77 protein-coding genes and 4 pseudogenes (1 of these 81 cut by a window edge) are annotated in these 98079 nt (G+C 69.5%); 49 read left to right on the plus strand and 32 right to left on the minus strand.

Annotation, left to right across the window (positions count from 1 at the left end; all coding sequences use genetic code 11):
• Together Q5425_RS36840 and Q5425_RS36845 are read left to right on the plus strand one after the other, a co-directional pair.
• A protein-coding gene (locus tag Q5425_RS36840) for an arabinan endo-1,5-alpha-L-arabinosidase (protein WP_308677005.1) crosses the window boundary here: on the plus strand, window positions 1-391 show its 3' end. 575 nt of this gene lie to the left of the window's left edge; the window shows 391 of its 966 coding nt (coding positions 576-966); its start codon lies beyond the left edge, outside the window; its stop codon occupies window positions 389-391.
• A 32-nt stretch (window positions 392-423) separates the two neighbouring features.
• Window positions 424-1662, plus strand: coding sequence for a GDSL-type esterase/lipase family protein (locus Q5425_RS36845; RefSeq protein WP_308677006.1), 1239 nt, complete (start codon window positions 424-426; stop codon window positions 1660-1662).
• 465 nt (window positions 1663-2127) lie between these two features.
• On the opposite strand, the gene Q5425_RS36850 is transcribed toward Q5425_RS36845, so the two are convergent.
• The gene (locus Q5425_RS36850) at window positions 2128-3144 is read right to left on the minus strand and encodes a LacI family DNA-binding transcriptional regulator (RefSeq protein ID WP_308677007.1); all 1017 of its coding nucleotides are present in this window, start codon (window positions 3142-3144) and stop codon (window positions 2128-2130) included.
• Window positions 3145-3310: 166 nt separating this feature from the next.
• Between Q5425_RS36850 and Q5425_RS36855 the strand changes: the two genes are divergently transcribed.
• From Q5425_RS36855 to Q5425_RS36935, 17 genes are all read left to right on the plus strand, one after another.
• Window positions 3311-4534 carry an extracellular solute-binding protein gene (locus Q5425_RS36855; protein WP_308677008.1) on the plus strand — a complete coding sequence of 408 codons (1224 nt, stop codon included), beginning with the start codon at window positions 3311-3313 and terminating at the stop codon, window positions 4532-4534.
• Between the two features lie 8 nt (window positions 4535-4542).
• On the plus strand, window positions 4543-5487 hold the full coding sequence (locus Q5425_RS36860; RefSeq protein WP_308677009.1) for a sugar ABC transporter permease: 945 nt from the start codon (window positions 4543-4545) through the stop codon (window positions 5485-5487).
• Window positions 5484-6293: a carbohydrate ABC transporter permease gene (locus Q5425_RS36865; protein WP_308677010.1), complete on the plus strand. Its 810-nt coding sequence runs from the start codon at window positions 5484-5486 to the stop codon at window positions 6291-6293. The genes Q5425_RS36860 and Q5425_RS36865 overlap by 4 nt, the downstream gene beginning before the upstream one ends.
• 25 nt (window positions 6294-6318) lie before the next feature.
• A complete protein-coding gene (locus tag Q5425_RS36870; RefSeq protein WP_308677011.1) occupies window positions 6319-8049 on the plus strand; it encodes an MGH1-like glycoside hydrolase domain-containing protein in 1731 nt (576 codons plus the stop codon).
• 246 nt (window positions 8050-8295) lie between these two features.
• On the plus strand, window positions 8296-8988 hold the full coding sequence (locus tag Q5425_RS36875) for a GH12 family glycosyl hydrolase domain-containing protein (RefSeq protein ID WP_308677012.1): 693 nt from the start codon (window positions 8296-8298) through the stop codon (window positions 8986-8988).
• 157 nt (window positions 8989-9145) lie between these two features.
• Window positions 9146-10348 (plus strand): ROK family protein, encoded by a 1203-nt coding sequence (locus tag Q5425_RS36880; RefSeq protein WP_396135338.1) that lies wholly within the window; start codon window positions 9146-9148, stop codon window positions 10346-10348.
• A 223-nt stretch (window positions 10349-10571) separates the two neighbouring features.
• Window positions 10572-11759 (plus strand): ROK family protein, encoded by a 1188-nt coding sequence (locus tag Q5425_RS36885; protein WP_308677013.1) that lies wholly within the window; start codon window positions 10572-10574, stop codon window positions 11757-11759.
• Between the two features lie 73 nt (window positions 11760-11832).
• Window positions 11833-13332 carry a sugar ABC transporter ATP-binding protein gene (locus tag Q5425_RS36890; RefSeq protein ID WP_308677014.1) on the plus strand — a complete coding sequence of 500 codons (1500 nt, stop codon included), beginning with the start codon at window positions 11833-11835 and terminating at the stop codon, window positions 13330-13332.
• Window positions 13329-14330: an ABC transporter permease gene (locus Q5425_RS36895; RefSeq protein ID WP_308677015.1), complete on the plus strand. Its 1002-nt coding sequence runs from the start codon at window positions 13329-13331 to the stop codon at window positions 14328-14330. The genes Q5425_RS36890 and Q5425_RS36895 overlap by 4 nt, the downstream gene beginning before the upstream one ends.
• 21 nt (window positions 14331-14351) lie before the next feature.
• Window positions 14352-15407 carry a substrate-binding domain-containing protein gene (locus Q5425_RS36900; protein ID WP_308677016.1) on the plus strand — a complete coding sequence of 352 codons (1056 nt, stop codon included), beginning with the start codon at window positions 14352-14354 and terminating at the stop codon, window positions 15405-15407.
• Between the two features lie 31 nt (window positions 15408-15438).
• A complete protein-coding gene (locus Q5425_RS36905) occupies window positions 15439-16587 on the plus strand; it encodes a Gfo/Idh/MocA family oxidoreductase (protein ID WP_308677017.1) in 1149 nt (382 codons plus the stop codon).
• Window positions 16584-17588: a sugar phosphate isomerase/epimerase family protein gene (locus Q5425_RS36910; RefSeq protein WP_308677018.1), complete on the plus strand. Its 1005-nt coding sequence runs from the start codon at window positions 16584-16586 to the stop codon at window positions 17586-17588. Before Q5425_RS36905 ends, Q5425_RS36910 begins: the two co-directional genes overlap by 4 nt.
• A gap of 9 nt (window positions 17589-17597) precedes the next feature.
• Window positions 17598-18452 (plus strand): sugar phosphate isomerase/epimerase family protein, encoded by an 855-nt coding sequence (locus tag Q5425_RS36915; RefSeq protein ID WP_396135339.1) that lies wholly within the window; start codon window positions 17598-17600, stop codon window positions 18450-18452.
• A gap of 19 nt (window positions 18453-18471) precedes the next feature.
• Window positions 18472-19461 (plus strand): multicopper oxidase domain-containing protein, encoded by a 990-nt coding sequence (locus Q5425_RS36920; RefSeq protein WP_308677020.1) that lies wholly within the window; start codon window positions 18472-18474, stop codon window positions 19459-19461.
• 74 nt (window positions 19462-19535) lie between these two features.
• Window positions 19536-23405 (plus strand): ThuA domain-containing protein, encoded by a 3870-nt coding sequence (locus Q5425_RS36925; protein ID WP_396135342.1) that lies wholly within the window; start codon window positions 19536-19538, stop codon window positions 23403-23405.
• Window positions 23406-23499: 94 nt separating this feature from the next.
• On the plus strand, window positions 23500-25329 hold the full coding sequence (locus Q5425_RS36930; protein ID WP_308677022.1) for an OmpL47-type beta-barrel domain-containing protein: 1830 nt from the start codon (window positions 23500-23502) through the stop codon (window positions 25327-25329).
• 104 nt (window positions 25330-25433) lie between these two features.
• The gene (locus tag Q5425_RS36935; RefSeq protein ID WP_308677023.1) at window positions 25434-25733 is read left to right on the plus strand and encodes an EthD family reductase; all 300 of its coding nucleotides are present in this window, start codon (window positions 25434-25436) and stop codon (window positions 25731-25733) included.
• Window positions 25734-25768: 35 nt separating this feature from the next.
• Here Q5425_RS36935 and Q5425_RS36940 read toward each other — a convergent pair whose 3' ends face one another.
• The 7 genes from Q5425_RS36940 to Q5425_RS36970 form a co-directional block, all read right to left on the minus strand.
• Window positions 25769-26356: an SMI1/KNR4 family protein gene (locus Q5425_RS36940; RefSeq protein WP_308677024.1), complete on the minus strand. Its 588-nt coding sequence runs from the start codon at window positions 26354-26356 to the stop codon at window positions 25769-25771.
• Window positions 26357-26429: 73 nt separating this feature from the next.
• Complete coding sequence (locus Q5425_RS36945; protein WP_308677025.1) at window positions 26430-28013, minus strand: ABC transporter substrate-binding protein; 1584 nt, start codon at window positions 28011-28013, stop codon at window positions 26430-26432.
• Window positions 28014-28038: 25 nt separating this feature from the next.
• Window positions 28039-29940: a hypothetical protein gene (locus Q5425_RS36950; RefSeq protein WP_308677026.1), complete on the minus strand. Its 1902-nt coding sequence runs from the start codon at window positions 29938-29940 to the stop codon at window positions 28039-28041.
• Window positions 29941-30154: 214 nt separating this feature from the next.
• The gene (locus Q5425_RS36955; RefSeq protein ID WP_308677027.1) at window positions 30155-31219 is read right to left on the minus strand and encodes a hypothetical protein; all 1065 of its coding nucleotides are present in this window, start codon (window positions 31217-31219) and stop codon (window positions 30155-30157) included.
• Window positions 31220-31310: 91 nt separating this feature from the next.
• Window positions 31311-31949: a TetR/AcrR family transcriptional regulator C-terminal domain-containing protein gene (locus tag Q5425_RS36960; RefSeq protein WP_308677028.1), complete on the minus strand. Its 639-nt coding sequence runs from the start codon at window positions 31947-31949 to the stop codon at window positions 31311-31313.
• A gap of 78 nt (window positions 31950-32027) precedes the next feature.
• On the minus strand, window positions 32028-33443 hold the full coding sequence (locus tag Q5425_RS36965; protein ID WP_308677029.1) for a carboxylesterase family protein: 1416 nt from the start codon (window positions 33441-33443) through the stop codon (window positions 32028-32030).
• Window positions 33444-33468: 25 nt separating this feature from the next.
• Window positions 33469-34377, minus strand: a complete 909-nt coding sequence (locus Q5425_RS36970) for an MBL fold metallo-hydrolase (RefSeq protein ID WP_308677030.1) — start codon at window positions 34375-34377, stop codon at window positions 33469-33471.
• Window positions 34378-34477: 100 nt separating this feature from the next.
• On the opposite strand from Q5425_RS36970, the gene Q5425_RS36975 reads away from it, so the two are divergent.
• The 4 genes and pseudogenes from Q5425_RS36975 (at window position 34478) to Q5425_RS36990 (ending at window position 38099) form a co-directional block, all read left to right on the plus strand.
• Complete coding sequence (locus Q5425_RS36975) at window positions 34478-35332, plus strand: helix-turn-helix transcriptional regulator (protein WP_308677031.1); 855 nt, start codon at window positions 34478-34480, stop codon at window positions 35330-35332.
• A 173-nt stretch (window positions 35333-35505) separates the two neighbouring features.
• Window positions 35506-35682 (plus strand): annotated as a pseudogene (locus Q5425_RS36980) (XRE family transcriptional regulator); the annotation flags it as partial.
• A 172-nt stretch (window positions 35683-35854) separates the two neighbouring features.
• Window positions 35855-37033 (plus strand): serine hydrolase domain-containing protein, encoded by a 1179-nt coding sequence (locus tag Q5425_RS36985; protein ID WP_308677032.1) that lies wholly within the window; start codon window positions 35855-35857, stop codon window positions 37031-37033.
• A 142-nt stretch (window positions 37034-37175) separates the two neighbouring features.
• Entirely contained in the window at window positions 37176-38099 is a 924-nt protein-coding gene (locus tag Q5425_RS36990) for an NADP-dependent oxidoreductase (RefSeq protein ID WP_308677033.1), read from the plus strand.
• A gap of 38 nt (window positions 38100-38137) precedes the next feature.
• Here Q5425_RS36990 and Q5425_RS36995 read toward each other — a convergent pair whose 3' ends face one another.
• Both Q5425_RS36995 and Q5425_RS37000 read right to left on the minus strand, forming a co-directional pair.
• On the minus strand, window positions 38138-38719 hold the full coding sequence (locus tag Q5425_RS36995; protein WP_308677034.1) for a hypothetical protein: 582 nt from the start codon (window positions 38717-38719) through the stop codon (window positions 38138-38140).
• Between the two features lie 279 nt (window positions 38720-38998).
• On the minus strand, window positions 38999-40936 hold the full coding sequence (locus tag Q5425_RS37000) for an AfsR/SARP family transcriptional regulator (RefSeq protein ID WP_308677035.1): 1938 nt from the start codon (window positions 40934-40936) through the stop codon (window positions 38999-39001).
• A gap of 111 nt (window positions 40937-41047) precedes the next feature.
• Here Q5425_RS37000 and Q5425_RS37005 point away from each other — a divergent pair, with 111 nt between their 5' ends.
• Window positions 41048-41926 carry an alpha/beta hydrolase gene (locus Q5425_RS37005; protein WP_308677036.1) on the plus strand — a complete coding sequence of 293 codons (879 nt, stop codon included), beginning with the start codon at window positions 41048-41050 and terminating at the stop codon, window positions 41924-41926.
• Between the two features lie 30 nt (window positions 41927-41956).
• Here Q5425_RS37005 and Q5425_RS37010 read toward each other — a convergent pair whose 3' ends face one another.
• The gene (locus tag Q5425_RS37010) at window positions 41957-42160 is read right to left on the minus strand and encodes a hypothetical protein (RefSeq protein ID WP_308677037.1); all 204 of its coding nucleotides are present in this window, start codon (window positions 42158-42160) and stop codon (window positions 41957-41959) included.
• A gap of 264 nt (window positions 42161-42424) precedes the next feature.
• Here Q5425_RS37010 and Q5425_RS37015 point away from each other — a divergent pair, with 264 nt between their 5' ends.
• The 4 genes from Q5425_RS37015 to Q5425_RS37030 are packed head-to-tail and all read left to right on the plus strand — an operon-like array spanning window position 42425 to window position 46573.
• Window positions 42425-42772: a hypothetical protein gene (locus Q5425_RS37015; RefSeq protein WP_308677038.1), complete on the plus strand. Its 348-nt coding sequence runs from the start codon at window positions 42425-42427 to the stop codon at window positions 42770-42772.
• Between the two features lie 20 nt (window positions 42773-42792).
• The gene (locus Q5425_RS37020) at window positions 42793-44679 is read left to right on the plus strand and encodes a RiPP maturation radical SAM C-methyltransferase (RefSeq protein ID WP_308677039.1); all 1887 of its coding nucleotides are present in this window, start codon (window positions 42793-42795) and stop codon (window positions 44677-44679) included.
• An 11-nt stretch (window positions 44680-44690) separates the two neighbouring features.
• Window positions 44691-45323: a DUF5825 family protein gene (locus tag Q5425_RS37025; protein WP_308677040.1), complete on the plus strand. Its 633-nt coding sequence runs from the start codon at window positions 44691-44693 to the stop codon at window positions 45321-45323.
• Window positions 45320-46573, plus strand: coding sequence for an MFS transporter (locus tag Q5425_RS37030; protein WP_308677041.1), 1254 nt, complete (start codon window positions 45320-45322; stop codon window positions 46571-46573). Before Q5425_RS37025 ends, Q5425_RS37030 begins: the two co-directional genes overlap by 4 nt.
• Before the next feature lie 20 nt (window positions 46574-46593).
• Here Q5425_RS37030 and Q5425_RS37035 read toward each other — a convergent pair whose 3' ends face one another.
• Entirely contained in the window at window positions 46594-47628 is a 1035-nt protein-coding gene (locus Q5425_RS37035; RefSeq protein WP_308677042.1) for a hypothetical protein, read from the minus strand.
• Window positions 47629-48343: 715 nt separating this feature from the next.
• Between Q5425_RS37035 and Q5425_RS37040 the strand changes: the two genes are divergently transcribed.
• From Q5425_RS37040 to Q5425_RS37055, 4 genes are all read left to right on the plus strand, one after another.
• The gene (locus Q5425_RS37040) at window positions 48344-48715 is read left to right on the plus strand and encodes a hypothetical protein (RefSeq protein ID WP_308677043.1); all 372 of its coding nucleotides are present in this window, start codon (window positions 48344-48346) and stop codon (window positions 48713-48715) included.
• Window positions 48712-49353, plus strand: a complete 642-nt coding sequence (locus Q5425_RS37045) for a DUF3558 domain-containing protein (protein ID WP_308677044.1) — start codon at window positions 48712-48714, stop codon at window positions 49351-49353. Before Q5425_RS37040 ends, Q5425_RS37045 begins: the two co-directional genes overlap by 4 nt.
• Window positions 49353-50636, plus strand: coding sequence for a hypothetical protein (locus Q5425_RS37050; RefSeq protein WP_308677046.1), 1284 nt, complete (start codon window positions 49353-49355; stop codon window positions 50634-50636). Before Q5425_RS37045 ends, Q5425_RS37050 begins: the two co-directional genes overlap by 1 nt.
• A gap of 65 nt (window positions 50637-50701) precedes the next feature.
• Complete coding sequence (locus tag Q5425_RS37055) at window positions 50702-51400, plus strand: ESX secretion-associated protein EspG (RefSeq protein WP_308677047.1); 699 nt, start codon at window positions 50702-50704, stop codon at window positions 51398-51400.
• Window positions 51401-51482: 82 nt separating this feature from the next.
• Here Q5425_RS37055 and Q5425_RS37060 read toward each other — a convergent pair whose 3' ends face one another.
• The 4 genes from Q5425_RS37060 to Q5425_RS37075 all read right to left on the minus strand — a co-directional run bounded on the left by Q5425_RS37060 (window position 51483) and on the right by Q5425_RS37075 (window position 56782).
• The gene (locus Q5425_RS37060; RefSeq protein WP_308677048.1) at window positions 51483-52922 is read right to left on the minus strand and encodes a serine/threonine-protein kinase; all 1440 of its coding nucleotides are present in this window, start codon (window positions 52920-52922) and stop codon (window positions 51483-51485) included.
• Window positions 52923-53104: 182 nt separating this feature from the next.
• Window positions 53105-53362 carry a hypothetical protein gene (locus Q5425_RS37065; protein WP_308677049.1) on the minus strand — a complete coding sequence of 86 codons (258 nt, stop codon included), beginning with the start codon at window positions 53360-53362 and terminating at the stop codon, window positions 53105-53107.
• A gap of 156 nt (window positions 53363-53518) precedes the next feature.
• Window positions 53519-56122: an alpha/beta hydrolase domain-containing protein gene (locus Q5425_RS37070; RefSeq protein ID WP_308677050.1), complete on the minus strand. Its 2604-nt coding sequence runs from the start codon at window positions 56120-56122 to the stop codon at window positions 53519-53521.
• 84 nt (window positions 56123-56206) lie between these two features.
• Complete coding sequence (locus Q5425_RS37075) at window positions 56207-56782, minus strand: QsdR family transcriptional regulator (protein ID WP_308677051.1); 576 nt, start codon at window positions 56780-56782, stop codon at window positions 56207-56209.
• A 536-nt stretch (window positions 56783-57318) separates the two neighbouring features.
• On the opposite strand from Q5425_RS37075, the gene Q5425_RS37080 reads away from it, so the two are divergent.
• From Q5425_RS37080 to Q5425_RS45925, 5 genes and pseudogenes are all read left to right on the plus strand, one after another.
• On the plus strand, window positions 57319-60066 hold the full coding sequence (locus Q5425_RS37080; protein ID WP_308677052.1) for a hypothetical protein: 2748 nt from the start codon (window positions 57319-57321) through the stop codon (window positions 60064-60066).
• A 16-nt stretch (window positions 60067-60082) separates the two neighbouring features.
• Entirely contained in the window at window positions 60083-60379 is a 297-nt protein-coding gene (locus Q5425_RS37085) for a hypothetical protein (RefSeq protein WP_308677053.1), read from the plus strand.
• A 187-nt stretch (window positions 60380-60566) separates the two neighbouring features.
• Window positions 60567-62057 (plus strand): NAD(P)/FAD-dependent oxidoreductase, encoded by a 1491-nt coding sequence (locus Q5425_RS37090; protein WP_308677054.1) that lies wholly within the window; start codon window positions 60567-60569, stop codon window positions 62055-62057.
• A gap of 30 nt (window positions 62058-62087) precedes the next feature.
• Window positions 62088-62297, plus strand: a complete 210-nt coding sequence (locus Q5425_RS37095; RefSeq protein WP_308677055.1) for a hypothetical protein — start codon at window positions 62088-62090, stop codon at window positions 62295-62297.
• 248 nt (window positions 62298-62545) lie between these two features.
• A pseudogene (locus tag Q5425_RS45925) lies at window positions 62546-62779 on the plus strand (integrase); the annotation flags it as partial.
• Window positions 62780-62844: 65 nt separating this feature from the next.
• Here the strand turns inward: Q5425_RS45925 and Q5425_RS37105 are convergent.
• Window positions 62845-63930: a hypothetical protein gene (locus Q5425_RS37105; RefSeq protein WP_308677057.1), complete on the minus strand. Its 1086-nt coding sequence runs from the start codon at window positions 63928-63930 to the stop codon at window positions 62845-62847.
• A 745-nt stretch (window positions 63931-64675) separates the two neighbouring features.
• Between Q5425_RS37105 and Q5425_RS37110 the strand changes: the two genes are divergently transcribed.
• Window positions 64676-65431: a DUF2637 domain-containing protein gene (locus Q5425_RS37110; protein ID WP_308677091.1), complete on the plus strand. Its 756-nt coding sequence runs from the start codon at window positions 64676-64678 to the stop codon at window positions 65429-65431.
• Window positions 65432-65801: 370 nt separating this feature from the next.
• On the opposite strand, the gene Q5425_RS37115 is transcribed toward Q5425_RS37110, so the two are convergent.
• Window positions 65802-68819: a hypothetical protein gene (locus Q5425_RS37115; protein WP_308677058.1), complete on the minus strand. Its 3018-nt coding sequence runs from the start codon at window positions 68817-68819 to the stop codon at window positions 65802-65804.
• Between the two features lie 354 nt (window positions 68820-69173).
• On the opposite strand from Q5425_RS37115, the gene Q5425_RS37120 reads away from it, so the two are divergent.
• Window positions 69174-69455 carry a P-loop NTPase fold protein gene (locus Q5425_RS37120; protein WP_308677092.1) on the plus strand — a complete coding sequence of 94 codons (282 nt, stop codon included), beginning with the start codon at window positions 69174-69176 and terminating at the stop codon, window positions 69453-69455.
• Window positions 69448-69606, plus strand: a complete 159-nt coding sequence (locus tag Q5425_RS37125) for a hypothetical protein (RefSeq protein WP_308677059.1) — start codon at window positions 69448-69450, stop codon at window positions 69604-69606. Before Q5425_RS37120 ends, Q5425_RS37125 begins: the two co-directional genes overlap by 8 nt.
• A gap of 475 nt (window positions 69607-70081) precedes the next feature.
• Here the strand turns inward: Q5425_RS37125 and Q5425_RS37130 are convergent, their stop codons facing one another.
• The 5 genes from Q5425_RS37130 to Q5425_RS37150 all read right to left on the minus strand — a co-directional run bounded on the left by Q5425_RS37130 (window position 70082) and on the right by Q5425_RS37150 (window position 72382).
• Window positions 70082-70621 (minus strand): ATP/GTP-binding protein, encoded by a 540-nt coding sequence (locus Q5425_RS37130; RefSeq protein ID WP_308677093.1) that lies wholly within the window; start codon window positions 70619-70621, stop codon window positions 70082-70084.
• A gap of 272 nt (window positions 70622-70893) precedes the next feature.
• Entirely contained in the window at window positions 70894-71079 is a 186-nt protein-coding gene (locus tag Q5425_RS37135; RefSeq protein WP_308677060.1) for a sigma factor-like helix-turn-helix DNA-binding protein, read from the minus strand.
• 3 nt (window positions 71080-71082) lie between these two features.
• The gene (locus tag Q5425_RS37140) at window positions 71083-71517 is read right to left on the minus strand and encodes a hypothetical protein (protein ID WP_308677061.1); all 435 of its coding nucleotides are present in this window, start codon (window positions 71515-71517) and stop codon (window positions 71083-71085) included.
• On the minus strand, window positions 71504-71872 hold the full coding sequence (locus Q5425_RS37145) for a hypothetical protein (protein WP_308677062.1): 369 nt from the start codon (window positions 71870-71872) through the stop codon (window positions 71504-71506). Before Q5425_RS37145 ends, Q5425_RS37140 begins: the two co-directional genes overlap by 14 nt.
• Before the next feature lie 204 nt (window positions 71873-72076).
• Window positions 72077-72382, minus strand: a complete 306-nt coding sequence (locus Q5425_RS37150; RefSeq protein ID WP_308677063.1) for a hypothetical protein — start codon at window positions 72380-72382, stop codon at window positions 72077-72079.
• 202 nt (window positions 72383-72584) lie between these two features.
• On the opposite strand from Q5425_RS37150, the gene Q5425_RS37155 reads away from it, so the two are divergent.
• Entirely contained in the window at window positions 72585-73736 is a 1152-nt protein-coding gene (locus Q5425_RS37155; RefSeq protein ID WP_308677064.1) for an IS110 family transposase, read from the plus strand.
• Window positions 73737-73971: 235 nt separating this feature from the next.
• On the opposite strand, the pseudogene Q5425_RS37160 reads toward Q5425_RS37155, so the two are convergent.
• The 4 genes and pseudogenes from Q5425_RS37160 to Q5425_RS37175 form a co-directional block, all read right to left on the minus strand.
• A pseudogene (locus Q5425_RS37160) lies at window positions 73972-74963 on the minus strand (IS481 family transposase).
• Window positions 74964-75063: 100 nt separating this feature from the next.
• Window positions 75064-75252 (minus strand): annotated as a pseudogene (locus Q5425_RS37165) (helix-turn-helix domain-containing protein); the annotation flags it as partial.
• A 114-nt stretch (window positions 75253-75366) separates the two neighbouring features.
• A complete protein-coding gene (locus tag Q5425_RS37170) occupies window positions 75367-77631 on the minus strand; it encodes a restriction endonuclease (RefSeq protein ID WP_308677065.1) in 2265 nt (754 codons plus the stop codon).
• Window positions 77632-77753: 122 nt separating this feature from the next.
• Window positions 77754-78809: a hypothetical protein gene (locus tag Q5425_RS37175; protein ID WP_308677066.1), complete on the minus strand. Its 1056-nt coding sequence runs from the start codon at window positions 78807-78809 to the stop codon at window positions 77754-77756.
• A gap of 300 nt (window positions 78810-79109) precedes the next feature.
• On the opposite strand from Q5425_RS37175, the gene Q5425_RS37180 reads away from it, so the two are divergent.
• Complete coding sequence (locus Q5425_RS37180; protein ID WP_308677067.1) at window positions 79110-81170, plus strand: NACHT domain-containing protein; 2061 nt, start codon at window positions 79110-79112, stop codon at window positions 81168-81170.
• Between the two features lie 113 nt (window positions 81171-81283).
• Here Q5425_RS37180 and Q5425_RS37185 read toward each other — a convergent pair whose 3' ends face one another.
• The 4 genes from Q5425_RS37185 to Q5425_RS37200 are packed head-to-tail and all read right to left on the minus strand — an operon-like array spanning window position 81284 to window position 85479.
• Complete coding sequence (locus Q5425_RS37185; RefSeq protein WP_308677068.1) at window positions 81284-82669, minus strand: hypothetical protein; 1386 nt, start codon at window positions 82667-82669, stop codon at window positions 81284-81286.
• A 25-nt stretch (window positions 82670-82694) separates the two neighbouring features.
• Window positions 82695-83807: an XRE family transcriptional regulator gene (locus tag Q5425_RS37190; protein WP_308677069.1), complete on the minus strand. Its 1113-nt coding sequence runs from the start codon at window positions 83805-83807 to the stop codon at window positions 82695-82697.
• Window positions 83804-84610, minus strand: a complete 807-nt coding sequence (locus Q5425_RS37195; RefSeq protein WP_308677070.1) for a hypothetical protein — start codon at window positions 84608-84610, stop codon at window positions 83804-83806. Before Q5425_RS37195 ends, Q5425_RS37190 begins: the two co-directional genes overlap by 4 nt.
• A gap of 59 nt (window positions 84611-84669) precedes the next feature.
• The gene (locus Q5425_RS37200) at window positions 84670-85479 is read right to left on the minus strand and encodes a PIN domain-containing protein (protein ID WP_308677071.1); all 810 of its coding nucleotides are present in this window, start codon (window positions 85477-85479) and stop codon (window positions 84670-84672) included.
• Between the two features lie 256 nt (window positions 85480-85735).
• Between Q5425_RS37200 and Q5425_RS37205 the strand changes: the two genes are divergently transcribed.
• A complete protein-coding gene (locus tag Q5425_RS37205) occupies window positions 85736-90100 on the plus strand; it encodes an AAA domain-containing protein (protein WP_308677072.1) in 4365 nt (1454 codons plus the stop codon).
• A gap of 2 nt (window positions 90101-90102) precedes the next feature.
• The gene (locus Q5425_RS37210) at window positions 90103-91032 is read left to right on the plus strand and encodes a hypothetical protein (protein WP_308677073.1); all 930 of its coding nucleotides are present in this window, start codon (window positions 90103-90105) and stop codon (window positions 91030-91032) included.
• A gap of 278 nt (window positions 91033-91310) precedes the next feature.
• Here Q5425_RS37210 and Q5425_RS37215 read toward each other — a convergent pair whose 3' ends face one another.
• Complete coding sequence (locus Q5425_RS37215; RefSeq protein WP_308677074.1) at window positions 91311-92291, minus strand: hypothetical protein; 981 nt, start codon at window positions 92289-92291, stop codon at window positions 91311-91313.
• A gap of 541 nt (window positions 92292-92832) precedes the next feature.
• Between Q5425_RS37215 and Q5425_RS37220 the strand changes: the two genes are divergently transcribed.
• The 5 genes from Q5425_RS37220 (at window position 92833) to Q5425_RS37240 (ending at window position 97996) form a co-directional block, all read left to right on the plus strand.
• Window positions 92833-93693 (plus strand): hypothetical protein, encoded by an 861-nt coding sequence (locus tag Q5425_RS37220; protein ID WP_308677075.1) that lies wholly within the window; start codon window positions 92833-92835, stop codon window positions 93691-93693.
• 70 nt (window positions 93694-93763) lie between these two features.
• The gene (locus Q5425_RS37225) at window positions 93764-94699 is read left to right on the plus strand and encodes a conjugal transfer protein (RefSeq protein ID WP_308677076.1); all 936 of its coding nucleotides are present in this window, start codon (window positions 93764-93766) and stop codon (window positions 94697-94699) included.
• A 17-nt stretch (window positions 94700-94716) separates the two neighbouring features.
• Window positions 94717-94956, plus strand: coding sequence for a hypothetical protein (locus Q5425_RS37230; protein WP_308677077.1), 240 nt, complete (start codon window positions 94717-94719; stop codon window positions 94954-94956).
• On the plus strand, window positions 94953-95417 hold the full coding sequence (locus tag Q5425_RS37235) for a hypothetical protein (RefSeq protein ID WP_308677078.1): 465 nt from the start codon (window positions 94953-94955) through the stop codon (window positions 95415-95417). The genes Q5425_RS37230 and Q5425_RS37235 overlap by 4 nt, the downstream gene beginning before the upstream one ends.
• A gap of 11 nt (window positions 95418-95428) precedes the next feature.
• Window positions 95429-97996: an ATP-binding protein gene (locus tag Q5425_RS37240; protein ID WP_308677079.1), complete on the plus strand. Its 2568-nt coding sequence runs from the start codon at window positions 95429-95431 to the stop codon at window positions 97994-97996.
• The last annotated feature ends 83 nt before the right edge of the window (window positions 97997-98079 follow it).

Genomic DNA, 98079 nt, shown 5'->3' on the forward strand with positions numbered 1-98079 from the left:
GCGCCAGGGCACCGCCATGACCGCGATCTCCGGGCGGGGCGGCGGCGCGATCGAGGCGCCCTTCATCGTCAAACGCGGCCAGTACTACTACCAGTACGTGTCGTTCGACCTGTGCTGCCGCGGCGCGGCGAGCACCTACCGGGTCATGGTCGGCCGCGCCACCGGCGTCGCCGGGCCCTACACCGACCGGGGCGGCGTGGCGATGACCGCCGGCGGCGGCACCGAAGTCCTCGCCGGACACGGCAGCATCCACGGGCCGGGCCACCAGGCCGTGCTCGCCGACAACGACGGCGACCTGCTCGTCTACCACTACTACGCCGACAACGGCGCCGCGCGCTTGGGCATCAACCGCCTGACCTACGACGCGGCCGGCTGGCCGGTCGTCGTCTGATCCCCACCGGCACCCGACGAAAGGACGGCCGGATGCACCTCCGCCGAACCGCTGTGGTCCTGGCCGTTTCCGCGTCCCTGCTCAGCCCGGCGGTGGCGGAGGCCACTTCTTCCGGCGGTGCTGGGCCGGGAACGGTCACCTTGACCGAATCCTCGCTGCAGGGGGTGCACGGAACCGCGCCCGACGTCACGATCCGCAACGTGCTGACCGTGACCGCGCCCGGGGCGGCGCTGCGGGTCCGGCTGAGCAACCCGTTCGGCAGCACCGCGATGACCGTCCGGTCGGTGTGGGTCGGCCGGCAGCCGTCGACCGGTTCGCCGTCGCTGGTGCCGGGCTCGAACCGCCGGGCCACGTTCGGTTTCCGGCACGCGGTGACGATCCCGCCGGGCAAGAGCGCGTGGACCGACCCCCTGCCGCTGTCGGTCCGGCGCGGCGACCACGTCGCCGTCAGCGTGTACGCGCCCGGTTCGCCGATCAACGACCACACGTTCCCGCCGCCGGAGACGGCCACGCCGGGCTCGTTCACCTCGGCCGGGCCGGGCGACGCCGGAGCGGACGAGTCGGGCGGTGCGTACGGGCCCTTCGCGCCCGGCGTCCTGTGGTGGGCGGATGCGATCAGCGCCGTTTCCCCGGCCCGCGGCACGATCGTCGCCCTCGGCGACTCGATCACCGACGGCTACAACGCCTTCGGCGGCGGTCCGCGGTGGACCGACGTGCTCGCCCAGCGCATCGGGACGCTCCCGCCGTCGCGGCAGTTGTCGGTGGCGAACGCGGGGATCAGCGGCAACACCGTCAGCGTCCAGCCGAACCCGTACGACCCCACCGGCCAGTGCTGCGGCCCGCCGGCGCCGTCCCGGCTCGACCGCGACGTGCTTTCCCTGCCCGGCGTGCGGTACGTCCTGCTCCTGGAAGGCACGAACGACCTCGGTGGCGGCGACTACGCACCGCCCGCCCCGGCCGCGCAGGTCATCGACGCGATGCGCACCATCGCGGGCCGGGTGCACGCTTCGGGCCGCCGGATGGTCGGCGCGACGATCCTGCCGATGTGCAACACGGCCGGCAGCCCGAAGGAACAGGCCCGGCTCGCGGTCAACGCGTGGATCCGCACGTCCGGGACGTTCGACGCGGTGCTCGACTTCGACGCGGTGCTGCGCGACCCGGCGGACCCGACGGTGCTGCGCGCGGACTGGCGCAGCGACTGCTACCACCCGAACGCGGCGGGTGACCGAGTGCTGGGCGAGTCGATCGACCTGCGGGTGTTCGCCCGCTGAAAACCGGCCGGGACGGTGCCCACCGGGTTTCGGGTTTCCGCGCCGCGGGCACCTGGAGCCTCGGAGGGGGCCCGTCCGACTCGTGGGGAGGCCGCGATGTCGCCCATCGACCACTTGATCGTCACCGTCATCGGCGCCCGCCGGGCCCGGGCCGACAAGGCGCCCACCCCGCCACCGGCCACCGAGGGGTGGGGCGCTGAGCCTCCCTCTGGCCGGCGGGCCGTGGCGGAGCCGGTCACTCCGGTTGTCGAACCGGTTCGACCCCGACCGGATGCTTGACTGCGGGGATGACGGAACGCCGGCGCTGCTTCGGCGGGGGACCGCCGGTAGCTGCTGGTTGAGGTCCGCGGTGCGCGAGCCGCGTGGGTCGGCCGTGGTGGTGCGGGCCTCGCAGGGTGGGAGCGCCGGCGAGCCGGCCGCGTCGGTCGGCGGTGTAGGGCGAGGCGCCTACCCGGCCGCGCCGAGTCAGTGGTCGCGGCGCCGGGCTCCCGTGCTCGACCGCAGTGAGATCGGCGGCTCCAGCAACGCGTGCCGCGGTTCCGCGCCGGCGTCCGCGATCCGGGCCAGCAGCAGATCCACCGCCAGCCGTCCCAGCTCGACCGCCGGGACGTCCGCCGCCGTGAGCGGGGGGTGGAAGTCCTCCGCCAGGCGCTCGGCGATGACCCCGGTCAGGGAAAAGTCCCGGGGAACCTCCAGGCCGGCCCGGTGCAGCGCGCGCTGGACACCCGGCAGGGCCGCCTCGTTGATCGTCACCGCCGCGGTCACCGAAGGCCACTTCGTCCGGATCTCCTCGAAGCACGCCAAGCCCGCCGCGGCTTCGTCCGCGCAGCACACCGTGCGCGCCGTCAGGCCGCGGGCCGCCGTCGCCTCCAGGAATCCCGTCGCCGACCGCAGGCCGGGCCCGTAGCCGGCCGCGACCAGCTCGGCCGAACGGTTGATCAGCACGACTTCCTCGTGACCGAGGTCGGCGAGGTGGTGCACCAACCGCGTGATCAGCCCGCCGTAGTCGACGTCGACCCACCAGGACGCCCCCGGGTGCTCGACGTGGCCGATGGTCACGAACGGCAGGCTCGCCTGGCTCAGCCGCTCCACCCGGGGGTCTTCGAGCAGGATCTCCATCAGGATCACGCCGTCGACCCGCCGCCCGGTCACGATGCGTTCGAACGAGCGGTCGTGGTCGCCGCCGCTGGGGGAGAGCAGCACGTCGAGGTCGTGCGCGGCGGCCGCGTCGACGACGCTGCCGACGAAGCCCAGCTGGACGTCGGTCAGCCGGCGGCCGGCCGGGGGCACCACCAGGCCCAGGGTGCGCGTGCGGCCTTCGGCGAGGGCGCGGGCGCTGGCGTTGGGCCGGTAGCCGAGCTCGGCGATGACGTCGTTGATGCGCTGCACGGTGGCCGCCGACACCGGGCGTTTGCCGCTCAGCGCGTAGGACACGGTGCTGCGCGAAACCCCGGCGCGCCGCGCGATCTCCCCGATGTTCATGCCACTCCTGACGCCGGTGCAGAACCGGTTCGATGGTAGTACACGCAGTATTGCGCAGGAGTGCTCTCGGGGTTTACGGTGGCGCCGCGATCCATCGTCGAACCGGTTCGACGAAGGATCGGCCGCCTCCGGGTCGTCGCCGGTGCCGACAGGAAGGACCCCCCTCATGCAGCGTCATCCGATCATCCGGCTGCTGTCCGCGGCCGTCGCCGCGACGACACTGGCCGCCTGCTCCTCCGGGCCGGCTCCCGCCGCGGGCGCCTTCACGGTCTGGGACCCGTACCCGCAGTTCGACGCGAGCTCGGCGTGGGCGAAGGTCGTCGGCAAGTGCGGCGCCGACGCCGGGGTCGAGATCGCGCGGCAGGCGTTCGACACGACCGACCTCACGAACAAGGTGCTGCTCGCCGCCCAGCAGAACACCGCGCCGAACGTCCTGGTGGTGGACAACCCCGTGGTCTCCACCCTGGCCGAGGGCGGGGTGCTCAAGTCCATTGCGGACACCGGGCTCGACGCCGCGCAGGTCGCGCCGAACCTGCTCGCCGCCGCCGACGTCAAGGGTCAGGTGTACGGCGTGCCGATCGGCGCGAACACGCTGGCCCTCTACTACAACAAGGCGGTGCTGACCGGGGCCGGCGTCGACCCGGCGTCCGTGCGCGACTGGGCCTCGCTCGACGCGGCGCTGGCCAAGGTGCACGCCAAGGGCAAGAAGGGCATCACGTTCTCCGCCATCGGCACCGAGGAAGGCAGCTTCCAGTTCCTGCCGTGGTTCTGGGGCTCGGGTGCGAACCTGACCGACCTGGCTTCGGCGGACGCCGTCTCGGCGCTCGCGCAGTGGAAGTCCTGGCTGGACCGGGGGTACGCGCCGAACTCGGTGATCGGCAACACACAGACGACCAGCTGGCAGGAGTTCGCGACGGGCGAGTACGCCTTCGCCGAGAACGGGACCTGGCAGCTGCAGAACGCGAAGAAGGCCGGCTTCGACTACGGCGTCCTCCCGATCCCGGCCCGCACCGGGGGCGCGGCCCCGGCGCCGACCGGCGGCGAGTTCGTCACCGTGCCGGCCCAGAGCAGCCCGGACGCGGAAAAGACCGCGGGCCGGATCGCGTCCTGCCTGACCAGCCCGGCCAACGTCCTCGACTCCGACACGGCGCTGACCTACGTCTCCGCGGTGCCGTCGGTGCAGGAAAAGCAGGTCGCTGCCCAGCCGGACCTGAAGGTGTGGGTCGACGCGGTCAAGGTCGCGAAGGGCCGCACCGGCGACAACCTCGGCACCCGGTACCCGCGGATTTCCGAACCGCTCTGGGGTGCCGTGCAGGCCGCGCTCACCGGCGCGAAGACCCCCGATGCCGCGCTCGCGGCCGCGCAGGCGACCGCCGCTGCGGCGAAGTAGGCCGGCTCGTGCCGGACACCCGTGAACCGGTGACCGCCCGTCCGGCCGCGCGAGCGCCCGGCCGGGCGGGACGACGGCGGCCGCACCTGCTCGCGTGGGCGTTCCTCCTGCCGCTCGTCGCCTACCTCGTGCTGTGCTACGGCTATCCGCTGGCGACGAACCTCGATCTCAGCCTCCGCAGCTACACCGTCCGCACCTTCGTCCACGGCGGGGCGCCGCTGGTGTGGTTCGACAACTACGCAGGAGTGTTCGCCGATCCGACGTTCCGCACGGCGCTGCTCAACACCTTCGTCTTCACCGCCGCGTCGCTGCTCTTCCAGTACGGCATCGGCCTGGCGATGGCGGTGTTCTTCGCCCGGAACTTCCGCTTGGGCCCGACGTTGCGCGCGCTGTTCCTGGTGCCGTGGCTGCTGCCCCTGATCGTGTCCGGCTCGACCTGGGCGTGGCTGCTCAACAGCGAGTCCGGCGTGGTCAACTCCGTGCTGGGCTGGTTCGGGGCCGGCCGGATCGACTGGCTGACGTCGCCGTCGTGGTCCCTGGTCTCGGTGATCGTCGCCAACATCTGGATCGGCGTGCCGTTCAACCTCGTGGTGCTGCACAGCGGCCTGCAGAACATCCCGGCCGAGGTGGACGAGGCGGCGTCGCTCGACGGCGCCGGGGCGTGGCAGCGGTTCCGGCACGTCACCTTCCCGCTCCTGCGGCCGGTCTCGGCGATCACCCTGCTGCTGGGGCTGGTCTACACGCTGAAGGTGTTCGACGTCATCTGGATCATGACCAGGGGCGGCCCCGGCGGCTCGTCGACCACCCTGGCGACCTGGTCCTACCAGCTCGGGTTCGGCAGCACGCTCCCGCGGTTCGGGCCCAGCGCGGCCGTGGGCAACGTGCTCATCCTGCTGGCGCTGGCCGCCGGGCTGCTCTACATCCGCGCGCAGCGCAGGCAGGGGGAAGGGTGATCCGCCGCTGGCGCACCGCGGTGGGGCTGGTCCTCACCGCCGTGATGCTGTTCCCCGTCTACTGGATGGTCAACGTGTCGCTGACCCCGGCCGGGCGGATGCGCAAGTCGCCGCCCGACTGGTTCCCCGCCGCGCCGACGTTCGAAGGCTACGAGCGGGTCCTGCACGAGCAGCTCCCGTACTTCGCCACCAGCCTGTTCGTCGCGCTCGGGACGGTGGCGCTGACGCTGGCCCTGGCCGCGCCGTCGGCGTACGCGCTGGCGAAGCTCCGCCCGCGGGGCCACCGGGCGCTGGGCTTCGTGCTGCTCGTCGCCCAGATGATCCCGGGCATCATCATGGCGCTGGGTTTCTACGGCAGCTACGTCACGTTGGGCATCACGAACACGGCCTGGGGGCTGGTCCTCGCCGATTCGACGATCGCCGTGCCGTTCGCCGTGCTCATCCTCACCTCCTTCATGGCTTCGGTGCCGGACGAACTCGTCCAGGCGGCCACGATCGACGGCGCGGGCGCGGTCCGGGCGTTCTGGTCGGTGGTGCTGCCCGCGAGCCGCAACGGCGTCGTGACGGCTGGGCTGTTTTCGTTCCTGTGGGCCTGGTCGGACTTCGTCTTCGCGGCGACGCTCGACGGCGGTGGCTCGATGCGGCCGCTGACCCTGGGCATCTACCGCTACATCGGCAACAACAACCAGGAGTGGAACTCCATCATGGCGACGGCGGTGGTCGCCTCCGTGCCGGCCGCCGTGCTCCTCGTGCTGGCGCAGCGGTTCGTCGCCGCCGGCGTCACCGCGGGCGCCGTCAAGGATTGAGCGCTTCCCGGAAAGGACGGCCCCTGTGCCCACGGGCGAATTTTCGCTGCGGGAGATTCCCTTCAGCTACCCGGGATCGTGGTTCGACGTCTCCCCGGTGGTCGCCGAAGCCACCTACGCGGACGACCTGCACCTCGTGTCCCACCGCCACGGCATGCACGCCGTCCTGGCGCTGGTCCCCGAAAGCGGCGGGGAGCCCGCGGCGGTCCCGGCCGGTGCCACGCCGTCCGAACTCACCTGGGGCACCGGCGACCGGCGGATCCGGGCGGCGTTCGCGGCGCCGGAAGCGCTCCGGATCACCGGGCGCGGCCTGGCCTTGCGGATCCGCGCGGCGGAACCCACCCTGACCCCGTTCACCGGCACGTACTTCTTCGCCGACCCGGTCGACGGCTCGGCCGTCTTCACCTCCTACGAGACCGGCCACCGCTACCGGGTCACCGTCCTTTCCGGACACGCGCGGCACGTCGGCGCCGAAGCGCTCGGCACGGCCGAGCGGGCCGTCGTCGTGAGCGGCGACGCCTGGGAGGTGGTGCTCGAGGAACTTCCCGGTGCCCGCGAGCCGTACGTGCCGGCGTCGGCGTTCGACGACGTGGCCGCCGCCGCCCGGACCGACTTCGCAGCTTTCGCTGATTCAGTTGCGCCGTGGCGCAGCGAGCGGACCCCGGCGGCCGAGCTCGCGTGTTACGTGCTCTGGTCGGCCGTCGTGGCGCCCGCCGGGTTCGTCGGGCGTCCCGCCGTGCTGATGTCGAAGCACTGGATGGACAAGGTGTGGAGCTGGGACCACTGCTTCACCGCCCTCGCCTTGGCCGGTGGGCGGCCCGAGCTGGCCTGGCACCAGTTCCAGGTCGTCTTCGACCACCAGGACGACCGGGGCGCGCTGCCCGACTCGGTCACCCACGCCGAGGTGCTGCGCAACTTCGTCAAGCCGCCCGTCCACGGCTGGGCACTGAGCCGCCTGCGCGACCGCCTCCCGGGCGGCCTGCCCGAAGCCGAGCGCGGCTCGGTCTACCGGCAGCTGGCGGCGTGGACGACGTTCTGGCTCGAGCACCGCCGCGTTCCGGGCGGGCCGTTCGCGCACTACGAACACGGGAACGACAGCGGCTGGGACAATGCGACGCCGTTCGCCGGGCAGCGGCTCGTGCAGACGCCCGACCTCGCCGCGTTCCTGGTGCTGCAGCTGAAGGAACTGGCCGTCCTGGCCACCGAGCAGGGTGATCCCGCCGCCGCGGCGCGGTGGCACGCCGAGGCGGAGAAGATGCTCGCGTCGCTGCTGGGCGAGCTCTGGGACGGCACGAGGTTCGTCAGCCGCTCGGCCACGACCGGTGCGGTCCACGCCGGGGCGAGCCTGCTCGAGCTGATGCCGGTCGTGCTCGGCGAACACCTGCCGCCGCACGTCCGGGACGAGGTCGTGGCGGGGCTCGAGGAGCACCTCACCGACATCGGGCTGGCCACCGAGCTGCCGACGTCGGCGTGCTACGAGGCGGACGGCTACTGGCGCGGGCCGGTGTGGGCGCCCGTCACGGTGCTGGTCGAAGACGGTCTCCGCCGGGCCGGCGCGGCCGGGCTCGCCGACCGGGTCGGCGCCCGGTTCCGCGCGGTGTGCGAGAAGTCCGGCTTCGCCGAGAACTTCGACGCGTTGACCGGCGAAGGCCTGCGCGACCGCGCGTACACCTGGACGGCCGCCGCCTACCTCCTGCTCGCCGGCGACGCCGAACGCCGTGCGTCGAATCGCATCGACGATGGTGAATTCCGCTGACCCGCCGGTCGGACGCGGAATCCGGCTTCTCTTCGAAGGAATCGACAACCGGGTTCGTATCGAAATCATCGACGCAATATTTCCGCCGTGGTCGTCGATGCTGGTCGAATGCGGGTAACTCACCCACCGTATCTTGACCGGCACACAATTCGCCTGCGATAGTCGTCCCACTCCCGTTCACCCGCCTGGCGGGAAATGCGTCGTCGAAACGATTCGACACCGGATCCATCGGGAAAGGACAAAATCATGCACAACGTCGTGCGTTCCTTGCTCGTCTCACTGACCGCGGCCGCCGTGGTGGCGACCACCGCCGGGGTGGCCGAAGCGGCCACCTGGTCGTCGTCGGACAAGTGGGCGACGTGGTCCAACGGCGGGTACACCGTCCGCAACGACGTCTGGGGCAGCGGCGCCGGCCCGCAGACCATCTGGGCGAACTCCTACGGCAACTGGGGAGTGTGGGCGAACCACCCGAACACCGGCGGGGTCAAATCGTACCCGCACTCGGCGAAGAACGTCGGCCGCACGCTCAGCTCGCTGCGGCAGGTTTCCAGCAGTTTCAACGTGAGCCGCCCGGGCAGCGGCGCCTACGAGACGGCGTACGACATCTGGGCGAACAACAACGCCTACGAGATCATGCTGTGGGTCAACAAGCAGGGCGCGGTCGGCCCGCTGGGCAGCAAGCAGACAACGGTGAGCGTGGGCGGGCACACCTGGGACGTCTACAAGGGATCGAACGGCTCGAACGCGGTGTTTTCGTTCCTGCGCACGTCGAACACCAACGCGGGCACGGTCGACGTCCTCGCGGTGCTGAACTGGATCAAGGCCCGCGGCTGGTTCGGCGACGTGACACTGGGCGAGGTGCAATTCGGCTTCGAGATCACGTCGTCTTCGGGTGGGCTGAACTTCACGTCCAACAGCTATTCCGTCTCCGCTTCCTGACCGGTCACCGGCCCGGTTCCGCGGCGGCGTTGTTCAAGCGCTGGATCGTGTTCGGGTTGCTGTCCTCGCGCGGCAGGCTCCACGGCAGCCGTTCGCGCCGACCCGGCTGCGCCGTCGGGCGGGGAGACGTCGTCTGCGACGCAGTAGGCTGAGGCGAATGAGCGTGGTACCCACCCCGGAGCCCTCGATGGTCGAAACCCGGCACCAGACGCGGTTGCTCACCCTGCTCCGGGACGAGGGCCCGATGTCGCGGGTCGAACTCGGAGAGCGGCTGGAGCTGCCGCGCGCCCGGGTCGGGGCCGAGGTGGCCCGGCTCGCCGAGGTGGGCCTCGTCGAGGCCGCGGGGCCCTCGGCCAGCCGGGGCGGGCGGCGGTCGACGCTGGTCCGGCTCGCGGGTGAGCTGCGGGTGGTCGCGGTGGACGTCGGTGCGACGTCGGTCGGCGTTGCGGTCACCGATGCTTCGTGCGAGGTGCTCGCGCACGCCGTCGAGGACTGCGATGTGCGGCAGGGGCCGCACCCGGTGCTGCGGCGGGTCGCCGAGCTGGCGGCGAAGGTCCGGGACCAGGCGCCCGGCCGGCTCGTCGCGGCGGGCATCGGGCTGCCCGGGCCGGTCAGCTTCGCCGAGGGGATGGCCGTCGCGCCGCCGATCATGCCCGGCTGGGACCGGTTCAGCGTGCGCGACCACCTCGGCGGGCTGTGGGGCTGCCCGGTCGCGGTGGACAACGACGTCAACGCGATGGCGCTCGGCGAACGGCACGCCGGGGTCGCGCGGTCCACCGACGACCTGATGTTCGTCAAGATCGGCACCGGGATCGGCTGCGGGATCGTGCTCGGCGGCAAGGTCTACCGCGGGGTCGCGGGCACGGCGGGCGACATCGGGCACATCCGGCTCGACGACTTCGGCCCGACCTGCGCCTGCGGCGAGGTCGGCTGCCTGGAGGCCTACTTCGGCGGGGCCGCGCTGGCCCGTGACGGGCTCGCCCTGGCCCGCAGCGGCCGATCGGTGCACCTGGCCGAGGCCGCCGCCGAACGCGGGGCGGTCACGGCCCGCGACGTCGGCCAGGCCGCCGCGGCCGGCGACTTCGGCGCGGTCAACCTCATCCGCGACGGCGGACGGCGGCTCGGCCAGGTCATCGCCTCGCTGGTCTGCTTCATCAACCCCGGGATGGTGGTGATCGGTGGCGGCGTGGCGCAGCTCGGGCACCAGCTGCTCGCCGAGGTGCGCAGCGCGGTGTACCGGCGCTCGCTGCCGCTGGCCACGGGGAACCTCCCGATCGTGCTGTCCGAACTGGGCGAGACGGCCGGCGTGATCGGCGCCGCCTGGTCGGCGACGGACCGGGCCTTCACGCTCAGCAGCTGAAGCCCTGTCTCACGTTGAGTTGCCGAACAACTTCTCTTCGTAACGTTTGAACCGCACAGACTTTTGCACGCTTGAATCGAAAGTCTGTCCGGTTTGGCACGTCTATCCGGGTGAAAACCCGCCTAAACGCGCCGACATCACCTTGACGAGTGATGCCAGTCACCCTACTTTCGCTGCCTGAGCGACAAAGTGCGTTCAGTGCACAGCGGAAGATGGGGGCACCGTGGCCGTCACCGGAACGAGGCGAGCCGACTCGGCGAGCCCGCGTACGGCGAACCTGGCCGCGGTCCTGCGGGCGCTGCGCACCGGCCCGCTCTCGCGCACGCAGCTGGCGGCCCGCTGCGGGCTCGCGAAGTCGGCGGTGCCCGGCCTGCTCACCGATCTCGCCGTGCGCGGCCTGGTCCGGCCCGCCGGGGTGCTCCCCGGCAACGGACGGCCGAGCCGGCTGGTCGAGCTGCACGGCGAAGACGCGTACGCGCTGGCTCTGGGCATCGAGACCGATCGGCTGACGGCGCTGGTCACCGACCTCTCCGGCCGGGTGCTGGCCGAGGAGTCCGAACCCGCCGACGTCGCCGCGCTCGGTCTGCAGAGAGGCATGGACGAGCTCGCGCACCTGGCCCGCCGCGTGCTGCCCGGTCCACCGGTCGGGGTGGCGATCGCCGTGCCCGGGCTGGTCGATTCGGCCGCCGCCGTGCTCCGGCTGGCCCCCGCGCTGCGCTGGCGCGACGCCGAGGTAGCCGGCCTGCTCGCGGCCCGGCTGGACCTGCCGGCCGACGCCATCGCCGTGGACAACGACGCCAACCTCGGCGCGCTCGCCGAGTCGGTCGCGGGCACCGGCACCGAGCTGTTCTACCTCGGCGGCGGGACGGCCGTCGGCGGCGGGTACGTCTCCGGCGGCACGATCCGGCGTGGGGCCCGCGGCTTCGCGGGCGAGGTCGGGCACATCGCCGTCGACCCGTCCGGCGCCCGCTGCGCGTGCGGCCGGACGGGCTGCCTCGAGACGAAGGCGACCCTGACCGCGGTCCTGCGCGCGGCCGCCGCCCCGGGCGACCCGCTGCACGACCCCGCGCCCGGCGTCGAAGGCCGCGTCGCGTTGCTCAAGGACCGCGTGCGCCACGGCGACCGGCGCGCGGCCACGGCGGTCCACGAACTCGGCGTCGCCCTGGGTGTCGCACTGTCCACTGTGGTCGACGTGCTCGACCCGGACGTCGTCGTGCTCGGCGGCTACTTCGCGGAACTGGCGGAGTGGCTGGTCGAACCGGTCCGCGTCGAGCTCGCCGCCCGGCCGCTCGGCCAGGCCCGGGTCGTGCCGTCCGAGCTCGGTCTGAAAGCCCCGCTGCGGGGCGCCGCGCACCTGGCGGCCGAGCGGCTGTTCGCGAACCCGACGCTCGTCGAGGAGGCCACGGTATGAGTGAGCTTGCGAGTGAATCATTCAACACTGCGCTTCCGGCTCAGGCCGCACTGAGCGCCGGCGAGGTGTGCGCATGAGTCTGCTCTCCGTCCGCGGGATCGTGAAGAGCTTCCCGGGGGTGCGGGCCCTCGACGGCGTCGACCTCGACGTCGAACCCGGCGAGGTGCACTGCCTGCTCGGCCAGAACGGCGCCGGGAAGTCGACGCTCATCAAGGTCCTCTCCGGCGCGCACCGCCCGGACGCGGGGGAGCTCACGTGGGCCGGTGAGCGCGTCGACCTCGGGTCTCCGGTCGACGCCCTGCGCCTGGGCATCGCCACCATGTACCAGGAGCTCGACCTCGTGCCCGGGCTTTCGGTGGCGGACAACATCTTCCTCGGCCACGAACGCGCCCGCTTCGGGTTCACGCGGATCTCCCAGGCCCGTGCCGAGGCCGCCCGCCTGATGGCGCGGCTGGGGCACCCCGGCATCCGGCCGTCCACCGAGGTCGGGAAGCTCTCCGCCGCCGGGCAGCAGCTGGTCTCGATGGCCCGCGCGCTCGCCCACGACGCCCGGCTGCTCGTGATGGACGAACCCACCGCCGCGCTGGCCGGTGAGGAGGTCGACAACCTCTTCCGGATCGTCGGCGAGCTGACCGCCGACGGCGTCGCGGTCGTCTACATCTCCCACCGGCTCGAGGAACTGCGCCGGATCGGGCACCGGGTGACCGTGCTCAAGGACGGCCGGACCGTCGGCACCGGCCTGGACGCCCGCACCACGCCGACCGCCGACCTGGTCGCGCTGATGGCCGGGCGCAAGGTGGAGACCGTCTTCGGGCCGCGCCACGACGGCCACGCCCGGCCGGAAACCGTGCTCGAAGTCGCGAACCTCGCCCGCGCCGGCGAGTTCGAGGACGTGAGCTTCAGCGTGCACGCCGGGGAGGTCGTCGGCATCGCCGGTTTGGTCGGCTCGGGACGCAGCGAACTGCTGGAGACGATCTTCGGGGCCCGCAAGGCCGACCGCGGCAGCGTCGCGGTGGACGGGAAAACCGTGCGGCCCGGCGATGTGCGCAACGCCGTCAAGGCGGGCATCGGCCTCGCGCCCGAAGAACGCAAGAGCCAGGGTCTGCTGCTGGACCTGCCGGTGGTGCACAACGTGACCCTGGCCAGCCTCGGCCGCTACGCGAAGCTCGGCTTCACCGAGCGCGCCAGGGAACTGGACGACGCCGGCGCGAGCCTGCGGCAGCTCGACCTGCGGCCCGCCGATCCGCGGCGGATCGTCCGCACGCTCTCCGGCGGCAACCAGCAGAAGGCCGTGCTCGCGCGGTGGCTGGTCCGCGGGTGCCGGGTGCTGCTGCTCGACGAGCCGACCCGCGGGGTCGACGTCGGTGCCCGGGCCGAGCTGTACCGGCTGATCGACGAGCTGGCCGCGACCGGCGTGGCGATCGTGCTGGTGTCCAGCGAAATTCCCGAGGTGCTCGGGCTGGCCGACCGGGTGCTGGTGCTGCGCGAGGGCCGCGTCCTCGCCGACCGGCGCTCCGCCGGGCTGACCGAGGCCGAGGTGCTCGACGTGATTCTCGAGGGGAGCGCGGCATGACCGAAACCCAAGCACCGCCACAGGAAGCGCTTCCCGCCGAACGGAAGCGCCGGTTCTCCGTCCAGGCCGACCCGCGGCTGCTCGGCTTGGCGGGCGTGCTCGTCGTGCTGTGCCTGGTCGGCCAGTTCACCCGGCCCGAGCTGTTCTTCACCGAAAGCAACATCTCGACGATCCTGCGGCTGGCCGCCGCGATCGGCGTGGTGAGCGTCGGGATGACCTTCGTGATCATCAGCGGTGGCATCGACCTGTCCGTCGGGTCCATGGTCGGCCTGGCCGGCGTCTGGCTCACGACGCTGGCGACGCAGTCGTACGGGCCGTGGGTGATGGTCCTCTGCGGACTGGCCGTCGGCCTCGGCTGCGGGCTGGTCAACGGCGTGCTGGTCGCCTACGGCAAGGTCGTGCCGTTCATCGCGACCCTGGCGATGTACGTCTCGGCCCGCGGGCTCGCCGAGCGGATCAGCGGCCGCCGCACCCAGGTCGTCGCCGACCAGGACTTCCTCGCCTTCTTCCGCGGCGGCTTCCTCGGCATCCCGACGCTGATCTGGCTGTTCGCGCTCGTGTTCGCGGTCGGCTGGGTCGTGCTCAACCGCACCACCTTCGGCCGCCGGACGTACGCGGTCGGCGGCAACGCCGAGGCGTCCCGGCTGGCCGGGATCAACGTCAAGCGCCACCTCGCGCTCGTCTACGGCGTGGCCGGGCTGTGCTGCGGGATCGCCGCGCTCATGGTCGTCGCGCGGACGACGGCGGGCGCGTCGACCAACGGCATGTTCTACGAACTCGACGCGATCGCGGCGGTGGTCATCGGCGGCACGCTGCTGACCGGCGGCCGCGGCTCGCTCATCGGCACCCTGATCGGCGTGCTGATCTTCACGGTGCTGTCGAACATCTTCACGCTGAACAACCTGGACACCGACATCCAGAACATCGCCAAGGGCGTGATCATCGTGCTCGCCGTGCTCTTGCAATTCCGGGCCAGGAAAGCCAGGACCGGTAGTTAGTCATCACCGATGGAGGCCGCCATGACCGAACACCCCTTCCTCGGCCGCCGGGGATTCCTGCTGGGCGGGGCCGCCGTCGGCGCCGGCGCGCTGCTGGCCGGCTGCACGGGCAACACCCCGGCGAACTCGGAGTCGAACGCGCCGGTCGCCAACGCGGGCAACAACGCCCAGCCGGGCAAGCCAATCACCATCGGCTTCTCCGCGCCGGCCGCCGACCACGGCTGGATCGCGGCGATCACCAAGAACGCCAAGGCGCAGGCGCAGAAGTTCAGCGAGGTGAAGTTCAACGCCACCGAGGGCACCAACGACGTCAACCAGCAGATCTCCCAGGTCGAGACCCTGATCAACGCGAAGGTCGACGTGCTGGTGATCCTGCCGTTCGACGGCAAGGCGCTGACCGCGGTCGGCCAGCAGGCGATGGACGCGGGCATCCCGGTGATCAACCTCGACCGCGTCTTCGACACGCCGCTGGCGTACCGGACGTGGATCGGCGGCGACAACTACCGGATGGGCGTCAACGCCGGCAACTACCTCGTCGCGGAGCTCAAGAAGAAGAACATCGCGAACCCGATCATCGGCGAGGTCGCCGGGATCGATTCGCTGCCGCTGACCCAGGAACGCAGCAAGGGCTTCAAGGACGCGCTGGGCCGCGCCGGGTTCAAGGTGGGCCCGCGGGTCTCGGCCCAGTTCACCTCGGAATCGGGGGAGCAGCAGACGGCGAACCTGCTGCAAAGTGCGCCCAAGCTGGACGCCCTCTGGAACCACGACGACGACCAGGGCATCGGCGTCAACGCCGCGATCGACACCGCGGGCCGCAAGGAGTTCATCATGGTCGGCGGCGCCGGCTCGAAGAACATGATGAACCTGATCAAGGCCGACTCCTCGCCGATCAAGGCGACCGTGCTCTACAGCCCGTCGATGGCCTCGACGGCGGTCGCGCTCGCCCGCCTGCTCGGGCAGAGCAAGGGGATCGGCGACCTGGCCGAGCACGACATCCCGGCCGAGATCACGACGTACTCGGCGGTCGTCACCAAGGAGAACGTCGACCAGTACCTCGACGTCGGCTTCGACTCCTGACCGATTCTTCCAGCTACACCAAAGGAGGGGTATGAGCCCGGGACGGGAAACGATCGGGATCGGCATGGTGGGCCACGCCTTCATGGGCGCGGTGCATTCGCACGCCTGGCGCAGCGTGCACCGGTTCTTCGACCCACCGCTGGTGCCGAAACTCGCCGTCCTCGGCGGCCGCGACGAGAGCCGGGCCAGGGCAGCCGCGGAAAAGTACGGCTGGGAGGACGTCGAGACCGACTGGCGGAAGCTGGTCGCCCGCGACGACGTCGGCCTGGTCGACGTCTGCACACCGGGCGACAGCCACGCGGAGATCGCGATCGCCGCCTTGGAGGCCGGTAAGCACGTGCTGTGCGAGAAACCCCTGGCCAACTCGGTCGCGGAGGCCGAGGCGATGGCCGAGGCGGCGCGGCGGGCCCGTGACCGCGGGGTACGGGCCATGGTCGCCTTCAACTACCGCCGGGTGCCCGCGCTCGCGCACGCCAGGAAACTGGTGGCGAGCGGGGCGCTCGGCGAGATCCGGCACGTGCGATCGGTGTACCTGCAGGACTGGCTGTCCGACCCGCAGGCGCCGATGACCTGGCGGCTGCGTCGCGAATCCGCGGGGTCGGGCGCGCTGGGCGACCTGGGCGCGCACATCGTCGACGCCGCCCAGTTCGTCACCGGGGACGTGATCACCGGCGTCTCGGCGCTGACGAACACCTTCGTGAAGCAGCGGCCGGGCGAGAACGGCGGCACGGACGAGGTGACCGTCGACGACACCGCGTTGTTCCTGGCGCGGCTGTCCGGGGGAGCGGTGGCGACCTTCGAGGCGACCCGGTTCGCGCTGGGCCGCAAGAACGCGATGCGGCTGGAGATCAACGGGTCGGAGGCGAGCCTGGCGTTCGACTTCGAGGCCATGAACGAACTCCAGTGGTACGAGGGCACCGGCACCGAAGCCGGCTTCCGCCGCATCCTCGTCACCGAGCCGCAGCACCCGTACGTCGGCGCGTGGTGGCCGCCGGGGCACCTCCTCGGCTACGAGCACACGTTCACCCACGAGGTCGCGGACCTGCTCGACGCCATCGGCGCGGGCACCGACCCCGCACCGAGCTTCGACGACGGGCTGCGCGTCCAGCGCGTGCTGGCCGCCGTCGAAAAGAGCGCGGCCGCGGAAGCGAACTGGACGCCGGTGGAGGAACCGAAATGAGCCGTCCCGTCACGTTGTTCACCGGCCAGTGGGCCGATCTGCCGTTCACCGAGGTCTGCAAGCTCGCCGCGGAGTGGGGCTACGACGGCCTGGAAATCGCCTGCTCGGGCGACCACTTCGAGGTCGACCGCGCACTGTCCGAAGAGGACTACGTCCCGGCGAGGCTGGCGTTGCTGGCCGAGCACGGCCTCAAGGTGTGGGCGATCTCGAACCACCTCGTCGGCCAGGCCGTCTGCGACGACCCGATCGACCACCGGCACCAGGCCATCCTGCCGGCCCGCATCTGGGGTGACGGCGAACCCGAGGGCGTCCGGCAGCGGGCGGCGGCCGAGATGGCCGACACCGCGCGGGCGGCGGCGAAGCTCGGCGTGGACACCGTCATCGGTTTCACGGGGTCGAAGATCTGGAAGTACGTCGCGATGTTTCCGCCGGTCACGCGCGATGACATCGATGACGGTTACGCGGACTTCGCCCGCCGGTGGAACCCGATCCTGGACGTCTTCGACGAGGTCGGCGTCCGGTTCGCGCACGAGGTCCACCCCTCGGAGATCGCCTACGACTACTGGACGACCAAGCGCGCGCTGGAAGCCGTGGACCACCGGCCCGCCTTCGGGCTGAACTGGGACCCGTCGCACTTCGTCTGGCAGGACCTCGACCCGGTCGGGTTCATCCTCGACTTCGCCGACCGGATCTACCACGTCGACTGCAAGGACACCCGCAAGCGCTTCGACGGCCGCAACGGCAGGCTCGGCTCGCACCTGGCCTGGGCGGATCCGCGGCGGGGCTGGGACTTCGTGTCCGTCGGCCACGGCGACGTCCCGTGGGAGGACTGCTTCCGGGCGCTGAACTCGATCGGCTACTCCGGCCCGATCTCGGTGGAGTGGGAAGACGCCGGGATGGACCGGCTCCGTGGCGCGGCGGAGGCGGTGAAGTACCTGCGCGAGCACCTGTTCGACCAGCCGTCGGCGGCTTTCGACGCGGCTTTCAGCAACCAGAAATGAGGGAGTTCCATGTGCGGTGACCGGCCAGAGCAGCACTCCCGACGAACATTCCTGAACGTGGCGGCGGCTGCCCTCACCGTGGGGGCCGCGGCGGTGGCCCTGCCCGGCACCGCGAGCGCGTCGGCGGCCCGGCGGCGGATCCCGCTCGACAAGATCAGCATCCAGCTCTACTCCCTGCGGTCGCTCCTGCAGAACGATCCCGAAGGCACGCTGTCCGCGCTGGCCGACATCGGCTACCGGAAGGTCGAGCTGGCCGGCACCTACGGCCGCAGTGCCGCCGAGTTCCGCGCCATCCTCGACCGCAACCACATCAAGGCCTCCTCGACGCACGTCGGCATCGACGGCGACCTGAACCAGACGATCGCCGACGCCAAGGTCCTCGGCAACCGCTCGGTCGTCGTGCCGTACGCGAATTTCGGCACCATCGCCGAGTGGGAGGCCTTCGCGGGCCGGATGAACACCGCCGCGGTCGCCTTCAGGAAGGCCGGGCTGAAGCTCGGCTACCACAACCACGACCACGAGTTCGCCCCGATCGGCGGCGTCGTGCCCTACGACGTGCTCACCGCGAAGACGGACAAGCGGCTCGTGCACCTGGAAATCGATCTGTTCTGGGCGGTGAACGGCGGCGCGGACCCGGTCGAGCTGTTCCGGCGCAACTACCCGCGCGTCACGCAGTACCACGTGAAGGACCGGACCGCGGACGGGCAGATGGTCGACCCCGGCGCGGGTGTCATCAACTTCCCGCGCATCTTCGCCGCGTCCTGCCACAACATCGGCGAATACATCGTCGAACACGACCAGCCCGCCGACCCGCTGAACACCGCGAAGGTCGGGTTCGAATACCTCCGTACCGTGCGTTTCTGAGAGCCCCGGGGGACTCGACATGCGAGTGACACGTCGGTCGATGCTGGCCGGAACCGCCGCGGGCGTCCTCGCGCCCGCGGTCGGGATGGCCGGCACCGCGTCCGCGGCGGGCCTGACCCGTCAGATCACCATCTACGCCGAAGCCCTGCCCGGCGGCCTCTACGGTTACGGCCTCGAGCCGGGCAAGGCCACCGTCCCCGGGCCGCTGCTGGAGATCTACGAGGGCGACACCCTCGAGATCGAACTGGTCAACCGGACCGACCAGCGGCTGTCCATCCACCCGCACGGCGTCAACTACGACACGGCGTCGGACGGCGCCCCGCTCAACGCGTCGTTCAACAAGCCGGGCGAGACGCGGACCTACACCTGGCGCACCCGGGCCCGCTACGACGCCGGCGGCGGGTTCTGGATGCCGGGCAACGCCGGCTACTGGCACTACCACGACCACGCGATGGGCACCGACCACGGCACCGCCGGTCTCGCGCGCGGGCTCTACGGCGGGCTGATCGTGCGCAAGCGCGGCGACCTGCTGCCGAGCAAGCAGTACACCGTCGTGTTCAACGAAATGCTGATCAACCACCAGATGGCACCCGACACGCCGATGTTCGAGGCGCGCCTCGGCGAGCGCGTCGAGTGGGTCTGCATCGGCTACGGCAGCCTCCCGCACACGTTCCACCTGCACGGGCACCGCTGGGCCGACACCCGCACCGGGATGCTCCGCGGGGCCGATGACAACGCTGCCATCGTCGACAACAAGAACCTCGACCCCGGCAGCTCGTTCGGCTTCCAGGTCGTCGCGGGCGAGGGGGTCGGGCCGGGTGCGTGGATGTACCACTGCCACGTCCAGACCCACTCCGACGGCGGGATGGTGGGCCTGTTCCTGGTCCGCAACCCCGACGGCAGCCTGCCCGACGGGGCCCAGGACGCGATCGACCGGTTCAAGCAGCACGGCCACACCGGGCACGACACGAACCCCGATTCCCGTACGCACGCAGGAGGGGAGCTATGAAACGACGATGGTTCGGCAGGCACGGCACGGTCGTGCTCGCCATCGGCTCGGTCCTGGCAGCCGGAGCTCCGCTGATGGCGATGCCCGTGGCCCAGGCCGCACCCGCCGCGGTGAACGTGCCGGTGAACGTGCTGGTCTTCCACGGCGCGGCGGCCGGCCAGAAGGATCCGGTCCTCCGCGCGTCGGACGCGATCGCCCGGCTGGGCGCGGACAACGGCATCACGGTCACCGCTTCGCAGGATCCCGCGGTGTTCAGCCCGGCCAACCTCGCGCGCTACCGCGGGGTGGTGTTCCTCTCCGCGCAGGGCGTGACGCTCAGCCGTGAGCAGGAAGGCGCGCTGCAGGCCTACATGAAGGCGGGCGGCGGGTTCCTCGGCATCTCCGACGCGGCCCGCGCGCAGGACTCGTCGCAGTGGTTCACCGGCCTGATCGGGGCTCGCCCGGTCGGCGCCCGGCCCACCCCGGAAGCGGTGGCGGCGGTGACGGCGAGCGGGGAGAACCCGCCGAACGAAACCAAGGAAAAGCTGGCCGACAACAACGAAAACACGAAGTGGCTGACGTTCGCGACGACCGGCTGGGCGGCCTACAAGATGGCCACCCCGGTGGCCGTCAGCAGCTATTCGCTCGTGTCGGCGAACGACTTCCCGGGCCGCAACCCGAAGAGCTGGACCCTGCAGGGTTCGGCGGACGGGAGCACCTGGACCGACCTGGACACGCGCACGAACGAGACGTTCACCGACCCGTTCCAGACCCGGACGTTCACCTTCGCCAACACCACGGTCTACCCGAACTACCGGCTGAACATCACCGCGAACGCCGGTGAGCCGATCATCCAGCTCGCGGACTTCAAGCTGTTCAAGGACACCTCGACGACCCCGCCGCCGCCCGAGCCGGCCCCGCAGCAGGCCGTCGTCGACGTCCTCGACGCCCACCACCCGGCCACCGCCGGGTTGCCGCAGAACTGGACGCGCACCGACCGGTGGCTCAACTGGGAGAGCAACCCGGTCGGCACCGTCCACACCGTCGCCCAGGTCGAGGAGAAGGGCTACCAGCCCGGCGTGGGCGCGAACGGCGCGTTCCACCCGATCTCGTGGTGCCGCGACTACGACGGCGGCCGGTCCTTCTACACCGGCATGGGCCGCACCGAGGCGTCCTACGGCGAAGGGCAGTTCCGCGACCACCTGCTCGGCGCCCTGCGCTGGACGACCGGCATGGTCCGCGGCGACTGCCAGGCCGGGATCGCCGCCAACTACAAGATCGAGCGGCTGACCGGCAAGAACGCCGCCGGGCAGCTCGACCAGATCGGCGAGCCGCACGGGCTGACCATCGCCCCGGACGGCAAGATCTTCTACATCGGCAAGGCGGCCTGCCCGACCGGGCCGGTGGTCAGCTGGGACGACCCGAACGTCGGCCTCGGCTGCGGCACGATCCACCAGTGGGACCCCGCCACCAAGAAGGTCAAGCTGCTCACCACCCTGCGGGTGATGGGCAACCGCGGCAGCGGCGACGAGCTCGTCAAGAACGAAGAAGGCCTGCTCGGGCTGGTGCTGGACCCGAAGTTCACCGAAAACGGCTGGTTCTACGCCTACTGGATGCCGCACGAGTCGATCGACCGCGACAAGCGGATCGGCAAGCGCACGATCTCGCGGTTCACCTACAACGCGACCGCGCAGACGATCGACCAGGCCACCCGCAAGGACCTGCTGTCCTGGGACGTCCAGATCCACAGCTGCTGCCACGCCGGCGGCGGCATGGCGTTCGACAAGGACGGCAACCTCTACGTCGGGTCCGGGGACAACAACTCCTCGGGCGGCTCGAACGGCTACTCGGGCAACAACTGGACGCTCGACTACAAGGGCCTCTCGTTCCAGGACGCGCGCCGCACCGCGGGCAACACCAACGACCTCGGCGGCAAGATCCTGCGCATCCACCCGGAGGCGAACGGCACCTACACGATCCCGCAGGGCAACCTGTTCCCGAACGGGCCCGCCGACAAGACGCGCCCGGAGATCTACGTGATGGGCGTCCGCAACATCTCGCGCCTGCAGATCGACCCGGTGCACAACTGGATGACCGCGGGCTGGGTCGGTCCCGACGCGACGTCGCCGAGTCCCGAGCTCGGGCCGGCGAAGTACGAGACGGCGACGATCATCACCGAGGCGGGCAACCACGGCTGGCCGTACTGCATGGGCAACCGGCAGCCCTACCGCGACCGCAGCAGCACCAACGCCGCGGAGCTCACCGGCTGGTACGACTGCGACCACCCGGTGAACACCTCGCCGCGCAACACCGGCCTGGTGACGCTGCCGCCGATCAAGGACAACATGATCTGGTACTCGCCGGACGGCGGCGGGCCGGTGTTCCCGAAGCGGCCGGGCAGCTCGATCCCGACCTACAACGCGGCGGACGCCACCTACACCCAGCCGTACCTGCGGGGCGGCGGCCAGGCGGTCATGTCCGGGCCGACGTACCACCGCTCGCTGGTCAACACGAACAGCGGCGTCGCGTGGCCGGAGTACTGGGACGACAAGTGGTTCATCGGCGACGAAGCCAACGGGCAGAACCGGGTCGCGGTGACCGTCGACCCGGCGGGGGTGCCGACGCACCAGCCGCCGGTGTTCGCCGAGACGTTCCGGCAGATCATCCCCGCCGGCGCGGGCGACAACCGGGTGCAGAGCTGGATGGACGCCAAGTTCGGGCCGGACGGCGCGCTGTACGTCCTGGACTACGGCAACGGCTTCTTCTCGCTGGACGCGAACCAGAAGCTGCTCAAGATCAGCTACACCGGCGGCGCGCCGACGCCCGCGCCCGCGGCGTCGTCGACGATGGTGCAGAGCAAGGCGCTGACGGCGGCGTTCACCGGGTCGAAGTCCGGCGGCGTGTCCTACCGGTGGGAGTTCGGCGACGGCTCGGTGTCCACGCAGGCCGACCCGCGCCACACCTACCCGCGCACGGGGATCTTCACCGCCAAGCTGACCGTGACCTACGCGAACGGCGAGACGGTGACGACCCGGACCTCGGTGAACGTCGGCTGCGCGGTGGCCGATCCGAGCCCGGTGGTGACGCTGGGCGACACCCTCACGAAGGTTGTCAACCGCAACGCCGGCGGTGGCTGCACGGTGGACGACTTCCTCGACGACGAAAGCACGTGGAGCACGCACGCCGCGTTCGTCAACCACGTCGAGCAGGCCACCGAAACGCTTGCGGACCTCGGGGTGCTGAACGACGCCGAGGTGGCGGAGCTGAACGCGGCCGCCGCGGCGTCGCCGATCGGGAAGCCGGGCACCACCGGCTACGACGCGCTCTTCGACGGCACGGCGGAGTCGTTGCGCGCCTGGGAACAGGCACCGTCGGGGCAGTTCACGCTGCAGCCCGACGGGTCCATCCGGGCGTCCGGCGGGCTGGGCATGCTGTGGTACCCCCAGCGGCAGTTCGGCGACTTCTCCGTGAAGGTCCAGTTCAAGGACATCGCCCCGGACTCCTACCGGGCCAACAGCGGCGTGTTCGTCCGGTTCCCGGATCCGCGGACACCCGTCGACCAGCGGCCGCCGGGCAGCTGCGGGACGGTCGGCTCGGCGCGGACCTCGCAGGCGTGGGTCGCGATCTACTGCGGTCACGAGATCCAGATCTACGACGGCGACACCGGCGAGCCGCAGAAGACCGGGTCGGTCTACAACTTCGACCCGCGCCCGATCGACCAGGCGGGCGCGCGGCCGAAGGGGACGTGGAACGAGTACGAGATCAAGGTCGTCGGGCAGCACTACACGATGATCCGCAACGGCGTGGTGATCAACGAGTTCGACAACACACCGGGGCAGCAGTCGTCGCGCGCGGGTGACCCGCCGACCGACCTGCGGCAGTTCGTCAGCGGGTTCATCGGGCTGCAGAACCACAGCGACAACGACCTGATCGAGTTCCGCAACATCCGGGTGCGGCAGCTGTAACGCGACCGCGGCCGGTCGTGAGTGGTAAGGCGGGTTCTAACCCGCCTTACCACTCACGACCTCGCGTGCCCCTCTTCAGGAAGGTCTTCCGGCGATGTCCCCACGACTGATCGCAGTGCTGCTGGCCGTCGGCCTGGCGGTGTTCGGCCTGGCGACGCCCGCGGTGGCGGCGCCGGTCCAGACGCTCACCTGGACCGGGAACAACAGCACCACCGAATACGCGTCCGCGCCGACCGGTGCCCGGCCCGGCGAGACCACCATCGTCTTCGAAAACAGCGAAGCCACCGGCAACACGACCGGGATGTCGCACACCCTGACGTTCGACACCTCGACGCCGGGCTACAACCACGACGTCTCGCTGAACATCCTGGCCAACCCGTTCGACCCCGCGAACGGGCGGCACGAGGCGGTCGTGACGCTGACGCCCGGCAAGTACCGGTACTACTGCACCATCCCCGGCCACACGGCGATGGCGGGGGAGTTCGTCGTGTCCGACGGCACCGGCGACACGACCGCACCGGAGGTGACCGCGGCGGTCGCGGGCGACCGCGATCCGTCCGGCAGCTACCTCGGGTCCGCCACGGTGACGCTCTCGGCCACCGACGCGGGATCCGGTGTGGCTTCGGTGGAGTACCAGCTCGACGGCGGCACGTGGACCGCGTACACCGCACCCGTGGTGGTGTCCACCGTGGGCGCGCACATGCTGCACCACCGGGCCACCGACGTCGCCGGGAACACGTCCGCGGAAGGGATGGCGCACTTCACGGTCGTCGACCGGCCGGGGGACACGACCGCGCCCGCGGTGAGTGCTTCGATCACCGGTTCCCAGGACGCGGCGGGCAACTACCTCGACGTCGCCACGGCCCGGATCACGGCTTCGGACGCGGGTTCCGGTGTGGCTTCGGTGGAGTACCAGCTGGACGGCGGCGCCTGGACGTCCTACACCGCCCCGGTCGCGGTGACCGCGGCGGGGATGCACATGCTCCACTACCGGGCCACCGACGTCGCGGGGAACGTCTCGCCGGAGGGCATGGCCCACTTCACGGTGGTGAAGAGCGACACGACGGCGCCGGTCGTGTCCGCTTCCTTGAGCGGGACGCAGGACGCCGAAGGCCACTACGTCGGCAAGGCGGTCGTCACGGTCACGGCTTCGGACGCGGGTTCCGGGGTCGCCTCGGTGGAGTACCGGGTGGACGGGGGCGCGTGGACCGCTTACGCCACCCCGGTTCCGGTGACCGCGGCGGGAGCGCACACGGTGGAGTTCCGCGCGTCCGACGTCGCCGGGAACACGTCACCGGCCGGGAGCGTGGCCTTCACGGTGGTCGCCGGCGGCGACACCTCGGCGCCGTCCGTGTCGATGCAGGTGAGTGGCAAGCAGGACGGCGGCTGGAACTTCGTGGGCCAGACGACCGTGACGCTGACCGCGGTGGACGAGCAGTCCGGTGTGGACTTCGTGGAGTACAAAGTGGACAGCGCCGCGTGGGCCCGGTACTCGGCGCCGGTCACGGTGTCCGCGTTGGGGGCGCACACGGTGCGGGCCAGGGCCACGGACGTCGCCGGGAACGTCTCGGCCGAGCTGACGGGGGCGTTCACGGTGGTCGCGGCCGCGCCGCCGCCGGACGCCTGCCCGGACTCGGACACCCGCGAGACGGTGGTGATCGGCGGGGTCGACAGCCAGGTCGCGAACATCGACACGGGCCGCGGCTGCACGATCAACGACGTCATCGACGAGAACGCCGAGTACGCGTCCCACGACCGGTTCGTGAAGCACGTGAAGGCGGTGACCCTCGAACTGGTGGGCAACGGCGTGCTGTCCACGGGCGACCGCAACCGCATCGTGACGGCGGCGATCGAGTCCGGGATCGGCGGCACGCCCGCCGCCGGCCCGGACGGCAAGAAGGCCGGGGTGCTCGTGGTGTCCTGACCACTCTTGGACCGGATCATCCGGTGGCACGGCCGGCCGGGCCGCGGCGGGCCGGCTGTGCCAGGCTGGGGGAGACCGCCGCCGACCGGCCGAAAGAGGACCCGATGCACCGGCTCACCGTGCTGTACCCGCCCCCCGCGGACAAGGACCACTTCCGCGACTACTACGTCGGCACCCACCTGCCGCTGGCGGCGAAGCTCCCCGGCCTCGTGCAGTGGCAGTACTCCCTCGACGTCGCCGGGCTCGGCGGCGAGAGCCGGTACTTCGCCGTGTTCCACGCGGACTTCGAATCCGCCGAGGCGATGGCCGCCGCGCTCGCTTCGGAGGCGGGCAAGGCGGTGGCGGCGGACGTGCCGAACTACGCCACCGGCGGCGCGGAGAGGATCCACTACCCGCTCACCTGACCGCCGCGACCTGCCCCGCGTCTCCCGGCGCGGGGTCAGGCGAGGTCCCTGTTCCAGTCGAGCATCCCTTCGTCGTCGACGCTGCGGCGGTATCCGCCGAGGCGTCCGGCGACGTCGGTGAGCAGGTGGGTCACGCTGGACCATTCCGCTGCGTAGGCGCCTTCGTCGGCGTACCAGTTCATGAGGCAGCCGAACCGGCCGCCGGGCCGGGTGTCGACGCACAGCATGCCGCCGTCGATGGAGCGGCAGACGGGGACCAGCGCCGCGCAGTACGGGAAGACCTGTTCGCCGGCGGCCTTGTGGTGCCGGTGGTCGGCGGTGCAGCAGTCGGAGTCGAGAAATGGTTGCTGCCGAAGGTATTCTTCGCGGACCCGGTGCACCGCCAGTGGCACGAAGTGGTGCGGGACGAGCGCCCCGGCCCGGTAATCGCGTTCGTCGTCGACACCGTCCATGGCGGACCACCACTCGAGGAGGTCGGCGGGCAGTTCGGCGGGAAGCACACTCAGCAGCCGGTGCACCTCCGTGGCCGACGCCGGCGGCCTGATCACCCGGGCGGTGGCGGGCGCGAGGTCCTCGAGCAGAGCGACGATCCGCTGCCACGTCTCCGACAACACAGGGGGCACCCCCGCAGTCTATCGAGGACGTGGCGACTCCGGCAGCGAGGAGCCCGGCCCGGAGAACAAGCGCCCGGCCGCCTCAGCAGGTGGGCGGGGTGCCCGGCCGGAGGATCACGTTCGGGGTCCGCGCCGGCTGGTCGCCGGTGGCCGGGACCGGGGGGCACACCCGGACCACCGGGGGGCCGCCGTCGGCGCGGTTGCCGCTGTTGTCGAACGTGATGGACCCGCCGGCGCCCGGCACCGCCTGGTTGCTGGACGAGAAGCCGCTGATCGCGGTGTTGACCTGGCTGCGCTGGACCGGCTTCGCCGACGGGAGTGTCCGCAACGCCGCCGAAATCGTCGTCACGGCGTCGTAGCCGTTGACCGCCCAGCCGTCGTCGATGTGGGTCACGTCGAACCCGGCTCCGGTGAACGCCGTTTCCAGGTCCCGGAACCCGGGGTTGTCGCCGCGGAAGCGGTCGGCGCCCGACACGAGGGTCGCGATGAGCCGGATCCGGCCGTCGGCGAAGCTCTGCGAGCGCAGGGCGCGCAGGCGGAGGTCCTCCAGCATGGCGTTGTCCTCCGGCGAGCGGACCCGGAGGCCGTCGGAGGTGCTGACCACGGTGACCGAGGTGGCCGCGCAACGTCCGCCGAGGAAGGCCTCGTCGAGGCTGAAGAGGAACCGGGCGAGGTCGGTGCCGCGGGCGATGTAGAGCACCTCGACGTCCTTCGCGGTTCCGCAAACCCGTTGGGCGGTCAGCGGGACCGTGCTCGCCTCGTCGGCGTCGAACTTGACCTCGGTGATCTTGCCGCCGAAGCGGCGCTGCATGATCGGCAGCGCCGTGCACGGATACGGGTCGGAGCCGCCGGTGGGCACCATGATGAAGTCCGGCCGGCCCGGCAGCACGCCGGCGAGCCGCTCGATCTGCACGGCGTTCCGGTAGGCCACGCGGTAGAAGTAGTCCTTCCCGATCCCGCGGGGGTAGGTGATGTCCGGGTCGCACGCGCGGAAGTCCGGCTCGTCGTCGCGCGACCCGGTCTGGTCGAAGCCCTCGGCGGTGATCAGGTCGGAGACCATCGGGATCTTGGCCGCGGCCAGCAGGTCCGCCACCTCGGCCGAGCGCTGCTGGCTCAGCCCCAGCCCCGCGACCGCGACGACGGCGGGGTCGTCAGCCAGCTCGCGGGCCACCTCGACGGCTTCGTTGTCCGGGCCGTACGCGCCGACGTTCGCGACCACCAGCCGCATCGGGTGCAGGCACCCGGTGTCGTTGGCGTGCCGCTGCCCGGCGGCCATCCCTTCGAGTTCGTGCAGCGCGCGCCCGCCGGCGTTGCGGTCGGTCAACGTCAGCAGCACGCCGACGGTCACCGGGGTGCCCTGGGGATCGCACTTGTCCGCGGCCGCGGCGTTCTGCTGCTCGACCACCTGCAACGCGGCGGTGAAGCGGTCGAGCCCGAAGTCGTACGTGCCGTCGCTCAACCCCACGCACTCGCCGCCGGCCGACCAGGCGGAACCGTCGAACCAGCCGCAGGAGGACGCCCGCTGCAGCGGCTGCCGGAAGGTGAAACCGCCGGCCACCAGGAGGACGACGAGGAGCGCGGCCGTGAGCCGCCACCAGTCCGTCAAGCGGTGCGGGAAGTCCCGGTTCGGATCGGGGAAGATCACCCAGCGGTAGCGCGAGGACACGGTCGGGGGTCCTTTCGGAACGGAGTCAGTACCAGCGGCTGTCGGCCGAGTAGCGGGCGGCCCGCTCGAGGAACGGCTGTTTGTCCGCCACTCCCTCGGCTTCGGCGAGCCGGAGGAAGCCGTGCCAGGCGAGCTGCCGCAGGGCCGCGACGTCCTCCGGCCGCGTCACGCACGGATCCCGCTCCAGCGCGGGCACGATGCCGAGCAGCGCGTCGGTGTGACCGGCCGGAGTCGGCGGCCGGCCGAGGCCCTTGATCTCCGCCAGGTCGGTGACCCGCGGGTCTGGCGTGCGGACGACGGCGTCGAACAGCGCCAGCCAGTGCGCGGACGGCACATCGGGCAGCAGGGTGGCCAGTTCGTCGGCGACTTTCGCGCGGCCGCCCAGCATCCGCTCGTGGTGCCATTGCCCGGCCCGGTCGTCCGGGTGGGTTTTCCCGCGCAGGAGCCGGAAAAGGCCTTCCCAGCCGGTTTGCGGTTCCGGGCGCGCGGCCAGTGCCCGCAGGCCGAGGTACCGGGCCAGCGGGTGGAGCCGCCGCTCGTCCCCGTCGTGGGCGGCCCACAAGGTCGGCGACGTGTAGAGCGGCGAGCCGAGGTCGAAGGGCGGGGGAAGCAGCGGAACGAGCGTTGCGGCCTCCTGCCAGGTCCGGGCGGCCGCCAGCGTGATCAGCGCATCCACCGCGGTGTCGTCCGGTCTCCGCTGGGGGTCGAGGCCGCGGACGAAGATTCTCAGCAGGTACCGGTCGACGGGCACGTCCTCGTCGGGATCGTGGTCGTCCAGCAGTGCGCCCAGGTCGTCCAGCAGCCGCGGGTCCTCGCCCAGCCGCCGCAGCACGTACTCCGTCGCGGCCGCGTGGCCGTGGGTGAGCCGTCCGGCCACGCTGCCGGTGCGTTCCGAGGCCGCCCAGTCGTGGCTGCGGGCCAGCTGCAGCACTTCCGCGGGCTCCAGGTCGGCCACCTCGACCCGGACCCGCGGCCCGGTCACCGGGCCGGTTCCCGGCCAGGGCACGGCACCCGTGGCGGCCGGCCCGGCGCTGGTCGTGACCACGGTCAGCGGATCGGGCAGCCGGTTCTCCTGGGTCGGCCGGGTGCCGGCGATCGACTGGCGCACCCGCAGCAGCGAGCGCACGAACGTCACCGCCGCGGGCACGTCACCGTCGTCGAGCAGCAGCAGCATCTGCGGCGGCCGTCCACGGACGCGGGCGTGGCTGTGGCGCAGGTCCGCGAGGAACGCACCGACCAGGACGTCGTCGACCCCGCGCCGGACCACGGGGTTTTCGCTCTTCGCCCGGGCGCTGAGCTGGATCAGCGTCTCCTCGGCGTCGTTCGCGAAGCCCTGGTCCTGGTGCTTGAACCAGTCCACGGCGTCGCCCCAGGAGAACCGCAGCAGGCCGCGCCCGCGGTACAGGCGGTTCAGCGCGCTTTCGGCGGCTTCCGCCGCCAGCCGCGGGACCAATTCCGGCAGACCGGGTACCTGGACGTGCACGAGCGCGAACGAATCGTGCGCCAGCGCTTTGAGGAAACGGTCGAGCGCGGGTTTGCGCTGGTAGTCGTTGAGCCGTTCCCGCAACCGGATCCGCTGGTCACCGGCGGGCAATCCGGCGAAATCCGCACTGATGGCGAGTTGCGCGATCAGGGAACGGCGAAAGGAAACCGGGTAGCCCCGGACGCCGACGCCCAATCCGAGCATGACCGAGGTCAGCAACGGGCGCAGCGACACCCGGTCGCCGTCCAGCACCAGCGGCTGGACCAGCACGGAAGCCGTCCGTTCGCGCCAGGTCCGCAAGGCCTCCTCGAGAATCGCGGTCCGCCCGGAACCCCCGCAGCCGGTCAGGACCACAATCGGCGGCGGCCCGGCGGAAACGTCCCCGGCCCGCGGTGCGGTCAGCTCGCCGATCAGGTCCAGAATCGACGTCCGTCCCACGAACATGTGCCCCCCTGACGCCATGCGCTCGCCACCCCCGTGAAGACCGGCACCTTATCGTTTCCGAGCGGGCGGGAGATATCAAAACGGCCGGAAGCGGCCGAAGGTCAGCCGAACGCCGCGGTGATGACCTGAATGCCGCATTGGTCGGCACGCGGTGTAACCGATTCCGCCGGACGGAGGTACCGGGCTGAGTTCCGAGGCGACCTTTCCGAGAACCTCAGCCGACGTCGGGCTCGGAATTGCCGCTCCGGCTCACCGGTGCCGGTTCCGCTTCGCTCAGCCGACGGCGGAGGCCGTAGGCGGCCGCGGCCATCGCCAAGGCGAAGGCCCACAACGGCCACAGCAGCATCGGCAGCGTCACCAACGGCCAGTCGGTCACGGCGGTGAGGGCCGAGTCGCTCGTGGCGAACGTCAGCAGGAGGTCCTTGGCGGTGGTCGCCACCATCACCGCGACCACCAGGCCGGGCACCACCGCCAGCCGGATGGGCACCCGCCGGCCGCGTAGCACGGGGATCCAGCGGGGGAAGACCTCGCCCCAGGGCCGGATCAGCCCGCTGGTGAGCCAGGCGCCCGCGGCGGCCGACACGGCCAGCCCGAGTCCCGCCCACAGGATCGGTTCGCCGAAGCCGAACATGTCGAACCCCGGCACGCAGAAGAACATCAGCACGCGGGTGAGCGCGTAGAGCGCCGGTGCTTCGATCGCGATCTTCGTCCAGAACCGGGTCCGCGCCTTCGCCCGGGCGAGCCGCCGCGCCCGTTCGGCCTCCGTCACCGCCGGTCCGGTGTCGCCGAGCCCGAGGCGCAGCCGCCCGGCGATGATCACGCCGAACGCGGCCACGGTGCACAAGAGGGTCAGCTGGAGGGCCAGGCCGGGTGACAGCAGGACCGACGGGTTCACCTCGTCAAATCCGAGGACCGAACCGACCAGGATGGCCGGGAGGTAGCCGGCGAGGATCAGGTTGGAGCCGTCCATCAGCATCAGCAACGCGACGATCGACGCGCCGGCCACCCAGGGCACCACGGCCCGCGCCCGGCGGCTCGCCAGCAGCCACAGTGCCCCGGCCAGCGCGATGACCGCGCAGGTGAGGAAGATCCCGTTGGCCCAGCCGTCCGGGTAGGCCGCCAGGGCCGAGCTGAACTTCCGGTCGGGACGGTCCAGCGGATTCGGGACGTCCCGCGCCAGCCAGTACGCACCCAGCGCGCTCAGTGCGAAGCTCGCTCCGGCGGCTGCCGCCACCGGAAGCCGCGTCCCCGGCAAGAGGCCGGGATCAGTGGTATCCATACCGGCCACCCTGACGTCCCCGGGTGCGGCGGCACTTCCCCCGCCGGACCGGGTTTCCTCCCTCTCCGGGGGGAGCTGCGGAGCCGGCGCCTCAACCGTCCCGGCGGGCCGCGAGCCCGTCCAGGACGATGCCGAGGTGCCGTTCGAACCGCTGGTCGCCCTCGTCGCAGCGGCGCCCGGCTTCCTTGACCAGCGGCGCGTTTTCACCCAGCCAGGCGTCGCGCTCGGCGAGGGAGAACCGCGCCGGATCGGTCCCGGCGGCTTGGCGTCGTTCCTGTTCTTCGATGACGAAGCCGACGACGAACGCGGTGACCACGTCGATGGCGTCGTCGGCGTCGGCGGGCTTCCAGCCGGCCGCGGCCCAGCGTTCGAACCACGGCTCCTTCATGCGGACCACGTCGGGGTCGGTGATCCGCGTGCCGCTGAAGATGCGGGCCCCGTCGCGGTGGAGCAGGTATTCCGAGCGCAGGACGTGGGCGTAGGAGCCGAGGTCTTCGCGCCAGCCGTCGCCCGGGGGGATCGCCGCGAGGGCGCCGGTGACCCGGCGCATGACCTCGGTGGCCATCTCGTCGAGCAGCTCCTGCTTGTTGCGCACGTGCCAGTAGAGGGCCGGGGCGCGGACATCGAGCCGGGTGGCCAGCGCGCGGACGGTGAGGGCGTCCATGCCCTTTTCGTCGAGGAGTTCGAGCGCGGCCGTCACGATCCGCTCCCGGGTGATGCCCTTCGTCATGGGCGCGACCTTAACAATGTTCAGACACGGTGGCCAGGTGGTCGAACGGGTCCAGCTGCTCGTAGTGCGGAGCCGCTTTCAGGCGCCGAACCGGTGCACCACCGGACTTGATGCCGTGCGTGCCGGCCAGCCCGGGTCGCCGGTTCTCGCGAACCGGACCCAGGCGCCGTGCACGCGGTGCGCGAGATCCCCGGGGGCCGGTGCCGGGCCGAGCAGGCCGGTTTCGCCGTGCAGCCACGGCCGGTCGGCCAGGTCGAAGACGAACGGCAGCTCGACGGTGTGCGTGGCGCCGAGCCGGCCGTCGAGGGCGGTGGAGCGGTGGGCGAACGAGTAGACGTGCGTGCGGCCGGCGGTGAGCCGCGCGTGAGCGGCGGCCATCCGTTCCGACCCGCGCCCGAACAGCGCGTCGCCGAGCAGCTTCGACCGCCGTTCACCGGGTGGTGCCGTCGCCGGAAGCCCCGCGGGTTGTGCCGTGGCGGCGGCGAGGGCGAGCACGTCGGCCTCGGTGGAGGTTTCGAACTTTCCCTGTGGCACCAGGTAAAGATGGCCTTCTTCGGTGTTGGTGCCGATCAGCAGGTCCACCTGGCCGCCCGGCCCCGAGCCGAGTGCGTCGGCGGGCTGCGTGGGCAGCACCAGGCTGAACGGGCTGAGGCCGACGAGCGGGTCCGTGGCGGTTTCCGTGCGCAGGTCCACACCGGACAGTGCGGGAAGGACCTCGAGGAAACGCTCGTCGGGGACGCCGGCGAAGGCCTCGGCCGTGGGTGCGGTGCCGAGCGCCGCGGCCGCGGCGGCGGTGACCCGCCGGGCCTGCTCGGGGGTGAACGCCCCGGTGCCGCTGCCGCTCTGCATGATCGCGCGGTGGAAAAGGCCCTTCGCCGCGGGTGTGGCGAGGAGGCCGCCGACGAGCGTGGCTCCGGCGGACTGGCCGAACACGGTGACGTTGCCGGGGTCGCCGCCGAACAGCGCGATCGTGTCGCGGATCCAGCGCAGGGCCAGCAGCACGTCGAGCAGGCCCCGGTTGTCCGGGGCGTTCCCGAGGCTCAGGAACCCGGGGACACCGAGCCGGTATTGGACGGTCACGAGGACGACGCCGTCGCGGCTGAAGGCGCGGCCGTCGTAGAGCGCGGCGCGGGCGGAGCCGGTGACGAACCCGCCACCGTGCACGAACACCATGACCGGGCGGTTCCCGCCGTCGGCGGCGGGGGTGCGGACGTCGACGGTGCGGTAGCCGGCGCCGCGGACCCAGCCCGGCCCGAAGTACGGGCTCAGGTCGAGGCGGCCGAAGTCCCGGGCCGGTTGGGGCGCGGTCGGGCCGGGCCGGGTGGCGTCGCGGACGCCGGACCACCCCGGGTGCGGTGCCGGCTCGCGGAAGCGGCCCGCGCCGGTGGGGGCGGCTGCGTACGGGATGGCCCGGTAGAACTCGCCGGCGGCGTCACGGAGCCCGCGGACGGCGCCTGCCGGTGTCCGGACGGTCGGATGCTGTGGGTGGAGCACGTGAAGACCTCTCTCGCGCTTCGGGTCAGGCGCTGGGCGCGAAGCCGGCCCAGTCCGTGATGGCGAATTTGGTGCCGTCGCGTTTCACCTGGGCGGCGCCGTGGCCGCCGAAGTGCGCGGGGAAGACGAGGGCGCCGGTTTCGGCGGCCCGGCCGAGCAGGTTCCGGCGGGTGGCGCGGGCGGCGGCGGGGTCTTCGCAGAAGCAGGAGTTGGTGTCCGGCTCGACGATCTGCAGGGCGGTGTGCACCAGATCGCCGACGAACAACGCCCGGTCGCCGCCGGAGTCCAGGTGGAGCACGGACGAGCCGGGGGTGTGGCCGGCGGCGAGTTCCAGGCGGAGGTTGGCGTCGATGCGGAGGGAGCCGTCCCACAGCCGGGTCAGCCCGGCTCCGTGCACCGGGGCGACGCTGTCTTCGAAGACGTTCTGGTTGCCGCGGCCGAGGCGGGGCCGGTGGTCGTTGGCGGGGTTCCAGAAGTCGAAGTCGCGGCGGGGCATCAGGTAGGTGGCGTTGGGGAAGGTCGGCACCCAGCGGCGGCCGTCGAGGCGGGTGTTCCAGCCGACGTGGTCGACGTGCAGGTGGGTGTTGACGACCAGGTCGACGTCCGCGGGCTGCACGCCGGCGGCGGCGAGGGCGTCGAGGAAGCCGGTGTCGAGGTGGCTCCAGACGGGGGAGTAGGGCCGCTCCTTGTGGTTGCCGACGCCGGTGTCGACGAGGATGGTGCGGCCTTCGCTGCGCAGCAGCCACGTCTGGATCGCCGACCGGCATTCGTTCGTGCCCGGGTCCCAGAAGTCCGGGGCCAGCCAGTCGCGGTGGTCGTGCCAGGCCGTTTCGGGGCTGTCGGGGAAGAACTCGGCGGGAGTCAGTTCGACCGAACCGTAGTACTCGGTGATCCGGGTGACGGTGACGTTTCCGAGGGTGATTTCGTCGGGCATGAGCCCAGGTTCGCCGGGCCGGGGCGGTCGAGCCAGACCGCGTGCTGCCTACCCCTGGCAGGGTCAGGTTGCGGCGCCGCGGGTGTCGCATACTGGGGTCATGGCCGATCACGGGCAGCTGGCGGAGTACCTGCAGGCGATGCGCGCGCGAGTGCGGCCCGAGGACGTGGGACTGGAAACCTACGGCGAGCGCCGCCGGGTGCCCGGGCTGCGCCGGGAAGAGGTCGCGAGCCTGGCCGGCGTCAGCGCGTCCTACTACATCCGGCTCGAGCAGGGCCAGTCGGCGAACGCCTCCGACGCGGTGGTCGGCAACATCGCCCGCGCGTTGCGCTTGGACGCCGACGAGCACGAACACCTGCGGGTGCTGGCCCGGCCCCGTCGGCGCCGGCGCGTGCAGCGCCCGCCGGTGGAGCGGGTGCACGAGGTGACGGCCCAACTGCTGGCCGGGCTGGGCGAAGTCCCGGCGATCGTGCTGGGCCGGCGCACCGACGTGCTGGCGTGGAACCGGCTGGGCCACGCGTTGTTCGCCGGCCACCTCGGCTTCGACGCACCCACCCGCCCCGCGGACCGGCCCAACATGGCGCGGCTGGTCTTCCTCGACGCGCACACCCGCGAGTTGTACCCACAGTGGACGGTCAAGGCGAAGGCGGTGGTCGGCAACCTGCGCTCGACCGCCGGTCACCACGGCGACGACCAGCTGCTCAACGCGTTGATCGGGGAGCTGGTGACGAAGAGTCCCGAGTTCGCGGCGCTGTGGGCCGCCCACCGGGTCAAGGTCTGCACGGCCACCGAGTACGTCATGCGCCATCCTCTGGTCGGCGACCTGGTGGTCCACCAGCAGGCGATGACCCCGGCGCACGCGGCCGAGCAGACGATCGTCGTGGTCACCGGCGAACCGGGCTCCCCCTCCCAGGCGGCCCTGTCCCTGCTCGCCCGAGCGGTCCGGGACGCCTGAGCTCCACGGCCGCCGTCCGCGGTCGGGGGCCGGTCAGGGGACGAGGGCCGCGAAGCCGAGGCCGGTCGTCCGTTCCGCCAGGTCGAGCGCGGCCGCGGGGGGCGTCCAAGCCGACCGTCCGCAGCTCGACCGCCGCGAGGTCCAGGACCCCGGAGCGGATCAGGTGCCACACCGTGGTCACCGTCGGCTCGTCGCTCATCCAGGAGCCGCGCATCCTGCGCAGCCGCCGGGAGCGGCTGACCCCGGCCGAGGTGGGCCTGCCGGTGACCGGGCGTCGCCGCGCGCCCGGGCTGCGCCGCGAGGAGCCGGCCCTGCCGGCCGGCATCAGCGCCACCTGGTCTACCACCCTGCCGCCCACGGCGCAGCCCACCCGACTGTCCACACGGGACGGATTGGTGCGGCGTCCGTCCGGCAGGCGCGATGTGGCCGGCTGAACGACGAGGCGCCGACAACGACGAATGCCCTTACCGCGGCGGCCGGTCTGCGCTACGGTCGGGGGGACTGCAGACACCGGGGGGGACAATGCGTCGACTGGTCGTCTCCGCCGCTTGCGCCGTGCTCGTGTTCGCCGGCACCGGTACCGCCGCCGCGGCGACGGACCCGCGGCAGACCGCGCTGGATGCGGCTGTGCAAGCCGGAAACGTGGGGATGATCGCGATCGCGGCGGATCCGGCGGGGCGGTGGCGGGGGCGTGCCGGGGTCGGTGACGTCGTCACCGGGGCGAAGCCCGACACCGGCGGGCGGTTCCGCATCGGGAGCGTCTCCAAGACGTTCACGGCGGCACTCGTGCTGAAGCTCGCCGCGAACGGCCGGCTGGGGCTGGACGAGCCGATCGCGAAGTACCTGCCCGGCCTGCTGCCCTACCCGGAGCCGATCACCGTGCGCCAGCTGCTGCAGCACACCAGTGGCGTGCCGCGGGACCTGGCGCCGCAGTACACCTGGACGACCCCGGAGGAGGTGGACACCGAACGCTTCGTGCGCTTCGGCGAGGTCGAGGCGATCCACGACAGCACCGTGCAGCCGCTGCTGTTCCCGCCGGGCACGAACTGGTCGTACTCGAACACCGGCTACAACGTGCTGGCCCTGCTGGTGGAAAAGCTCACCGGCCGCCGGTTCGAGCAGGTGCTCGCCGACTGGATCACCGGCCCGCTGCACCTGGCGGACACGTTCCTGCCGCGGGACTTCCCGCTGGTGCCGCGCCCGGCCATCCGCGGCTACGAGCAGCTCTACCCGGCGCCGCACGGGCTGACGGACGTCACCGTCTACAACCTCAGCCGCTATTTCGGTGCCGGGAACATCATCTCGAGCGCGGCCGACCTGAACCGCTTCTTCCACGCCTTGCTCGGCGGTGAGCTGTTGCCGGCCGATCTGCTGACGCAGATGAAAACCACGGTTCCGTGGCCGGGCGAGGGTGGTCTGGTCGGCTACGGGCTCGGCCTGATGCGCATTTCGCTGGCCGGGATCTGCGGTCCGGGCGCGCCCGACGTCTGGGGACACGGCGGTGACGTTCCCGGGTACAACACGTGGAGCATGAGCGACGAGCCGGGCACCAGCGGGATCACGGTCGCGTCCAGCCCCGACCTGTCCGCTTCGCCCGCCGCGGCGGGCACGCGGATCCTGGCGATGGTGACGGAGTTCTGCACCCCCGGTTTGCCCGACGCCAAGGCCCGCGCCGCTCAGCTCCAGGCCGCGATGCGCTGAGGCGCGCGGTCCCGAAGCCAAGTTCGCGGCCGGCTTGATGCTGTGACCTGCGCCTCAGCCGATTGCCCCTTACACCGGTGTCAGAGGTGAGGATGGCAACAGCGCCCGGAACCACCGGGCCGGTCACCCAGGAGGCGGCAAAATGGGACAGGCGTGGGGTTTCGGCAGGCATGGCGGGCCCGAAGTGCAGGAGTTCTTCGATCGTCCCGATCCCGCCCCCGGTCGCGGCGAGGTGCTGATCCGGGTCGACGTCGCCGGGGTGAATCCCCTCGACCACCTCGTGCGCTCGGGTCTGGTCCCCGGCCTCGACGGCGGGCGGCCGTTTCCCCGCGTGCTGGGCATGGAGGCGGCCGGAACCGTGCTCGCACTGGGCGAGGACGTCGACGGGCTCGAGGTGGGTGACGCGGTTTTCGGCTTCGCACTCACCGGTGGCGGGACCTACGCCGAGACAACGGTGCTGTCCGCACCGAACACCGCCCGCATCCCGGCGGGCCTGTCCGCGACCGTGGCGGCAACGCTGCCGGTCGCCGGGACGACCGCGGTGGACGTGCTCGACCAGCTCGGCCTCCCGGCCGGCGCCACGATCCTGGTCAACGGGGTCGGGGGCGGGGTCGGCCTCGCCGTCGCCCGGCTGGCCGCCGGGCGCAAGCTGCGCGTGATCGGTACCGGGAGCAGCGCCAAGCGCGAGCACGCCGAGGCCATCGGGGTGCGGTTCATCGACTACGCCGCCGAGGACGTCGTCACGGCGGCCCGCGAGCTGGTTCCCGACGGCTTCGACGGGATCGTCGACCTGGTCGGCGGCACTTCGCTGCGGACGGTCGCCCCGCTGGCCCGGGATCCGCGCAACGTCATCGCCGCGGGTGACATGTCGGTGCCCGATCTCGGTGGGCGTTTCGTCGAGCGCCGCCTCGGCCGGGAGAACCTGGAGCGGTCCGCCCGGCTCGCCCTGGACGGACTGCTTTCCCCGGTGATCACGGCGATCCATCCGCTTTCCGACGCACCGGCCGCCCTCGCCACCGTCGAGAACGGTCACCCCTCGGGCAAGGTCGTCATCAAGGTGGCCTGAGCAGTGCCCGGCCATCACCCCGCGGCGGCGAGCTCGGGTCAGGCCTTGAGGTCGAACCCCGTGACGTACCAGGCTCCTGCGTGCTTCTCCACCTTGAGGCTGAGGCTGAACGAGCCGGTGTCGCCGGTGGCGCCGATGAGTTCGAGACTGCGCAAGGTGCGGCCGTCGAGCTTGACCGCTGTGTCCGGCACCGTGACTTCGTCGCCCTTCGCCGCCGGGGTGGTGACCTCGACCTTTCCCTCGGGGGGCAGTTTGACGCCCGGCTTCGCCCAAGCCGCGCGCAGCGACTTGGCGCTCGCGGCGGCTGCGGGCCGTTGGCACAGGGACTCGGCGTCTTGACCGGCGGGCAGCGCAGGAGCGCTGGACAGGCACGCTTCCGTGTACTGCTCCTGCAGGATCTGGGTGACCCAGCGCTCGACGGCGGCGCCCGGGGTCTTGGCGCCGGAAGCGGGTTGCGCCGCGGACGTCGGGGCAGTGGCGCTCGCCGCCGAGGTGACCGGGCTGGTCGTGGCCGGGGCCGCCGTCCCGGCCACGCGGGCCGGGCCACACGCCGCCACGAGCAGGACCATCGGCGGCAGCAGCGGGAAAAGCCACCGGGCCGCCGGCCGCCCAGCGGTCACCACCGGGACGATTGTTCCACCAGGCAAAGAATTCTCCTCGTTCAGCCGATGTCCGGCTTCGAGCTTCGTCGGCGGGATCTTCGTGTCCGGCGGCCGGTGGCGTCAACCGGCGGCAGGGAAGTCTGCCTCTTTGGCCACTTTCCGGCGTCCGCCGACAGCCGGTTCACCGCGTTGCCACCAGGAAACCGCTGTGGGTCAATGGATTCGGCTGTCAGGACTGCAACACCGGCTCGGCGTGGTTCGCGTATCCGGAGCTGCAGCGGGCCCCGCGGCCGGGGCTCACCCCGTGCCGGCGCATGCTGCGGCTTCGGCCAGGTACCGCGCCACCGGGCCCAAGGTCAGCATTCCGCTGGCCGCGCCGGCGTGTTCCGCCGCGGCGCCGCGCAGGGCTTCTTCCGCGGCGGCCGCGATCCCGCGCTCGCCGAGGCGTGCGGCAGCGTGGGCGCTCAGGCACCACATCGCCTCCTGCACGTGGTCGCGCGGTGGTTCGGGCGCGGCGGCCAGAGCGACGCGGGCCTCTTCCCGCTTGCCTTGCGCGAGCAACACGTGGGGCTGCGTCCACGGGCGGTACGGGCCCCAGTCGAGGTGCGGATCACCGGGCGCGGGGCGGCCGTGCAGCAGGCGCAACCCGAGCAGCGCCAGCGGGAACAGGCCGCGGTGCAGTCCCGGCATGCCTGCCGTCCGGAGGGCGTCCTCGGCGGCGCGGTACTGCGCGGCGGCCGTGGCGGGGGACGGCCCGCCGGGTTCGGTGCTGCGGGCGGCGCTGGCCCGGGCCCGGAACCACGCGGTGAGGACGGCGACCAGGGGTGACTCGGCGGTGGCGGCGAGCTGTTCGGCCGCCGTGGCGTGCGCGGCCGCGGTGTCGAGATCGCCGGCGGCCGAGGCGGACTGCAGCCGGACGAGGCGGCCGAGGACGGCGAAGGCCGGCAGCTCGTGCCGGGTACCCAGGTCGAGGACCTCGGCGCCGATCCGGTCCCGGACGGCCGCCAGCCCGGGGCGGGTGAAGGACTGCAGGAACACCCCGTTGAGCGCGAACGCCAGCAAGGCGGGATCGCCGAGGCCGCGGGCCAGCGCCTCGGCCTCGTCCGCGGCCTGCTCAGCGCGTTTCCGCTCGGCAGCGGTGAGCTCGGCGGTGCGGCTCTCGACGGCGACGGTGGCCAGGAGGCGGGTCCTCAGGTCGGCCGGGCTGCCGGGGCCGAGCGCGGTGAGCGTGCGCTCGGCGGCCGCGACGACGGCGCGGGACTGCTCGAGGTCGTCGGCCCGGCTCCAGATCGCGGGCACGTCGTAGGCGCCGATGATCCGGGCCGCCCACGCGAGGTCTCCGGTGCGTTCGGCCGCCTGGATCGCGGCGAGGCGGTCGCGTCGCGAGTGGACGAGGGCGTCGCCGCCCGCCAGCGCGAGGGTGCGGGCCAGGTCCACGGTGGTGCGCGGGCCGAACCGGGCCCCGGAGGCCGTCCACGCGGTGCCGGTGCCCTCCGCGGTGGCGGTCCCGGTCAGGATGTCGGTCTCCAACCGCCGCAGGTCGGGCCCGGGATCGAGCCCGAGCTGGTCGACGAGCATCGCGCGAGCGCGGCGGAGGGTCGCCAGCGCGTCGGCCTGGCGTCCGGCGCGGTGCAAGGCGCGGGCCAGCAGCCCCCAGGCCGGCTCGCGCCACGGGTGTTCGGTGACGTGGGCGCCGAGTTCGGCGACCAGGTCGCCGCCCCGGCCCGCGTCGAGGAGGACGCGGGCACGCAGCTCCACGGCCGTCAGCCGCAGCTCCTCCAGCCGGGTCCGCTCGCGCTGAGCCCACGCGGAGCCCGGCACGTCGGCGTAGGCGGTTCCTCGCCAAGCCGCCAGTGCCGCGCTGAGCTCGGTCACGGCGCCGGGCGTTCGCCGGGTTCGGTCCAGGGCGTCTTCGAACCGGTGGACGTCCACGTCCGCGCGCGGCAGGCGCAGCGCGTAGCCGGGACCTTCGGTGACGATCACCCGGGGCGGGGTGCGCGGCGGCCGGTCGGGTTCGAGGGCGCGGCGCAGGGCGGCGACGAACGTGCGCAGCGCGCCCACGGCGCGGGCCGGGGGATCGGTCCACAAGTCGTCGACGAGGGTGTCGGTGGTGACCATCCGCCCCTCGGCCGCGACGAGCCGGGCGAGCACTTCGCGGTGGCGGGGTCCGCCCAGTTCCACCGGGCTCCCGTCGTCGCGCAGCGCCCGCACGGCACCCAGCACGTCGATTCGCATGCCCCCATCATCGGGGCCCGCGGCCGATTCCGCCCCGGCGCACTGATCGGTTGCTGATCGCCGTCGCCGACGCTGGCCGAGTCAAGTTCCCGACCCGGAAGACGGCCTCCGATGACACTCTCCATTCCCGGTTTCGACCACGTCCGCCTGCCCGGTGCCGGCGGTGTCGAGCTGGCCGCCGCCGTCGGCGGCAGCGGCGACCCGGTCGTGCTGCTGCACGGCTTCCCGCAGACGCACCTGATGTGGCGGCACGTCGCCGAGCGGCTGGCCGGCGAGCACACGGTGATCTGCCCCGACCTGCGCGGCTACGGCGCCAGCGACAAGCCGGTGGCCACCGGCCGAAGCGAGTACGCCAAGCGCACGATGGCCACCGACGTGGTGAACCTGGCGGCGGCGCTCGGCCACGAGCGCTTCGCCCTCGTCGGGCACGACCGGGGCGCCCTGGTCGCCTTCCGGGCGGCCCTGGACCACCCCGAGACCATCACGCACCTGGGCATCCTCGACGTCGTGCCGACGTTGGACATGTGGAACGTCCTGCACGGCGTCCCGGCGGCGGTCGGCTACCACCTGTTCCTCATGGCCCAGCCGCCCGGCCTGCCGGAAACGATGATCGCCGCCAGCGCGGACGCGTTCTTCGGCTCGTTCCTCGACGCCTGGGCCAACGACCCGGACGCGATCCCGGCCGAGGTGCGGGCCGAGTACCTGCGCGCGAGCGCGGCCGCGGTGCCGTCGATCGTCGCCGACTACCGGGCTTCGGCCGACATCGACGTGGAACACGACCAAGCCGACCTCGACGCCGGATCCCAGCTGGCCATGCCCGTGACGGTCGTCCAGCAGGACTGGGGCGCACAGCTGGGCTACGACGCCGCCGGGGTGTGGCGGGCGTGGGCACCGGACCTGGACCACCGGCTGACCCGGGCCGGGCACTTCATGGCCGAGGAGGCACCCGGCGAGATCGCGGCGGCGATCCGGGACCTGCTGACCCGCTGAACGCCGTGCCGCTTCGGTTCGAATCCGGAGTCAGAACGGGAGGAAGTCCCGGCCCGGCTCGTGGTAGATCCCGTTCGGCGCGTCCTCGGACTTGTCGAGGCACTTGCCCGACTCCCAGTTCTTGTGCTGATCGAAGATGAACCCCCGGTCATCCACCCGGCAGGTCCGGGAGTGCCATCTCTGATTCGGATCGTCGTGATAGTCGGCGATGATCGCTCTCGCTTTGTCGCCCATGAGGCCGCCCCTTGCGCAGCACGCTGAAAAACGTGTAGTTCGCGGTCCGCAGCGAGCACCCGAGCTGCGGACCGTTCCGGTTGATCCTTCAGTCTGAAGTTGAAGCTCCCACTGCCCGTTGTAGTGGTGGAAGATCGAAACCCGCACTCTGGTCTGGATGATGACGCTGCCGGCCAGGCTCCCCCTCCGCCGGGTGCTGGGGCGGCCGCGCTCGCGCAGCGGCGGTAGAGGTGCCTCGGCATCCGGCGGTGCGCTGCTGCGCAGGTGAGGAAGCGCTTTACTGACGAGGCCTGCGGGATTTACCCTGTAGCTGCGGGGCTGCGGGCGGACGACCTCACCGGCGCGTCACCAATTTTCCGGAATTCGTATCGAAACGAGGGGGAACAGATGAGAACCACGCCCACTGCCGCGCTCACGGTGACGAACCTCGCGGAACCCGACGACCGTTCCGACGCCGGCCGCAGCGTTCCGATAGGCGCTGCTCCGGCGTCCGCGCTCACCGTGACGCCACTGGCCGAGCGGGACGAACACGGCGGCACCGGCCGCGGTGTGACCATGTACAACGAAGCCGGAAAAGCCGACCCCGTTTCGACCGCTGCGAAACCGCACTGAACGGCGGAACCGGCGTTCCGATGCCCCGCGGGCACGTCCCCCGCACCTGCCTGGTGTCGATGCCGTGGCACTCGCTGCACCGTCCCTCCCTGGCACTCGGCGTACTGCGCGCGGCGTGCGACCGGGCGGGACTTCCGGTCCCGGTTTCCTACCACGGCAGTCTCGCCTTCGCCGACATGATGCTGCGGGCCGGTCTGACCGTGGGCGACTACGCGGAACTGGCGGACACCGGGTTCCACCATTCGCTCGGCGAATGGATCTTCGCGGGCGCGCTCAACGGACCCGATTTCGGCTATGCGGGCATGCGGGACTTGGCCCGCCGCGCCGGCCTGCCCTTCCGCACCGCCGCGGCGGTGCGTGAGCTCGCGGCCGAATTCACCGATCAGGCCGCCGACGCGATTCTCGCCCACGAGCCGGAACTGGTCGGCTTCAGCGCGACCTTCAGCCAGACCATCGCCAGCCTCGCCGTGGCCCGGCGGATCAAGGACCGGCGACCCGGCGTGCAGATCCTCCTCGGCGGCTACTCGACCGACGGCCCGATGGGCGTGGCGCTGCACCGGGAGTACCCGTTCGTCGACTACGTCCTGCGCGGCGAGGCGGACGTGACTTTTCCGGAACTGCTTCTGGCCCTCGCCGAGTGCCACGCGACCGGAACCCGCGACGGCCTCGACGACGTGCCCCAGCTGTGCTGGCGTGACGACGACGGCGCCACCCGGGTCAGCCCGTGCCCGTCCCGGCCGGTCTCGCCGACGTCGATCACGACCCCGGACTACGACGACTGGTTCGGCGCCGTTCCCGCTTCCGTCGCGGCCCGCGTCGAACCGGAGCTGGTCGTGGAGTCCTCCCGCGGCTGCTGGTGGGGCGCGAAACACCACTGCGTCTTCTGCGGCCTCAACGGCACCGCGATGGCCTACCGGGCCAAGCCGGCCGGGTCCTTTGTGGACGAGGTGCTCGGCCTGGTGCGCCGGCACCGGATCCTCGACGTCACCACGATCGACAACATCCTGCCGAACGAGTACTACCGATCGGCGCTTCCGCAGCTGGCCGACGCCGGCCACGACCTGCGCATCCACTACGAAATCAAGGCCAACGCGCAGATCGAGGACGTGGCCGCACTGCGGACGGCCGGGGTGTGGAACGTCCAGCCCGGCATCGAGAGCCTGGTCGACGACGTATTGCACCGGATGCGCAAGGGCGTCCGCGGGGCACACAACGTGCGGATGCTGCGCGACGGTGCCTCGGCCGGGCTCAACGTCACCTGGAACTGGTTGTACGGGTTTCCGGGTGAACGCGTGGCGGACTACGCCGCGGTCGTGGCCCAGCTGCCCGCCCTGGTGCACCTGCAACCGCCCAGTGGTGCGGCCCGGATCGCCCTGCAACGGTTTTCGCCGAACTTCGACGACCCGCGCCACGGCTTCACCGAGCGTCGCCCGGCGGCGGGGTCGCGCCTGGTCCACGACATCGACGACCCGGAGCGGCTCGCCGAGCTCGTCTACTCCTTCGACACGCCGGACCAGGGACTGACGGCCGAGGAGGTCACACCGCTGGTCGACGCGCTGGTCGCGTGGACCGCGGGCCATGCGGGGAGTGCGCTGATCGCCCGTAGCATCGGCGACGTCGTGGTGATCCGAGACCGGCGCCACGGCTGGGCGCCGGCCGACCACGTGCTCGAGCACCCGCGTGAAATCGCAGTCTGGCGAGCACTGGAAACCGGCCGCGCCCCGCTCCGGGTACTCGCCGAACAGGACCACGAATGGGACCCGGACGACTTCGACCGCTGGCTTCGCCGGCTCGGGGAGGCCGGCCTGGTCTTCACCGACGGCAATTTGTGGATCACCCTGGCCACCTCGCCCGCTGTGGCGCGGAAGGCCCACTTGCCGTTGCCGGTTCTCACGCCGTCCGCCTGAGAAGGAGCCACATGCGTACTCTGTCCGCTCCGCACCCGGCGTGGCCCGAAACGGTCGAACTCGACCTCGGCCGAATCGACGCCGATCCCGGCGCCGCACTGCGTGTCGCAACCGAACTGGCCGGGCGTGCGCAGCGGCTGCGGCTGCCGGAGCCGTTCGCCTTCGGCGAATCCGCGCACCGCGACGCGACGATGGTGCGCTTGCTCGCCGCCGCCGCGGCGGCGTTCGTTCCAGTGGACTGGACCTTGCGGGAGCCGTTGCCGGGCACCGTTCCCGAACGCGCTTTGTGCCACCTGCCGCCACCACGGAACGCCGGGGAGCTCGGTCGCCGCTGGCGTGAAGCCCACGACGTGGGCATCTGCACCTACCGGTACGGCCCCGGGTTCGTCCTCATCCACGACATCCGCCCGGGCGGGCCGATCAATCGCGTCCACGTCGAAGCCGGCTGGGTCGGCACCTTCCGGACCCTGGCCGGCACGGACCGGCCGCCGGCCGACGGGGCCGCGGCGGATCTCCTCGACCAGCTGGCAGCTCACCAGCTCGCCCTGCGGTTCGACGACCGGTACGCCGTTGTGCTGCCTTACCACGCGGATCGACGTCCACCACCCGGCCGGGTGGTCCCGTCGGTGCAGCCGACCCCATGACCGACGCCTCGCCGGACGCGACGACGTCGGCTGCCGGGCTGCGCGGGCACCGCGCGTTCCGGTTCCTGTGGACCGCGGACGCCGCCTCCCAGCTGGGTACCGCCGCCGCGACCGCGCTGGTGCCCCTGCTCGCCGCGACGACCCTCGGTGCCACTCCGCTGCAGATGGGAGTGCTCACCGCGGCGGAGACCGTGGCGTTCCTGGTCATCGGCCTGCCCGCCGGTGCCTGGATCGACCGGACCCGCCGCCGCCGCGCGGTACTCGTCGGCGCCGACCTCGTCCGGGCCCTGCTGTTCTTCGGCCTCCCGGTCGCGGGCTGGACCGGTGTGCTGGACTTCGGGCAGCTGCTCGTCACGGCGGTTCTCGTCGGCGTCGCGACCGTGTTCTTCGACGCCGCCTACCAGGCGTACCTGCCGGTGGTGATCGGGCTGGAGAACCTGGAAACCGGCTACGCGCGCCTGCAGATCACCCTGTCGGTCGCCGCGGCCGCCGGGCCCGGCATCGGTGGCGTGCTCACCCGCGTGATCGGTGCCGCCTCCGGGCTGGTGCTCACCGGGGTGGGCTACCTGGCTTCGGCCGCGCTCCTGTCGCGCGTCCGGGCCGACGTGCCGCCGATACCACCGCGGCCGCGGAAGGTGCGGCTACGCACCGAGATCGCCGAGGGGCTCCACTACATCGCCGGTCACCGCCAGCTCCGCCTGCTGGCCGTCGCGAGTTCCGTTGCCGCGTTCTTCACCGCGGGCATCATGTCCATGGAAGTCCTGTTCTTCACGCACGACCTGCACCTGGACGCGGCGGGTGCGGGCGTGCTGCTGGCCCTCTCGGGCGTGGGCAGCGTCATCGGCGCCGCAACGACCGGCCGCTGGACCCGCCGCCTCGGCGCGGCTCGCGCCAACTGGCTGGTGCCGGTGCTGACGTGGCCACCCCACCTGCTGCTCCCGCTCGCCCAACCGGGTCCGCTCGGCTTGGCCCTGGCCGCAACGGGAATCGTCATCCACGCCGCCGGCGGCACGACCTACAACGTGATCGTGATGACCCGCCGCCAGCACCTGACACCGGACGCACTGCGCGGGCGCGTCCACACGAGCATGCGCGTGCTCATCTGGGGAACCATGCCCCTAGGCGCACTGGCGGCGGGCGTCCTAGCCGAGTCAGTGGGAACGCGCGCGACCCTGACCATCGCCGTCGCCGGAATCCTCATCGCGATCGTGCCCGCGGCCTGCTCCGCCCGCAGTCACGTTGCACCTTGACGTCCCGCGTGGTCGGGGCGCTACGGCCCCAGGAGTTCTCGCACCTCCACTGGCAGCTTCGGCGATTCGTAGGTGAACGTGTCCCCGGGGTTCTCCCGCTCGGTGTGCACGACGACGCCTCTCGCGGTCTCCCTCTGCGCCGGTGTGAGCGTGCTCCACCGTGTCTCGCGGGAGGTGGGGCCGCCCAGGGCCCGGACGATGTTGTCGGCGTAGACGTCCGGATGGTTCCCGTCCTTCGCCGGCGCGTAGTTCTCCATCATGGCCATGATCGTGGGGTCCTGGAGCTGGCCCAGCTTGAAGTCGAAGTTCTTCTTGATAGCGGCGAACCCGAGAGCGCGGTCGGGGAAGATCAGGAACCGGCCGGTGGCGACGCCGATGGAGCCCCACGCCGCGTCCGCGCCGTCCCAGAACCGGAGGTTGCCGGGGTTGTTGTTGCGCCAGGCGGGGTCACCGCCGGCCCGGATCTCGTCCGCGTAGACGACGAACTCCGTTGCGTCGACGGTCAGCGTGTCCCCGGGCCGCAGGTGCAGGTTGGGGGCGGTCCTCATCAGTACCCGCAGGTCGGCGTTGGTCAGCGCACCCTTGGCGGCCAGGTCCTTGACATAGGTCATGGCCGTCCGGTGCGGTACCGCCCCGAGGACTTTCGCGGCCTCGTCCCAGCGTTTCCGCGGCGCCAGGACCCGGATGGCGCCCTTGGCCCGCGCCAGCGGGTCGCGCTTGCGCACGGCGTCGTCGACGTTGTCCTTCCCGCTGAACCACGCGCCCTCCGCGAGTCGCTCCAGCTGAGCGGGGGACAGGTTCCGCTTCAGCCGGGCGTCGATGTCGTCAACGTCCCAGCCGTTGAGAACCCAAGCCGCACGGCCCCAGTCGCCTTGGTTGACGTACCCGTCGAACTCTTTCTTCTGTTCTGCGCTCGGCTCGCGCTGAACAACGGTGGAGCGCTGCACAACGCCGGTGCGGGTGGCAACGAGTGCCGCCACGGCCCGGTTCCCGGCGGCGGCCTGCAGACCGAGCAGCGCGCCCGGCGCGGGGCGTGGTGGCTTGGGGTCGGACACGTGGACTGGCTTTTGCGCCGAAGGCCGTCGAACTCGCATCGGCCGCTCCCATCGTGACTCGACCCTGAATGGTACTTGCCCGTAGACGCCGGTTCTACATCTCACGCAGGGTGAGACCGAGCCATGGCCACGGCCGCCACCCCACTCGCCGACGCCTATCGGTAGGCCGGCGATCTTCCGGCCGCGCGCCGCGCCGCGTGGACTGCACGCCGAACCCGTGAGCTCTATCGAGACCTCCTCGGCATCGAGTGCCGCATAGGACACAATGCCCGTCTCGCCCGATTCGATCAGAACCTTGCCACATGCCCGCACCCCTTTGTGCGATATCTTTAGCCCGTCTGGGTGGCACGGAAACGGGATTTCACTATCTGTCATGTATTTGTCCAGCAACTCTGGAGCCCGCCCAGCAGGTGGTACCTGACTCGTTGACCTGCGAAAATATGACACTGCGGTAGATCGCGTGGCTCGGCTGCGCAAATTGCGACCTGCAGAATCTGCCGAATGCCGTACTCGATCTGTAGTTGCTCGGCTACGGTGGCTGTACGGTTGTACGGTCCGGCCGATCGCTCTTTGATCGGTTCGGCTGGTCAGCCGGGCCGATCTCCGGGCTTGTCGGGAGCTGGGGGTCGTGGGCACGCAGCGATGAGCGGGAGGGGTTCACGCAGCCGTGGCACAACCACACACTGGCGTCGATCCGTGGCTGGCGGGTGTCGACGTGGAGATCAGGAACAGCAGCGAGCCGTCCGCCGTGTCCGGTGCGGGGTTCAGTCTTTCAGCCACCGAAGCGAATGCGGTGCTTTCCCAAGCGCAAAGCACGCTGGAGAAGCTCGTCGAACTGCACCAGCAGACGGAGCTCTTGAAGCAGGTTCGCCCGGCGGCGCATGATCCGGCAAGTATTGCGTACAACGCGCAGCTGGCGAACGGCCGAGGTGTCTTTGACGCGGCCCGGGACCACGTCGGCGCCGAAGTGACGTACCTGGGCGAACTGATCGACAAGGTCAAGGAAGCCTTTCGAGCGACCACCGGGTATGAATCCGATGCGGCGCAGGATCTTGCTGCGAGGCCGCAGGGGGGCGTCGCGGGATGAACCGTTGGCGCGTTCTCGCTGTACTTTCCGTTTTGGGACTGGTGGTTGCGTGCTCCCCGCGCACCGGAATCGGTGGCGGTACCTCGGGGAGCGCGCTTCCGGTGTCGCCCGGCGCAAACGCCTCATCCTCCGGTTTGCCCTATGCGGGCGCCCCCAAGGTTCCCGACCCGCTGCCCATCTCCGTTCTGTCCGGAGATCCGTGCGTGGACGCCCTGACGCCCCAGCAAGTTGTGGCTGCAGTCGGAGTCGAGGTGCCGGGCAAGCGTGGTGACTTGTCGCAGATCGGGCCGGCGTGCACGTGGTTCAACCGCGACACGGGCGGAGCGGTGGGCGTCTCGTACACGGTCAACACGCACGTCGGACTGAGTGGCGTCTACGCCAACACGCAGCCTCAATCCGCTGTGTGGAAGGAACTTCCACCGGTACAGGGTTTTCCCGTGGTCGCACACGCCGGAAGCAAAGGCGGAGCGATCCCGGAGGGTTTCTGCCAGGCGAGCATCGGGCTCGCGGACAGCTTCTCCATTGATGTCAGCCTCACGTTGGGATCAAGCAAAAAACACACCGAAGACGCGTGCAGCCTGATCACTCAGATCGCTGACATGACGGTCACGACTCTGAAGGCAAAGGCGGGTTCCTGATGTTCCCCTTCGACGAGCTGGGCCGGGCCGCGCACGTCTTGATCCGCGAGGCGGAGCAGGCGGGAACCGCGCTGGTGCAGTCGGCTGAGGATGCACTGGAATGGGCCGGCGATCTCTTCTCCGGTGACGTCGGTGTCCAGGCCATGCCGGTCGCGGACGTGGTCAACTACGTCATCGACGGTGACAGCACAAGCTGGACCGACAGCGGCGCCAAATCCGGAACGATCGGCGCCCAGCACCACGAAATCGCCGGCGACTTGACGGCAGTGCTGAACAACCTCGAGCCGACGTGGACGGGCAAAGGGGCGGATCGGGCGCGCGAGCGGATCAAAGCGTTCAGCGATCTGATCAGCGCAACAGCCACGACCTTGAGCTCCAACGGCGGCAACGTCACTGATGCGGCTTACGGATTCGAGCTGGCCAGACGCTCGATGGAGCCGCTGGGCGCTCCGCCCGACAAGACCTTCTTCGACGTCGCGGCTCCTTGGAACACCGACACCGAAGAAGCCATTGCGGCGTACAACGCCAAGGCGGAGAAGAACCTTGCTATCTACAACACCTACGCGACGCACCTGAATAGCCAAGGTGAACGACTCTCGGGTGACTACGGCCGGCTGGCGCCCGATCGGATGACCGGTTCGACCGACAGTATCCGTGTGACAGGTCAACGCGATGTCGTCAAGCCGGATCGAGCGCAGGTGGACAAGACTTCACCGGACACTCGATTCGAGGAACGTGATCACACGACCGACGAGGTGGGGCCAGGCGAGACCGCGAGCCGTGGCACGGCGGATGACGTGCGCGAGAACGAGTCGAACAAGAGCGTCACGCGACAGGACGACCGGACGACCGCAGCCGGGCTCACACCGTCATTGCGTGAGCCGGGTTCTCCGGCACCGACTGAATCCGGCCCGACGCTACTCGGGCGAGGCGCTGAGGCGCAGGTTCGTGACCCGGCAGAGTCACGGCTCGTGGCGATTCCGCCCGGTTCGGTTCAGGGCTCGCGGGGCGGCGAAGCGGGTGGATACGGCAACAGGGCGCGCCGCGGAGCCGCACTGCCCGGCGCTGCCCTCCGCGGCAGCGCAAGCAAGGAGGTCGTCGGCAGCCGGGGTGCGCCTGGAGCACCGGGCGTGGCGACCCCGAACGGACGTGTCGCTGCTGAGGACCGGGAGCACAGGCGCAAGTACATCCGCGACGACAACAACGTGTTCGCCGACGACGCGGACGAACTGGTCGATCCCCGCACCGGCCTTCCGCCGACACCGCCGACCATCGGTACCTGACGCCCTCCGCGCACGTCGGCCATGGCCTTCCCCGCCTTGTCGTCCCGCATCACGGAGTGTGTTTCGTGGCTGTCATCGACAGACCTGTCATCCTGCCCAGACTCGCCTTCCTGACGGCCTGGAGCATGTTCGACGTCGGGGAGATGCCGCCGGCGTTCGGTACGGATGTGCAGCACTGGACCAGTGTGGACGGCCGTCGTGAGCTCGAGGCCAGGACTATGGCGGCGCTGGGTGATCTCGGCTTGGCCCGCAACAACCGGCTGAACGAACTCTGGCGATCGACCGTCACCGTCCTCGCCGGGGCCGGCCGCGAATACTACGCATTCAGCAACTTCGTCGATGGGCGAGCCTGCTCGGTTCTCGTCGCGGCGGCGGATGGTGACGCGATCCGCGCGATAGTCGACGACAATGTCGTCGCGTTGGAACCCATCGAGAACAAGTGGTTCGCGACTGCGCTTCTCGACACTCTCCCCGACGTTCCAGGTGCCCTCATCCGCCGGACCGTCGCAGCGCAGGGTGATCTCGACGCGATCGACGAGGTGATGCGACGACCACGTCGCGCGGTTCACCAGATCTACGTCGCGCGTCGCGGCTCCGACGGCGAGCGCTGCCGGAGCATGCCGATCAGCGCGATCGACCTCGAAGAGTCCGGTCGCGTGCTCGTGTACACCGACGGTGACGACAACCTCGTCATGATCCCGGGAACCGCGAGGGAGTTCGTCCTGGCGCTGAACAACACGTACGAGGGTCTTGCTGAGCCTTGATGGTGCCTTGGTGCTTGAGGGCCGCCGGGTGTCGACTGGCGAAGTGTGCAAACGCCGTACGAATACTCCATCTGGGACGGGCTCAGCAGGTGATCGCCTGTGTCGGCGGGGTCGTGTTGTCGAGCCGCTTGACGTAGGCGCCGCCGCTGCGCCGCGCGCACGCGGAATTCTTGGTAGCGAACGGTCCACTGTAGACGGCGTAGATGTCAGCGCCGTTCAGTTGCTGCCGCAGCGAGCCGCAGCCGGTGGTCGGCGCGTGCAGGTAGGCCGCGTCGGGGTGGGCGTCGAGGAGCCGCTGGACGTCGGCGCGGTAGCGGGCCGGGGTGACGGCGGAGCCGTGGATCACGATGAAGGACCCGTCGCACGCGGGCGTGCTCATCGCGGTCGCGAGCCCGAGGTCGACGCCGGCGGAGACGCTGGTGGCCACGGACGTCCGGACGGTCACCTGGGTGGTCGTGACCGGCGGGGCCGTCACCGGTGGCGTGGTCGACGGTGTTGATGACGTCGAGGGCGGTGTCGTGCCGGCCGTCGTCGTCCCGGCTTGTGAGGAGGGCTTCAGGATCGTGAACCACCCGGCGACGGCCACGAGAGCGAGCAGCGCGATCGCAGCGACCAGCCAGGGTGCCTTTGAAGCCTGCCGCCCTCCGGTCGCGGGCGCGACTTGGGTGGCTTGGCGCGTCGGGGGAGCGGTGGCGTGGACCGGGATCGTGCCGCCGAGCGCGGCTCGGGCTGCGTCGGCCAGTTCCGTGACGCTGCCGAACCGCGCCGCGGGATCCTTCGCCATGCCCCGCGCGATGACGGCGTCGAACGCCGCGGGCAGACCGGGCCGCAGGTCGCCCGGCCGGGGCGGCGGCTGGTGCAGGTGGGCGCCGATCAGCGACGCGGCCGTCGTCGCCGCGAACGGCTTGCTGCCGGTCAGGCACTGGTGCAGTACGCAGGCCAGCGAGTAGACGTCGACGCGGTGGTCGGTGGGCGCGTCCGTGAAGCGCTCCGGCGCCATGTAGTCGAGCGTGCCGACGGCGCCGCCGGTCGCGGTGAGTTCCGTTCCGGGCCCGGCCGCGCGGGCGATGCCGAAGTCCACGAGGTAGGCGAACCCGGTCGCGCCGACGAGCACGTTCGACGGCTTGACGTCCCGGTGCACCAGGCCTTCCGCGTGTGCGGCGGCGAGGGCCTGGGCGACCTGGGCGACGACGTCGACCGCCTCGGCGGGGGCCAGTGCGCCGCCCGCGGCCAGCCGGGTGCCGAGGTCGTCGCCCTCGACCAAGCGCATGTCGAGGTAGAGGCGGCCGTCGATCTCGCCGTAGGCGTGGATCGGGATCACGTGCGGCTCGCGCAGCCGCGCCACCGCGTGCGCCTCCCGCCGGAACCGCTCCTGGAACTCGCGGTCGGCGCCGAACTGCGGCGCGAGCAGCTTCAGCGCCACGACGCGGTCGTGGCGCGTGTCGTAGGCGCGCAGGACCTCGCCCATGCCGCCGCGGGCGATCAGCGACTCGACGCGGTACGGCCCGAACTGCCAGCTCACGCGTTTCCCTCCCACCAGGCACCCGGACACGGGAAGTGGTGTGCCCCGAGTCCGGGCATTACACCGGATCCGCGCGGCAGGGTATCGCGAGGTCGTGCCGTTCGAGGACGTCCGGGTCGGCTGGAGTCTCTGGGACGAGGAGTTGGGTCGGTCCTTATGTGGTTGTCAAGCCGCGCCCGCGGTCAGGACCGTGAACGGTTGCGGCGCCGGATCCGGGTGAGAGCGAGCCAGGCGGACACCGTCCCGATCGGTACCACGATCAGCTCCCAGAAAACGATCTCCCCGGCGGTCGCCCCGTCCCGCCGCACCGACAGGTACCACGCGAACCAGGCGAAGAGCACGGTGGCGAGCGAGGTCATCAGCAAGCGGTGCCGCGCCGCCCAGGCGTCGAACGCGGCGGATCTTCTGTCGTCGCGCTCGCGCTGGCGCGGTGATCTCAAGCTCCGCCCGAACTTCAAGGCCAAGCCGGAAAACGGCATGATCGACCCCCCGGTCGTCTGCGATCCCCCCCACCGAGGAGGTGCCCGACATCGATGACCGTCAAACCGGCGGCCGAGCAGAGTTCGCGCTCTCGTCCGGTCTCCCTCGCCGGAAGATCACCGAAGCCCACCGGGGAAGGCCCGATCCAGGTAGTCCTTGAACTGCACGGTGACCGAGTGCTGGTCCGACGGCCAGTTGGGCAGGGAGATCGTGCGAGACCCGCCTCCGGTGCCTCGGGCCACTTCGGTCACGCGGATCGCCGACGCCGCGTCCGGCTGAGCGGGCAGGTAGGCGTCCACGCCGGTCAGGAACGGCAGCGCGCCGAACGGCGGCAGCGCGGTTCCGAGCGCGGAAACGCGGTCGCAGCCGTCGTCGAAGGCGAAGGCGGCGAGGACCTGGCGGACCCGGGGTGCGATCGCCTGGCCGAGAACGTTGACGCCGTCGAACTCCAGACGGTCGTTGTCGGCCTGGTCGGTCCACCACTCGCGGCCGCGCAGGACCGTGACGGCGGTGTGGGTGGGACACCGGTCGACGTGGTCGCCGATCCCGCCCGGCGGGGAAACCTGCAGTCGCAGGAACCGATCGCTGCGTTCGAACGGCTCGAAGTAGAAGTGGTGGTCCGGCTGGCCGTTGCGCAGCAGCACCAGTTCGTAGCGGGCGCGGCCGTCGACCCGCAGCGGGCCGAACGAGCCGTCCGGCCCGGTCCGGACGTCGTGCGCGGGCCCGGCGCGCCGGGCGCCGGTGCGGTCGTCGACCGGCCAGACCTGGAGTCGGCCCGCCACCCCGGTGTTCTGCGGGAAGAACGTCGCGCGGCCCGCGATCTGGACGCGGCCGGGCGGTTCGGGGGTCACGGCGGTGGTGAGCGGGGGACCGCCGCGGAGGAACCGGTAGAGGTGCGGGAAGCTCTCGGCCGAGGTAGCGGTCTCGGTGTGGCCCAGGTGGGGCAGGCGGACATTGGTCGCGCCGTCGATGCTGCCCTGGGGCTGCAGGCTGCCCCACAGCGCGAGCGTCGGGACACCGCCGGGCGGGGCGGTGCTGGAGCGGCCGTCGACGTTGACGTACCGGCGCACCAGCGCCGCCCGCGCCGGGGCGGCCAGGAAGGCGTGCATGACCGTCGTGCCGCGGGAATGCGCGATCACGTCCACGGTGGACGCTCCGGTGCGGGTTCGGACGCCGGCGATGAACGCGTCCAAGCCGGTGATGGCCTGGTCGTTGGTGGCGACACTGGTGTCGTACTCGAAGGAGTAGAGCAAGCCGGCGGGATAGCCGTTGGCGGAGAAGCGTTTCGCGATGGACTGCCATTGGTGCGCCGAGCCCTGCTGGCCGTGCACGAAGATCACCGGCGTGCCGCCGCTCACGGCTTCTTCCAGGTTTCGCTTCGCGTCGGCGGGCAGCAGGTACCCGGCACGGACGTTGGCTGCGTCGGCGGCGGCCACCCGGGCGAGGTAAGCGGCCCGGTTCGGGTAGAGGCGCGCGAGGGTCGGTTCGTCGAACGGCTCGTGGGTGCCGAACAGCCGGCAGAACGTCTCGCCGCTGTTGTCGCCGGTGTTGAGCGCGGTCGGCGCCGCGACCTGCGACAGCCGGATACCGCCCGTGGCCAGACCCAGTTCGTCGCGCTTCTTGGTCACGCCGTCCGCCTCGAAATCCAGCGGCGGGGCGGTCGGCGGCGGTGCCCCGGACTCGGTCCACCGCCGCAGGTGCTCGTACGCCGCGGCGGTGACGTGGTGCATGGGGACCCGGCTGAACGGCGGCCGGTCGCAGTCGTACTCGGGCGCTCCGCCGAGATCGCGTTCGGAGATCGGCGCGCGGTAGGCCTGCCCCTCGTAGCCCGAGTGCGCCGCGCCGGCGACCTCCCACCGGCGGAACCGGCCGGTGTCCGGCGGGCGTACCGCGCTGCGGACGTCGGTCTCGGACAGGACCTGGAAGACGGGTTCGGCGCCGACCCGGGTGGGGGCGTTGCCGACGATGAACGCGTAGCCGTCGAAGACCGGCCGCAGGTGCGGCAGGACCTTGTCGTAGAGCACGGTCATCCGGGCGGCGGACTGGGAAGCGCCGATGGCCAGCACCGTCCGAGGGCGCAGCCCGCCCAGGACCGTGCCGGCGTCGACCGCGCGGCCCGCCTGGGTGAAGACGTCGTAGGACAGCTCGTCGGCGGGGTGCCGGCCGCCGCCGGTCACGTCGAGGCCGCCGTAGCGGGCCGGGCTCCACGTGCGGAGGTGGTCGACGCCGACCCGCTGGGCCGACACACCGACCCACGCGTGCCCGGCGCGGATGACCGACTCCGCGTTCCACAGCGCGTCCAGGTCGTACCCGGCCGTGACGTTCTGCCATTCCACCAGCGCGGTTCCGCTGAAGTCGCGGGCGCGGGCCGGCCGTCGCACCACGACACGCGTGGCGTACGGCACGTCGGCAGCGATCTGCGTCCCGTCGGCCGACCAGCCGCCGGCCAGACCGGAGACGTGGAATTCCTCTTCCACATAGCCCCGGGCAGCAAGGTCGACCGGGGTAGCGAAGAACGGGTACGTGTCTTCGATCCGCTCGGCCAGCCGGTCTCCGGGCACGGTACCGGGCAGCGGTCCGGCGACGTGGGGCACGGAGCCGGCTGTGGAGCGCGAAACGGGCTGGGCGGACGCGGGCGGAGCGGTGGGAAGGAGCAGGCCGAGGACGGCGGCGATCAACCCGGCACGACTCCACATCGAGATCGACACGGTGGCTCCCATGCGAGCGATGGGGCAGGACTTCGCGAATGTAACGGGCTCGGCACTGTGCGTGCCAGTGCGCGCGGAACGCGTGAGACGGCTGTCTCAACCGTGCTGCGGCAGCACCGCCCGCGCGGCTCTTTCCACCACTTCGGGATCCGGCGGTGCGGCGCCGAAGAGCTCGGCGTACAGCGCGGACTCGATGATCCGCACGTAGAGGTAGGCCGTCTGGTCGAGCAAGGTGGGCGGCCACGGCGGTTCACCGTGGGTCTCGCGCAGGATGTCCCGTTGCACCGACACGACCCGCCGGTGCACGAGGCCCGAGGTGGTGAACAGCACCCGTGCGGCGGTGTCCGGCTCACCGCGCAGGAACGCGCGGAACGGCACGGCGGCGTGCAGCCGGTCCACGAACCACCAGGTGACCTCCAGGACCCCGTCGGCGCCGTCCTGTTCCCGCCGCTGCCGGGCCCGGGCCAGCTGCCGCTGGGCGAGCCGCCACAGCACCTCGCCCAGCAGACCGTCCCGGCTGTGCGCCACCCGGTAGAGGGTGGCCCGGCTGATGGCCAGGTCCACCGCCAGCCGGTCCATGTCGATCATGCCGTGCTCCAAGAAGAACCGGCAGGCGCCGCGGACGACCTGGTCCCGGCTGACCACCCGCCGGCTGTGTTCCGGGCTTGCCATGGCCGCTCTCCGCCTCCGCCGAGCGCCCGCCCGGCTCACTCCGGCAGCATCGCGCGCCGGCCGCGAAACCCCAACCCGTGACCCCGGCTGGGGTTGACGTCTGCTCGGTCCGGCGAGGCTGGCCCAGGGCAGACGGCGCGAGCCGAGCCCGACGAGTCGAAGCTGGTTGGTGAAGCACGGGCAACGCCCACCACCGTCGGTAGTGGTGTTCCGGACGTGGTGATCCCGGTGGCTGGTAGAGAGTTCGGCTCGGGGATCGGCCTGCCTCGCGGCGGTCGGCGCCTCATACCGCGCACTCCCCCGCGGTCGCCGGCGCACGCGCCGGGTTTCATGAAATCGGAATCTGCGGCGGTCAGTCCCGTGGTCGGTGATCGTGATTACGGCGAGTAGGTATCGACACCGGCAAATGGGTGTTTCTCCCTTCGAACGAATGGCGTTGGTGGAGATGGGACCAACGACCGTTTTGCTCCACCGTCCGGACCGATACAGTCTCGGCTCGTCGATCCGGGGAGGGTCGGGGATCAGGGGCGCGGACCGTGGGTGAGCTTGATTCGCTGTTGCAGGTCGTCCGGGACTTGAGCCGTCGGCCGAAGTGGAAGTGGCCGAAGGAACATCGCGACGATCTGCGCGGGGAGCGGGCACTGCCGCTGCTGTGCCTGATCGGCGAGCCCGGAAGTACCAAGGCCGTGGCCGACGCGTTGGCGGTGCGGCTCAGTCCGGACCCGGCGGGGCTCGACCCGACACCCTTGCGGCTGATCCCGTCGGCCTCGGTCGACGCCGCTCTGGTCGCACCCGGCTCCGAACAGGGCAGGCCGATGCTTCCCCTGCTCAACCTCGTCGTTCAGTCGTTGAGCTCGGATCGGTACGGGGCGGGCAAGGAAATCCCGTTCCACACGTTTCGCCTGGTGGACTGGTTGACCCGGCACACGGAGACGACACTGGGGCGAAAGCAGCAGGCACCTCTGCGGTCGAAGCTGCTCGAGTGGTACACGCCGACGAAGAAGAAGGACGAAGGCGACGACGCCGAGGTGCTTCGCCCGATGCTGGCGGCGGTGGTCCCCGACGAGGCGCTTGTGGTGAGCAGGCTGATGCCGCGGCTGCTGTCGAGGTTCGGCCGATGGCTGTGGCTGCGAGGCCTTCGCGGTGGTGAACCGAGATGGCTGATGAGACAGCGGTTCATGGTACCCGCGCACTCGGCGGACTTCCTCCGCTTCGCTCGGCGGCTCACCGTGGATCACCGTGATTACGAGAACGTCGAGCAGGTCAAGCTGCTGCTGGTACACGCCTTCCTGCGTGATCTCCGCCTTTTCTACGGGACTCGCACGTGGTGGTTGCGTCGTTGGCGGCGGACTGCGTATCTCACCGTCGTCCTGCGCGGGATCACGGAGGACAACGGCGGTTGGGAGCTGCTTCGCCTGATCAACGAGGTGCGGAATCAGACGGGCGAGCACGATCCGCTACTGCTGTTCGCCACTGCCGCGGCGGTGCCGGACGATCTCGGCCTGTCGCCGGCTCCGGCGGGCGAGATCGAGCGAACGGTCGCCGCCTGGAAACGGGATCTTCCGTGGAAGCGCCAGCAGTTCCGGCCCACTGCGCGGTTCATCGCGGTAGCCCTGGAGCAACCGCAAGGCGACGACCCCGCCCAGGATGACGGGGCCTACTGGGAGCCGCGGATGATGCCGTGGTTCGCTCGCAAGTGGGCGGTCGCCGTGACCGCGGCGCTCGTTCTCCTGGCCGGGGCGGGCGCAGTCGCGGCCGAGGTGTTACCCGGTCACGCCGCGGATCCGTGCGGGGGCGCCGGGATTCCGGCGGCAGCGGCCGTCTGGCTGCCGGAAAGCCAGGAGTGCGTCGGGTACAGCGCGGGTGGTTATATCTTCGGCAATACGGCAAAGCTGCGCAAAGCCCAGCAGGCGGTGTTCGAGCAGAACGTCGAAGCCGAAAACCTGCATCGCGCCAATCCTCGCCGTCCTCTGGTCTCGCTCGTCTACTTCGCCGAGCTGACCCATCCCGATACCCGGGAGGGTACCGACGACGCCGAGGCCGAGGAAATCACCGGCCTGCTGATCCACCAGTCACAGTTCAATACCGTGGGAAACTCCATAGAGGACGCTCAGAACCCGTTGTTGCGGATCGTGTTCGCCAATGGCGGCTACCAGATGGCGCACGCGCGGCGGGCCGTGGACCAGTTCATCGCACCGCTCGCTGAACAGGATCCGACGGTGATGGGTGTCGTGGGCGGTGGGCGGACGGTCGTCCAGACCGAGAGCGCGATCGGCGCACTGGGGGCTCACGGCATCCCGCTGGTCGCGACGACGCTGACCGGGCCCGCCTTGCCCGCGGTGTCACCCCTTTACTTCCAGCTCGTCGCGGGCAATGGTCCCCAAGCTCGGCTTCTCACGGCCTACGCCGCATCCGTGGGCCGGTCGCTGACGGTCTACCACCCGAACCTCGATCTGGTTCCGGATCAGTATCTGCAGACATTGCACGACGGCTTCATCGACCCCGCGCGCGGGGTGCCCCCGGTTCGGTTTCGTCAGTGGAGCACTCCGTCCACGGTCGCGGTCGACTGTCGCTCGGACGACATAGCTTTCTACGCGGGCCGTGAGACCGGGTTCACGGATTTTCTTGACCACGTGCTCGACAGTTGCCCGGCGACCGCGAAGCCGGTCGTCATCGGCGACGACGCGGTCACGCGGTTCATCGCGCAGGGGGAGAGCCGCCGTTCCGACAACTTCGCCGGGGTCTCGCTCGGGTACGTCACGCTGGCGAGCCGGATCGTGCTCGCGGGCAGTTCGTGCATTTCCCAGGGCAAGCAGGCGTCGGCCATCGCCCCGGACGAGGAGCGGCCACTGAACATCTTCTGCGCAGGGCTGCACGGCCTTTACAGTCCGCGGGAGGACCGTCCACAGGGGTGGAAGGACTTCGGTAGAGAGCTGGCGGCCAAGGGCGGAGACCGCCGCTGGACCGGGGAGCGAGTAGGTCTCGCCTACGACGGTGCCGGCCTCTACGTCACCGCGGCGGTCCACAACAAGCGTCGAAAGGTCCCGGAGACGGCCGATTTGGACCCCAACCGGGCGACGGTCGCGCAGGAGTTCCGTGAGTTCGACTGCGCGAATCCGCAGAGCTCCGACTGTTTCAAGGGAGTGTCGGGTCGGATCGACTTCCGCGCCGGTCGCGACGGCGGCACCCGGCCACTGGCCATCCTGACCATCAACGACATCACCGCCATCGACGCGAACCCCGTCTGCACGTTCCGGTTCCAGGACCTTGCACCGTGCCCGTAACCGCGCGGAGAACGGGATGGCGCTGCTCACCGCTCAGTTCGCGATTGAACAGGCGTTGGCGAGCCTCCTGCAGGCGATCAGGGGCGGCAGGACCACCGACATTGCGCAGTGGGCGGCGCTCGCGACCGAGGCTGTCATGGAGGCTGCGAGACTGGTTGAGGTCCCCGCCGAGAGCGCTGGCGCCTTCACGACGATCCGGGACTCGGTGATCAACGCCCTGGATGTGATGGCCACTGGTCGGCGATGCTGTGGCGGACTTCGCCGCGTTCCTCAACGGGCTTGGCAGCTGGGGCAAGCCCTGATGTTGCGTTAGTCAGTAAATCCGGCCTGCAATGAAGTGCCTTTACCTTGTGACCCGCAGGAGATAGCCACAACTTGCCGCTCGACGGCCGGACCCAGGTCGTCGGCATATCGTCATTGCACGGTGGGTTGGCATAGGTGGCAGCTGCCGGGATGATGGGCGGGCTGGATGCGCCGATCGTCCCGGGGAGTGGCAGCTTATGCGAGCGTGTGTTGTCGGGGCGGGGCCTGGGGGAATCGTCACCGCCAAGGTGTTGTTGGAGCACGGCTTCGACGTCACGGTCTTCGACAAGCACCAGCGGGTCGGCGGGATCTGGTCACCGGGTGGCTGCTACGACGGGCTGGCCAACCAGGCCGCACTCCGCATCTTCGAGTTCGCCGACCTGCCCAACCGCCTGCACTTCGCCGGCGCCGTGGATACCCAGCGCTATCTGGAGGACTACGCCGGGGCCTTCGGCGTGCTGGATCGCCTCCGACCGGGCACCGAGGTGATCTCCATCCGGCCGGTGGACGGGCCCGGACGGGTGGGCGCCTGCGGCTGGTCGGTCGACTCCCGGGCCGCCGGGGACGAGGCGGCGCAGGTTCGTCGCGAAACGTTCGACTACGTCGTGGTCGCCAGCGGGGCCCATCATCACGTCCGGCTGCCCGACCTGCCCGGACGTGAGTCGTTCGGCGGAACCGTGCTGCACTCCAACGAGGTGCGGGCCGGGACGTTCGCCGGCCGGCGGGTGGTCGTCGTGGGCGGAGGCAAGTCCGCGCTGGACCTGGTCACCCGCGCCGGACGCGAGGCAGCCTCGGCCACGATCGTGCAGCGCAAGGTGAACTGGATGGTCCCCGAACGGTTCCTGCTCGGTCTGGTCGGCTACAAGTGGATCCTGCTCACCCGGTTCGGTGAGGCGTTGCTGCCTCGTTACCACGACCCGGCCTGCGTCCGCCCGATCGACCGCGCCAACGACCGGGTCAAGCGAGCCCTGTGGTGGCTCATCACCCGCGACATGCTGATTTCCACGGGGCTGCGCCGGCTGCCGAAGGAGCTGTGGCCCACTCACCCGCTTCCCTTCCACCTGGCACACGCCGGAGTGATGCCACGCGGCTACGCACGGGCGGTCCGTCGCGGTCTGATCGCCGCCAAGGTCAGCGCTGTCGAGGCGTATACCGAAAAGGGGTTGCGCCTGGCGACCGGCGAGGAAGTGGCGGCGGATGTCATCGTGTTCGCCACCGGCCACCACAAAATCTTCCCGTTCTTGGATCCGGACGTGCAGGTGCACGATCCCGCCGGGCGGATACGCCTCTACCGGGGCATCGTGCCACCCGGCGCCGACCGGCTGGGATTCGTCGGATTCCGGCAGGTCTTCAACAACATCATGGGCGTGGAACTCACCGCGCACTGGCTGGCCCGTCACTTCCGGTCGACACTGCGCACCGCCCCGAGCGAGCAGGAGATGCAGCAGGGCGTCGACGCTCGCCTGACCTGGCAGGAGCGGGTGCTTCCGGGCTCCGGTGGCTACGACTTCGGCCCCTACGACATCCACTGCGCGGACGAACTCATGCACGACATGGGTCTACCGTCCCGCCGCGCCGGGAACCTGTTCGCCGAGTACCTGCTTCCCGGCGGACTTGCACACCGCTACGCGGGCCTGACCAGCTCGAATTCCGCGACTCGGAAGCAGGACACGGCACGGAACACCTAGTGTCCTGCGCATGAGGAACAACCGCCCGAGGTGGAGCTCGAAACCGGGGGCGGCGAGGAAGTCGGCCATTATCTCGCCGAAGGCGTGCACGGCATCGACGCAGGGGACGCAACGTCCGAGGATGAGGCTGGCGACGAGCCGGACTGGAGCTACCTTTGGCATGCATTCTTGGGCGCAGCCGGCCACGCGCACCGGATTCTGGCCCTGCTCGAGCCCACGGCCTGGACGGGCTTGTACTGAAGGCGGGAACCACCATCGAAGATATCGGGACGCAATCCGCGCTGCGCCGTGCCGCCCTGGTCAACGCGGATCGACGAGCATGGCGGTTTCGTCGCCACCACCACGTCCCAGGCCGCTGACGTTGCGCCGTGGAAGTTTTGGGGAGCGCCGCGACCGACGCATCGGCGGCACACACCCTGGCCTGGTTCTTCCACGACCGCCCACCCAGGACCGTCTTCGACCCACCGGCTTCCCCGACGCCGCTCGCCTCGGATAGCGGGCAGCGGCGCGACCGCCGTCAGCTCAAGCAGCGCGCCAAGGGGGAGGTGCGGCCGGTGCCGTGCCCGCCGCCGCTGACCGCCCTGCTGCACCGCGATCTCGAGCAGTACGGCGTCGCCGACGACGGCCGGTTGTTCCGGAGCATGGACGGCGGTGACGTCGCCGAGTCGACGCTGGCGCGGGTGTGGGATAAGGCCCGCAAGGCCGCGCTGACGCCCGAAGAGTCCATCAAGATTGCCTTAAGCTAGGAGGCCGCAGATCAGGCCACTGACGATCGCGCCTTCGAGTTTCAAGCTTCGCCGTTGACGATTTCTTCCAGGTGCCATCCGTCGGACCGCTCAATAGCGGTGAGCCGGATTCGCCAGCCGGTGTGGGCGAGTGTGGCGACCTCCTGCGGGACGGCGATCGGGCCGATTGGGCCGATGATGGACGGGATGAGGCTACCGGCGTCGCAGTCTGACCAGTTCTCGATGTCGTCGTCCTCGAATGTGATCGTTTCGACTGTGACGGCGGTGATCTTGGCGTACCCGTCCGACAGGAGCCGTCCGGTCCAGTCGTCGTCCTCATCGTCCGCCGGAGGGGCGACGGTTCGTTCGACGTACTCCTGCAGTGCATTCAAGAACCGGCGTAGCGCGATTTCGTCGTCGAGCCGGTTCCGGACGGAGGCGATGTTGGTCGCGGCGGTCTCGGCGTTGAGGTGACCGTGGTCGGCGAACCAGGCCAGCAGCGCGGGCAGCGCGGTGCGGGCGTTAGTCAAATCGGTGACGGTGGCGTAGGGGATCATCTTGTGGGTCAGGATGTAGAAGTACTCGTGCAGCATGTCGGTGAGCCGGGACGCGGGGACCTGTGTCAGCCGTCGGTTCTCGGACCGGCCGGCGGCGGACCGTAGCAGTTCTAGGACCAGGGTGTATTTCGCCTGCGTGCGGGCAGAGGTCCTGCCGCGAAGGTCGGCGAGGAACTCGGCGGCCACCGAGCCGATTGACGGGACGCTCGGCGCGTCGTGCAGCGTCTTGGTGGCAGTCTCGTCGAGTTCCGCAAAAGGGATCTCAGGCCACTTCCAGGTGAGCTTGTGTCCGTGGGCAGCGGCGGCCAGCCGGTCCCACAGATCTTTGTCCTGCCATGGCTTCTCTGTGGTCAGGCCCTGTCGGACGTAGTAGGAGGGGGTCACCTCGATCTGCACCGGCACCGAACGAGTCAGGCATTCCAGGGCAGTCACGACACCGAGCAGCTGCAAGCGTTCGAGGCTTGCGTCGCACTCGTAGCCCGATTCCACCCGGCGGTGCTCGCCGAGAACCAGCTCCGCCGCCCAAGCGCCTCCGGGGCGACCCGGATCGATCACCGCACTGGTGCGCACCCGCACAACGCTTTCTTTCACGGCGACACCCCCTCCTGGCCAGCCTGCCAGAAAACGGGCCTGGTACACCAGCAGGGATGCAGCTGTTGGTGTCCTCGGACGGTGAAGCGTGGAAGCACAAGAACACGGCTTCAACTGGGGCCGCAGTAGTCGAAGGCAGCTTGTCGGGTGCGGCACCGGTTCGCTGACGGTGGGTTCGCCGGCGCCCTCCCGACTGGGTTCGTTCTCTGCTGAGGACCACGATAGAGGCGGCACTCAACGCGCCTGGGCGCCTCAATGTCTCAACGCCCGCCTCGTTTGCCCGACCAGCTCCGCTTCGTTCACCGGGAGGTCGACCTCGACGACGATGCGAGCCTCCCGTGCCGGAGGACGCCGCCATAACCCTGCACCGACCTACCCTCGGCGCCCATGGCCGACGACATCAGACGGGGCCGGAGTCACGCCCGCTCCGGCCAGGACACCGTTGCCCGCTACCGTCTCCGGCTCTCCCGCGCGGCCGGCTACCCGCCCGCCCGAGGCCTCGGATCATGAAAAAGTAGACCGCGACTGGCCGCACACCGCCGGTTTCAGCCGTACCCAACCGGACATCCCGGTCTGGATCGCCGCTCCAGAAAAGCCTGCGCAAAGACCTGTTTCCGCAGTTCAGAGGTGGTGCCCCCGGCGCGGCTCGTTCCAGAACCCAACGGCTCGAAAAGGCCTGTGAACTGCAGTTTTCCGGTGTAGTCGATGTTGCGCGGCGTCGACGGGGTGGTTCCTCGTGACGTGGATGAAGCCGGAGAGTGAGAAGTCGTCACTTTGGGTTCAATGTATGTGTACGACCCTGGTGGCGTTGGGCGCGGCATATGCGTCGTATCGGCACGGTCGCGACTTCGCTCTGCGGTTCGGCGCTGATGCGGCGACAGCCGCGATCTGGCCGTTGATCGTGGACGGCTTGCTGACGACGGCGACGGTTGAGCTGTGGAAGCAGAGTGATGGCCGGCGGTGGGCTGCGTGGACGGCGTTCGGGTTCGGTATCTCGCTCTCGTTGTGCGCGAACATCGGTTCCGCGCCGCGGTTGACGGTGTTCTCGATCGTGCTAGCGGCTTGTCCACCACTTGCCCTGCTCCTGGCGGTGGAGTTGCTGAATCGGGCGTTAAAGCGAAATCGTGGCGATGACCGAGGACGATCGTCCGAGAGCTTGGACGCCTCGAGCGAGCCCGCCGTCGAAGCTGCAGAAGTTGCTTGCTCCAGTGCTTCAGGTGCTGAGTTCTCGCTGCCTGCCGAGGCGTCGGCTGAGCAGCAGATGTGGGCGTTCTATCTCGAGGAGCAAGCTGCGGGTCGGACTCCGACGGGTGCGGACCTTGATCGTGTAGCCGGCACGAACAACTACGGCCGCCGGGTGCTGCGGCGCTGGCGTACGAATGGTCGGGGTCCGGCGGGGGCCATGGCGCCGGACTCAGCTGCGTTGGGCCCACCGCCTCGGGTGTCGCCTGTCGGCGAGTGGAACGCAGACGGGCTGGAATCGACGCTCAACCGCTCGTGACCCCTGACTACTGTAAGTGCCGATCATGGTCACTAGACGGGATTAGTGCTCAGGGCATCAACCTCCTGGCTCGACGACTCAGCCGGCTGGTCGGCAGGTCGTCTTAGCAGGACCACCACGTACCACCAGCAACGCCAACCGAGTTCGAGCTACGGCGCACGGCTCACCTTTGCGTGGGGCTTTCTGCAAGCGACTGCCGGACAGGGTGAGGGCGGCCTGAGGACCATCCACACACTCGGAGCCTCGGTCGGCTTCGCCTTCTTCTGATCAGCTGGAGAAACTCGACGTTGCCGTGCGAACCCGCTGACGTCGGCTAATGCCAATGTCCCGATGCTCAGGATTGGATCGAGTAACGACCAAGCCGATCGAGCTACGAGTTCCCGACACGGCTCCAGAATTTGGCAACTGCTTCGTCGGCGAGGACACGCTTGCGCAGCTTGTCCAATCCGTTGATTCGCACGCGTAGGACAGCTTTGCCGCCTGCTGAGAACGGCACGAGCTTGGCGCACCCCGTCTCCCTCAGAATTCGGATGAAGTCAATCCACGCGTCCGGTCCGTACTCGTGCTGCCACCTCGGCTTGTCGTCGGCGGGCGCCAGGTTCTGCTCGTAGACCACCACGGAGTCGACCCGGTATGCGATGTTTTCAAGGAAATACTCGACAGCGTCCTCAAACATGCTCCTGGTGTCCAGCGTCTCGGCGCCCGGCACGGGGGCACCGAGTTCGTGCAGTGCCTGCTGTACCTCGTGTGGTTTGTCCAAATAGGAACTCGGGCGCACCAGTTGCGAAACTGCTGTCTGTTCGAAAACGGACACGGCCCGAAGGGGGGAATCCTCGCTGTTGACCCACAGGGTCTCGATCGTGCAGGCGGAGAACCTCAGGTCGCCTGGACCGGACGACGGCAACCGCAAATCCCCGAAGTCGCAGTCTACGAACGTGGCCTTGCCGATGCTCACACCGTTCAAATCGAGTTCTTTGAAGGTTGCGGCGACGATCTCGGCGTCTGTGGCCACGCCTCGTGAGCGAATGTGGAATTCCCAAAGGGAACCCAGGTTGGCGCGGAAAGTCGCGGCCATGCGCTCCGGTTCGTCCGGGATGTCGGCGGCCGTGGCCGCAAGGAGCAACTCGACCTCCTCGCCGCCTTTGCGGGTGACTCGGGTTACCGTGGCGGTGCGCCACTCGACGCGAGCCATCGTCAGGATGACTCTTTCGAAGTCGCTCGCTGCAAGCGCCCGCAGTATCGCGTCGGCGAGGAAGATGTCGAAGAACAACTCGTGCTGGAAGGCGAATCGCACGTTGACCGCCGCCGCTGCCGAGACCTTCAACGCGCACAGTGTTGATAGGCGGTCGCGTAGGCCGGGGATGAGCGAGATGTCCTGGAGTCCGGTCGCGCCGAGGGCTGCGCGTTCGAGGTCGCCCACATCGGCTTCGCGGGCGCCCTGATCAGCCATTGCCACAGCGAGGTTCTCAAATGTTCGGCGTAGCTGGTCCGGATCGAGCAGCGGCCGGTTCTGGCCGTCGACCAGCTTCGGCGCCTCGCGGGCGATGTACTGCTGGAGCAGGAGGTCGGGAAGTGTATCCGTTGACGGGTCGAAGATGTCCGCCGATTCGGCGTAGATGCGGGCGAAGAACGGTAGGCCGAGCAACGCGCGGTCTTCTGGAGACAACTCGTGGAGGCGGTTGGGATCGACGCCGTATTGGTGCAGGAACTGCGTGAGTTGGTCGTCGTTCCACTCCTTGAACGTCGCTACCCGGTGCTCGACGACAATGTCGAGCCGCTCTCGGTTCCGGCGGATACTCGCGCTGTACTGGTTGACATAGTACGAGGACCTCGCGGACAGCATGATAACACCGCGCCCGGCCATCGCCTCGATCCACTGCTGGAGCGAACCGAGGGCGTTGTCGTAACCGACGCCGCCGAGAAGCTCGTCGAAACCATCGATTACTAGGGCGATGAGCCCGTTGCGGCACAACGCCTTGATGTTCTCCAGCTCCAGATTCTTCGTTTTGGTCGCGGCGGCGTTGATAACTGTGTCGAGGCTGTTCGACGCTTGGCCTGTGGACCGGACGTAGTAGAGCAAGGGAAGTCGATCCTGCGAGGTGACGGTGTCACCTTCTCGTTCGATCGCCCGTGCCCTCGCCAGTGCGGCGGCGACCAGGCTCCTGGTCTTGCCTATGCCCGCTTCGCCTTCGATGAAGTAGATGCGGGTCTTGGACCCTCGGTTGCCGAGTCGGTCGTCAATCTCGCGGCCGAGTTCGCTAAAGGTCATGTACTTGGCTTTGCCGGCCACCTTGTCCAAGCCAGACACGCGCAGGAATGGTTCCACGTAAAGGCTCGACTCCTGTGTAGAGGCGAGGTACTCCCTCTCCTCCGAGACGAGGTCGTCCTCCACGCCTTTGAGATACTGTCGAAACCGTGCGGCGGCGATTGGCCAGTTCACGATGTGGCGAAGGAAGTCCGGGTATGGACGCCACTTATTTTTCTCAGGATCCCACCACTGCCGTTGCTCGCCGTGGCCGATGCGGAACCGGTCATCCCTCCGCTCCACGCCTGAGCTGACCGCCCTGCTCCACACCATCGTGACTGCGCCGTCGAGCTCGTAGTAGTGCACGGCGTGGTCGGGATCGCGAAAACCTTCTAAATCGCGGCGGATGTCCCCGATGAAGTAGGGGAAGTTCTTATCCTTCGCGATCGCGATCATTGAGTCGTTCAGGGCGATGATCAGTTCGTCACTACGGCCCTTGAGGCTCACTTCCTGCTGCCCTGAACGAAAATATGATGGTGCTAGTGAGTTGAACTGCGAGAAGATGCAAAGCTTGCCGCTGTTGTCCATGCAGATGAAAGGCCACGTTGTCAATCGGCTTGATTTCCAGGCAAAAGTGACGACGTTCAGTTCAGAGTCGTCGGGGGTGACCTCGACGACGGCGTCGCCGAGAAACCGCCTGATGACCGTCGACGAGCTCTGGACCACCGACTCGACATGGGTGCGCAGCGCGCCGGCCGCGGACCCCGACGGCATCAACCCCACGTGAAAGAGGTGATTGCGCAGCTTCTCAAAGGTTCCGAACGCTGTGTCCTTGCCACTGAATGCTTTCACCGAGGCAAGCGCACCCTCTGCCAAGTCCACCGCGGCAGCGGCCACTTCGTCAGACCTGCGTAAAAGCGAGATCGCGCGGTGGAGGAATGCCTGGTAGCCGCCGAATCCTGGACACCTGCTCAGCTCGACCTGGTACGGGTCCATCTCTCGCAACGCTGCCGCAGCGCACAAAGTCACGAACCGCAACTGGAAGTCGACTGTAGAGACCAAGGCGTGGATTGATGCCGCTCCCGTCGAGTCGTTCAGGTAGCTTTTCTCCAGCTCATCGTAACGATCTACAGCGAGGTTCACGAAGCGACTCCAGGTCGATCAGGCGGCTCCTTGCCGAAGGTGTCGGTAGGCAAGTCGGTTCCGTTACGAAATCTTCCGACCGCTCGCGTTGGGATTGTGTAAAACTCTGACAATGTCCGCATCGTAGGCGCGGACATGGGGAGCGACCTGTTCGTGAGTCTTTATAGGACTGTTACGATTTATGTCACTGGCGGATATCATTGTGACCGTTGAGTTGTGTTGGGACTGAAAGTGTCGAATGAGCTATCTATAGTGCGCTGGAGGGGGTGTGGTATGGATGGCGGGTCCGCGGGGACGGGTGGTCTCGACGGCGACGTCGTGGTGACATCTGGGTTGCTCGCGCCCGAGGTTTTGATGGAGGATCGAGAACTCACGGATGCCCACGACGACCGGTTCGAGCACCAGCGCATAGCTGACCAGATCGTCGAGCTCGCGACGATAGTGGAAGCTCCAACGAACATTGCTCTGTACGGGCCGTGGGGTTCGGGGAAGTCCGGTATCGCGAACCTGGTGAAAAGCAGGCTCCGAGGGGGTCAAAGGAGTACGGTTCGTTCGTTTCGACGCGTTCAAGTACGCGGAGAATCCCCTGCGTCGGACGTTCCTGACAGCTGTCGCGAACGAGCTCGGCGTGACTGATGATCAGCTTGGTCACGTAGCGCAGCTGCGCCTCGGTGACCGGCTCGGCCTTTGCCGCCGCGCTTCGCTCGCGCTTGGCGCCGTAGGTGCGCTGATTGGCGGCCTTGCGTTCCGTCTCGGCCTGCTCGCTGCGGTCGATCACGCGGACTGACCGGCTCGAACCAGTCCTGGCCACCGGGTTCGTCAGTTACGGCCTCCCACAGTGCGTCGGTGGTCAGCCGGGCCTCGTCGACGTCCTCGGTCAGGCCGGGCTCGGTCAGCGCGATGAACCCGCTGCCCTCGCGCACCACGGTGAAGCCGCCCTGCTCGACGTGGCGGGTGATCCAGTTGTCCCGCAGCGACACCGGTCGTGGTACCGGCTCCACTTGGTCAGCAGGGCCTCGTAGACGAGCTTGTCGCCGTAGTGGTGGGTATCGCGCGTGAATCTGGACAACTACTTCTCGCCCTTCGCAGACGGTGGCGGAGGAACGCGTTCCTGGTCGTGGTCCCGGCCCGCTGTCTGACCGGGCGAGCCGAACACCGCCTGGTCATGCTGGCGGCACAGCAGGCCTACCCGATGCTGGCGCCGCCGGCCGGGCAAACGCTCCCTGGACACCGCCGGGGACCTTCCCGTGCTCAGGTGACGATCAGATGGCCTCACCGGCGTGCACCAGAGATGGCTGTGGCTGTGAGACGTGTTCATACAGCGTGACCAGCGTTTGTTCGACTGACGTGCGGTCACGTGCGTCGCACCGCACTATGGGCACGCTCGCGTCGATCGACAGAGCGTGGCGAACATCGCTGATGTCGTACGCGAACGCGCCGTCGAAGGTGTTGATGCCGACGATGTAAGGCAAGTGACGGTGTTCCAAGAGATCGATCACGGCGAACGCATCTGCCAATCGCCGGGTATCGACCAGCACGACCGCGCCGATCACATCGGGGATCAGCCCGTCCCAGATGAACGAGAACCGCGGCTGCCAGGGCATGCCGAACAGGTAGAGGTCCAGGTCCGAGCCCACCGACGATACGAGGCCGAAATCCAGGGCCAACGTGATCGTCGACTTGACCGAGTCTGGGCCGAAATCGCCGACGTTCGTCAAGATCGTCTCGCCGACGTCCGGGGGGGCCTCGGACACCGCCTCGACGAAGGTCGTCTTCCCCGTCTGGGGTCCACCTGCGACCATAATTTTCGCCGAGACCTTCGGAGAGCTGGCTGCATGTCCTGACGTAGCGTTCTCGGCTGCGATGTTCCTGGGTTCAGGGATCATCGGCATCGGTGCGGCTCCGGTCGATGCCCCGGCCTCGTGTGAATCTGCCTGCGCTTCGGCGACGCGGGTGATGGCAGCCAGGCCGGCGTCGATGTCGATCCTTTGGGCGAGGGTGTCGTCGAGTCGACCGTAGGCCGCGCCGAGGACGTCGTCGAGTTCCGCATCGCTGATCGGGTGCTGGTCGTTGGTCATCGATCCTCCTTCGCCTGCCGGTCGGCGAGTACTTGATCTTTCAGGGACTTGCGGGCGCGGGCAACGGCTTTGGCCACTGCTGCGGGGGTGGTGCCGATCAGGTGAGCCGTCTCGCGCTGGGTGAACCCGTCGGAGAGGTAGACCATCACGAGGCGCTGTTGCGAGGACAACGGCGCCAGCAAAGCTCACGCGGCGCCGGCGGACTCGATGACTTCGGCGTAGAACTCGGGCGACAGCAGAGTCGAGCACGCCGAGTCCGGCGTCACGAAGACCAGAGTCTCGTGTTTGCCCGGGGTCGTGGTCTTGAAGCACCTGCCTACAGCGGCCCGGCGTGCCCAGTCTTGGGGTGAGGCGATCTTGTCCCACCTGCGGAAGATGTCGACCAGTACGTCGTGGGCGATGTCGGCCGCATCGTGCGCGTTGGCGCCGAGCTTCATCAGAAACGCCACCAACCGTGCGGCGTCGGCACGGTAGTACTCGTTGAAGCTTGCGAACTTGGGCCTGTTCGTGCGCTCGGTGGGTATGTGTGCGGGTTCTGTTTCGACGATGTCGGCTGGGCGCGGCGGAGCTGGCTGGCTCGCCGCCACCGGATCGGCGCCGGCCAGATCAGAGCCGGCCATGCGTGTCCTGCTCGTTCGACGTCCGGCAGGGACTCGGACCGATCTCCATGATCGTGACTCCGTCCGGGTCGATTCCGGCGAACCTGCTTCCACCCGGAAGCCCGGCTGAGGTCCTCATTCGTTCGTTCTCACGCGACTCGCGACGCCGCTCCCGGCGATTTTCTATCACGATCTTCGTCCCGCACAGCATCGCGACCACGACGATCACCACCCCGATCGCCACCACCATCACCTGCACGCCAACTCCCTTCTGGAAGCTAACCCCGGCACCGTCGTGGCCGGCTGACCAGTAGGCGGCACTTTCCTGGTCCAGCAGGACCTTACGCAGGTCAGCGACCTGAGGATCGATGAGCACAGTTGCTGACGGCGAACGGCTCGTGCTCGGGACAGCGCTGGTGCGGGCAGGCGCGCAGCGGCGTGGTGGCGAAGGGGCTGATCGCGCCGCAGATCGACGAGCGTCGTCGTCTTGAAGATCGTCGTCGTGGCCGTGCTCGCCCGGCGGCGGGTGCGTGCGCACCGCGTCCCGAGCTTCGCAGCGCGTGGGCGGCGGAACGGGGAATCAGCCGCCCAGCAGCGGGCAGGTCACGACGGCGATCGCGAGGAGCACGGCGGCCCCGGCGATCGCCGGTAGCGCAGTCACGGCGGCAGCCGCGAAGCCGCAGGACAGCAGGCGCTGCAGCCGGCCTGCCGGAGCCTTGGCCGATTCGAGGCGAGCCAGCCGGAGGTCGAGGTTTCCGTGGGCCATGCTAAGGGCGCCGTCGGGCGCCGAGTGCCCGGTGACGCCGACGAGGGCCGTCCGTACGGCAGGCGCGCCGCACGCTCGGACGGCGACCGCGTCGGCGGCCAGTTCAACGAGTTCCCGCATGCCGCAGATGGACGTTTACCGAGCCGCTGGTGGAAGCCGCTGACCAGGACGGATGATTCGCCGACGAGCTGAATAGCGCCCTAGACCGTATGGAGGGCCGGCGCCTCGCTCGTAAGTTGGCGCGGGTTGCCGCCACGCTTGGTGGTGGTAGAGCCGCGATTTACGGGAGGCGCCGGCGTTTATCGAGCGTACGTGTGTCGGGTTGGATGTTCACTCCCGGTCGGTGATGGCCTGCGCGATCGACAACGAGGCCGGCGAGGTCCGGTCGTTGAGGCTGTCGCCGAGGACCGAGGCGGTGGTGGGGTGGGTGTGTTCGCTGCCCGCTCCGGCGGCGGTGACCTACGAGGCCGGCCCGACCGGGTTCGGGCTGGCGCGGGCGCTGGAGCGGGCTGGGGTGCGGTGTGTGGTGGTCGCGCCGTCGAAGCTGGAGCGGCAGCCCGGGGATCGGGTCAAGACCGACCGCCGCGACGCCGAGCGCCTGGCGCGGCTGCTGCGGATCGGGGAGCTGCCCGCGGTGCGGGTGCCCAGTGAGGCCGAGGAAGCGGTACGGGATCTGGTGCGAGCACGGGAGGATGTCCGCGGGGACCTGATGCGGGCTCGGCATCGGTTGTCGAAGTTGTTGCTGCGGCAGGGTTTGTTCTATGACGGCTGCGCGTGGACCGGGGCGCACGAGGTCTGGCTGCGATCGCTGAGCTTCGACCGGGTCGGGGTCCGGCTGGCGTTCGAGGAGGCCTTCGACGCGGTGCTGGCCACGCAGGCTCGCCGGGCCCGGCTGGACACGGCGATCACCGAGCTGGCCGCGACCCCGGCGTTCGCGCCGGTGGTGGGCCGGCTGGGTTGCCTGCGCGGAGTGAGCACGCTGACCGCGTTCGGCCTGGCGACCGAGATCGGGGACTGGCACCGGTTCACCGGTGCCTCGATCGGCGCCTACGTCGGGCTGGTGCCCGCGGAGTCCTCCAGCGGCGAGCACCGCCAGCAGGGAGCAATCACCAAGACCGGCAATTCCCACGCCCGGCGGTTGCTGGTCGAGGCCGCCTGGCATCACCGCAAACGCTATCGGCTCAGCCGGGAGCTGATCCGCCGTCAGGATAGTCAGCCGGCGGCGGTCCGGGCGCGGGCCGAGGCGGGCAACCGGCGGCTGCACCGCCGCTGGACACGGTTCGATGCCCGCAGCAAGCGACCCCACCGTCAGCGCGGTCGCTGTTGCCCGCGAGCTGGCCGGCTGGTGCTGGAGCCTCGCCACCATGGAGCCGAGCACAGAACCTGGCACGGGCTGACACACCCCCGAAAAGCCCGCCGGCGGGAGACCGGCATGCGCAGGCAGCGCGAGGAGCGACCCGCGATACAGCTATGAGCAGCACCCCAGCCGCACAGGCGACGGGGGTGCGACGCTCGACCCTAGAGACGCGGAGCGCTCCCGACGAACACCCGGTCATGCGGTAATCAACCCGCGCATATCAGCCTTGACCGCGCGTCGACCGACACCGCCCCCGCACCGCGAGTCTCCCGCCAGCACCCCACTGACCAGGCACGACCCAATCACATCGCGCCAGCTTCAGCCTGCCCGCTTGACAAACAACCCCTCCATATCAGCTGTGATGTCCAGGAAGGTTGGTCAGCCGGGTGACTGGCGGCTTGCCGCCGGTTGAGCTGTGGGGTCGATGGTGATTGTAGAAGTGCAGCCACCCCGGTAGCGCGGCCCGGCGCAGGGCCTCGGACGGGTAGAAGCGAGCGTAGGCCCAGCCCGCAGCCAGGGTCCGGTGAAACCGCTCGATCTTGCCGTTTGTCTGCGGCCGGTAAGGCCGGGTCCGTTTCGGGGTGGCACCCAGCTCGGCGCAGGTGTCCCGCCAGGCGTGCGAGCGGTAGGCCGACCCGTTGTCGGACAACACGCGCTCGACGGTGACGCCCAGCTCGGCGAACCAGGCCATTGCCCGGCGCAGGACGGCGGTGGCAGTCATTGCGGTTTCGTCGGTGTGGATTTCGGCGTAGGCGACGCGGGAGTGGTCGTCGATGACGGTGTGCACGAATGCGGTGCCGGTGCGGGGCTTGTAGTCCGCGCCGCGAGGCAGGCCGCGGGTGGCGCGTTTGTTGATCTCGCCTTGTTGCCGGCCGACGTAGCGGTGTCCGCCGCCGTCGGGAATGTTGCCGAACTTGGTGACATCGACGTGGATCAGCGAATCGGGGTGGTCATGTTCGTAGCGGCGCAGCGGTTCGCCGGTGACCCGGTCGATGTGGGTGAGCCGGTTGATCCGGCAGCGCACCAGGACCGCGTGCACCGTGGAGGCCGGTATCTTGAGTCGGCCGGCGATCTGGACCGGGCCCAGCCGGTGCCGCCATCGCAGCCGCGCGATCGCCCGCACCATCGGCCAGGGGTGCGGGCCGGGCTGTGAAGTGGCCGCGAACTGCGATCAGCCATCCCGGCTTCGCCCTCGGCGCGGTAGCGCCGCGCCCACTTCGCCGCAGTTCTGGGCGCGACCATGAACATCTTCGCCGCTTCGGCGCAGGTCCAGCCCTGCTCGACGATCGACCGAGCGAGCCGCAGTCGGGTGCGTGGGGTCAGGGTGGCGTTAGGGTGGGACACGAAGGCCTCCGGAGGTGTGAAGCGGTTCCTAGACAGCTCCACTTCACAACCGGAGGCCTTCACCTGTCAGCACGACAGGCCGCGCCTGGTCACCTCAACCCGGGACAACGTCCCTGGACATCACATCTAGACCTGCTTCGCCGTGGCGGCGCCAGCGGTTGACCCACTTGGACGCGCATTGGCGGGAGATGCCCATCTCGGCGGCGACGTGGGCGATCGGGCGGGTCTGGCAGCGCGCGACGAGCCGGCGGCGGCCCTCGATCGACAGCGGGGCATTACGGTGGTGCACGGACGGGTCTTTCTGATCGGCGGACGAGTTGGTCGCACTTCTCATCCTGCCGCCGAAAGACCCGTCCCTTGTCTCAGGCCCTCGCCCGCGTCACCAGTGTCATGACCGCAACAGCTAGTCATCGTGGAGCGTCGAGAACATCGAGTCGATCAGGTCGGGGCTTGGTGCCGAGGAGACTGGCGGGTTGGGAACTCGTTCGCTCTCGTCCCGGCGCTTCCGGTCCAGGTAGTCGCGGACCCGCTGGCACTCTTCGGCGAGGTCGTGTTCCTGAGTTTCCATGAAGTGCAAAATATCGTCGAAGTCAGTTCCATAAAAAACCGGTTCGTAGTCCTCGTTGGACCAATTTTCGAGTTGCTCCACGGCTAGGTCGAATTTGCGAGACATAAATTCGTCCATGCCGATTGATGCTAATTTCGGGCTCAGTGTAGTGAGGTCTTCGACGATTGATTCAAGGCGCTGAACATCGTACCATGTCTCGATTTCTTCGATTGCTGTCGGGTATGCCTTTTCGGCCAGTTTTTCAGCGTAGGGGTGCCAGGTTGGGACCGGAGATTTGGCGACATCGAATGCCAGTTTATGAAGAGCTGTCGAGGTTGCCCCGTTGTTGACCAGGTCTTCGAGTGCTTCCAGGCCGATGGCGACGAGCTGTGGGGTATCGCCGACTGTCCTTCCCAGGCTGAGGATGAAGGAGGCTTCGACAGCTTCTTGATCCGTCCAATACTGGCTGACGCGCTGAGATCGGTCGACGATTCTGAAAACGGCGCGTTGAAGCCGCTCCGGTTGAACTGCAAACGGTGTATGCGAGTATGGGATGAGTGGCCCTTCGGGAACGGGCGGCTGGTCGGAAAACGACCAGATTGTGATGAGCTGGTCGAAGTATGCCGCGGTATCGATCAGCGCCGAAACTGTTCCGTTGTTTTCCGCCAGGTACTTGTGCAAGAAGTCTACGATCGACGGGTTGCTGAACTCGATGCGGCGTTCGCCTGTGTGGTCGTCGACCCTCACGATTACGGGTTCGAGGCGGCGAAGGGAGCGGCGGAACCGCCGGTCGGTGTCGGAGTTCGCGGGCAGCCCCAGGTGAGCGCGCCACGCTTCGCGCAGTCGGTCATGGTCCGCGGATCGATAGGCGGTGTAGAGAACCATGACCAGGGCGAGTTCGTCTGCCCCGAGAACTTTCTCGACCAGGCGTTCCCACAGATGAGCAGGGTTGTCGAGGTTGTGCCGGACGATGCTTGCGACGTCCTCGGACCCAGGGAGCAGAACCGCCTCGGCCAGCGCGTGCTCGAGCAAGCGAGGGCTGTAGTTGCGATGGGCGATAATCGATTCGTACACGTTCGGTTCGGCGAGCTGGGCGCGCTGCTCCGGCGAAAGATCGGAGAAGAAGATGTGGTTGTAGAAGATCTCCGCTCGAACCCCGCGGTCGAACCCGGCTATGTCGACAGCGCATTCGTAGGGATCCAGGCCGCGGACGTCGAGGCGGTCGTAGTGCTCACCTGCCTGGATGATCAGGTAGTTCCGACAGGTGAGCACGAGGCGTTTCGTCTCCGACTTCCGGATCATGCGGAGGAGTCGGGGCAGCTCGTAGTTCGCCACGCGGGCTGCGTTTTCGTCCAGTTTCGTCTGGCCGACGAAGTCGTCGACGAAGAAGACCTGCTTGTGGTCGTCGTCCCAGACGCGGTGGACGTCGTCGAGGCGGTTAGTGGCCTCGACCATCATGAAGCCGTCGGCCTGCAGGTCGGCGAGGAGGACGTGCGCGAGGGTCGTCTTGCCGACGCCCGGCGGGCCGACGATCAGGCAGCTGTGCTGCTCGTCGAGCAGTCGCCAGGCCTGGTCTCGCCCAGGGTAGGGGGCGAACCGGCGCAGGCTCTCCTCGACGTCGGCCGTGAGCGCGCGTGACCGGCTCAGCACGTCGCGGTTGAGCAGTGAACCGAGGACCGAGCTGCTGGCGAGCCAGAGCCGGACGTGGCGACTCACGACCTCCGGGTGTTTCCGCAGCAGCGCGACGATCTCGTTCGCTCCGTAGACGTCGCCCGGAGACTGGACGTAGCCGGAGAAGACGGCCGCGATCTCGTCCTTGGCGGCGACGGTCAGCTCGACGGTCGTTGCGACGAGATAGCGGTGCGGCGCGAGGCGTTTGACCTTAGGCAGCTCGACTTTCCGCAGATGCCCGATCAGCGCTTTGCGGCCCGACCTGATCCAGTGCTTGCACTGGATCACCGTCAGCTCGCCCGAGGACGGAGCGACGTGGCGCAGGTCGATCCCGCCGTCACGGCCGCGCGCGAAGATCTCGAGCGAGCAGCCCAGTACGACCTCGAAGAGATCTTTGCAGAGCATCTCGAAGTCGAAGTCGGTCAGCCGTCCGAGATCGTATTCGTCCACCGCGAAATCCCCTCCGCGGTCTTCGGCCGCCTGGACAGAATAGCTTCACCGGTCACGGCGGAGCAGTTGCCAGCGGCCGACCGACAAGACGGGCTTGGCTGGGGTAGGGGGAACCGGGTGGCTCAGGTTCGCAACGCCTCGATCAGCTCGGCGCACACGGCCAGGTTTGCCCGCACAAGAGCGTGCTGCCGGTTGAGGAGGACGACTTCCTCATGGGCTGCCCTGATGCCCAGCCCGGCCAGGAGGGCGTGCCACAGGCCGAGAACCACCGCCAGTACGATCGTAGTGGCGGGCTTGGATCGAACAGTCTGGCGTTCGTCCTCGCTGAGCTCCTCGGCGGGTTCGCCGTCGTCGGATCCGGGGGTCTCCGATCGGGGCGTCGTCAGGTCGGGGATCGCCGCCAGGGTGATCGCGATGTGAAGCAGGTTCACGTAACCCAGGCCCGAGACTTCGAGCCGCTGGGCGAAGGCTCGGTCGTCGACAGTGCCGAGGAGCACTTCCAGTACCCGGGCGAGGTAGGCGTCGTCGACGACTTGGCCGCCGATGAACGCGAACTGGTGGCTGACTCCGGACGACAGGGCGGTGAGGTGGCCGCGGACGCGCTGTTCGACGGCTTCGATCAGGCCGGTCCTTGTGAGGGCCTCCAGCAGGCGCTGCGCTCGGGCGCGGAGATCGACGAGGTTCCGATGGCCGTTGCGGGCCTGCTGTTCGGCCCGGAACAGCTCGATCAGGACCTGAGCTTCGCGCCGGGCGAGTTCATCGAGCGGGTTGCGGTAAGCAGGCAGGTAGATCAGCCGCAACGACTCGTACTCCTCCGGCTCGGCGCCGACGGTCCTCGCTCGGACGCGGCCGAGGTTGCGCTCGAGTTCGCGGGTCCAGACGGGGGCGGGCATGGCGGTGCGCTGCAGCCGTTGCCCGACAGGGCCCTCGTCGGTGTCGGCGCTGAAGGCGTACGTGACGTCGATCTCGCGGGGGAGCGCCGCACCCAGTGTGGCGACCGTCGGCCGAGGTACGTGCGGAAACGTGCGAGGGTGGGCGAGGTACAAGGAGTCGGCCACGGTGCTCTTGCCGGCGTTGTTCGCTCCGGCCAGTAGCGAGAAGCGTCCGGGAAATTCGCAGACGATCTCTTCGCCCGCCGCCGCGCGGAACCCGCGTACGGCTACCTTCTGCAGGTACACCCAGTCCTCCTGAAGCCTGCTGTCCGACGTCATCGTTCTACCACTCACGGCCCGGAAGTCTCCGCATTTGGGTCGACGCCCCGGCCGTTGTGAGCGAGTGCCGGTCGAGCGGATGTATCGATGAGCTGCAGGATTTCGCGGGCTACTCGTTCCGCCTCAACCGGGTGGAGTCGTGCCAGGCGGTTCTCGTGTCTTCCGTTGCCAAATTCGCTTGGACGAAACGACGCACTCCACTTCGGATTGTTACCTGTACCTGCTCGTGGACGCCGCTGTGGCAGAATTACGCACGGGGAGGTCGTGATGCGGATTCTTCGGATCGTGCTGTCGGGTATCGGGGTGGCGGCACTCGTCGCTGCGACTGTCGTGCTCGTCGAACTGCAGACCCGCGGCGGGGAAATCGCCACGGTCTTGGCTCTCTTCGTCGCGGTTGTCGCGGCCCTGCCGACACTGGGCACCTGGATCCGGGACCGCCGCGGACGGTCGGAGGCAGCCGCCGAGGAGCTGGCCCAGCGGTTGCGGGCCGGGGAGGCAGCCACACTCGCCCAGCTGCTCGGGGACCCTGGTGATCCGAGCTCGGCCGACGTCGGCTTCCGGCGTCGTGAGGGGCTCGCCCGGCGCGCCGACGGCGGCGGTCCGCACGGCTCGGTGCTCGATGTAGCCGGGTACTACTGCGCATTGGACCGTGGACGGCTTCTGGTGCTGGGTGACGCCGGTGCCGGCAAGACCGTCCTGCTCATCAAGCTCGCGCTCGACCTGCTCGGCAAGCAGCCGGCCGCCGATGCCGCCGCACGGCCGCTGCCGGTCCGGATGAACCTCGCGTCGTTCGATCCGTTCCCTCGAGGAGAGCGGTACAACGAAATCACTTCGGCCCGGCTGTCCGAGCAGTTCGAGTCGTGGCTGGTCACCCAGCTTCGCCGACGAGGAATCGGACAACAGAACGCAGCCCGGCTCGTGGCCGGCGGCCGGATCCTGCCGCTTCTCGACGGCCTCGACGAGATCGGTGACGTCGGCCGTTCGGCCGCCGTCCTCCGTGCCTTGAACTTCGGTGCACGATCACGCCCATTCGTGCTGACCTGCCGCGCCGGGTGGTTCGGCAGGCTCGCCCCGGCGGAACAGCTTCGCGATGCCACGGTGGTCGAACTGGAGCCACTTTCGCCGGCGACGATACGTGACTACATCGTCGAGCAACTGGGGACGAGAGCGATGGAATCCCGCTGGCGTCGGACCCTGGACGCCTTTTCCGGCTCGAACAGTCGAGATCCGGGTCGGTCGAGTCCGTTCCAGCACGCCTTGAGTTCTCCATGGCGTCTCTACCTGTGCGTAACGGCCTTCGCGGAGCGAGGCGACCCGTATGCCGAGCTCGCCGAGTTGACGGCGGACGAGATCACGGCCCACCTCTTGACGCAGCTGATCCCGGCCCTGACCGAACAGCACCCGCGTCGCGACGGTGGCCGGTGGCAGCGCGAAGACGTGGAGCGATGGCTGCGCGGCATGACTCTTTCGAGTGAAACTCTCATCGGAGACAACGCCGACATCGCGTTACCCGCCGTGTGGCGAACCGCGGGGCGGGTACTGCCGCGGGTCATCGGCGGCTTCGGCCAGGCGATCCTCGGCTGGGGGCTCGGTGCGGTCGCGTTGTGCGTCCAGTACCCGTCCCTGCTGACCGTCGACGTCCCGGCCGGCACGGCCGTGGTGGTCTTCAGCGCGTGCATGGTGACCGCCACGGCGTTCATGTGCATGGGCATGCCGGTGATGGTGTCGACACTCAGCCTTCATACGCTTCGAACTCGAAGGGGGCGTCTGCTGCTGCTCACCAAGGCACTGCCATGGTGCCTCCTGGGCGGCGCCGCGGTGGCCGGAGTGGCCGCGCTCGTGCTGTCCCCGGAAGACGCATTGCCGGTAGGTGTGATGTCTTTCGCCCTCATGTTGGTGCAGCTCTCCGCAGGTCGCAGGCCGCTCGCGATGGCGCGGCCGAGTCAGCTTGTCCGCCTCAGCATGGGCTTCGACGTCGTGGCCGCGATCACCTGCGGGATCGGATTCGGCATCGTGGCATACGTAGTCGGCAAACCCGCCGTGCCTGCGGCGATCCTTGGGGCGTTCCTGCTCGCTCGTCCGACCTGGTTCCGGTACCTCGCGGCGATCGTCACGGGGAGATGGCGCAGCAGGTTGCCTGCCCGGCCGGGCCAGCTCATGGATTGGGCGTACGAAGCCGGGCTGGTCCGGCTGGCGGGTGTGGGGGTCGAGTTCCGGCATGCGGAGTTGCGGGAGTGGCTGACAGGTGACCACTCGGGCGCGGCGCTGAGCGGGAACACCCGTGTAGTCGGCGGTTCCGGACGACATAGCGGTTCCGATCGACGGTGAAGTACAGGCCTCGACGGGATGACTCGGCCGCACCGACACCGTCGAACACTGTTCTACGACACCCGTGGCCCACTCCCACCTGAAATAGTGATCTGACAAGGTATGGCGACGTCTCACTGCCTTCCGGTGACACTGTTCGACGGATTCCAGGGCACGTCTTCGATCTGTCCGGTCCAGTGCACCTTCACTGCGGGATCGCGGTGGGTACCCTGGTATCCGATGTAGCCGAGGATGGCGAGTTGCAGGTAGTGCCGGGCCAGGCACCATGCGTCGTACCACTCGTCGCTGGTGAACTTCGGCTTCGTCCGGGTCGGGTGCATGACGCCGTTTCGCATGCGAGTGAGGATTTCGGGACCGTCGCCCACTGAAAGGTTGGTGAGTTTTGCGGCCACCGAGGACAGCTCGGTCAGTTCTGGTGGGAACATCGGGTCGATTGAGTGCAAGGCCAGCAGTTCGCGCATGGACTCGTGCGCTTTCAGCATTTTGTAGGTTCCCGCGGTATGAGCCTGACGGTCTTCGACAAGCTCTGACCACGCCAGCAGTTCCAGCCCGGACTGAGCCGAGGAGACGGCAAGTTCGAGCGGATGGGGATCGTTCGCGTCGATCAGGTAGTAGATAGCCCGCTGAACGACTTCCTGTTTTAGCGGGTCAGCCCAAGCTGCTGCGATGCGTGCGAAAAGCTCCTGAAGTTGTTCAGGATGGTGACTGTCGACGAGACCAAACGAAGTACGCCACGGGGAGACAAGAGGGGACGCCCATTCTGACCACGTCGGTTCGGCCGCGTTGTTGTAAGCCACCGGCAGGATTGGTGAGGTCCAGCGGCCGCAAGCGAGGCTCAGTGCATACCGCAAGATATGAAGGACATCCTGAAGGTCCTGAGTGCTGAAGTCGGAGCCGTCTTCTCGTTCGACGCGGCCCGTGTGCGTTGCCGCGTAACCGCCGTTCTCCTTCAAGTCTCGTTGGGTCTCCTGGTGGTCGTGGGGGGCGTCGAGCGTCACCTTCCAGTTGGCGCCGGTCAGTACGGTACGACCCGCGTACCACGTGGATTTGTCGCGTAAGGTGCCGGCGACCGGCATAACCGGCAGGTTCGCCAGGAGGAAGGTCGCGTGCGTGAGATCTCGGGCGTCCGGGGTACCCACGACGATCCTCGGCTGTGGCCCGCGTCCGTTCCAACGAGCGTCGTCCTGCTGAGGCGGAGTTCTCGGAGTGACCCGGAAAGGGTGCTTTTCCGGCACCGTTATGCGGATCTCTTCGAGCGCCAGGTGGCCCGTTGTGGGGTCGAAGCCGATGTCGAATTCAGGAGACGTGGCGGACCACTGCATCGCCGGCGACGGACTCCATCGTAGGGAGACGGAACCTTCGGCCTTGAAAAACCGGGTGCCGGACTGCCCGTCGAGCGCGCCGCTGTAAACGACCACTTCGCCTCGAGGCGTTTCCGCGGGGTAGAAATGTGCTGTCGGAGGCGGAGCTGAGGGCGGCGAGGCGGCGGAATTGGGCATACCGTCCATTATGCCTTGTCATCTGCTAATTGCGGGATGGCGGTTCGACTCCTCGATCGGGCTGGGGTGCTCGGGCGGTGATCGTCCGGAAGAGACTTAGCGGAGCCTGGCATTCCGATGCCAGAGCGAGCTCATCGACGGCGGTCTCCGCCTTGAGGAGTTCGACGGCGCGGGGTAGCAGCGAAGGTTGCTCCAGAAGTGGCATCGGGCCCGGCTCGCGGCGTCGCCAGCCACGGTTGGACACAGTGGTCATGGCGTTTCGGTAGGTGACGTCGCTCATCACCTTGAGGCTGCGTGCCCGGTACAGCAATGCTTGGAGGCTGACGTTCCACTGCTGCTTGAGCTGGCCGAGTCGGCGCCAGTCCGCATTCGCGGGCAGCTGGTCCGCGATCTCCTCCGCCGGCGTGAGGAACTCGGCGGCGAACCGGTGTGCCTGATCCTCGACCGCGCGGCTGCCCGGTTCGGCGTCGAGGTGCATAACGAGGTGGCCGAGCTCGTGGGCGACGTCGAACCGCTGGCGGTAGTAGTCGTCCTTCGCCGGGTTGAGGATGATGATCGGCCGCAGCGGTGTGTCGAAAGAGTACGCATCGACGCTCGCGTTGCCCGGCGGGCTGAACACCACGAGGCATCCGTGGTTCTCCGCCAGCCTGACCTGATGCCCGACCGGTCCCGCTGGCAGGTTCCACTGCTTCCGGAGCAGCCGCGCGGCTTCTTCCGGCGCATCGCTCGCCGGGGCATCGACGGCGACCGGATGGCTGGGCAGGTTCCGCTCGGGGAACTCCGCGTGGCGTTCGATCGTCGTTGCGACGTCGACGGCCATGCACCCGTACGCGTGGGCCTGATCCCGGGAGATCTGGCTGGTGGACCGCAGCGACCGGAAGTGCGGCGCGGTCGTCGCGGTGGGCAGTTCGTGCGCGCGCGTGATAAAGAAGTCCGGGCTCACGTCGAGCGCCAAGGCCATCGCGGCGACCGTCGCCGCGGCAGGGCGCTTGAGCCCGCTCTCGTAGGCCGCGACGGCGGTCGGTGTCTTGTGGATGCGGTCCGCCAGACCGTTCTTGCGCAGGCCCGCCAGCTGGCGCGCCAAAGTCAGCCGGCCACCGTCGAAGAAGGTGGCGACGTCACCCAGCCGATCACTCATGCCTCACCAATAGCACGCGGACCGTCGTGGTCGCGCGCCCGGCGACGGACACGCACGTCGGCGTCCGCCACGGCGTCACCGCTCGGCTCAGCAGGGCTCGACGGCTGCCTGGGCGTTGAGGTTCCGCCGCTTGGACCGTTCCCAGCCGTCAACCCGGTGCGCCAGACCCAGGCGTCGCCATGGTCGAGGTTCCAGCGGATCCGGCCGAAGAACAGCTCGACTTCGGCCGTCGTGGGGTCCATGGCGTGGGCGAGCACCAGGGTTCGCCGGAGTTCTCGCTGTTTGTCGGGCAGCTCGCCGAGCGGCGGGAGGCCCGGCAGGCTGGAGAGGGGGAAGAGCCCGCCGTCTTCTTCGGCGTGGGGTTGCTTCGCGACCAGCTGCTTGGTCTCGCTGCGTTCGGTCCAGGCGATCTTGGCGACCTGGCCGAACTCGTAGGATGCGAGCAGCCACCGCCACCCGGCGACGGACCAGCCGGGTGAGCCGTTGAGGTCTCGGCGGACCACCGTGCCGGCTGGCAGCAGTGGCATGGTTCGCGAGTCCCGGTCGGCGATGCCCTCGGCGAGCACATCACGCCCGACGGAGTCCTGGCCGGGCGGGACGGCGAAGTCGCTGCACTGGAAGACGCGGTCGAGCCGGTCGATGAGGTAGACGTGGGCGTTGAACCCGATCCAGGACTGCTTGTGTCCGCCCGCCGGGTTGTAGTCCTCGCGCAGCTGGCCGTACGCCGACCGGTGTGCCCACGCGATCCCGTCGAGCACGCTGCGGCGTCGGAGGGCCGTGAGGACGTCGTCTTCGTCACTCATGGGCCGCACTCTACTCAAAGGCAGTAATCAATGCGCGAAAATGAACCTCCGGCGTGTCGTCAGGCGGTGGCCGCGGGTTCTTCTTCCGGAGGCTGGTTCAGCTTCAGCACGTCCAGATCGGCTCTGCGCGCCCGGCTCGCTTGACCGGTGTCATAGGTCAGGAGGACTACCTTTCGCCCGATCGCCGGCTGGTAGGCCAGTGCCTGAGCTGAGACGGCCCGGTCGACGATCTCGTCGTCGTTGATCGCCAGTCTGCTGTGCCCCGGGGGATCGAACAGGATCTCGACGCGAGTCGCGCGGAGCTTCGCCGAAGGTGCGCCGTCCCGGAAGAGCTCGTCGAGGACGCCAAGGGTGTGCGCGGCGCGCCACCGCACGTGCTTGTTCTTGCTCTCCTTCAGCCCGTCCAGTTCGTCGATGACCACCATCGGCACCAGCAGTCGAACGTAGCCGCGATCGAAATCCACGACCTCCGTCAAGTCGATGTCCTTGAGTTTCACCGGGTGGTGGATGTAGAAGCTGCTGTCCGCAACGACGCACAAGTCCGTGCTCGACCAGCGGTCGATGATCTGCTGAAGCGCCGCGACCGCCTGGTTGAACGCAACGACGCGTTCCCGTAGCTCCAGGGAGACGAGCAGATTCACGACGGTGACCGTGTCTGTGCCCGCCAGCGTGCCGACGCCGCTGAGCAGTTGCTCGTACCGCTTGGTGAGGACGAGGCGGGCTAGGTCGGCCTCGCTCACCTGATTGCCGAGCGCGCCTGCCGCGTTCGCCGCCCAGTTGAGATACGCCAGCAGCCTGTCAAAGCCGGTTCCGTTGACGCCGCCGCCCTCCAGATTGGCTACTTGGTCGCGCAGGCTTCGCAGAAGCACGAGCAGATTCTTGCGGTCGCTACCTGGACGCGGAGTTACCAACACCGGGCAACCGTAACTCGCGCGCCTGGGCATTTCAGTTTCGCCGCGCGCGAGTCGTCCGGTGCGGTGGTTCGGAGCGTGACCCGGCCTCCGATCGTGCAAGTCGCTGGTACATTCCGGGGCCATTTCCGATCTTGGCTTGATCTGGCCGCGGGGCTGTCGGATTCTGTCTTACTGCCCGTCGAGAGGGGACGGGTGTGGCGATGGGGACTGGATGCGTCCGAATGACCCAAACGTCCGCCGTGAGGCGACCAAGCTGGTGGAGTACCTCCGCGACATGGCGGTCACGACCAAGGCCGACACCTGCGATCTCGAAAACTTCGAACGGACCTGGTGGCTGACGGACCTGCCCGGCAGCGTGGTGCTCCGGGCGCAGCCGGGTTCCGATGGCGGGTTCCTCGCCGTCGACCAAGTGCCGTTGCCGACGCCTCCGGCACTGCCGTCGCAGCTGACCGGCTACGTCGCGCCCGGCCAGTGGATAGACCACGAAGCACCGGAACCCGAGGTGCCGCCCCTCTTGGCCGACCATCTGGAGACTTCCGGTGAAGACGACTCGCTCGTCGTGGCGTATCGCGCGGCGCTGGCTGCGCGGAACGCCTGGCTGGCCGAGATCGAGGCGGAGCGGCCACGACGGGAGCTCTACGAGGAGTTCCGCCAAGTGGCCGAGAAACTCGCCAACCAGGATGACGAATTCGAGCTCGTCCTCTGCGCGGGCCTTCTTGCCGGCACGGACGAGGCAGGGCGGCGCGTCAACCGCCATCTGCTGGTCAAGCGGTTGTTCGCCCGGATGGATGAACGCTACTCCGGGGTGACCATCGGCGTCGACGAGAACGCGGTCCTGGTGCTGGAGGACCGGAGGTTCCTCGTTCCGGTGCTGGGGGAGCGGCTGGGCCGGGTCGATGACATCCGAGGTGATGTCGAGAACTCCGATCTGCTGCCTACCGATGAAGGAGCCGGGAAGTGGCTCGCCGAGTGGAGCCGGCGGCTGCTCCCGGACTCGCTGCAGTACAACGCCGTGACGCGGCCTCCGGACGGCGAGCGCGCAGGGAGGCTTTCGGTGTCGACGGCCCCGGCGATCGTCCTCCGGCGGCGAGACCGCTCCAGTATCGCCGGTTTCCTCGACGACGTCCTAGACAAGCTGCGCGATCCGGCGGTCGTGGTGCCACAGGCCTTGGTCCAGATCCTCCGCGACCTGACACCGGCCGAGCAGGAGGCGTGGCTTGCGGCCGCGGCCGAGACGGCCAAGAGGCTCAGCGCCGACCCGCTCTTCTCCCGGGAACACAATCGGCAGCAGCGGCTGGTCCTCGACCGGGTGCGACAGGACAACGGTGCTGTCGTCCAGGGACCGCCGGGAACCGGCAAGACCCACACCATCGCGAACTTCTTGACAGCGATGCTGGCCGAGGGGATGCGGGTACTTGTCGTCAGCCAGCGTGAGCAGCCACTTCGCGTGCTCCGCGGGATGCTGCCCTCGGACATGCAGAACCTGTGTGTCTCCCTCGCCGGTGCCAAGGACGGCCGGGCGGGCGACCTGGAAGCGAGCGTCCGCGCGATGTCGGAGTACGTCAACGGCACCGATGCCGTCCAAGCTCGCGAGCGCGTCGACGCGGCCCAGGACCGCTGGACCGTGGCTCGGCAACGGGTGGCCGACGCAGAAGCCGCCCTCGCGGACCTGCGCGAATCCGAGCACGTCGAACATCCACCCGTCGCCGACGGGTACGGCGGGCGGCTGGCTGAAATCGCCGCACTGGTTCAAGAGCGGCGCGCCGGCTTCGAATGGTTCCCGCCACTGGACGCGGACGCGCCCGTGCACTGCCCGCTGACCTCCTCGGAACTGGCTGAACTGCACGTCTTGGTCCAGGCGCATCCGGACGGCCCAGTCCGCGCGGCCGAGTTCCTCCCGCCGTCCGAGGAGGTCGACGCGGTCAAGCAAGCCGCACAGCTCATCCCGGACCTGATACCGCCTGACGTCGGAGACGAGGCGCGTGATCTGGCGGACCGCTGCGGCCGCGTGGACCCCGCCGAACTCGAGCGGTGGCTCAGCTCCCTCGAACGAGTGGCCGAGATCGTTCGGCACCTGCACCAGCGTATCGCCGGCTCGGAAAGCCAGCGATGGCTCGCGAGCGCCGTCGGCGACCTGCTCGCCGGCACCAACTTGAGTGCGTGGCAAGACGTCACGGCGAGGCCGCCCGTGGCGGAAACGCTCTCGACGCGGTCTCGGAACCCGTTGCTGAGAGACGTCCAGTTCCCCGAGTACGACCAGCCTGCGCTTCGGGACCTCCGTGACCAGGCAGCGGCACTGCTCGACGGACTGCGGAACCACCGAGCTGTGCGCACTCCCTGGTTCCGCCGGCTGACCAGCCTCGGCCGCGAGACACAGGCGGTGCGGGAGCGGTGCGCGTACCGGCACCGTGAGCCGTGGACCGAAGAAGGCGCTGCCGCCGTCCATGACGTGCTGGACATCGTGGTGACGCTCACCGAGGTCGAGCACGCGTGGAGCTTCGTCGCGGCGATCCCGGATCCAGCCACCCGTGCCACGGACCGCCTCCGTTGGCTCGCCGAAGCCGAAGGTGCCCTCTCCGTTCTGCGGGAGCTCGGCCAACTCACCTTCGAGCTGCGCACTGCGCTCGGCAAGCACGGCATTCTGACGGTTTTGACAACGCACGAACAGTGGCTCGCCTTCCGGGACGCGACAGCTCTCTCCTGGCACCGCATCGAGACTGCCCCACGCGAGGTACACCTCGCGCAGGTGAGCACCTGGTTGGCCGACACTGCCGCGTTGCCCGATGCGGCGCCGGAGCTGCGGGACCTCTCGGAAGCTCTGAATCGCCGGGACGTCCGGGGCTTCGGCGTCGCCGTCGCCGCGGTCGAAAGAGCGCGCTGGACCGTTGAGGCTCACCAGCGGTTGCTGAGGCTGCGCACCCCGCTGGCGGAAGGACACGGCCGGCTCCTGACGTCGCTGGAGACGACTGCGCACGACGACGGATGGGCCGAGCGGCTACCGGCGGTCGACCAGGCGTGGGCGTGGGCGGTCGCCGACCGGTTCCTGCGCGTCCGGCACCAGCCGGGTCTCGACGCCCAGCGGGAGACCGACCTGGCCGACGCCAAGGCCCAGCTGCTCACCACCACCGCCGAACTCGCGACGGCCAAGGCCTGGGCGCACTGCCTGCAGGGGATGAGCGAAGGTGCGAAGCGCGGGCTGAAGTCCTTCGAGTTCTTCTCGAAGCGTCAGCACGGCAAGGGCGGCCATGCCGGGCAACACCGGAAGTCCGCGCGATCGGCGATGCACGCCGCCAAGGAGGCTGTGCCGGCCTGGGTGATGACCATCGGTCAGGTCGCGGAAATGCTGCCCGCGGAGGCCAACAGCTTCGACGTCGTCATCGTCGACGAAGCGAGCCAAGCCGAACCGACCGCGTTGTTCCTGCTGTGGCTCGCGCCGCGCGTCATCGTGGTCGGTGACGATAAGCAGTGCACGCCGTTCAACAGCCCGCGGCTCCTGGACGGGGTCACCGAGCGCTTGCGGGCCGACTTCCCGGACTTGCCCCCGCACGTGCGCGAGATGCTGCTGCCGAATGGCAATCTCTACAACATCCTCAGCAGCGCCTTCCCGGCCGTCATCCGGCTGCGAGAGCATTTCCGGTGCATGCCGGAGATCATCGCCTGGCCTTCGCAGCAGTTCTACGACGGCCAGCTGGTGCCCCTGCGGCCGCACGGCGCCGACCGTCTGCAGCCGGTTCGGATCGAGGTCGTCACCAATGGGCGCACCACCGGATCGTCGGAGAACCTGACCAACCGCCCAGAGGCCGAGCGCGTCGTCGACATCCTGCACGACTGCCTGAAAGATCCGGCTTACAAGAACAAGACATTCGGGATCATCGCTCTGCAGAGCGCCCGCCAGGTCGAGATGATCCGTGGCATCCTTGGGAAGCGGATCGCGGCGTCGGAGATCGAGGGCCGGGACATCCGGGTCGGTGATGCCAAGAACTTCCAGGGGGACGAACGGGACGTCATGCTCGTCGCGACCGTGGCCGCCGGGCGGACGAATGCCATTCGCAGCAACCTGCGGTATGAGCAGTATCTGAACGTCGCCGTCAGCCGGGCGAGGGACCAGCTCTGGCTCATCACCTCTCTAGGCCCTGAGCTGGCCAGCGACGACGTCCGTTACCGCATGCTGAGCGCCTACGGTGAACCGGACGACCCCGAGCGTCGGGATGTTGATCCCGATCGGATCCCGACCGCACGGCGTGTCGATCCGTTCAGATCGCTGTTCGTGCAGCAGGTGTACCTGCGCATCCGGACCCATGGTTACGACGCCGACGTCCAGGTTGACATCGGCGGGCGTCAGCTCGACATCGTCGTGCGCGGGCGGGACATGTCCGTTGCTGTGATGTGCGATGAACACACCGGGCTTCCGGCCGAACGTCGCCGGATGGACGACGAGGCTCTGCGCGAACTGCGGCGAGCGGGCTGGCCGTTCTGCCGGGTCGCCCACAGCCAGTTCATCCTGAACCCGGACGAGGCACTGGCCGTCGTCTGGCAGACCCTGGGCCAACACGGCATCGAATCGGGCGAGGAGTGATCGTGGAACCGATCGACGAACAGACCTTGGTCGCGGTCGCGGAGCTCATCTGCGCGGACGGCAAGCAGTACTACCGAAGCGTGAAGGGCCTCGTCGACTTCTTCCGACGCGCTGGCTGGGATGTCGGCGGCTACGACGGAGAGAGCCGGAAGGCGTGGACGATCGCTCAGCTGCTGGGCCGGCGCGATGACGCCGCCGCGATCGAACAGGTTCTGAAGCGGATGGCCGATCCCCGCGAATACCAGCAGGACTGGGAGTCCGCCGACGAAGTTCTCGAAGCCCTCAACTACCTCTTGGAGGTCGAGAACCTGCACGTCGAGCTCGACGCCGATCTGCGCCCGGTCGTGCGCACCGGGCGCGCAGCGGCACGAGACTTGCCGGTGGACATCAGCCGGCAGAAGCTGCAGTACTCGATCAGCGAGATCGTCACCGATCAGCGACTGGTAGCCGTCCTCGAACAGCGTGTGATCGAGGTCGAGAAGTGCCGTGCGAACGGCTGCCACCTGGCGGCGATGATCCTTCTGGGCAGCTTGCTCGAGGGTCTGCTACTCGACGCCGCGGAGAACCGGACGATCCCCGAGTCCATCTGGGACGAGCCGGAAGCGAAGGCCGAGAACATCCGCTCGGCCAATCGGGCTGACAAGCTTCCGCTCCAGTCGTTGATCTATGTGGCGCACCGTCTCAAGTGGATAGACACGGACGCCTACCGCATCGCCAGCGCGGTGCGTGACTTTCGCAACCTGGTGCACCCCAACGCGCAGCGCAAGCTCGAACGCTCGCCCGATGAGGACACAGTGGACATGTACTGGCCGGTGTTCGTCGGTACTGCCAACGACCTCGGCCGCACTCGACCGGACGGCCCGGGTGAACGCACGAAGGCTCCGTCCGGCGGTACTCCTGGGCCGTGGGGAAGCCGGAGCAGGTCCAGCTGATTTCGTCGAGAATGGTTTGTCCGTCGAGGCGGGCACCTTCACGGCGAACAAAGCGAAATGACCGCCTTGACTTCTACCGTGGGGGCGCGCAGTGAGGATGCCGCGATGAAGCGCGAAGGCAAGATCCAGGCTACTCGAGCAGCTGTGTTGGCAGATCGGTGGTCAGGTAGAGCGCACTGCACCTGACTCCTTCGCGTGCGATCCAAGCGGCCTTGCCTGCAAGACTGACAGGTGCTGCGAGACTGGGGCGTTTGCTGCACGCGTGGAGCACGTTCTGTTCACGTGGCGGTGCCGTCGGACCAGGCGCGGACCTCGCGCGTCCTGCCGACCCGGTTGAGGCCGTGCGGTGCAATCTGGAGCACGGTCGCTCCGGCGTGGTCGTCCTGCCATGCCGTGCCGACTCGATCGACCTCGACGGTGAACAGACGCTCGTCGGCATTGCCGGGGCCTCGGCGGATGCCGGTGACCTTGAGGTGGGTGAGCGAGGGACCGGTGGCCCAGGCTTCCCGGACAGTCGCGAGGAGGTGTGCGCCCAGGAGGTCGGCGTAGACGTCGTTGAGCTCGGTCTTGGTCCATGCTTTGCTCGACAGTCGTCCGGTCGGAGTCATGTGTGCCTTCTTCGGCGGAAGGACCTCGAGTCCCGGGAGAAGGACGACCAGGTTTGCATGCTGCCGGTCGGCGTGGGTGACCATGACTGGCGCGGGGTTGTCCGCGAAGGCGGCGTCCAGCGCGGCGCGAAGTACTTGAGCGTCTCCTCGCTGCAACGCCGCCCACCAGGCGTCGGCCTGTGCCTGCTGAATGCGGTGGTGTTCGCGAGCGCGGGTGTTGAGTTCTGTGGCCTGCTGGCGGGCGCGGTTCGCAGCCTCCTGTCGTAGCTCTCGGCGGCGGGCACGTTGCCACGGGCGGGCTTCGTGCTTGATCTTCGCCCACTCCTGTTGCTCGATGACGGCCGGATCGATCGGAGGGGGTACCGGGATCATCGGCCGCTGGACTGGCGCGAAGCGTTCACGCTGCACGGCCATCAATTCGGCGAGGTGGCGGTGGGCCGCCGCGCCTTCGGCTGCCCTGACGTCCGTTGCGCTGACGGCGGGCGTCGCCGGGGTCGCTCGAGAGGTTGACGGGCGGGTGCTGCGGCCGCGGCTGCTGCTGGTCGTCCGGCGGCCACGGCTTCGCGAGCTGGTGACGCTGTTGAGGAGCGCGTTCTCGGCCGCGCCCAGAGGGTTGGTGACGGTGTATATCGCTCGGCTCACCTGGCGCACGGGGCGCGGTGTTACGGCGTGTTTGACCGTTCTGACCGGGTGAGCGGCACGCCGGACGCTGCGGGGAACCGCGCGACGCACTGCTTTCCGTGCAAGCCGCTTGCCGATGCCCACGAGCCTCGCCCCCTTCGATCGCGATGACGCGAACCACGCCATCCGTCGCGGCGGCGCAGTGGTCCACGAGATGTCGCGGGTAGCGGTGGCTGTGTTAACAGAAAACGACACCGAGAGCTCGAATATTCGGCTATTCCGCCGTCGAAGGAGCGTCCGCAACCAATCGTCCGCGGCAGGTCCGGGCTGCTCGTGACGCTCTTGAGGGGCTCGTTCCTCACGCCCTAGAGACCGTCCTCGAACGTCGTGGAGCGTTCGCAACTCACGAGCGCGGTTACGTCGCGCAGCTCCGCGGGGCGCGGGGCGCAGCTACCCATCCGGGTGAATTTCGGCTTGCCCCGAGGCCAGGGCAAGGTCGCGGGCCAGGAACAGGGCGAACGGTCGTTCAGACGCTGACTCCGATCTTGTTATCCGAGCGAGGGAGCTGGCGATGAACAGCCGATCCATCGAGAACAGCCCGTTGACCATGTTGCAGAAGGAGTTTGGCCGGACTTGTGCGGTCAAGCGGTTCGACCACGCCCTTCACGACTGGTCCGCCGAGGACTCTGCACTTTCCGATGTCGGGTCCCATGATGACCTCGTGACTGTCCTGGCTACACGCGACTACGAGCGACACGACGAAATACTCCACTCGCTTCTCGTCCGGGCCGCGGCGACAGGAAGCAGCGGCGTCGTGGCGACCGAAATTGTGGTCAACGCGATGCTGGCTGCCGTGCCCGGTATCGCCGGTCGAGTCGTTCGGGCGGTGCGTGCTGCGGGTGGCACAGTCGGTTGCCGGCGCGGCGTAACCGGCGGAGGGGCCTCCGCGGTAGAAGACAGCCGTGATGTTCAGGCCTCGGTGATCGGGCACCTGTGGGAGCAGACCCGCTGCTATCCGCTTCGACGGCGGCACCATGTCGCGGCGAACCTGGTGCGCGAGACCCAGCGGGCCGCGCAGCGGGACTTCGGCGTCGATCACGGCCAGGCCGCCGCGGACGTCGTCAGCATCGACGACGAGGCGTACCGGCCTTTGGTGGACGTGCCGGCCGAGCCGGACGCGTCGGAAGAGCTGCTCGGACTTCTGGCCTGGGCGGTGGAGGAGGAGCGGCTCGACGAGCACTCCGCCACCATTCTGACCACTCGTTACTTCGATGGTCCAGTCGGCCGGGACGGCGTTGCCACGGATCGGCAGGTCGGTGCGCTGATCGGGCTGAGTCAGCCCACGATCACCCGGCATCGCCGTCGGGCGCTCGAGCAGCTGGCGGAGGCTGCAACGGAGTTTCCGAGCCGTGACCTGCCCTGGGCCGGCTGAATCACACGGGCTGGCCGACCTGCGTGCCTCCGAGTAGGAGCCCGCACGCCAAGCACAGGGAGGTCGAGTCGTGATCGTTCGTCGGGACCGTGGGGGCGCGGGCAGCAGCTCGCTGGTCAAACTGCTGCCCGACACGGACGTCGAGCCGGCGCTGCGGGGCGCGACTCACCGGGTCGGCCGGTGGGTGGCGTGGTTGGCCGTGCTGGCGAGCCCGCTGCTGACGATCGCCGGGCTGATCGTTCTCCAGCCAGCGGGTGCGCCGTCGATGCGGGACGGCGGCGCACCCGCGCCCTCCACCTCGCCGCAGGGCTGGGCGGAGATGTACGTGCGCTCCTGGCTCTCGGCGACCCGAGACGACCCTGCGGATCTCGAAACCTTCTACCCGCCCGGGATGAAGTCGCAGCGTGCCGTCGGGACGCAGGTGCCGGTCGATACCGGGGTGATCTCGGCGGTCTCGCCGGTGTCGGGGGTGTGGTCGGTCGTGGTGGTCGCCGACGTGCTGGTGCTGCAGCCAGACGGCAAACGCGCGGCCACCCTGCTGTGCGCCCAGGTGGCGATGAGCGGTACCGACGCTGCCTACGTCGCCACCGCGCTGCCCGCGGTCGTGGCGTGCCCGGGCACCAGTGGCGCCGTCCAGCTGGTTTACGACGAGGTCGCTGATCCGGGCGGGCCTGTCGGGCAGTCGGTCACGGGATTTCTGGCCGCGTACCTGGCGGGGCAAGGCCAGCTCGACCGGTTCGTCAGCCCTGGGGCAAGCGTTGCCTTGCCGCGTCCGGTGCCGTATGCGGCGGTGCAGGTGACCGAGGTGCGCACGCACGAGAAGTTCGAGCCGGGCCAAGCGGCGAGGCCGGTCGACGGAACGGTCGTCCACAGCTTCGTCCATGCCTGGGGATGGGATGCCACCGGGCAGAGCACGCCGGTCGACTACGCGCTGACCCTGGTCGCGCGGGCTGGCCGGTGGGAGATCAACCGCATCGATCCGGCGCCGCTGATGGCGGGCCGGTAGGCAATGGGAGAAGTCCGATGATCGTGCTGGCCGCCGATGTGAAGTCTTGGATCGACACCAACCTGGCCTGGGGTGACCAGTCCGTCCGGCGGCTGATCCTGCTAGCGGCGATCGTCGGCGGAATCGGCCTGCTGGTCGGCACCCGAGGGAATTTCACCCGGGCGATCAAGTACGGCGTGATCGCGGCGATCTTCCTCGGCATCCTGCTCAACCTCGACGCGGTCGCCGGCATGTTCGGCGCCTGGTTCACCAATTGACCGCGCCGAAGAGCCGCGACGATGTCCTCGTCGGCCGGTCGTATACCCGGTCGCGGCGGTTTCCGCGGATGTTCGGGCGGATGCTCGGCCGCGACGGCGGCTATCTGCCCGGCGGTCCGTACACCCTGACCCAGGGCACGCTGTTCCTGATCCTGCTGGTCGTGGTGTGGAAGCTGCCCCTGCTGGACTGGCTCGGCCCAGCTCGATGGGGTCTGCCGCTGTCGGCGGTCTTCCTCCGGCGCGCCCGGATCGAGTCCCGGACTCCGCTCGGTTGGCTCGCCGGCCTGAGCGCGCACCTGCTCGCGCCCTCGGCGGGGATCCTGGGCCGTCGTTCGTATCGGCCCGCGCGGCCACAGCGCAGCCGCAGCTGGCTGTACCTGCACCTCCGCGACGAGGTCGAGGAACTGGCGGCGCCGGTCTCGTCGCTGCAGCAGGTGCTGGCCCAGGCGCGGGAGCGGTGATGGATTCCCCGGTGACCGATGTGGCGGGCAACCTGCTGTTCTGTGTCGACGGCTCGGTGTGGGCAGTGTGGCGAGTGCTGCCGCACGAGAGCGCCCGCTCCACCGGCCGCCAGCTGCGCGAGCTGTACGACCGCACTGTGACGCTGATGAAGTCGTTGCGCGGTGAGGTGATGATCGCGTCGCTGTGCGAGCAGGTCGAGGCCCACGCGATCGTCCGGCGCTGCCTGGACCGGATCGATCTGGACGCGAACCCGCACTGGGCGGAGACCGTCCACAACGCCTGGGACCAGCTCGACACCCTCGACGTCCTCGGTCGCAGCTTCTGGCTTGCAAAGCCCCTCGCCGGCCATGGCTGGAAAGAAGCCGCCCAGGCGACCGCGCGCGCGACGACCGCAGCACTCGGAGAGCTGCTCGGCGTGCCTGCCCGGCCCGCATCAGCTGCTGCGGTGGCGGCGGGACGGGAGCGGGCGCGGGTGGCGGCCCAGGAGCTCGGCGGCGCGGTCCCGTTCCGGCCGACGACAGAGGCGGAGCTGCTGTGGTGGCTCTGTCGCGCCTCGGTCCGCGGGGTCAACGAGCCGCAGCTTGACCGGACCGACGCCGTCCACAACACCGGCCTCGCGACGCGACGGGGGAGCGGCCGCGCCCGGCTGACAACGCTGCGCAGCTGCGTGTTCGATGAAGGCGGCCGCACCGACCCGCCACAGGAACGCCAGGGCTGGGGACCGTTGGGACTTTTGAACCGCCGGTTCCTCAAATGCGTGACTCCGGGCGACGACGGCGCGGTCGCCAGCTACCAGGCCTTCCTCGTGCTGGCCGAGATGCCGCGGGCGTTCACCTTCCCCGGGCACGAGATCCTGGCCCGGCTGGCCGACATCGGGTTCGGCGTCGACTACGCGCTACGGATCACCGCCCGCTCGAACGAGGACGCCCGCGCGGCCAACCGGCGCCGGACCCGGGATCTGATGAGCCAGGACGAGGAGCACGCCGGCGACACCGCCGGCGTCCCGGCGGACGTGAGCTCGGCGCAGGAGGAGATCCAGCACAAGAACGCCCGCCTCGGCGCCAGCTCCACCGAGATCGACCTCGAAGTCGGCGTCGTCGCCTGCGTCTGGGGCTCCACCGCGCGCGACGCCGACGCCCGCGCAAAGGCGCTGCGGCAGGCGTTCCTGGGCGGGGAGTACCGATGGGAACGGCCGCTCGGCGGGCAGCGGCAGCTCTACCAGGCGCTGCTGCCCGGGAGCCGGACGCCGATGGTGGTGCGCGAGTGCAGCCAGAACCTCCTCGCCACCGACGCCGCCATGCTGCTGCCCGTGTCAGCCACCGACTTCGGCGACCCCACCGGGGCGCTGTTCGGGCTGACCGTCGACGGCGGCGCCATCACCCCGTTCCTGCTCGACCCCACCTACGGACCGACGCACGACTCCTCCGGCGGGATCGCGGTCATCGGCGAGCTCGGTGTCGGCAAGTCGGTGATCCTGAAGAACGTCGCCGCGGTCGTGCGGCTGATGCTCGATGGGCGGGTGATCGTCATCGATCGGACCCGCAGCCGTGAATGGGCGCCCGTCGCGGCGGCGCTGCGGGGGAACGCGCAGATCGTCGACATCATCGACCCCAGCCTCGACGACCGGCCCGCCGCGGCGGAGCTGCGGCACTCCTGTGACCCGCTGCGCGTCTTCCACCGCACCGCCAGATCGAGTACGGGCATAGCGGAGACGTTCTTTGCCTCGTGGCTCGATCTGGAATCCAATTCGGCCGAGCGGGACGCTCTCGGCCGCGGCCTCGACGAGGTCAGCGGACACGCGGAGGCGTCCAGCAACCGACTTGTCGATACACTGCGGAAGCAGGGCGCCAGTGACCCGGCGGCCCGCGCGCTGGCGGATCGGCTCGAGCGGCTGCGGCGCGACCCGATCACCCGCCCGATCTTCGACCCCGACCTCTCTCCGGTCGACCTCTTCGGTGCGGACATGGTGGTGTTCTGTACCAACGAGATCCCGCTGCCGAGTGCGTTGGAGATGAGCAACGAGCGGATGGCCGCCCGGATCCCGCTGCGCAAGCTCTTCGGCCGTGCCTTCCACCTGCTCATCGCCGCCATCGCCAAGGAAATCTGCTTCACCCCGGGCCGGTGGGGCGAGTTCATCTGCGACGAGGCCTACAACGTCACCGGCACTCCCGAAGGCCAGCAAATCGCCCTGGAGTTCGTCCGCGACGGCCGCAAACACGGCGCCGACGCCGCCTTCGGCTCCCACGCGCCAAAAGACCTCGGCGACGACATCCTGCGCGGCCTGATTGCGGTGCGGTTCCTCGGCCGCCACCGCGACGACGGGCTCGCCCGCAGCGGCCTGGCCTGGCTCGGCGTCGACCCCGCCGACGCCCGCTACCACGAGATCGTCACCAAGGACCTCTCGCCGCTCAACCCGGCCGGCGGCGAGGAAGAGCGACGTGCTCGAGCGGGGGAGTTCCTCGTGCGGGACCACAGTGGACGGATCGGCAAGGTCAAAGTCATGATCCAGCCGTACCGCACGCTACCGGAGGCCGTCCTGACCACACCAGACGTATCCCGAGGCCATCGGGCGCATTGAAGACGGCTTGGGTTCTTGGGGTGGTTGCAACATCGTGTGGTTGGAGGGTGTTGTGGCTGGTCGGGTGGGTCGGGTGTCGTTGC

Source organism: Amycolatopsis sp. A133 (assembly GCF_031082405.1).
Classification (GTDB): domain Bacteria; phylum Actinomycetota; class Actinomycetes; order Mycobacteriales; family Pseudonocardiaceae; genus Amycolatopsis.

What these genes read in the sequence shown, in the direction of transcription:
- Q5425_RS36845 (WP_308677006.1), top strand. Translation starts at nt 424, where the DNA reads ATGCACCTCCGCCGAACCGCTGTGGTCCTGGCCGTTTCCGCGTCCCTG.
- Q5425_RS36850 (WP_308677007.1), bottom strand. Translation starts at nt 3,144, where the DNA reads ATGAACATCGGGGAGATCGCGCGGCGCGCCGGGGTTTCGCGCAGCACC.
- Q5425_RS36855 (WP_308677008.1), top strand. Translation starts at nt 3,311, where the DNA reads ATGCAGCGTCATCCGATCATCCGGCTGCTGTCCGCGGCCGTCGCCGCG.
- Q5425_RS36875 (WP_308677012.1), top strand. Translation starts at nt 8,296, where the DNA reads ATGCACAACGTCGTGCGTTCCTTGCTCGTCTCACTGACCGCGGCCGCC.
- Q5425_RS36880 (WP_396135338.1), top strand. Translation starts at nt 9,146, where the DNA reads ATGAGCGTGGTACCCACCCCGGAGCCCTCGATGGTCGAAACCCGGCAC.
- Q5425_RS36890 (WP_308677014.1), top strand. Translation starts at nt 11,833, where the DNA reads ATGAGTCTGCTCTCCGTCCGCGGGATCGTGAAGAGCTTCCCGGGGGTG.
- Q5425_RS36895 (WP_308677015.1), top strand. Translation starts at nt 13,329, where the DNA reads ATGACCGAAACCCAAGCACCGCCACAGGAAGCGCTTCCCGCCGAACGG.
- Q5425_RS36900 (WP_308677016.1), top strand. Translation starts at nt 14,352, where the DNA reads ATGACCGAACACCCCTTCCTCGGCCGCCGGGGATTCCTGCTGGGCGGG.
- Q5425_RS36905 (WP_308677017.1), top strand. Translation starts at nt 15,439, where the DNA reads ATGAGCCCGGGACGGGAAACGATCGGGATCGGCATGGTGGGCCACGCC.
- Q5425_RS36910 (WP_308677018.1), top strand. Translation starts at nt 16,584, where the DNA reads ATGAGCCGTCCCGTCACGTTGTTCACCGGCCAGTGGGCCGATCTGCCG.
- Q5425_RS36915 (WP_396135339.1), top strand. Translation starts at nt 17,598, where the DNA reads ATGTGCGGTGACCGGCCAGAGCAGCACTCCCGACGAACATTCCTGAAC.
- Q5425_RS36920 (WP_308677020.1), top strand. Translation starts at nt 18,472, where the DNA reads ATGCGAGTGACACGTCGGTCGATGCTGGCCGGAACCGCCGCGGGCGTC.
- Q5425_RS36925 (WP_396135342.1), top strand. Translation starts at nt 19,536, where the DNA reads ATGGCGATGCCCGTGGCCCAGGCCGCACCCGCCGCGGTGAACGTGCCG.
- Q5425_RS36930 (WP_308677022.1), top strand. Translation starts at nt 23,500, where the DNA reads ATGTCCCCACGACTGATCGCAGTGCTGCTGGCCGTCGGCCTGGCGGTG.
- Q5425_RS36935 (WP_308677023.1), top strand. Translation starts at nt 25,434, where the DNA reads ATGCACCGGCTCACCGTGCTGTACCCGCCCCCCGCGGACAAGGACCAC.
- Q5425_RS36950 (WP_308677026.1), bottom strand. Translation starts at nt 29,940, where the DNA reads ATGTTCGTGGGACGGACGTCGATTCTGGACCTGATCGGCGAGCTGACC.
- Q5425_RS36955 (WP_308677027.1), bottom strand. Translation starts at nt 31,219, where the DNA reads ATGGATACCACTGATCCCGGCCTCTTGCCGGGGACGCGGCTTCCGGTG.
- Q5425_RS36960 (WP_308677028.1), bottom strand. Translation starts at nt 31,949, where the DNA reads ATGACGAAGGGCATCACCCGGGAGCGGATCGTGACGGCCGCGCTCGAA.
- Q5425_RS36970 (WP_308677030.1), bottom strand. Translation starts at nt 34,377, where the DNA reads ATGCCCGACGAAATCACCCTCGGAAACGTCACCGTCACCCGGATCACC.
- Q5425_RS36975 (WP_308677031.1), top strand. Translation starts at nt 34,478, where the DNA reads ATGGCCGATCACGGGCAGCTGGCGGAGTACCTGCAGGCGATGCGCGCG.
- Q5425_RS36985 (WP_308677032.1), top strand. Translation starts at nt 35,855, where the DNA reads ATGCGTCGACTGGTCGTCTCCGCCGCTTGCGCCGTGCTCGTGTTCGCC.
- Q5425_RS36990 (WP_308677033.1), top strand. Translation starts at nt 37,176, where the DNA reads ATGGGACAGGCGTGGGGTTTCGGCAGGCATGGCGGGCCCGAAGTGCAG.
- Q5425_RS37000 (WP_308677035.1), bottom strand. Translation starts at nt 40,936, where the DNA reads ATGCGAATCGACGTGCTGGGTGCCGTGCGGGCGCTGCGCGACGACGGG.
- Q5425_RS37005 (WP_308677036.1), top strand. Translation starts at nt 41,048, where the DNA reads ATGACACTCTCCATTCCCGGTTTCGACCACGTCCGCCTGCCCGGTGCC.
- Q5425_RS37010 (WP_308677037.1), bottom strand. Translation starts at nt 42,160, where the DNA reads ATGGGCGACAAAGCGAGAGCGATCATCGCCGACTATCACGACGATCCG.
- Q5425_RS37020 (WP_308677039.1), top strand. Translation starts at nt 42,793, where the DNA reads ATGCCCCGCGGGCACGTCCCCCGCACCTGCCTGGTGTCGATGCCGTGG.
- Q5425_RS37025 (WP_308677040.1), top strand. Translation starts at nt 44,691, where the DNA reads ATGCGTACTCTGTCCGCTCCGCACCCGGCGTGGCCCGAAACGGTCGAA.
- Q5425_RS37030 (WP_308677041.1), top strand. Translation starts at nt 45,320, where the DNA reads ATGACCGACGCCTCGCCGGACGCGACGACGTCGGCTGCCGGGCTGCGC.
- Q5425_RS37045 (WP_308677044.1), top strand. Translation starts at nt 48,712, where the DNA reads ATGAACCGTTGGCGCGTTCTCGCTGTACTTTCCGTTTTGGGACTGGTG.
- Q5425_RS37050 (WP_308677046.1), top strand. Translation starts at nt 49,353, where the DNA reads ATGTTCCCCTTCGACGAGCTGGGCCGGGCCGCGCACGTCTTGATCCGC.
- Q5425_RS37070 (WP_308677050.1), bottom strand. Translation starts at nt 56,122, where the DNA reads ATGGGAGCCACCGTGTCGATCTCGATGTGGAGTCGTGCCGGGTTGATC.
- Q5425_RS37075 (WP_308677051.1), bottom strand. Translation starts at nt 56,782, where the DNA reads ATGGCAAGCCCGGAACACAGCCGGCGGGTGGTCAGCCGGGACCAGGTC.
- Q5425_RS37085 (WP_308677053.1), top strand. Translation starts at nt 60,083, where the DNA reads ATGGCGCTGCTCACCGCTCAGTTCGCGATTGAACAGGCGTTGGCGAGC.
- Q5425_RS37090 (WP_308677054.1), top strand. Translation starts at nt 60,567, where the DNA reads ATGCGAGCGTGTGTTGTCGGGGCGGGGCCTGGGGGAATCGTCACCGCC.
- Q5425_RS37110 (WP_308677091.1), top strand. Translation starts at nt 64,676, where the DNA reads ATGAAGCCGGAGAGTGAGAAGTCGTCACTTTGGGTTCAATGTATGTGT.
- Q5425_RS37120 (WP_308677092.1), top strand. Translation starts at nt 69,174, where the DNA reads ATGGAGGATCGAGAACTCACGGATGCCCACGACGACCGGTTCGAGCAC.
- Q5425_RS37130 (WP_308677093.1), bottom strand. Translation starts at nt 70,621, where the DNA reads ATGGTCGCAGGTGGACCCCAGACGGGGAAGACGACCTTCGTCGAGGCG.
- Q5425_RS37140 (WP_308677061.1), bottom strand. Translation starts at nt 71,517, where the DNA reads ATGGCCGGCTCTGATCTGGCCGGCGCCGATCCGGTGGCGGCGAGCCAG.
- Q5425_RS37150 (WP_308677063.1), bottom strand. Translation starts at nt 72,382, where the DNA reads ATGCGGGAACTCGTTGAACTGGCCGCCGACGCGGTCGCCGTCCGAGCG.
- Q5425_RS37180 (WP_308677067.1), top strand. Translation starts at nt 79,110, where the DNA reads ATGCGGATTCTTCGGATCGTGCTGTCGGGTATCGGGGTGGCGGCACTC.
- Q5425_RS37185 (WP_308677068.1), bottom strand. Translation starts at nt 82,669, where the DNA reads ATGCCCAATTCCGCCGCCTCGCCGCCCTCAGCTCCGCCTCCGACAGCA.
- Q5425_RS37190 (WP_308677069.1), bottom strand. Translation starts at nt 83,807, where the DNA reads ATGAGTGATCGGCTGGGTGACGTCGCCACCTTCTTCGACGGTGGCCGG.
- Q5425_RS37195 (WP_308677070.1), bottom strand. Translation starts at nt 84,610, where the DNA reads ATGAGTGACGAAGACGACGTCCTCACGGCCCTCCGACGCCGCAGCGTG.
- Q5425_RS37205 (WP_308677072.1), top strand. Translation starts at nt 85,736, where the DNA reads ATGCGTCCGAATGACCCAAACGTCCGCCGTGAGGCGACCAAGCTGGTG.
- Q5425_RS37220 (WP_308677075.1), top strand. Translation starts at nt 92,833, where the DNA reads ATGAACAGCCGATCCATCGAGAACAGCCCGTTGACCATGTTGCAGAAG.
- Q5425_RS37230 (WP_308677077.1), top strand. Translation starts at nt 94,717, where the DNA reads ATGATCGTGCTGGCCGCCGATGTGAAGTCTTGGATCGACACCAACCTG.